Here is a 113,951-nt window from a genome sequence, read left to right as displayed (position 1 = left end):
AGCATTCGCTAGAATGTCGGCGAGCGCTAGCAGTTTTGGTACGTAGCCACTGGTCTCTTTTGGAAGATCCAATGAGAAGAAGTCGATCGGTTTGCCAGCGTTGCGGTTTTTACGGATAGCACTAGAAACTCGGCCGCCACCACTGTTATAAGCAGCGATAGCATGGTTCCAGTTACCGTCAAAGCGATTATTTAGCTGGGTTAGGTAATCGAGCGCCGCGTTGGTCGATAGAGTCACGTCGCGACGTCCGTCAAACCAATAAGTTTGGTCCAAACCAAACGCTTTGCCGGTTGCAGGCACAAATTGCCACAAGCCTGCGGCACTACCGTGTGAGTAGGCAAAGGCATCAAATGAGCTTTCGACAATCGGAAGCAGCGCAAGCTCAAGCGGTAGATCGCGAGCCTCGATTTCTTCCGTGATCAGGTATAAAAACGGCTGTGCACGTTGCGACACCGTCTTTAAATGATTTGGATGTTTGATGTACCACTTGCGATAGTAATCGACTTTCGCATTATTTGGGATCTCCATCTCCAACTGCATCGCGATACGCTTCCACACATCCTCTTGTTGTTGAGGCGTCAGCGCTTTCGGTGCTTGTTTAACATCTGGAGTGGTTACTGAAACGGGCTTTGTTGTTGTAGTTGTCGCTGTTTCTGCAGGAGAGTTGGTAGGCTCTGTTGTGCTGCTTGAATCTGGCTGAGTCATTTGACAACCAGCCAGCAACAGGGCGAATGCCCAACTGTATTTCTTATGCATTGTGTTTGCTACAACCTCTTACTTGAACGGTTGAGCATAATACTAATAGGCGTTGGGTCAAACAAGCAGCAAAACGTTAAAATTCGTTCTTCCACTCACGAAGCGCGGTAAAAGTGGCGAGTGGATCATTATTCACACTGCGATTTGCAACCGAACTCACAACTTCTGTTTGGGTAGTTCTTAGGAATGGATTGATTCTTTTCTCCACGGCGATTGAGGTAGGTAGTGTAGGAATTCCCTGTGCTCGTTTTTGGTTGGCTTGATCGCGATACTGATGCAAAAACTCATTGTGTGGCTCGACGGCGAGAGCAAACGCTAGATTGCTGAGTGTGTATTCGTGGGTGCAGTACACTTCCGTTTCTTCGGGAAGCAGGGTGAGTTTTTGTAGCGAGTTGTACATTTGCTCTGGTGTGCCTTCAAAGATACGTCCGCAACCTGCTGAAAAGAGCACGTCACCGCAAAAAAGCTTACCATCACCGACATAACCAATATGGTCGAGCGTGTGCCCCGGTAAATTTAAAACTAAAAACTCTTCTTGGAATAGGTTGATGCGATGGCCTTCCGACACTCGGTGAGTCAGATGTTCGGTTGAAGAATGTTCAGGGCCAATAACACTAATAGAAGGATACTTCTCTACCAGCTTCTCAATTCCGCCCGTATGGTCCCAGTGGTGATGAGTCACGAGGATAGTGACCAGCTCAAGTTCGTGGCGTTCTAAGTAGTCGATAACCGGCTCTGCATCCCCTGGATCGACGACAGCACACAAGTTTTGGTTATTTTGAATAAGCCAGATGTAATTGTCATTAAATGCAGGTATGCTTTTGATATGTAACATTGTTGTTTCTCCAGTTCGGTTTGGGAGATCGCCCGAATATGAAGCCAGCTCGCAGCAAGAAAAAAGTCGACCATCCTCATTCATGGGATGAACTCGCCAATGGGCAATGGGTGTCCGAGTCGATTCAAACTCGCCTCGACGAATGGTGCCCTAAGCTATTTGGCTACCACCTACTAAAGCTTGGTGGATTGAGCTGCGAGTTAACGAGCTGCAATTGCAATATTCAGCATCAAGTCAATCTTGATGTTAAAAACCCTCTTCACAATGTTATCGCTGACCGCTACGAATTGCCATTTTTAGAAAAGAGTTTTGATGCGATTATCCTTTCTCATCAGCTAGAGTATGCCGAAGACCCTCATCGAATGCTGCGCGAAGTCGATCGCGTAATGATGGACGATGGTTATTTAATTCTTACCGGCTTTAATCCCATGAGTTTTACTGGTTTAGCGAGCCTGATGCCTTGGCGAAAAAATAACTTTCCGTGGAGCGGGCGAATGTTTACGCCTGGTCGAATTAAAGACTGGCTGGGGGTACTTAACTATCAGGTGGTTTACGCGGATACCTACGCACTGTTTCCAATGAAGCGCTACAGGACGATGTGGACTTGGCTTGAGAGCAGTATTGGTGATTGGGCATCACCGATGGGGAGCTTGTACTTTATTGTTGCTAGAAAGCGTACCTATCCGCTAAAACCAATTAAGCCGCACTGGCGTCTTAAAAAGAAACTGACGCCCGCAAGCGTCAGTTATCGAACGGCGGATAAAAAACAGTCGAGCTAGCTCGGCTGGTAACCCGTATCTTCCTCGGTCGGATTTTCTGCGGCTGCACGTGCGAGTTCATCACACATCTCATTCTCACGGTGCCCGGCGTGACCTTTTACCCAGCGCCAATCAATAGAGTGTCTTGTTGTTTCTGCATCAAGCGCTTTCCATAGGTCGGCGTTTTTTACTGGCTTCTTGTCAGCTGTTTTCCAGCCACGTTTTTTCCAGTTATGGATCCATTGTGTGATGCCTTGGCGAACGTATTGGCTATCTGTGGTCAATATGACCTCACAAGGCTCTTTAAGTGCCTGAAGCGCCACGATAGTAGCCAACATCTCCATTCGATTGTTGGTGGTTAGCGTGTAGCCCTTTGCTAGGGTCTTTTCGTTTTGCTTATAGCGCAGAACGATACCGTAGCCACCAGGGCCTGGGTTTCCTAAACAGGAACCATCAGTGAAAATTTCAACCTGCTTCGTCATGATTTGATACTATAGAGTCTTGAGAGTTTATCTATATAGTCTGACATACAAAACGCCATGAATACCAGTCACAATCCAGAACAGCGCCGAATCGTCGTACTCGATACCGAAACAACCGGTATGAACCGAGAGGGTGGTCCGCATTACCAAGGGCATCGAATCATTGAAATCGGTGCGGTTGAGATCATTAACCGAAAACTGACTGGTCGACATTTCCATGTCTATATCAAACCGGACATGGCGATCCAGCCTGACGCGATTGACGTTCACGGTATTACTGATGAGTTCTTGTTAGACAAGCCACTCTACAAACAGATACATGAAGAGTTCCTCGAGTTTATCAAGGGTGCCGAGCTGGTCGCCCACAACGCGCCCTTCGACGTGGGCTTTATGGACCACGAGTTTGGTATGCTGGATGCATCGATAGGTAAGACTGAGCAGTACTGCAAGATCACCGATACCCTCGCCATGGCAAAACGCATGGCGAACATGCCAGCTAGGAAAAACCTAGACTCGTTGGCGAAACACTACACTATCGACACCTCAGCTCGTATTCTCCACGGGGCATTGCTCGATGCGGAGATCTTGGCAGACGTATACCTAGCAATGACTGGTGGACAGACGTCAATGCAGTTCAATGCTGGTCAATCTGATGGCGATGCTGGTGGCGAATCTATTAAGCGTCTCACATCCTCACGAAAATCATTAAAGGTTTTGGTCGCTTCTGCCGATGAAATAGATGCGCATAATGCGCGTTTAGATATCGTTGAAAAAGGCGGCAGTTGTCTCTGGCGTCAGTAGGAGAGAAACATGCAGAGGATAATGCTAGCGATAGCGGTGTGGCTATCGCTGACGGTCGGTGCAATCGCGAGTGAGTCCTCAATGCCATTTCTCGATAATCGGTTTCGTGTGGATGAAACCGTCGACCGAATTACTTTTTTGGTTTATCGAGAAGACCGTTCTAAGCCAGTAACCTTGGTCAGACCCGATGGCAAAAAATATTACGCATGGCGCCACCCATCACACGTTCGTTGGATAGAAGAACCGACGGTAGACGTGATTACCATCGAGCGCCCGATGCCGGGGCCCTGGCAAGCAATTGGTAAGGTGACGCCTAAGAACAATATTCAGATTATCTCTCAGCTGACGTTACAAGCAGAAACCCTACCGCAGCGCATCTATCAGGGTGAGAAGCTAAAGTTTACCGCTCGCTTGATGACGGATAATGAACCACTCATCGTTGAAAATATCCTAGACCGAGTGAACCTTCGCGTTGTTATGACTCGCTATCTAGAGGAGCAAGCGCAAGCAACGGCGAAAGTCGCGCCAGTTCCTATTGTTATTGGTGAGTTCCTCGATAATGGCGAGGGTCTGGATGAGCGTGCAGGAGATGGCATCTTCACGGTTGAGCTGCCGATAACTATCGAACCTGGTAAGTACAATGTTCGAATTACCACCGGAAACGGGGTTTTCTTGCGAGCACTTGAGCAAGAAGTGTTTGTTTATCCCACTCCGTTCGTCACTCGTTTTTTACAAGGTGAGGGTGATGTCCCGCACCGCGTGCAGGTGAGAGGGGAGGCGGCCACCATTGAAACGGGGTCACTTGCTGCCTCGATTGAGCTTCAAGAGCCAGATGAAACAGAGAGCATCGTTCAGCACCAAGCAGGTCGTGATGAAAACGAGATGCTGATTCAGTTTAACGATCGTCATCAGATCGGAACGTATCATTGGTCGGGACATGTCTACGCAAATGAAGCCGCATCTGGAAGAGCCCTAGTGTTTGACTTGCCCGATAGAACCTTCAGTGTAGTAGGGGCAATTGATCTAGCAAAGGCAGAACAGATGCAGCAAGCGGCGCGAGAAGCACGTAAGAAGGCTGAGCAGGAAGCCCAAATACTGGCGCATAGGCAAGAAGTACGTAAAAAGGCGATAATTGCGATTGCTGCCGGTAACCTCATACTTTTGATTGTCGGTGGTCTCACCTGGTGGCTATTGAGGCGTCGAAAGGTGGCGAAAGCCTCGTTACCTGAGATGCAATTAAAGATGCCAGGTTAATTAAGCTCACACCTTATAAGCACAAAAAAGCCAGCAAGATGAACTCTAGCTGGCTTTTTGCATTAATGGTTTGAAGGTGTTAAGCCACTTCTTCCATCGCTGGGTAAACTGGCTTTGCGGCGAGTTCCTCAGGGGAGAAGTCATCCACATTAATCGTGTACAGACGATGCGCCTCTGCCGTAGTGAGTAAGTTTGCCTCTTCTTGAGTAATGATACCTTTCTCTAGACCTAACGTGGCGACTTTGTCCAATTGCGTGAAAGGACGACGCTGTTCTAGTGCTTTACATACCTTAGTAAAGACTGGCTCAGCGCGAAGAATGATATCAAGCGCTTGTTCGATTCGTCCTACAGCGTTGTGCTCAGTTGGCTCGAGGTATTGACCATAGCCAAGGCGAGTTCGAGCCGCACTCGGCGTTTGTAGGATGCGAGCGACTTGGCTATCTAACTTGTCTGAAGGGGCTTTACGCACGGTGCCAAATGGCAGCACAATGAATCGCATCAAGCGACCAATCGCTTTGTTCGGGAAGTTCGCTAAGAAGTCATCAAGAGCCTGCTCCGTTTGTAGCAAGCTATCTTGCATACCCCAATGCAGTAGCGGTAAATCTTCGCTGTTGCGTCCTTCTGCATCATAGCGTTTTAGCGTTGCGCTGCTTAGGTATAGCTGACTTAGGATATCACCAAGACGTGCCGACAGACGCTCTTTACGCTTCAGTGACCCACCTAGAACGGCCATGGATACATCAGATAGAAGAGCTAAGTTAGCGCTGTAGCGGTTAAGCTGCTGGTAGTAACGCGTTGTTGCATCTTTATGCGGCGCTGCTGAGCCGCGACCATCAGTGAGTCCAAGCCAAAAACTGCGAACCAAGTTACTGATAGTAAAGGCAACGTGACCTGCTAATGCCTTATCAAACTTGTCCACCGCATCTGAAGCAGATGAGTGAGCAGCTTCCATCTCATCAAGGACGTATGGATGGCAACGAATCGCCCCTTGTCCATAGATGATCATGGAACGAGTCAAAATGTTTGCGCCTTCAACGGTAATCGCAACTGGCGCACCTTGATAGCCACGGCCTAGGAAGTTCGATGGGCCCAAGCAGATACCTTTACCGCCAACGATATCCATAGCATCAATGACACTGCGCTGGCCACGGTGTGTACAGTGGTACTTAACAATTGCTGAGATAACTGATGGCTTCTCACCCAAATCAATACCGGTGACGGTTAGGCGGCTCGCGGCATCCATGACATAAGCGTTACCGCCAAGGCGCGCTAATGGCTCTTCGATACCTTCCATGTGGCCGATAGGTTGTTTAAATTGACGACGGATGCGAGCGTATGCGCCAGTCGCCAGAGCGGCTGTTTTGATGCCACCCGTTGAGCTTGAAGGCAAGGTAATACCACGACCGACTGACAAACACTCAACGAGCATGCGCCACCCTTGGCCAGCCATCTTTTGACCACCGATGATGAAATCAATCGGGACAAACAGCTCGTTTGCTCGAGTAGGACCATTTTGGAACGGTACATTAAGTGGGAAGTGACGATTACCAATCTCAACGCCTTTAAGATGAGTTGGAATAAGTGCACAGGTAATGCCAAGATCTTCAACATCGCCTAATAGACCGTCGGGATCTCTCAGTTTGAAAGCAAGACCAAGCACAGTCGCTACAGGTGCAAGCGTGATATAACGCTTGTTCCAAGTCAGCTTCATGCCCAATACTTCTTTACCTTCCCATTGGCCCTTGCAGACGATGCCAAAATCAGGAATGGAGCCTGCATCTGAGCCAGCCTCAGGGCTTGTTAGTGCGAAACATGGGATCTCTTTGCCGACCGCAAGTCTCGGTAAATAGTAATCTTTTTGCTCTTCGGTACCATAATGTTGCAGTAGTTCACCTGGACCAAGGGAGTTCGGTACACCCACCGTTGAAGACAAGACTGTTGAGACCGCGCAAAGTTTTTGCAGTACACAAGACTGAGCGTACGCAGAGAACTCAAGCCCACCATACTGCTTCTTGATGATCATGGCGAAGAATTTGTTGTCTTTTAGGTATTGCCAAATTTCAGGCGGCAAATCGGCAAGTTCATGGGTGATTTGGAAGTCATTGACCATTGCACACACTTCGTTGACTGGACCATCAAGAAACGCTTGTTCTTCTTCTGTTAGTTTTGAAGGCGTGATGTTTTGCAGCTTCTGCCAGTCAGGTTTGCCTTTAAATAATTCTGCCTCCCACCATACGGTACCGGCATCCAATGCCTCTTTTTCCGTCTGAGACATAGCCGGAAGCACTTTTCTAAACAGGATTAGTGCTTTTGCTGACACCAGTGATTGTCTAATTGCAGGGACACACAACATAGCAATAGTTGCGACATATAACGCCCACATAATCGCACCAAACACGCCTAGTAGCGTGCCTAGCACCATAGCAGCGGTGATAAACAGAAGGGATTTTGCCAATGACGCTCGTTGATAAAAGCTAATACCAATAGCGCCAAGTAAGGCGACGAGTGAGAGCAAGATGTCCATGATGGTTCCTTTATCTGGGTACTTATTGTTGTTTTACGCAATGGTTGTTTTGGTTCGACTCATATTGTTGTCTTTAAGGTAAGAGGTCGTACCAGTGATAATTGTAACTCAAATATTGCACAAATGTAAAATCTGAAAAGTAATTACTCTAATTGGTGCTAAATTGAGCAAGCGGAAACACAGTCCATGTGCATATTTGTGCGTTGATTGACAATATTTCTCAATTCGATGAACAGGTAGGGTTACGTCTATCGACAGAGTTACGGGTTTATAGGTAAACTCAAATAGAACAGACATCAGGTGTATGTCGCAAAAACAAAGAGAATAAACCTATGTACCAAGACTTGATTAGAAATGAGCTTAACGAAGCTGCTGAAGTACTAAACAAATTCCTTAGTGACGATCACAACATCGCTCAGATTGAAGCTGCAGCAAAGATGATCGCTGACTCGTTTAAACAAGAAGGTAAAGTATTGTCTTGTGGTAACGGCGGCTCTCACTGTGATGCTATGCACTTTGCAGAAGAGTTAACTGGCCGTTATCGTGAAAACCGTCCAGGCTACGCAGGTATCGCAATTTCTGATCCTAGCCACCTTTCTTGTGTGAGTAACGACTTCGGTTACGACTTTGTGTTCTCTCGCTACGTAGAAGCCGTAGGCCGCTCAGGTGACGTGCTATTTGGCTTGTCAACATCGGGCAACTCAGGGAATATCCTTAAAGCGATTGAAGCTGCTCAAGCGAAAGGCATGAAAACCATCGCTCTAACGGGTAAAGATGGTGGTAAAATGGCGGGTGCAGCTGACATTGAAATTCGTGTACCGCACTTTGGCTACGCAGATCGTATCCAAGAAGTACACATTAAAATCATCCACATCATTATTCAGCTTGTTGAAAAAGAAATGGAATAACAACGCACTGTTATTCTCAATGATCGGAACCAAAGAGTAGGAAACTCAATGTGTGAATTGCTTGGCATGAGCGCCAATGTGCCAACAGATATTTGTTTTAGCTTTACTGGCTTGATTCAGCGTGGGGGCAATACGGGTCCGCACAAGGATGGCTGGGGCATAACGTTTTATGAAGGTAAAGGTTTTCGCACCTTTAAAGATCCACAACCAAGCTGCGACTCCAAGATTGCAGAGTTGGTACAAAACTATCCGATTAAAAGTAAGGCGGTAGTGAGTCATATTCGCCAAGCGAATCGTGGCAAAGTGAATCTTGAGAATACCCATCCCTTCACGCGCGAGTTGTGGGGGCGTTATTGGACCTTCGCACATAATGGCCAGCTAAGTGATTATCAGCACCTCGAAACGGGTCATTTTCGCCCAGTCGGGGAGACGGACAGCGAGCTGTCGTTTTGTTGGTTGTTAAAAAAGCTGGAGCAACGCTTCCCAGAGCCTCCTCAAGATCTGATGGCAATGTTTGCCTATGTGGCAGAGTGTTGTGACGAGTTGAGAGAGCTGGGCGTGTATAACATGCTGCTGAGTGATGGTGAGTTTGTTATGACTTACTGTACCAACCATCTCTACTGGATTACGCGCAAAGCGCCTTTCGGCAAAGCGACCTTGTTAGACGAAGATGTCACCATCAACTTCCAAGAAGAGACGACGCCAAATGATATCGTGTCGGTCGTCGCGACTCAGCCACTGACTGGCAATGAGACGTGGCATCGCATGAAGCCAGGAGAGTACAACTTGTTCCACTTTGGTGAGCTGGTGGCATCGAATGTCGATGATCTGGCAGATGTTCCATTTGCCGAGGCGAAACCGAAAAGCCAGGCACCGACTGAGCCTCTCTAAAACAGAAAAAGCGAGTGACAAGTCACTCGCTTTTTTATTTCATTCACAGGTCAATGCGCTTACTTGTCAGCGTAACCTTGTGGTCCAAGGGCAATGCCGTCAAGTAGGGCTCTACTGCCATCCATTTGCAAACGGTCTTCTACAAACCATTTCACGACAAGAGGGTAGATCTTATGCTCTTGGCTCTGAACACGTTGCTCTAGTGTTTCAACGGTATCGTCATCGAATACAGGTACTTTCGCCTGAAGCACGATAGGACCACCGTCAAGTTTCTCAGTCACAAAGTGAATGCTGGTGCCGTGGTGCTCATCGCAGTTCTCGATAGCACGTTGGTGCGTATTCAGACCTGGGTACTTAGGCAGTAGCGAAGGGTGAATGTTAATCATTCGACCCATGTAGTGACGAACGAACTCACCACTCAAGATTCGCATGTAGCCAGCCAGCACTAAAAGATCTGGATTATGTACATCAATACGGCGCATCAACTCAGCATCAAATGCCTCGCGTGTTTCACTTAGCTTAGGATCAAGGAACTCTGCCTCGGCGCCAGCTTTGCGAGCACGTTCTAGTGCAAATGCGGATTCTTTATTCGAGAAAACAGCACGGACTTTAGCATTTGTGATAGTCGACTCGCAGGCATCAATAATTGCCTGCAAGTTAGTACCATTCCCTGAAACTAAAACAACGATATTCTTCATGAAATTAATTGATCTCTACTTGCTCTTCACCAGCTTCTGCAGTCGCGATCTCACCAATTACCCAAGCGTTCTCGCCTTCAGCTTTCAGAAGCTCAACCGCTGCGTCAGCTTGCGCTTTAGGTAGAGCAACGATTAGACCTACACCACAGTTGAAAGTACGGTACATTTCGAATGTATCAACGTTGCCTTTCTCTTGTAGCCAGTTGAAGATAGCAGGCCATTCCCAGCTGTTACCGTCGATAACTGCTTTTGTGCCTTCTGGCAGTACGCGTGGGATGTTTTCCCAGAAACCGCCGCCAGTGATGTGAGAGATAGCGTGGATATCGTGCTCAGCGATCATTTTCAGAGCTGATTTGATATAAATTTTTGTTGGTTCTAGTAGGTGTTCACCGATGGTGCGCTCACCTAGCTTTTCGTTCTTATCTGCGCCAGAAACTTCAAGAATCTTGCGGATAAGCGAGTAGCCGTTTGAGTGTGGACCGCTTGAGCCAACAGCGATAAGTGCATCACCTGCGGCTACTTTTGTGCCATCGATAACTTCAGATTTCTCAACGACACCAACACAGAAGCCAGCGACGTCGTAATCTTCGCCTTCGTACATGCCTGGCATTTCTGCTGTTTCGCCACCAATTAGTGAACAACCAGCTTGTACACAGCCTTCAGCAATACCAGAAACTACGTCTGCAGCGGTATCAACATCTAGTTTGCCAGTTGCATAGTAATCTAGGAAAAATAGTGGCTCTGCACCTTGAACGATAAGATCGTTCACACACATAGCAACAAGGTCGATACCGATAGTGTCGTGCTTGTTCATGTCTAGTGCTAGGCGTAGTTTTGTGCCAACACCGTCTGTACCAGAAACAAGTACCGGCTCTTTGTATTTTGTTGGCAACTCACATAAAGCACCAAATCCACCGATGCCTCCCATTACTTCAGGGCGACGAGTGCGCTTAACCGCGCCTTTAATACGGTCAACTAATGCGTTACCTGCATCAATATCTACACCAGCGTCTTTATAGCTTAGGGAAGTGTTGTTTCCGCTCACGGGACAGTCCTCGATAAATAAATGGATGTGAAAAGCGGCGCTATTCTAACAGGGGGTTTAAACAAAAAGGAAAACGTTTGCGTAAGAAAATACAAACTATTTTCCGAGAAAGCTAATCTATTGATTTGACGTTGCTAGATCGACTTTTAGTGCTAACAAAGGGCATTTTAGCCACATTGCTGACTGAAATAGTGAAAGAAACCATGTATAATTTGCAGGTTTTGTAAAATTTAGCCGGAGTTGGACATGAAAGTTGTTGAAGTTAAACACCCTCTAGTAAAACACAAATTGGGTTTGATGCGTGAAGGGGACATCAGCACAAAGCGTTTCCGTGAACTAGCCACTGAAGTTGGTAGCCTGTTAACGTATGAAGCGACTGCAGACTTTGAAACTGAGAAAGTGACGATCGAAGGTTGGAATGGTCCTGTAGAGATTGACCAAATCAAAGGTAAGAAAGTGACTGTAGTGCCAATCCTACGTGCTGGTCTTGGCATGATGGACGGTGTACTTGAGCATATGCCAAGCGCGCGTATCAGTGTGGTTGGTATCTACCGTGATGAGGAAACACTTGAGCCTGTACCTTACTTCAACAAGCTAGCGTCTAACATCGACGAGCGTATCGCTCTAGTTGTTGACCCTATGCTGGCAACAGGTGGTTCAATGATTGCAACGATTGACCTACTAAAAGAAAAAGGCTGTAAGCACATTAAAGTATTGGTTCTTGTTGCTGCGCCAGAGGGTATCGAAGCGCTTGAGAAGGCACACCCAGATGTTGAGATGTACACAGCAGCTATCGATGAGTGCCTAAACGACAAAGGCTACATCGTACCTGGTCTAGGCGATGCAGGCGATAAGATCTTCGGTACTCAATAATTACCGATTAGTTAGCGCATATAGAAAAGGCTGACAGTGTGTCAGCCTTTTTTTGTGCCTGAGGAATTAATCTTCCATCTGCGCATTATCAACCACTTTGTTCTCACCTAGGTCATCTGGCAAGATTTGGTTAAGAATAATTGCCACAATACCACATAGGCTCACACCTTGAAGGCTGAAGTCACCGATGCCAAATGCCATGCCGCCGATACCAAATACAAGCGTGATAGCAACAATCACTAGGTTACGCGACTTGTGAAGATCGACGTTGTTCTTGATAAGTGTGTTAAGACCTACTGTCGCAATAGAACCAAACAGCAGAATCATAATGCCGCCCATCACAGGGACAGGGATCGTCTGCAAAATAGCACCTAGCTTGCCAACAAGTGCCAGTACGATTGCCGTCACCGCTGCCCAAGTCATGATCACTGGGTTAAAGGCTTTAGTCAGCATAACAGCGCCGGTTACCTCACTGTACGTAGTATTCGGCGGCGCGCCAACCATTGATGCTGCGATCGTTGCCACACCGTCACCTGTAATCGTGCGGTGAAGGCCAGGCTTCTTCAAGTAGTCTTTGCCCGTTACGTTTGAGATGGCGAGCATATCACCCACGTGCTCAACCGCAGGAGCGATAGCCACAGGAAGCATAAACAGAATCGCATTGATATTAAATTCTGGTGCAGTGAAGTTGGGTAGTGATAACCAAGACGCTTGAACGACAGGCGTAAAGTCCACAACACCAAAGAATAAGCTCGTCACGTAACCGGCCAAGATACCACTTACAATAGGTAGTAGCTTGAGGAAGCCTTTGGCGAACACACTCACACTGATAGTGACCAGAAGTGAAATCGCAGAGATCCAAAGCGCGGCATTACCATCGATAAGTTGTACTGCACCATCGCCTGTTTTACCTAGCGCCATGTTTACCGCAACAGGTGCAAGACCCAAACCGATAACCATAATTACAGGTCCAACAACAACAGGTGGCAGTAATTTGTGGATAACCTCAACGCCTTTCGCTTTGATCACAGCGCCCATGAGGACATAGACGATACCAGCAGCCATCAAGCCACCCATGGTCGCGCCGACACCCCAAGTTTGCACACCAAACATAATAGGTGCAATGAAGGCGAACGAAGACGCTAGGAAGATAGGCACACTGCGACGAGTCACCAATTGGAACAATAGCGTGCCGACACCAGCACCAAACAGTGCAACGTTAGGATCAAGTCCAGTTAGAAGAGGTACGAGTACCAAGGAGCCAAATGCGACGAACAGCATTTGCGAGCCTTGTAAGATCGTTTTCATAATGTTTTTCCAAGCAAGTCAAAAAGAGTAAGCAAAACGTGCAGGATTCTAACACTTCGCAATCGTTTACTTAATGATCTATTTAAATATTGCGGGATTTTTGTTGGATAAATCTCAATAGCTTGGCGCGATTAGTATTGGATCCGCCAATGGTATTGAGTAAAAACACATATTGACCAAACCTTGAAGCAGTGAGCTTGCTCCAAATCCCATACTTGCTTATCATTTCGGCTTATCTGTTTGTAATTTAGGATGCTTATGCGTTATTTAGCTTTGTTGTTGGCTGCTGCGTGTGCTTTGCCAGCGTATGCGTTGACAAAAGTCGATATCTATTCGACCGAGGTCGTTGTGGACTCAGAGCAGCCGAATGCTGATGAACTCGCTCGCCAGCAAGGTATGTTGGATGTGTTGGTGAAAGCAAGTGGTGACTCAAGTGCGGCAACAAACCCAGTAGTCAAAAAAGGCACTAGGCAAAAGCTCACAATACATTACTCAACTTGGCTATACCCAGGTTGATGGGCAACAAGCGATGCGCCTGACCTTTAATAGTCAGCAAATCAATACACTACTTACTCAGGCTGATTTGTCATCGTGGCCGGTAGAGCGTAAAAATGTGATGGTATGGCTTGTAGAAGATAACGGTTATGACCGCTCTATCGTATGGGAGCACACCAACTCCGCGAATGCCAATCAGCTGAAAAAGGAAGCCAACCGTCGTGGTTTACCACTGACTTTCCCAATCGGTGACTTCGATGACATTACTGGCGTTCAAACGACCGACCTTTGGGGCGGCTTTGTAGAACCTATTGCACAGGCAAGTTTGCGTTATCCTGTTGATGCAGTTGCCGTGATTCGTCTTCAGGGCAACAGCCTTCGTTATACTCTCTATGACCAAACGCCGGATAAATTAGGTAGAAACACCTTGGCGCCAATTGCAGGTTCAACCTCTGGCGAGCTGGCTGTTGCGACAGCAATTGACGAAATCAGTGACTATTACGCGGCTCAAAACGCTTCAACCGTGTTGGGCGAAAGTGCTGGTATGGTTACCGTGTCTTTCTCGCGTATTAGCAGCGCCGATGCTTTCTTTACGCTAGAACGTGCACTAGGCCGTTTAGCGTCTACAGCTAAAGTTGATATCGCTGAGATCAATGGTGATGAAGTAACAGTGCGAGTATCTTTGCTTGGCTCGCTTGAGTCGTTCGAGGAAGAAGTGCTCAGATTGGGTTTAGTGAAGAAATTAGAGCAAACTGAGATGGAAGATAACCAAGTTGTAGCACCAGACACAGAGGTGATTGAGACCCCGGATGGTTCACTGCCGCAAGATAATGCGCTAGATGCGAGCGGTGAGGTGAGTACTGAGCCTCTTGTATCTGAAAGCGTGCAAGCACCTTCAGTTGACGTTGCTCAGCCTGTAGGTCCAGCATTACGATTTGAATGGTTGTACTAGAAATACCTAGCAAAAAGGAGGCGTCAGCCTCCTTTTTTAATCTCAAGTGTTCGCTTATTTGCCAAACCGTTCGCGCTCTTTCTTTTCCACGGAAGAGAGCCTTGGCAACTTGAGACCCATCTCCTTACCTTTGAGGCGCGCGTAGACGGTATTACCAACAAATGCCAAGCTGGTCAAAACAAGTTCAACGGCTGCTAACCAACGTTCCCCTTCGTCTGCATAGAGCAAAGTCAGTGCGTGCAAAAAGTAGAGCATTAAAACAAAGTTAGCCCAAGCATGGGTGTAGGGCTTACCCGCCAAAATACCAGGCAGTGGCAGTAATAGCGGAATCATCCAAGCCACGGTGAGAGCAATAGGGTTGATGTGTGGGTGTGGCGACAAAAAGCCATGCCAAAGCCCAACCCAACATAACAAGGCAAAGTTTGCCGACAGAGCGAAAGCGCGCATGTTAGCGGTGTTGATTAAAGTATTGCTGGTCATTGTTGTACCTAATCCCTGATACCTAGTTGTGCTTGAGCTTGTATGCTGTAGAAGCTAATCGTTGCCCTAGTGCAGAGGCGAGTGAAAGTTCATCATCACTGAGCTGAACACTTGAGTTGGCAACATGAGACGCACCATAGGGGGTGCCTCCTGTTGTGGTCGAGTGCAACTGTGGTTCACTGTATGGGATACCCATAATCATCATACCGTGATGAAGCAGCGGTAACATCATGCTCATTGCCGTACTTTCTTGTCCACCATGCATTGATGAGGAAGAAGTAAATACGCAAGCTGGCTTATCAATGAGATCGCCACTTAACCACAAGCTGGTGGTTTGATCCCAAAAGTGTTTGAGAGGTGCTGCCATGTTGCCAAACCATACAGGGCTGCCCATGGCGAGACCATCACATGCTTTAAGCTCGGAGATAGAGACATTGATATCGCCCGACTCTTCTCGGCTAGTGTCAAGCTCGGGTACTGTACGCAGGATAGCTTCACAGCCATCAACAGACTCAACGCCACGAGCGATAGCTCTAGCTAAACGTTGAGTGCTGCCATGACGGCTGTAGTACAACACCATAATCTGGCAAGCCATTACAGGATCTCTAGCACTTGCTCTGGTGGGCGGCCATGGCGGGCTTTGCCGTTACTGATCACGATAGGGCGCTCAATCAGCTTTGGATTCTCAAACATAGCTTGGAAAAGTTGATCGTCTGTAAGCGCTGGGTCGGCTAGGTTAAGCTGTTTATAGATATCTTCCTTGGTACGCATCATCGCACGTACGCTTTCTAGCTCGAGCTGCTCAAAAATCTGTTTAAGCTTCTCAACCGTCGGTGGTGTATCGAGGTATTTCACAACGTCAGGTTGAACACCTTTTTCCTCTAGTAGAGATAGGGTTTGTCGGCTTTTTGAGCAGCGAGGGTTGTGAAAGATGGTGACTGACATATCGTTTCCTTTGTGTTTTTTATTGTAGAGCCATGAAGCGCTCTCGTTGAACCAATAATTGGTCAATACGAGCGTCATAGCGTGCTTGTTTTAAGCTTCCAAGTTCCGCAAGCTGACTGGCTTGTGAGTACATCTGAATCGACTTATCCCACTGAGCGTTTAATGCCATGATCTCAGCACGCGCTGCTAAGTCTTCAGCGCTGTTGCCTTTTTTGATATTCGCATCGGACAGCAAGTGCCAACCATTGGTGTCATTCGGTCTGTCGTGAGTATATCGCTGTAGTACTTTGATCGCTTCGTCAAGCTTGTCGCTTTCTATCAGTGCATTAGCGTAGTTGATGGAAATCACCGCATTGTTGGGTTTCACTAGCAGTGCACTTTTCATCATTTCGGCCGCTTTTTCAGGTTGCTTCTTGGCGATATACAGATCCGATGCTGCATCTAAATAGAAATTGTTGTTTGGGTCATAGTCGAGCAACTTAGTCAGTATCTCTTCGGCCTTTTCGAGCTTATTGGTATCGAGATACACCAAGGCTTTACCGTACTCAAATGAGTTTTGTATTTTTGGCGATGCTTTTCGCGCTGTGCGCTCAAACCAATCCAAAGCGGCATCGGATTTAATACCAGCCTGACGTGCAACGATACGTGCTCTAGCCAAGTGGTAACTGATCGATGGTTGCACGCGTAGCGGCGGATAGGCCTGAGCACGTTCGCGAGTATCGGTAATACGGTCTTCTGGTAATGGGTGAGTCAACAGCATTGGTGGTGGCTTGCTGGCGTATCGATACTCATCGGCGAGTCGACCGAAAAAGCGTGGCATGTCATTGACATCAAATTGAGCGCGCGCCAGTGTTGCGATACCAAAGCGATCGGCTTCTTTCTCGTTACTACGTGTGTAGTTGATAGATGCCTGCATTGAGCCTGCTGTTGTTGCCGTTAACGCAGCCATACCCGCTTGCGGTGCAGCGATGGCGAGTAGCAATGAGCCTACTAGAGCGGCAACCGTGGCAGGAGAGCGACGAGCTTCATCTTCCATACGGCGTGCCAGATGTCGCTGGGTGACGTGTGCGATTTCGTGCGCCATTACCGAAGCGAGTTCACTTTCAGTATGAGCATGTAGGAATAGACCTGAGTGCAGTGCGACGTAGCCACCGAAGAAGGCAAACGCGTTAATGTTGCGGTCGCGAATCATGAAGAATGTGAATGGCGTTTTCACGTCATTCGCACTGGATACCAAGCGATGACCAACTGAGTCAATGTACTCGTTCAACACAGGGTCGTTGACGATGGGTGAACTTGCTCTGATCATCCTCATGTAGGCATCACCATAGATAAGTTCTTGATCTATGGTCAGCGTGGCGCCGGCAGCGGTGCCAATGTCAGGTAAGTCCATTTCGGCGTATGAGACTTGGGGTGTCGATATCGCGGCAGCAATACATAAGCAAACCAACGAGCGGGTACGTTTCAACATGCTAGTGAGGTAACTCCTTTGTAGTTGGTAGTTTGGACCACGAAACTGTCCTTCGGTTTCCTACCATAGCCTCTAACGCAACATTTTTGCATACGGACTCAGGTTAGGAAAGGACTAATAGTGTATTAAGATAACAGCAGGTTATCGTTTTTAGTGACACATTGTTGTGGTAATTGGTGATCTGTAACACATACGGGTTGGGGATACCTCAAAAAGCCTTTACAATAGATCCATTGAAGGTGAACCATGCACTCTTGGCTGCGATAATCGTGAGCGAAAACATAGTGATGACAGATATCCAATTAGATCTGGAAAACGAACGCTGCCCCATGTCGTTACTGCTGGTAAAGCGCGCATACAAGCAACTTGAAACCCAACAAGTGTTGCGTGTCCGAATAGTGGATACGCAATCTATTCGAGACTGTCGACACTACCTCATTAAGCAAAATGCGATGATCGATTGTACCCAAGAGCATCATGTCACCGTGATGACCATATCAAAAAGGAAGGATAGCGAATGCTAGACATGGTTCGTCGCTGGTATAAGCGACGTTTTTCAGACCCAGACGCAGTAAGTCTGGTGGTAATTTTGCTATTTGGTTTTATTACCATCTACTTCTTTGGCAACCTGATCGCCCCATTGTTGGTGGCGATTGTATTGGCCTACCTTCTTGAATGGCCGGTGAGCAAATTGCACTCGCTTGGACTTCCTCGAACGTTTGCTGTTATGACGGTCATCTTAGTCTTCATTGGGCTGATGCTCATGGCCATCTTTGGCTTAGTACCAACGATTTGGAATCAGGTTGGTAATCTGCTCAATGATATCCCAAATATGTACACTGGATTGCAGCAATTCGTGGCCTCTCTTCCTGAGCGCTACCCAGACCTTGCAGAAGTACATTTAGTCGAATCCATCATTATCAATATGAGAGACAAGGTTCTCGTATTGGGTGAGAACGTGGTTAAAGGCTCACTTGCATCGCTTGTCAGTCTGGCTGCACTCGCCGTTTATCTGATTTTGGTCCCGCTATTAGTGTTCTTCTTGCTAAAAGACAAAGAAGAAATGGTTGGCATGGCTAGTGGCGTACTACCGCAAAACCGCCGCCTAGCGAACAAAGTCTGGGTTGAGATGAACCAACAGATTTCTAATTATATTCGCGGTAAGGTACTGGAAATTCTAATCGTTGGTACGGTGAGTTACATTACATTTGCGGTACTGGATCTTCGCTATTCTGTTCTTCTTGCGGTACTCGTCGGTTTCTCCGTACTGATCCCTTACATTGGTGCTGCCGCCGTTACTGTGCCGGTTGCCATTGTTGGTCTGTTCCAGTGGGGACTAACGCCTCAGTTCTATTGGCTTCTGTTAGCTTACGGCATCATTCAAGCGCTTGATGGTAACGTATTAGTGCCAATCCTATTCTCTGAAGCTGTAAACCTGCACCCAGTGGCGATCATTGTTGCGGTGTTGGTATTCGGAGGTTTGTGGGGATTTTGGGGCGTCTTCTTCGCTATACCGCTCGCAACCCTAGTGAAAGCCGTATGGAATGCGCTGCCTAGTAACGATGAGCCCATACAACCCGCCACATAAGTACTAAAAAAGCCTCGCTAATGAACTGACCCCCAATAGTTGGACACCAATTATTGGGGGTCTTTTTTTATGTCCAAGTACAGCAGAGCATTAAAATGCTCGATAGCAAAACAATATCTACAAGGCGAGAGTTCATCCGGTGAGCTTTCTCGTCTTCATTCCATACCATCACGTCAAATACGTTACTGGGCTCAAGTGCTTGATATTCATGGTGCTCAAGCATTTATGCCTCATGGGTTTGCAAAAGAACGCACAAACCAAACTGCAAGCCTTAAAACACATGTGGACGAATGGTTGGTCTGTCGGCCACACTAGTGCGGTACTGAATTTTTCGTCTCCTGGCACTCTCTCCGTTTGGCTCAAACAATACGAAAGAGATGGTATCCAGGGGCTTGAGTGTAGCAAAGGACGACCAACAATGAGTAAGCACCCCTTTATTCAAGATAAGCACGATGATGAGAAGACATTGGAAGAACTCAAAGAGGAGTTAGCGTACTTGCGAGCAGAGAACGCTGTCTTAAAAAAGTTAGAGGAGCTGGAACAGGAGAAACGTCGTCGAACACAGAAAAAACGAAAGTAGTTCTAGCTCTTAGAAATCAACATCTACAACAACATCTCTTGCATACCCTTAAGTTAGCGAGAAGTAGCTTCTATTATCGCGCGCAGTCGAGCAACGCCGCCGATAGCTATCAAGATGAGAAGCAGTTGATCGAGAAAATATATCATGACCACAAAGGGAGATATGGCTATCGTCGCATTCACCTCGAGTTAAGGAGGCGTAACGTCACTCTTAACCACAAGACAGTCCAACGTCTGATGAGGTTACTTGGCCTAAAATCAACGGTTAGGCCCAAGCGATACAGCTCATACAAGGGAGAGGCAGGAACAACCGCACCAAATGTGCTTGAGCGGGACTTCAATGCAACGAAGCCTGATGAAAAGTGGGTAACGGATGTTACTGAGTTTAAAGTTAAGCAGCAGAAGGTGTACTTATCACCAATCGTCGATCTGTTTACGCAGGAAGTCGTCGCTTATAAGGTTGCAAAAAACGCGTGCTTACCTCTGGTCACAGACATGCTGACAGAGGCAGTTGCGACTTTAGATGAGAACTCAAAGCCAATCGTTCATAGCGATCAAGGGTGGCAATATAGGCATAGGAAATATCAGAAAACTCTCGCTGACAGGGGGTTAACTCAAAGTATGTCGCGAAAAGGAAACTGTTTGGATAATGCGGTGGCAGAGAACTTCTTTGCCTTGCTGAAAACAGAAATGTACCATAATCAGCACTTTGAAGATGCGGATGACTTAATCGAACAAATTGATGAATACATCGAGTATTACAATACAAAGCGCATCAAAGTGAAACTAAAAGGCCTGACTCCGATGGAATATCGAAATCAGGCCTTACAAGCCGCATAACAGAAATGTCCAACTTTATGGGGTCACTTCATAAGCGAGGCTTTTTATCGTTTTCATAATCAGGCTAGCTTAAATGCCAATAGCTTTGATTGTTGTTCTTCAGCGAGTCTAGCCAACTCCTCGGTTGCGACACTAGATTGCTCGATCCCAGCAACGTTCTGATTTACTACGTCAGAAACGTTTTGAACGTTATGGGAAATATCCAAGCTAACGGCTGATTGCTCCTCAGATGCGGTTGCTACGAGCGTATTAACCTCAGTTATTGAGTTTACGGATTCAGTAATAGACGAGAAAGCATCTGAGACAGCGATAACGTTGCTCCTAGATTTCTCTACCAACTCAAGATTGATACTCATTTCTTCATTAGTGCGTTCTGCTTTTGACTGTAGCCTTTCAATTAACTCTTTTATACTTTCCGTTGACTGCTGCGTTTTCGCCGCTAAGTTTCGGACTTCGTCAGCAACAACGGCAAAGCCACGACCTTGCTCCCCTGCACGTGCGGCTTCAATGGCGGCGTTGAGTGCGAGAAGATTTGTCTGTTCCGATACATTACCGATAACTTCTATGACGGAGTTGATGTCTAGAGAGTATGATTTGAGTTCCTCCAAAGCATTTGCTGTGTCTTGTACAGAGTTGGATATTTGGTTAGACACATTTTCAAGCTCTATAACTGCACCATGTCCAACCTCTACAGAGCTCATTGCGTCACCGGCACCCCTTTCGGCCTGTGTTGCGTTATTACTCACTTCTTTGGCTGTCGCAGACATCTCATTGATAGCTGTCGCTATTTGCGTAATTTGAGCATTTTCTTCACGTGCATTCGCTTCTGATTGAGTCATAACTGAACTCAACTCAACGGATGCAGACGCTACGCTTGTTGCAATGTTAGTTAGTTCACCAAACGTGTCGCGAATATTATCAATGGCTTGGTTGCAATAATAAGATAGAATGACTACTTCGTTTTTCCCTTTTATATCTTCCAACCTAAGTGATAGGTCTCCTTGAGAGAAACGTTCAAGGTGTGCGCATAGTTTGTCAGTCTGTTTTGCTATTGCGCCAGAGACATAGTAGCTAACTAGCATGCCAAGCAACATAGCAGAAACCAGAAAGCCAACAAAGTTTAATAGTGCTTGATTAATATCTTCTTCACCACTTTGAACACGATTAATTGTTTCCGATGAAAGTGAGTCAATGTACTTCATGATAGACTGATTATACAAAGCGGCCAACTTGCTACCAGCGGCCATATAATTGTCAAATTCTACTTCTGACAAGTTTCCAGATTCATATGAGTCAAAGATCTGCGGCGCTTTTTGATGATGGTTATAATAATTTGTCACGAGCTCAATTGCATTTCGTCCTGATAGAGTATCACCACCGGAGCTAATCTCAGCGATAGTTCTTTCTCGCCAGTCTAAAAGAATTTGCGGGTAACTTTCTCTCTCAGAATTTGAATATACAGCTCTGTTAAACGCCATTCTAATAGTAGAAAAGGGCTCTAACTGCTTCGTTACAACATCATCACTAGTTTGTACTAGGTGTTCTATACTGTTGCTGGTTTCAAGGTTAACATTTCTAATGGTGGCGATTGAAATAGCGAGAATTATGCCAATTATGGTCAAAAGAAATAAAACTAAGCCAAGCATTTGCTGGCGTAGTGTAAGACCAAATATAAAACGATTCATATAGCTTCCTATTTATACTTTCATTGCTGCAACAGTGGTCTATTGGTTTTCTTGGCAATAGTCATCGATCAAGTTTTGCATTTCATAGCTGAGCTTTAAAAGTTCAGCCATGTCAATGTCAAATAAAGTGTCCTTTTCAAACTTCTCTATGTTTATAGTTAGGTTATTTGAGAGTTCTTTGAGAGAGTTTATTTGGCTCTCCATACTAGAGATGTTAATTAGAGGTAGGTTTACTCTCAGATTAAAAATAATGTGTTCGAGTAACCGTGAGGAGTTATAAATAATATCTAGTTCTAACGCTGAGATAGTATGTAACTGGTTTGATATTTCTATTTGTTGAGCGGGGGGATTCATAAGTACTCCATTACTCTTAGTTGACACACCCAAGAGTAATGAATTACCCGAACTAATCATGTAAGAATACACCTACATAAAATAGTCCCTAGACACATCTATGATAGATTTACAGTTTAGCTTTTCTAACAATCTGGATTTGTACGTGCTTACAGTCTTTTCGCTAAGGTCCAAACGATTAGCTATGGTTTTATTCGACATTCCTTGTACAAGTAAATCAAGTACTTCGAACTCACGTTTTGAAAGTTGAGATATGGGACTTGATGTGTAAGATTGAATTGATGAACTGGTATCCTCTCTGCTCACTATTCGATACAGTTCTTGGATAAATTCATTGACTTCCATTGCTTTGTCTAGATAGCCAAGCGCTCCTTTTTCCCTAGATAAGTAAGGGTAGGTAGGATTAGTTCCTCCTGACATAAAAACATAACTCCCTTTATAGCCAATGGAATCAAGGTGCTCGATGATACTAAAACCAGATTCGTTCCCTAGCTTAATATCAACGAGTAATAAGTTATATTTGTGACTCGATAACTTTGTTATAGCTTGGTTTATTGAAACACAACTCGATACAGAGCGAATGAAGTTACATTGTTTGATTGCTTGCTTTAGAGCTGCGGTAACAATTGTGTGATCATCGATAATAAGACAATTGATGTTGCCTACTTTGTGTAGTGATTGAGTTTCTATAGATAGTCGCTTCTTAAGTTCAACATGACTTAGAGGTTCGCCCGTAAAGTAGCCCTGGGAAAGATCAATTCCAAGGGTCTTAGTGAATTCGAGAGTTTCCTTATCCTCAACGCCCTCAGCAATGCATGTTAAATTCAATTGCTTAGCTAGATTGACTAGAAGTTGGACGATGGCAGTCTTCTGGAAGTCATGACAAACTCCATTTATAAAAGACTTATCTATCTTAATTTCATCAAAAGGGATCTGTGTAAGTTTGATCAGTGATGAATACCCTGACCCGAGATCATCAATAGACAGTCTTACACCCAGTAACTTTAACCTAGCAAGTGTGACTAACGCCTGCTTACTTACGAGGTGCATATGACTTTCGGTTAGTTCTAATGTTAGACGTTCATAAGGAAATTGGAAATCAGTACAGTGTGTTACGATTAAATTGTAGAAATCTACTGATTGTATGTCTCGATGAGTTACGTTTACAGATAGGCTAATAACGTCAGAAAGACTCACAATCTCTTCAATCGATTTTCTTACGGTGTTCTCAAACAATAAGAACAGTGCTTGATCACTGGTTAAGGAGTCTATAAATGCACTTGCACTGAGTAAGCCAAAGTCGTTATGTTGCCAGCGAGCAAGGGCTTCGACAGACTTCGTAGTGCCAGTTGCAATATCAACTTGAGGCTGAAAATGGACATCAACTTCATTCCTACTAATTGCACTTATCACCTCACTCTCTGAGAAGTAGTAGTTTGTTTGATTATTTATACTTGTTTTTCTTATACCTGAACTATCAAGTAGCAGGGTCTTCAATTGACTTAATTTATATGGCTTATCAATACGAGAGGTTTTCTTGAAGTCAAGAACGTGTGCTACTTTTTCTATTAGGCTTAGAACTCTATTCTCTGCTAGGCTTAGCAATACTAAGTGTACTTTCCTTGCTTTGAATGAAATTTGTTCAATAAAGTAAATTCCATCTTTGTCTGGTAGGGATATATCACAGAAAACAAGATCAAAATCTAACTTTTTAAATGCAAGAAGAGCTTCGTTACAGCTGTGTGCAATTGTTATATTAACTTGTCCCAGTTCATAGAGGTCCATCTTTAATCGATAGGCTTGTATCCTGTCATCTTCAACGATTAGAATATTCATATTGCCTCCGCTTTATTGAGCTTTTCTTTTTGTGTATTTATAACATTCTCTAACTCTAATATTAAAGACTGTTTATCAGTGCTAGAAAGGTGACTTTCGTTAGTATTTGTTATTATTCTTATAATCGACTCAAACCCTAAAAGACTCGCTGACCCTTTTATTCTATGAACAACCTCACTATCTAAATTGTTGCTTGACTTGAGTGACTCTATTTCTTCTTGATAACTTTCAATTATTATCCTAGATAATTCACTACTATCATGACTCTTCATGATGAAATTATCTGTTGATTGTTCACTATATTCTTTGTAGTCAAGAAAATTTCTGAGTATAGAATGTAGACATTGAGATGAATAGGGTTTTGTGATGATGGTTTCGATGTTGCTGTGGCTTCTACCTATATACTCACCATTTTTAGATTCTGCTGTAAATCCAATAATAGGTATATCAGGATTTAGATTCTTTATCTTATCAGCTAGTTCAAAGCCAGACATTCCAGGCATGCGACAATCTGTGATAACAAGATCATAGCTTTTGGGGGATGTTATAAATGCTTCTAACGCTGAAACTCCGCATGGGTAAATATCCGCACTTAATCCGAAAGATTGCAACTGAATATCGATCAGTAATCGAATGCTTTCGCTATCTTCGGCGACAAGTATGTGCCCTAATAATTGATCATGGCTTTCTATATCTAGTTGACTCTCTCCTAAATTTCCGAACGCGTTAATCATTTCACTCGGGTAGTTTATATAGTTTATAACGTCAGCTTTTGATATATTTAGGCTACGAGTATCATCACAATATAATCCAAGAGCTTGAAGCCATACATTAACTTCTTCACTATTCGTTTTAACCCCACTTTGCAAAGGGTTTGAGTAGGCTATTGTTGTAAGTGGAATCCTAACATTCACACTGGTTCCATGATTTATCTTTGAGGTAACGCTAATTTTACCGCCAAATAATTCAACCAAATTTTTAACGATACTCATACCCAAACCAGTTCCACCATACTGCCTTGATATACTCGAGTCTGCTTGGACATAGGGTTCATATAGCACCATTAAGTCCTCTTCAGTCATACCAATACCGGTATCGGCGATCGTGATGTCAAGAACCCCAGAGAGAACAACAATATCTATACTAACGCTGCCTATTTTCGTGAACTTAACTGCGTTTGATAAGATATTATGGATTATTTGTCTGATACGCGTAGAGTCTGTGTATGCATATACCCATTGAGTCGGATTAAAGTTAACCTTGAAGTCGATATTAGATTTAGCACAAATTACACGATATTGTTTGGTAATAGAATCCAACTCAGAAACTAGGGAGCAGCTATGTAGGTCAAGAGTCATTTCTCCTGACTCACTCTTTGATATATCGAGAATTTCGTCCACGTGTTGGTTTAACTCTTTGGCCGACGCTTTTAGTGACGAAATAATACTTTGGAAATCCTCTGACTTATGCGCTTTGGTTTCAACGACTTCCAATAAACCAATTATTCCGGCGATTGGAGTTCTGAGTTCATGAGTTATCATTGCGGTAAACTTACTTCGAGCAGATAGAGCAGTATTTGCAATCTGATTCGATTCGATGAGTGCCATTTTTTGTTCTTCAAGTGAAGTTACATCCGTCCAAATAGTAAGGTAACCACTTCTACCATCATTAGGGTGGAGAAAAGGAACGGTTCGATATGTAAGGTATGCGCCATTCGCATTAAATGTTTTCGTGCTGTCGTCGTCTTTGTACTCTTTACTATCTATATTATATTTTTCGTGATACTTTCTATATTGCCGATTGCTAATTATTTGCTTTCCACTCTTGTTTGTTAAAACAAGTCCCACCGGAATGTCTTCAAGAAGAGATGTAAACCAGTTTAGCATTTGGTCTGTCTTTTCTTTCTCATTCTTCTCTTTTTTGAGATCGATTTTTAGTCTATTGTTTGATATTCGATAAAGAACAAAAATTAGGGAAGATATCGCTAATAGCAAACCAAGTATAGAAAAGAATATATTACGATCAATACCAAAATAGTAGCCGTCACCCGTGTACTTTCCACGATATTCATGAATTATCTTTTCATCAAGCGTTCTTAAAAAGTGATTCATATACCCAAACTCACTCTCTACATCTTGATGAAAGATCATCCCAACGGGTAATGATGTTACTTCTTCAATGGATTCTATATCTAGAATACCCCTGCTGTTTAAAATTAGATTCGGCGTGATAACCTCCTGTGATACATATAGTTGTTTTATGTCTTTTTTTAATACAGCTTCAATAAGACTTGTTAGATCACTATAGTACTTTCTATCGTCTTCAGTTAAACGTATAGATTCAAAGTAATTTTGAGCGCGCTGAGTTCTAGCGAGTATTCCAACTTCTTTGGAAAGAGAGCCTTTTATATCAATGCGAATAATGTTTATAGATGTGTAGTTAACAGTACTTCTACCTAAGTTTGAATCCGCATAACTAGTATCGATTCCTGCGAAAGGGAGAAAGTCAATATCGCTTTCTTTAAGCATAGTATCCGCACGTTTTCCGTTGGTGGCTTCAATATACTCAAAAGATAAAAGAGTTCGGTTGCTTATATAGTTTAGAATGTCGACTACATAGCCATCGGGTTGTGATGTTACTGGATTAATGTATAGAGCTGGATAAATGTCCTTCTCAACAGTATATCTCAATTTCTTATTGCTAAATGCTTTATTTGAAAATTGAGAATACTGAAAATCTAGATTTGAGGACCAGAAATCAGTCTCCATTGTATTATTTTTGATTGATTTATTAATATGTTCTAGATATTGACTAGTACTCTTTCCTAATAGTATAGCTCCTCTTTTTCGTAAGTTTTGAGATAGAAACTCAAATTCAGAAACTATATTATTTGATATAAATGTTGCATAAGGAATTATCGCACGCGATATTATATCATCGTCTAATAGACGTATTGTATCGTAGTAGTTAAATACCGGTATTATTCCATCGATGTTCTTACAATACGATTCATGTATAATGCAACCTGTTTTTAATAGGTCACTACGATTACTTCGATTAAATAAGGCGATGAGTCTATCTTTATAGATTAATTCTGAGCTGGTTATATTTTCACTATTTAATGCTAATGAACTTGGATCTTGGATTGAAAAATCGATTATGCCATTGTTTAGATCATTAATTAATTCTCTATGATTAGAATATGAAACGTGTACAACGTTTTTATTTAAAATCTCACCTACTTTGGCGGCGATATCAAAATCAACACCATATGTATTGCCATTGTTATGAGTTACATAAGGTGGAATATGTTGAGAAATATAGCCAAATCGAAGTGGTTCATTTTTAACTTTAGTTTCATTATTATGTTGTGGATATTCAACCACTTCTCGAGCTATCGAGCTTGGCGTTAAAAGTGTAATGGTGTAAGCAAGTACACAAGTAAGAAGTAGCTTTATTGTTAGCAAGTTTGTCTATCAGATGTAAACATATTTTCTGGGAACATATCATATTGAATTACATATCATCCAGTAAGAAAATTCTTACAATGCTATTAAAACGGGGCCTCTTTATATTACTTTTAATGAATTCAATATATTAGAAAGGAGTTAAGTGAAACTCAGTCTAATTTTCTTACAAAATGTTAATTCTAGTTAGAACTCTAGGAGCGACGTTGGTGATGTAGTAGGGTGTTAATGGTATCTCGATACGAACTGCGAGAAGAACGGTCGGTTTAGTTGAAGCGTGTCGTCAGGGTGTGATACGTAGAATCACATTGTATATTGTGAAAGAAGTGCGGGAATGGATAGGCATTCGAGATGCCTGACTGCATAGTCAGACATCGGTTTTATTTGATACTGCTCTCGAGCGAGCTTTGCGTGATAACCGAGATTAGCTTTCGCTATTGAGGTAATCAAGCACCACTTCATGGTGAGTCTTGGTTTTAAACTTATTAAACACGTGCTCGATAATGCCTTCTTCGTTTATCAGAAAGCTAATACGGTGCAGGCCGTCGTATACTTTGCCCATGAACTTCTTCTCGCCCCAAACGCCAAACTGGTCGGCAACCGCGTGGTCTTCGTCTGATAGAAGGGTAAAGTTTAGAGAGTCGCGTTCAATGAACTTACCAAGGCGCTTAACAGGATCGATGCTAACGCCCAATACCACAACGTTGTGCGCGTCTAGTTCTGCTTTGGTGTCACGTAAGCCTTGGGCTTGAACCGTACAACCTGGTGTCATCGCTTTAGGGTAGAAGTAGAACAGTACCTTCTTGCCTTTAAAGTCTTGCAGCGTCACTGTGTTGCCATCTTGGTCGAGCAGTGAGAAATTCGGGGCTGGAGTACCCGCCGTCAATGTGTTCATTGAGATTCCTTTGAAGTCTATATTTTTATTATTAATGGGTTCCGCTAATGAAGTTTAGCGACCCTTTTACTGAAAGCTGGTTGCACAGCGCATCAAACTCTTCTTGAAGTTGCATCAGATTGCAATCTTCGTCGACATTGGCACTGAGAGCGATCTGAAACTGGTCAGTATCGGTTCCTGCACGCTCTTTCACTATGGTTTGTGCGCTTAATGACGCCAGTCCAATGTGCTTGTCGGCGAAGAATTGAGTGAATTCTTCAGTAAGTCCCACTCGATCTTCAGACTCGATGAATACCTCAACCGTATATTGGTTGGGAATGGAGTCGTGCTTGGAGGTACGTTTCATCATGGTGATCAGATCATGTTCTTGACCCAATAGTGGCAGAGTGGTCTCAACGCGAGTGATGTAACTAGGCGTGCCAGAAATTAACATGATGAGGGTGAATTCATTGCCGAACATGGCAATGCGACTGTCAATGATGTTGCAGCCCGCATTGGCGACGAGATGAACAACTTCATTGCATATCCCTGGTCGGTCTGTGCCAACTGCGGTAATCACTAAATACTGATTCATAGTGTCACTCTAAATTCCTTGTTGGCTATATGTTAGCATAGCTAGGCCCAAAGCTCTTGTGATAGATGTAACCGATTATCGACAAAGTGCCGTTGAGTGGTCGCGGATTGAGCATAGAATTAACTCCAGATTGACACCTGTTTTACAGAAAAGCGCATCTTATACGTGCCTCATATCCGAAATCTGAAATTATTCATTCACTTCTTGGTGGGATCTGTTTTTAAGCTCTTGTGTTTATCAATAGCATTACAGTACCATGCAGTAAGTATCAATTTAGGGAGATCACCATGTTTTCAGGAAGTATTGTTGCACTATTAACCCCACTCACCACAGACGGCGAAGTTGATTTTGTTAGTCTACGAAAACTGGTTGAGCATCACATCGAAGCAGGTACCGATGGTATCGTTGCGGTAGGTACGACAGGGGAGTCTGCAACTCTAACCGTTGAAGAACATGTCAAAGTTGTCGCCAAAACGGTAGAGTTTGCCGATGGTCGTTTGCCTATCATCGCGGGCACAGGCGCTAATGCAACGCACGAAGCGATCACGTTTAGCCGTTTGTTCAACAATGTGGGCATTGCAGGTTGTTTGAGTGTGACTCCTTACTACAACAAGCCTACGCAAGAAGGCATGTACCAACACTACAAAGCGATCTCTGAGGAAACTGATATCCCACAGATCCTTTACAACGTTCCTGGCCGCACAGGTGTTGACCTAAAACCTGAAACGGTTGCTCGTCTAGCAGAGCTTCCAAACATCGTTGCACTTAAAGATGCGACGGGTGATTTGTCTCGAGTGCAAACTCACCGTGAACTTTGTGGCGAAGATTTTATCTTACTAAGTGGAGATGACGCGACTGGTCTTGATTTCATCAAGGAAGGTGGTAAAGGCGTTATCTCTGTGACCAACAACATCGCGGCTGCAGACATGGCGAAAATGATGCATCTGGCGCTGGAAGGTAAGTTTGAAGAAGCTGAGATCATCAACCAACGTTTGATGACTCTGCATAAAAACCTGTTTGTTGAGTCGAGCCCAATTCCTGTTAAATGGGCTGCGCACAGAATGGGTCTTATCGCGAATGGCGATCTAAGACTGCCGCTCACTGAACTATCAGAAGAAGCGAAGCCAATTGTTGCTCAAGCTCTAACAGAAGCCTGCATTTACTAAATAGAACGGTAAGAGGAGCGCCAAGCTCCTCTTATATAAGGGAGTATCAATGAAATTTTCACGTCAGCTAGCGGTTTCTACGTTAGCTGTTATTGTTTTAGCCGCGTGCTCAAGTGACCCTAAGACGCGTCGCGAGGCGAAAGATGACTTTAACTACCTCGAAGCGCCAGGGCTAAAAGAGTGGACCTTACCAGAAGGTGCCACCCCTCAGTTTTATCCAAACTATGAAATTCCAACGGGTGACTTCTCTGGTGGTATTGGTCGTGCAGTCGACATTCGTCCACCGCAACAGGTTCTAGAGCTTATTCCGGGTGCTCGTGTAGAGCGACAAGGCTCAGAAGTGACACTTTGGCTGCTTCAAGAAGAAGAGATGGACAAGGTGTGGGCAACGGTGAAAACGATGCTTTCCGAGATCGGCGTTGAGTCTGTTAATGAAACAGACGACATGATTGAAACGGGTTGGGTGACTTGGACATCAGAAGATGAAGACGTAGAGATTGGTAGCCGCTACGAGATCACGCGTTACGAAGCAAACAATCGCTACGGCTTTAAGATGAAGCTTATCGATTGGCGTGAAGGTGGAACGGTAAAACCGGTTACTCGTGTTAATGAAGAGCGCTACAACACGCTGATGACTAACCTAGTGACAGCGCGTTATGACCGTGATCTTCGTGAAGAAGCGGCGCTTCGTGCACAAGAGCTGGTGAAGTCTATTCCAATTAGCATGGGGACTGACCGTAGTGGTCTGCCAGTCATCATCGCACGTACTCCTTACAACGTGTTGTGGCAAGAACTGCCAGAGTTGCTGCCTAAGATGGGCTTTACGATTGAAGAGCGTAACCAGTCTCAAGGTACGGCTAAAGCCAAGTATGCGAGTCCAGATGATGAGTTCTGGAATCAAGTGGGTCTTAAGCCGATTGATCTAGAGCCAGGTGACTACACCTTCTTGTTCGGTGATCTGGGTAACCGTACCTCTATCAACGTGACGGATAAAGATGGTAAACCGGTATCTGAGAATCTACTACGCTCGCTAGAACCATTGATTGCGACTGTGATTAAGAAAGAGCAGTAATAGCAATAATTTAGTCATTAAAAAGGACCCAATCGGGTCCTTTTTTCTATCCGTAGGCTCTGCACGCTGAGTGCTTGTCCTAATGTGTGGCGGCTATTTTTCTGAATCGTCGTTCGCCTTGTCACCGTACTTCTGTTTATCCAACTCATTGAGTCTATCTAGCTGCTGTTTACGCGACATGACTTTATCACTTTGCTGGAACTTCATATTAGCCGTGTACTTCAAAGCCGCGATGTTGCCGACGACAACCGCGAGTACCACGATAATGATTACCCAAGGGTTAAACAGCCACTCAATCATAGTCTACTCTCAGCGATTAATGTTGGTTACATACTGATTGTAGATGGAATCGAGATTAGAAAGTATCGGCTCTTGTCCCAAAATGTCTGATTGCTTCAAAACTTTACCAAGTTTTTCACATGAAAAACTGTCTAAACAGTCACTTGCGCTCGCTCGGTGGCTAATGTGCCACGGTTCCATGGCGACCCCGCCATTATCTTTCGCATAAGGAAAGAAAAAACCATAGCTGTCTGCATGTTGCTTGAGCCAATGATAGAAAGGGCGCTGATGCCCATCAAGGTATTCCCATGGCTCGAGCTGAAGGGGGGTGTCAGCAGGGAGTAGATTACCCGCATAGACATCAAAGTCAGTGCCCCAATGGTGGCGGCTTGCGCCTGGGAGTGCACTCCACTTTAGGATTGCTGTCACTTTTTCTGCTTCGCTTAACGAGTCGACATCCATTGGAACACTATCGGCATCCAAAATGGGTTTTGCTCCCGACATTTTGGCATTCCAAATGGCAAGCTGACGCTCAAAAGAGCGATAGCCGCTGGCAAGATAGAGATCAAAGCCCGCCGATTTCGCCGCGTTAACCAGCTCACCGAGATCGCGACTTGCGTCAGGATGAACGAGAAACGTGCGATTACCGATCGTGATATCGACCAGTGAGTCAGAAGACTGTCCTACCAGATGAGCTATCTCCATCTTGCGCCTCACGTTATTTTTGAGCGAATAAGTTCACCAAGGTGTTTTCGTACATATCCGTCAGTTTCTCTAGGTCAGCAACATTCACGCACTCATTTACCTTGTGAATCGTGGCGTTGACTGGACCCAACTCTACGACCTGAGCACCCATGCGAGCGATGAAGCGACCGTCTGAGGTTCCACCTGTGGTCAGAAGCTCAGGACGAGTGTGATTGACTTCTTCCACTGCGCTGACAACGGCATCAAGTAGGCTGCCTTTATCAGTAAGGAATGGGTGTCCGCTGAGTGTCCATTTCAGGTCGTAGTCAAGACCATGCAAATCAAGCGTTGAGTGGACGCGACTCTTGATGGTTTCATCGGTCAGTTCAGTGCTGAAACGGAAGTTAAACTGTACGTTAAACTCGCCTGGGATGACATTGCTTGCGCCAGTACCTGCTTCAAGGTTCGGGATCTGGAAGCTGGTTGGTGGGAAGTAGTCGTTACCGTCATCCCATTTAGTTGCAGCAAGCTCAGCGAGAGCTGGGAGCGCTTGATGCACAGGGTTATTTGCTAGGTGAGGGTAGGCAACGTGACCTTGTGTCCCTTTGACCTTAAGGTCTCCAGTGATAGAGCCGCGGCGGCCGTTTTTAATAACATCACCAACACTGTTAGTACTCGATGGTTCGCCAACAATACACATGTCGATGTTCTCATCACGAGCCATAAGCGTATCAACTACGCGCGTCGTACCGTTGATAAACGGACCTTCTTCATCAGAGGTGATAAGAAACGCAATTGAGCCTGTGTGGTCTGGGTGTTTCTCGATAAATCGCTCTACCGCAACAATCATACACGCCAGTGAACCCTTCATATCAGCGGCACCGCGTCCATGAAGGTGACCATCGATGATGGTAGGTTCAAAAGGTGGTGTATGCCATTGATCTAGGTTACCAGCTGGGACTACGTCGGTGTGACCAGCAAAAGCAAACAGTGGTGCCTGTGTGCCGCGTCGCGCCCAAAAGTTAGTTGTATCCTCAAATACCATGACTTCGATTTCAAAGCCGAGCTTCTCTAGTCTTTCAATCATGACTTTTTGGCAGTCGGCGTCTTCTGGTGTCACTGATTGGCGGCTGATTAGGTCTTTTGCGAGTGCCAAAACGGGGCTGTCGTTCATCCTTGAGGATCCTTGTTCTTGTCGTGTTCTAATGTTGTGTTTGCGTATCTGGCTATTATGCGCCAAACACTTGTTGATATTGTTCAGCTTTAAAGCCCACGTATTGTTTACCGTCTACGTCGATAATTGGGCGCTTGATCATGGCAGAGTGCTCGACGAGTAATGCAATGACATTCTCTTCATTTAGGCCGTCTTTTTGCTCTTGCGTCAGTTGGCGGTACGTTGTGCCACGTTTATTGATGACTTGCTCCCAACCGAGCTGCTCGCAAAAAGCGCGGACCATCTCTTCATTGATACCGTCTTTGCGATAGTTATGGAATGAATAGTCGAGCTCGTTTGCTTCCAACCATTTCTTAGCTTTTTTGATGGTGTCACAGTTGGGAATTCCAAACATTGTAATAGCCATGATGACTTCCTTATGGGCGTTAAATTCTGACTTTGTTTATTCTGCTCTGAATCGTCGGACCCAAAGCATTTCATTGTGTTTAGCATCCTATCAAGAAGTGTCGCGTTAAACAAAAGGTTGTAAGCGATCACAGTTTTCTGCCCCGTTTTCGGCATCAACAGTTACAAAATCTCAAATTTCGAAATCACAGCGATCAGCGAGAAATTGATCAAGCGCAACACGGGCGCTCGTAAATGCAATATATTGGAAATGCACATAAATAGGAGGTGTCAATGGAACTGAGTCCTGTTTTTGCACGTCGTCTCTATCTCGCGTTGCTCGTTGAAAGCATCGAAAGACCGAATGTGCCAAAACTAATCGAGAAAACGGGTTGGCCTCGCCGAACCATTCAAGATGTCATCAAAGCGCTACCGGGAATCGGCATTGAGTTGATGTTTGTTCAAGATGGGCGTAGACACAACGATGGTTATTACCAGTTATCAGACTGGGGACCTTTTGACAGTCAATGGGTGATTGATCGCCAAGGTGATATCGAAACGACATTGGGTGTATAGCTTAGGTGCTGCAAAAGGGTTTGAGTGACCGTCGCGTGCATTGGAATGAAAAAATAAAGCCGAAGCTAAGCTTCGGCTTTATTTTTTACAGCGATAGGCGGTGCCAAACAGGGTCACAGAAGTCTCAAAATCGACAGGCGTGAGCAACAGTACGGTGTCGCCACCCAACGCCGCCGTTTGATTTTTTATCTCGTTGACCGCCCCTTCCGTAAGCGAAGCGTTACTGAAGAATAAATAGGTGTACCAATGACCTTCAGAACCCCTTACGTCCCCTTTCCATTGGCATTGAGACACATCCATATTGGCATCGGCTCGCACCTCAACGATCTGCGCTTGCTCAGATTGCAGCTGATTAAAAGGCTGCGAGCAACCGGCTAGCAAAGTGGTGCTCACCAGCGCCACTCCGAATGCTACTTTTTCTGTGGCGCGCTTAAATCGTGACATAGCTGATAAACCCGATCCAACTTACGATAAGCAGCGCCCATGGCAGCATATCTTGACGCGGTTTGTTTTCTTCTGTCGAGGTAGTCTGCTGATCGACAGCGGTTTCTTGCTGTGCTTGTTGTTTGGTACGCTTTTGTTTCTTCAGCGCTTTATCAGCTTGACGCTTTCGCTCTTTTTGCTGCTTCTTATACTGAGCAATGCCTTTTTCGATACCTTGAGCTATTAATTTGGTCTGCTCTTTGGTTTGCCCTGGCTTTTGCGTGGCTTTGGCAATTTTCATTGCTTCTTGCTGTGTTTCCACTGAAGGGGTAATTTTATCGTTCTTCATGCTAATTCCGCGTGAGAGTTTTCGAGCATCTTAGCACAATGATGGTGTGGATCTTGAATGATTCGAGGGTTAGCACCATATACTTTGATATGAGTTAAAAATAGAGACGTACAATGCGCTATGGCATCGAACAATATGATCAGCACGGTCTGTTGAAAACACCAGTTTTACTCTGGGTGGGGTGGGCGTTCCTGATCCGTGCTTGGGTGGTGTTTGTCGTCGCAGGGGCGAGCCGCCAAGAGGGAAGTACGATATTACAGTATGTTTACCCAAACCATACTATGCTGTATCTCGGACTCGCGATGGGCTTGCCTATTGTTGTGGGAATGTGGCTGGTTGGACTAAGAAAAAGCGACTCAACCAAAACCAACTTCATTGTTAGCCAGCTAAAACCCGTCACCTTGCTGATTGTGATGCTTCAGCTTGCTCATACTGTTTATTTGGTTGATTTGCAGCACTGGAAATTTACCTGGACTAATGCGGTGACTTTGGTGTCATTGATTTGGTTTGCTATTTATTTGCTGAACAGCCGCCGCGTAGCCGATAGCTTAGCGCTTCCAGCGAAAATCACCTAAGTTCCTGATCAAGGTCATACAATCAACAACTGTTAAAAAATACACTGAGCGAAAAAACAGAGGAAAGATAATGTCATTACCACAAAGTGCGATTACGCCAGAGGCAGAGCCTTTTGCGTTATACACCCAATTAAAAGTCAATCAGAATGCTCAACAGGTACTAGAAGCCCTTCAAAAGCTACCTGCGCTGGTGGAAGAACTAAATGAAACTCAGCCAGGTGCTCAGTTAACGCTCTCTGTGGCTTTCTCTCACGCTTTTTGGTCTCAGCTAGAACAATCTATGCCATCGGAGCTAAAGCCATTCCCAGAGCTTGGTGAGGGCGATACTTTCGCACCATCATCAGATGTTGACGTGTTGATTCACTGTCACTCGAATCGCCACGACTTGCATTTCTATTTGCTGCGCAAGCTAATGGGGCAGATTGCTGAAGATGTCACCATCGTGGATGAGACACAGGGCTTCCGCTTTATGGATTCTCGCGACATGACGGATTTCGTCGATGGCACTGAAAACCCGAAAGGTGAGCAGCGCGCAGAAGTGGCATTGGTCGCCGATGGTGAGTTTGCTGGTGGTAGTTATGTAATGGTTCAGCGCTTTGAACACAATCTTCCTGCGTGGAATCGTCTGAATGTGTCCGCTCAGGAAAAAGTGGTAGGTCGTACTAAACCAGACAGTATTGAGCTTGAGGATGTGCCGGCTGCGTCTCACGTCGGTCGTGTAGACATCAAAGAGGAAGGCAAAGGGCTAAAAATCGTTCGTCACAGCTTGCCTTATGGCACAGTAAGTGGCCCTCACGGTCTGTTGTTTATTGCATACTGTCATACAGTACATAACTTCGACGCGATGCTTGAAAGCATGTATGGCGTTACCGATGGCAAAACCGATCAACTATTGCGCTTCACTAAAGCCGTCACTGGTGGTTACTTCTTTGCGCCTTCGCAGGCAATGTTTGCGACCCTAAACGTCAAAGCTTAATTCCCTCTCAGTTCCTAGGGGACAACGCCTCCCCTAGGTGCTTACCATATTTTCCTCAAGTTTCCTTTCTAATGGTCGATATCTAGGCTATTCATCACGCCTTTTGGAAGCCAAATGTCGATCACCGTCAATACCAATGTCAGTGCTATGGTTGCTCAAAATCACCTGGGTAGTGCAAGTAAAGCACTGAGCCAGTCGTTGGAGCGCCTGTCATCAGGGCATCGCATCAATAGTGCCAAGGACGACGCGGCAGGCTTGCAGATCTCTAATCGCCTCAATGCTCAAATAAGTGGTTTAGGTGTTGCTCAGCGCAATGCCAATGATGGTATCTCGATCATGCAGACGGCGGAAGGTGCGATGAATGAGGCGACTCAAATCCTGCAACGCATGCGCGATTTGTCCCTGCAAAGCTCTAACGGTTCTAATTCGGCTCAAGATAGACAAGCATTAGAAGAAGAGTTTGTTGCCTTGAATGATGAGCTGAATCGAATTGCTGAAACCACAAGTTTTGGTGGACGAAAACTTCTCAATGGCACCTTCGGGACGTCATCGTTCCAGATAGGGGCTCAATCTGGCGAAGCCTTGCAAGTGGGACTTGGTAACCTGCGTACTGATCAACTTTCTATGGGTGGCGCTGTATATCAAGCGAGTCGAGCGGCTACGCCGAATTGGCAAGTCACAGACAGTAATCGTGAGCTGACATTCAGTTACCTTGATGTTGCTGGCGAAAGTCAAACCAAGACGATAGAGCTTAAAGCTGGCGATGACATTGAACAGGTCGCGACTTATATCAATGGTCAAACGGATATCCTGTCGGCGTCGGTGGATGAAAACGGTCAGTTGCAGGTTTTTGCAGACTCCGAGAAAGTAAAAGGGGCTGTCGACTTTTCTGGCAGCTTTGCGAGTGAGGTTGGGCTGCAAAACGGTGAAATTGTCACCGTAAATGACCTGTCTATTCGCTCAGTTGGAGGCGCTCAGCTCTCTGTTTCTGTATTAGATAAAGCGATGCAGTTTGTGGATAGTCATCGAGCTGCTCTGGGGGCGAACCAGAACCGCCTCAATCACACCATTAATAATCTTGCCAACATGGAAGAGAATCTATCAGCATCTCAAAGCCGTATTCGTGATACTGATTATGCAAAAGAAACCACAGAGATGCTCAAGCAGCAGATTTTGCAGCAAGTGAGCACCTCGATATTGGCTCAAGCTAAGCAAACGCCAAACCTCGCTCTGACCTTATTGCAAGGCTAGCGCTAGCCCAAGCGAAGATGTCTAAGTGCTCTTGTCTATGCACACCTGTTTATGAGTACTTGTTTATAAGCACTTGTTTATGAGCTATTGTTTGTGAGACATAGCGCCCTTCGACATCTTGTTCATCAACTTTAGTCTTTTTTTGATAAAACTTTTCTTTTTACCATTCTTGTCACAACTTCCTACGCTAACAGCCAAAATACTCAATTTAATTTCATTTTTTTCTCAAGTCTTTGGTTTCGAAGACGATAAAGAAAGTAACTTTGAGAGAACTACTTGGTTTTCCGAGACGTCGGAAACCGCTACACCGGAAAATCAATTGGAGAAACAACATGGCAGTGAATGTAAACACAAACGTATCAGCGATGACTGCGCAGCGTTACCTAAACAACGCAAACCAGGCTCAACAAACGTCAATGGAGCGTTTGTCTTCTGGTCACAAAATTAACAGCGCAAAAGACGACGCAGCGGGTCTTCAAATCTCTAACCGTTTGAACGTACAAAGCCGTGGTCTAGACGTCGCAGTACGTAATGCCAACGACGGTATCTCAATCGCACAAACAGCAGAAGGTGCGATGAACGAGACAACGAACATCCTACAACGTATGCGTGACCTATCGCTTCAATCCGCGAACGGCTCAAACTCAAAAGCAGAGCGTGTAGCGATTCAAGAAGAAGTGACGGCACTGAACAACGAGCTAAACCGTATTGCAGAAACCACATCATTTGGTGGTAACCGTCTTCTAAACGGCACCTACGGCACTCAGTCATTCCAAATTGGTGCTGACAATGGTGAAGCTGTGATGCTAAGCCTACGCGACATGCGTTCAGACAACGAAATGATGGGTGGTTCAAGCTACCAAGCAGCAAACGCGAAAGACAAAGACTGGAGCGTAGCGGCGGATGCAAACGAGCTAACCATCACGCTAAAAGACAGCTTTGGTCAAGACCAAGCACTGACCATCAATGCGAAAGCGGGCGATGACATCGAGCAGCTAGCGACATACATCAATGGTCAAACAGACCTAGTGAAAGCGTCAGTAAACGAAGATGGTCAGCTACAAGTATTTGCAGGTAACAACAAAGTAGACGGTGACGTGAGCTTTGGTGGCAGCCTAGCGGGTGAGCTTGGTATGCAAGACGCGCAAGCAGTTACGGTTGATACTATCGATGTAACCACAGTAGGCGGCGCTCAAGAGTCAGTCGCGATTCTAGATTCAGCGTTGAAGTATGTAGACAGCCACCGTGCGGAGCTGGGTGCATTCCAAAACCGTTTCAATCATGCAATCAACAACTTGGATAACATCAACGAGAACGTGAATGCGTCGAAGAGCCGTATCAAAGATACCGACTTTGCGAAAGAGACGACAGCGATGACGAAGAACCAAATCCTATCGCAAGCATCAAGCTCAATCTTGGCACAAGCGAAACAAGCGCCAAACGCGGCACTAAGTCTACTAGGCTAATCGCTCGCGCTGATTTAAGTGTTCAAGAACGACAAAACCAGAGTCTCGGCTCTGGTTTTTTGTCTTTAGCGGCTTTGTGACTTTATTGAGCTTTATTATTCACACTATCAACATGCCCTAAATCCCTATCGGGGGCGATAATATCGCGAACGCGCTGCTTTAATATCTTGGCTTCAGGGAAGCCACCGTCTTTCTTACGCTCCCAGATCAATTCACCATTGCAATGTATTTCAAATCGACCACCCGTATCTGGGTGTAAGCTAATGACTTCCACTTCTTCGCTGAAGGTGTGCAGCAGTTCTTGAGTCATCCAGGTTGCACGTAGCATCCAGTTGCATTGGCGACAGTAGTAGATGTCTATCTTGGCTTTAATCATGGTCATCCTTGTGCGGGTAGGTGGCAGACAAAAAAGGGAAGCTTTCGCCTCCCTTTTAAATAAACAGTGCGTTCAATTAGTTTGAAAACAGGATAGAAGAGCCTTGATTCAAACTGGTTAGTAGCAGCGTTTTTTCGTTTACGATGTCGATACGACGACTTTGCTGAGCTTCCATTTTTAGAAACTGTTTGATCATCGCAAGCTGCTCATGAGTGAACTCGTCAGATTGTGCTGTTGCTGTGTCTTTAAACTCACGTGGCGAAATCAACAAGTAGTTGTCGCTAATGGTCCAAGTGCCCATCTCCGAAATTTTAATCAGAGTGTGGGTCTCAGGATCATCACCAAATAAACGCATTGATGATTCACGGATGTATTCACCACCTGGTAGATACTTAACGTTGGCAGACATTTCAAGTCGGCTCAAAGGACCAATGTCTGTATCCGGGTAATCTCGCGCTGCGATAATGCCAACCATGTTCGATTGCCACTCTTTCGCTGTCAAAACTTGCTCAAGTTTGAGGTCGCTGCCCCAATAAAGCCAGGCACTAAGCGCCGTAGATAGCGCGAGAAGAATAGCGGCGTATTTCATTTTCATTATTCAATACTCCTTACTGGCAAACTTTATCGAGGTCAGATTGCTCAGTGAAAATGCGCATTGTGCTGTTTTCGCCTGAGTGCTCTACGGTGTGCACGAAGTTAAGTGCAATCTGATCGCTTTGGTCACCAGTAACAATAACCTCAACCGGTAGCATGTCACCAGTATGCGTCTCTACATATTTCGCGACACACTGTTCAATCTTTGGCTGCCAGCTGGAGACATCAGGGTGGCTTTCCGGTGTGACGATTTTGACGTTTTCAACAACACTTAGCTCTCTAAACGTAGACTGAGCTGGATTGGTGACCATCAACACTAAAATCGGCAGCAAAATAGCCGCAACAACCATCGCCCAAACGGCCGGAGGCGTTTTTTCTTTAGGGGCGGCAACAGGTGCTGGAGCTGGTTGAGCAGCTGCAGTGGCTGCTGTCGCAGCTTCGAGCTTGTCGGCAGGCAGTTCTGCAACCGGCGCTTCGTTGATGGCTTCTGAAGATGCCATCGGTACTGAGCGTTCAACCGTTGAGATCAATTGATAACCGCGTTTCGGCACCGTTTTCACAAACTGGGGTGATTTCGTTGGGTCTTTCAGCATTTTGCGCAAGGTAGAGATAGCTTGCGTCAAGCTTGAATCATCAACCTCAAAGCCTTGATCACGCCATACAAACTCATGCAGTTCATTACGAGTGACAACTTCATTAGGTCTTTCAGCAAGCAGAAGTAGGATGCGACTTTCATTACTACCGAGACGTACTACTTCATCGTTATTAGTTTGATCGACCAACGAATTGCTGTTTGGGTCAAAAATGTACTTCTGGCCGAGTATAAACTTAGTGCCTATGTTACTCATTGCATTCTTCTTTTTAGTGCCGCAACGCGACGGGAACTGGTATTTTGGCGCTGAATGGATGCAGAGCCAATTATAGGATTTTAGGATTTTTTTATAGTCAGGGGCAGTAGGATAATAAAAACAAATCAAAAAAACAGCATTTTTATTTTTTTGACCTTGAATTTACAATGTTCAGCCTCATTTCTTTAGTCGATGAATCATAGCGATACCGAGTGCAAATTTATGTCGAGACTCGGTATTAAACGTGTAAATGGAGATAGCATGAGCACCGTTGAAACTAAGAACAAAGAAACCCGTGGCTTCCAGTCTGAAGTAAAACAACTGCTTCACCTTATGATCCACTCTCTGTATTCAAACAAAGAAATATTTCTAAGAGAGTTGATTTCAAACGCGTCTGACGCAGCTGACAAACTGCGTTTTCAAGCCCTATCTAACTCAGAGCTTTATCAAGGCGATGCTGACCTAGGCGTAAAGCTGTCATTTGACGAGAAGAACAACACATTAACGGTATCAGATAATGGTATCGGTATGACTCGTGATGACGTGATTGAACATCTTGGCACCATTGCCAAGTCTGGTACAAAAGAATTCTTTGCCAAACTATCTGAAGAACAGAGCAAAGATTCACAACTTATCGGTCAATTTGGTGTTGGTTTCTACTCTGCGTTTATCGTCGCTGATGCCGTTACCGTGCGCACTCGAGCGGCAGGTGTGGCTTCTGACCAAGCTGTACAGTGGCACTCAGCAGGTGAGGGTGATTACACCATTGAAGACATCACTAAGGAAACTCGTGGTACTGATATCGTGCTTCACATGCGTGAAGAGGGTAAAGAGTTTTTATCTGAGTGGCGCTTGCGCGATGTGATCAGCAAGTACTCTGATCACATTGGTATTCCGGTTTCTATCTGGACACTTGAGCGTGACGAGGAAGGCAAAGAAACGGACCAAGGTAAATGGGAGCAAATCAACAAGGCTCAAGCACTTTGGACCCGTAACAAGTCAGATATCAAAGACGAAGAATATCAAGAGTTCTACAAGCATGTTTCTCACGATTTCGCCGATCCACTGGTTTGGAGTCATAACCGTGTAGAAGGCAAAAACGACTACACCAGTCTTTTGTACATCCCAGCAAAAGCCCCGTGGGATATGATGAACCGCGACCATAAGAGTGGTCTAAAACTGTATGTTCAGCGCGTATTCATCATGGATGACGCTGAGCAGTTTATGCCTTCTTACCTGCGTTTTGTGCGTGGTTTGATAGATTCAAATGACCTTCCGCTAAACGTATCGCGTGAAATCCTTCAAGACAACAAGGTAACGCAATCACTTCGTGGCGCATGTACTAAGCGTGTACTTACTATGCTAGAGCGCATGGCGAAAAATGACGAAGAGAAATACCAATCGTTCTGGAAAGAGTTTGGCCTTGTGTTGAAAGAAGGTCCTGCTGAGGATATGTCGAACAAAGAGAAGGTGGCAGGTCTACTGCGCTTTGCTTCGACAGAAGTTGATTCTTCAGAGCAGACGATTTCATTGGCGTCTTATGTCGAGCGCATGAAAGAAGGTCAAGATAAGATCTACTACCTAACCGCAGACAGCTACGCAGCCGCGAAGAACAGCCCGCACCTAGAGCAGTTCAAGGCTAAGGGTATTGAAGTTGTCTTGATGTATGACCGCATCGACGAATGGCTAATGAATTACCTGACTGAATTTGATGGTAAGCAGTTCCAGTCAATCACTAAAGCGGGTCTTGATCTGAGCAAGTTCGAAGGCGAAGAAGAGAAAGAGAAGCAAAAAGAGACGGAAGAAGAGTTCAAGTCAGTGGTCGAGCGCACGCAAACCTACCTAGGTGATCGCGTTAAAGAAGTTCGCACTACGTTCAAACTCGCAAACACTCCTGCTGTTGTTGTGACTGATGACTTCGAAATGGGTACCCAAATGGCGAAGCTTCTGGAAGCGGCAGGTCAGGAAGTACCAGAAGTGAAGTACATCTTCGAGATTAACCCAGAGCACGAACTGGTTAAACGCATGGCTGATGAAGCTGACGAGCAAGCCTTTGGTCGTTGGGTTGAGGTACTTCTTGGTCAAGCGATGCTCGCCGAGCGTGGCTCGATGACCGATCCTTCTCAATTCTTGGGTGCGATCAACAAGCTTTTGGCTAAAGTCTAATTCCCTTGCGGACTTTGACACCCTAGTCTAATTCAAGAGCTCGATGTTTCGAGCTCTTGTTTTCTCAGGGGTAAACGCACACTTTTAGGTAACTTTAGAGTGCATTGAAGCATCTTTAGACACTTTTGGCGTCAAGCAAGCGATTTCTATGATAGAATGCGCGCCAAGTTAAAGATTCAACTATTTTTGAATAAACCGTTTATACCGAAACGTATCGCAGCAAGCATGCCTTAATGGCATCAAAAGTAGTGGGCTTCGGTATAAATCTTTTTTTATATAAGAGGACAAGTCATGCGCATCATTCTTTTAGGTGCTCCAGGTGCAGGTAAAGGCACACAAGCTCAATTCATCATGGAAAAATACGGTATTCCACAAATTTCTACTGGTGACATGCTACGTGCAGCAATCAAAGCAGGCACTGAGCTTGGTAAGAAAGCGAAAGCAGTTATCGATGCAGGTCAACTTGTATCTGACGACATCATTCTTGGTCTGATCAAAGAGCGTATCGCTCAAGACGACTGTGAGAAAGGTTTCCTACTAGACGGTTTCCCACGCACTATCCCTCAGGCTGACGGCCTAAAAGAGATGGGCGTAGAAGTTGATTACGTAATCGAGTTCGACGTAGCTGATGACGTTATCGTTGAGCGTATGGCAGGTCGTCGTGCTCACCTAGCTTCTGGTCGTACTTACCACGTTGTTTACAACCCACCTAAAGTGGAAGGTAAAGATGACGTGACTGGTGAAGACCTAGTAGTTCGTGATGACGACAAAGAAGAGACAGTACGTGCACGTCTAGGCGTATACCACGACCAAACTGCACCTCTGATTGCTTACTACGGTAAGGAAGCAGAAGCAGGCAACACTAAGTACCTAAAATTCGATGGTACTAAGCAAGTTGCAGACGTAAGTGCAGATATCGAAAAAGCACTGTCTTAATTCACTTTTGTGAATCTGTTAAAAAGAAAACGACCTTTATAGGTCGTTTTTTTTGATCCAAGGAAAGCGAGCATCGGTATATAATCCGCTTAGCAATCATATGAAAAACAAAGGAAGTCTATGAGCGAATCGTCAAAAACAGGCGTGCTACTGGTCAATCTTGGTACTCCTGACGAGCCGACAGCAAAAGGCGTGAAACGCTTTCTTGAGGAGTTTTTACATGACCATCGTGTCGTTGATATGACCCGTTGGATTTGGTGCCCTGTGTTACATGGCATTATCCTCCCAATTCGCTCGCCTAAGGTAGCGAAGGCTTATCAGTCCGTGTGGATGGATGAAGGCTCTCCGCTGATGGTTTACTCAAAGCGTCAGGCTGCGAAGTTGGAGCAGGAACTTGGACTTCCGGTTGCGCTTGGTATGAGTTATGGCAACCCGTCGCTTAAAGCCGGTATTGACCAACTTCTCGAACAAGGTGTTGAGAAAGTGGTGGTGCTGCCTTTGTACCCGCAATACTCAGGCACGACTACCGCTGCCGCGTTCGACGGTATTGCCAAAGCATGCAAGTCTATTTCTACTATCCCAGCGATGACTTTGATACGTGATTATCATGACCACCCTTTGTATATCAAAGCGCTTGCTGACAACGTGCGAGCACATTGGGAGAAAAATGGCCGCGCAGACTATCTGTTATGCTCTTACCATGGCATACCAAAGCGCTACGCAGATAACGGCGATGTGTATCCGCAGCACTGCCAAGCCACGACAGAGTTGCTAAGAGCAGAGTTAGGGCTTGATGAGTCACAAATGGGAATGAGCTACCAGTCTATTTTTGGTCGTGAGGAGTGGCTTAAGCCATACACCGACAAAACCTTAGAGCAGATGCCAAGTCAGGGTATCAAGTCGATTGATATTATGACCCCTGCCTTTTCAGTGGACTGCCTAGAAACGCTGGAAGAGATAGCGATTGAAGCGAAAGAGACGTTTCTAGAAGCTGGGGGCGAGCAGTATCGTTATATCCCATGTCTGAACGATTCAGATGAGCATATCGCGATGATGGCTCAATTGATTCAAAGCGCCTAGTCAATCCATACCGATACAAAAAGGCCCGTCACTTAAGTGACGGGCCTTTCCATTTAACTCAATCAAAGCTTAGACAAGCTGAGCTTGCTGCTCTTCTACTTGCTCGGCGTTACTAGGCGCGCCTTGCTCAGCACCGTGCATCCACTTAACCAGTGTGTTCGCAAACATCAGCAGGATAACACCACAGATGACCGCCGTTACTGCGATGCCACCAAAGATAGCCATAGCACCTAGTTCACCAACGTGAGAACCAATTAGACCTGCAACATAGTTTGCGATTGCATTGAAACCAAACCATGCACCCATCATAAGAGAGGCTAAGCGTAGTGGGGCAAGTTTAGTCACCAAAGATAGACCAATTGGCGATAGACAAAGTTCACCTAACGTATGGAAGAAAAACGCACCGACAAGCCATAGCATTGACGTTTTAACGCTAGTATCACCACCTTGCTCAAGCACCGCACCAACCATGCATAGGAAACCTGCTGCTAGGAAAAATAGCGCTAGCGCGAATTTCACAGGCGAGTTTGGTTCACGTTTGCCAAGCTTCACCCAAATAGCCGCTAGCACAGGTGCTAGGGTAATGATGAAGAATGGGTTAAGAGATTGGAACCAAGCTGCAGGGACTTCAAAGTCACCAATCATACGGTCGGTATACTGCTGGGTATAGATGTTCATCAGGCCACCCGCTTGCTCAAAGCCAGCCCAGAAAACGATAACAAACAGACCCATGATAAGGATGACCTTCAGGCGGTCGATCTCTTCACGAGTAAGAGGGGCTTTGGTCTCAGATTTATTCAGTGCTTTTGCGCGTGCAGCTGCTGGCACGTTACCAATTTCACCTAACCAAGAGTTTGCCATGGTCAACTGCATGATAAGGCTAAATACCATACCAACACCGGCAACGACGAAACCTGCAGACCAGCCAAATGAGTCTGTCGCAGAACCTACGACGATACCCGCTAGAAGTGCACCAAGGTTGATGCCCATGTAGAAAATAGTGAACGCGCCATCACGACGGTTATCGCCTTCTTCGTAAAGATCGCCAACCATAGTTGAGATGTTTGGCTTAAACATACCGTTACCGGCAATCAGTAGCGCCAGACCACCGTAGAACAGATGTGCACTTGGCTCACCAGATGCCGCTGCAGCTAGGGTAAACTGACCTGCGGCCATAAGGACGCCACCGATAATGATAGACTTACGCTGACCCAAGTAGTTATCGGCAATGTAACCACCAATAAGTGGCGTAATGTAAACTAGTCCAGTATAGATACCATAGAGATCTAGAGCATCTTTAGTCGACCAGCCCATACCACCGTTGATTGTTGTATCGGTCAGGAAAAGAACCAGAATTGCGCGCATGGCGTAATAGGAGAAGCGCTCCCACAGTTCGGTTCCGAACAGTAGAAACAGGCCGCGAGGGTGACCTAAGATGTTGCGTTGTGCTGTCATAAGTTTTACTAATTTTAGTTATCAAAGAATATAATGTGCCAACTGGTATACCTGACGAAATTAATTACTGCAATGATGTAAAAATATAGATTTTGTGAATAAAATGTTTAACAGGATGAAATGTAAGGAAATTTTTCAGGATGGGTACGTAAAAGATGTGCTGCAAACTAATATTTCATTTTTATTTTTCCGTCATCCATTCGGAAATTTCATCGGTAAGGTCGCAGACCTCTATAGGTTAGTCGCGCATACGGTTCTGTTTAGTGGTAGGATGCAAAAAACAAAATTTTCGAATAGCTAAAATGAAACGTTGGTATTTGCTTTATTGCAAGCGCGGTGAACAAGCCCGCGCGAAAATGCATCTCGAGAATCAAGGCTTAGAGTGCTATTACCCTGAAGTGGAAATAGAGAAGATTCTTCGAGGAAAAAGACAGAAGGTAAAAGAGCCTCTTTTCCCTTCTTATGTGTTTGTTCACTTTGATTATGAACAAGGTCCTTCTTTTACTACCGTCCGCTCTACTCGTGGTGTTGTGGACTTCATTCGCTTTGGTGCTCACCCTCAAGAGGTTGATCCGGCTTTAATCGACGAGCTTGAGAAGTTGGCGACACATCCAGAAGAACCAGAAACGGATGCGCTGCCTAAACAGGGTGAAGCAATTCGAGTGACGGGTGGGCAGTTCGCTGGCATCGACGCCATCTTCCAAGAGGCGGATGGTGAAGCTCGTTCCATCATGCTGGTGAAGATGATTAATCGGCCGGTGCAGGTGAGTATCGACAACAAAGATCTCGATATTTAATCTTGTGAACGTGAAAACAAAAAACCTCAGCGGTATCGGCTGAGGTTTTTTTATTTCAATCAAGCTTGATTAGTTGTTGCTGTGTAGCTCGCTGTTTAGCTCTACCGCTGTCTTGTTGGTTAGGCACTCAATCTGACCTGTTACCGAGTTACGACGGAACAGTAGATCGGGCTTACCTGCAAGGTCACGGGCTTTAACAATTTCCACTTCAGCGCCAGATGCATCAAGCATACGTACCTTTGAACCAGCCGTTACATACAGACCAGATTCAACCGTACAACGGTCACCTAGAGGGAAGCCTAGACCTGCGTTCGCGCCTAGTAGTGAGTTCTCACCGATAGACACAACCACTGTACCGCCGCCAGATAGTGTACCCATGATAGATGCACCACCACCGATGTCAGAACCATTACCCACAACAACACCGGCAGAAATACGACCTTCAACCATGCTTACGCCCGTTGTACCTGCGTTGAAGTTGATGAAGCCTTCATGCATAACGGTTGTGCCTTCGCCAACGTGAGCACCAAGACGTACGCGAGAGGTATCAGCAATACGAACGCCTGTTGGTACCACGTAATCAACCATTTTAGGGAACTTATCGACACAATCGACCGTCAGCGTTTCGCCTGCTAGACGTGCTTCGATTTGACGCTCTGCCAGTTCTGGTAGGTCGATTGGACCTTGGCTAGTCCAAGCGATGTTGTGTAGTAGGCCAAAGATGCCATCCAGTACCGTACCATGAGGTTGAACTAGGCGGTTTGAGATAAGCTGCAGCTTAAGGAAGCCTTCGGCAACAGATTGTGGTTTCTCATCAGTCGCCAGAACGACAAGAACCAGTGGCAGTGAAGAGCTTGCCGCTTTTTCAGCAAATGCTGCATTTTCTGCATCACCGTTTGCTGAGAATGCACCCGCTAGAGCTGCACTTTGTGCTGGAGTAATTTCGATAGCTTGGTTGCCTTCCGCATAACCTGAAACCTCAGCAACAGCTGCGATTAGGGCGTCAGATGGGTTTAGACGTGGGTTTGGAAAGAACGCTTCGATGATTTTACCGTCGCGGTTTTTGGTTGCAGTACCAAAAGCAATTGAGAACGCTGCCATGACTCTATTTCTCCATGTATAGATTTGTCTTAAAGCCGCCGCGATTGGCAGCGACTTTAGGTAATTTGTTGGTAATCATCTTAAAGAGTGGTTTCGGCAGATGAAAGGGCAAAAGCGACAAAAGTCTGTAAAACGATACCCTTTGTCTTTTTAGCGATGTTTTTTCCTATTAAGAAATGGGGTGGACGCTATGCGCTAACAATTAAACGCATTATGTCACTTTTCCCAAGATAGAAATCGCCTCATGAATGCCCTCAATGAGCATCTGTGTGCCAATCACAGCAAGAATGAGACCCATCATTTTGGTGATAACAGACAACACACTAGGGCCGAGTGCTTTCACGAGTCGCTCGCCTGAAATAAATAGAAAATAGGTAATGGCACAAAGCACACCGAAACTGATAATGGTGATAATCACCTCTGAGATACCGCCCGTTGTAGCGAAGTTCATGGCGGTGGCGATAGTGCCTGGCCCAGCTAAAATTGGCATAGCCAGTGGGGAGACAGCAATACTCAATGAGGCGTTTTGTTGAGCATCAGAAGTGGCGGCTTTTTTAGTGGAGTCATGATTGTTCGAGCCTTGCAACATGTTGAAGCCTATCAGGAACACTAGGATACCGCCCGTGATTCTCAACGCGTATAAGGTGATACCAAACAGGTCAAAGATAAGCTTCCCGCTGACGGCAAAAATCGTAATAAGTAAGAATGCCAGCGAGACTGAGCGTAGTGCGATTGCTTTGGTGGTGGCTCGATCTTCGTCACCAGTGAGCCCCAAGAAAATAGGCGTATTAGCGATAGGGTTCATGATAGCAAAAAAGCCCATAAACACGGTGACAATATGAATAATCAGCTCTTTCATATAATTGAAATTCCTAGAGTTGCTATGCAAAGCGGGACAGTTCAATCATAGGAGCTTAAAACAAAATAGCCAGTAAAAACCTTGCGGCTTACTGGCTATTTTTATATTCATCTTAGGTGCTTAAGCAGCGTCTTCTTCTTCGCTTGGCTCGTCGACAGCTTTAACCACTTTTGGCTTTTTTGGTGTCGGTTTGCGTTTCGCGCCTAATGCATACAGCACTTCTTCTTTACGCTGTGCAAGATACAAAGAAAGCTCTTCTTGCTTTTCTTCGTCTTCGATAAGGTTGCTTTCACCTAGCAGAGAAAACAGCTCATCCGCCATATCCAACATTTTGTCATAAGCGTCAGCTTCTGCTTTAGAGGTAAAAGTCATCTTTTCTTCTCCGTTGCGTTCCACCACGTACTTGACGATTACAGCCATGGTTAATCCTCTAGATAGTTCAATTTTGAAAAGTATAATACTGTCTGTTTATACAGATGCCAGATCCTAATGTCCAGTCGCGGGCGCAAAAGTGAGACCTGTTTGCCTAAATCCTATCCGAGTTGTTGTCGTCCCAACCTTGGCAGAAATCAATAAAACGTTTAAGGAGTGGACTCTGGTACTTTTCTTTGTGAACCAATAGCCAAAAACGGCGCTTCATATCCAATGAAATTGGGACCTGATGAAGTCGTCCATCGTCGATAGCGGTTTGCGCGGCAAGTTTCGACAGACAAGCTAAGCCTAGGTTGGCGGACACGCTGTTGATAATGGCTTCAGTGGTGTTGAGCTCGAAGGCTTCATGCCAGACTTCGATCCTTGGCGCGACGGTGCGTAGGAAAAATTCGCGAGTACCTGAACCTGGTTCACGCAGAATCCAATCACTGTTCTCAAGATCGCTCAACGTAACTTGTTGCTGCTGAGCAAGCGGGTGCTTTGGTGATGTCACGATGCACATTTCATCTTCACTGAACGGGCGGCTATCCAACTCTGGGTGTAAAGTTTTGCCCTCGACCAGACCAATATCCAACTCATAATCGATAAGCTTTTGGCAAATCAACGCCGTATTTGAGATGAACAGCTGCTGAGATTTGTGATGATGAGCTTCACGAAAGTCACTTAAAAAGGAAGGGCGCCATTTGGTTGCCAACCGTATCACTGGCTCCAATTCGAAGTATGCCTCGATGACTTTGTTCATCGCTGTAAAGCGATTCAATATCGCGACTACGGCATAAAAGCTCGTCGGCGAGAGGCAGAAGTTTCTGTCCTTCTTGATTGATAACTAAGCGATTGTTAACGCGGTCAAATAGGGCATGACCTATCTGTTTTTCTAGCTCACTCAAGGACATACTGACGGCTGCTTTCGACAGAAACAGGGTCTCGGAGGCGGCGGTGAGAGTCTGGTGTTGAGTGACAGCCACAAAGACTTTGAGCTGTTTTAGGGAGATATGCGGCTTCATGTTCAGTTTAGCTTAACGTCGATATTGAATAATTTTATTTGTATAAACATAAGCTGGGTTTACACTTAGCGCAACTGATTATTTGAGGTGATTAAAATGATTGCTACCGTAAGAAGAGCACACAACAAAGTGAAGGGCGCGCCTACTCCAATGGCAGGTCTAGCTCTTGGTATCGCAAGTTTAGGATGGTGTTGGGAGAATGCATTGCCATTCCACCACATTGCTCAATGGACGGGGGCTGCAATTGCGACAGTGCTGTTAAGTATCCTTGCGTACAAGTATTTGTTCCACAATCACTTGCTACGCCAAGATCTTGCTCATCCAGTTGTAGGAAGCGTGGCGCCAACTTTTGCGATGGGAACAATGGTAGTCTCTAATTCGGTTGTTCAATTCTTTCCACTTCTAGGTGATGGCATCTGGCTAGGTGCTGTGGGGCTGCACATTGTGTTCTTAGCAAGCTTTGTCTATCACAGAGTCCGTAACTTTGAGCTCCACCACATGGTACCAAGCTGGTTTGTCCCGCCAGTGGGTCTTGTGGTCGCGGACGTATCTTTTTCTGGTAACCTAAGTCTTCAGTGGGTCGCCGATGCAACTCTTTATTTTGGCTTGGCAACCTACGCTGTGATGCTTCCAACGATGATTTATCGTTTGATCTTCACTCATGAGATCCCGGATGCAGCGAAACCAACGATTGCTATCATGGCAGCGCCAGCAAGTCTTTCTCTTGCTGGCTATTTAACGGTGGCTGCAGAGCCTTCACCAGTGATCATTGCACTATTATTTGGTATTGGTGTGTTGATGACCATGATTATCTATTTAGCGTTTGTAAAACTGCTTCGCCTGCCATTTAGCCCAGGCTATGCCGCATTCACATTCCCTACGGTTATTAGTGCAACGGCGCAATACAAATTGGCGGCGTGGATGGGGACACAAGGAGCAGCTGCAGAGATGATTAACCAGGTGAGAACCATTGCGAACATCGAACTTGGTATCGCGACTGTCGTGGTAAGTTATGTTGCGCTTCGCTACCTTGGCGCTTATTTACCCAAAGGGGTAAGTAACCCAGCGTAAAGTAGTAAATAAGGCGTCTAAATGGACATGAATACACAGGGACTGTGTTAATCTTGTGGTAAGGCAATTAGCGAAAGGCGCGACGTCAGGTGTTCACCGTTTACCACTCAAATCAAATAGATGTGCTCAAGTCTTTATTGGTTCAGCTCATCAAGTTGGACCCACTTCAAAACCCATTTGAGAAAGAACAGATTCTGGTACAAAGCCCAGGCATGTCTCAGTGGCTTAAAATGGCGCTGGCACAAGAGTTTGGTATTGCTGCCAACATTGACTTCCCATTACCCGCGACTTTTATTTGGGATAGGTTTGTTCAAGTACTTGATGATGTGCCGAAACGCAGCGCCTTTAATAAAGAGGCGATGACGTGGAAGATCATGCATCTATTGCCAAAACATCTCGATGACCCAGATTTTGCACCGTTAGCCCAATATCTCAGTGATGATAGTGACGCCTCCAAGCGCTACCAGCTTGCTGAAAAAATTGCCGATATTTATGATGGTTATCTGGTGTATCGCCCAGAGTGGATCGCGACTTGGGAAGCAGGACAAAGTGTTGTTGAGTTAGAGGGCGAGCAGCCTTGGCAACCCAAACTTTGGCAAGCCCTCTATGACCACACTGTGGCACTCGAGCAATCGCCTTATCATCGCGCCAACCTTTATGAACATTTCATTGATGAGCTAGAAAGCAATAAAGACGTTAAGACGCACGGTTTAAGCCAGTTGCCCAAACGACTGTTTGTGTTCGGTATCTCTTCGCTGCCACCTCGTTACCTTGATGCGTTAAAAGCGCTAGGGGAACACATCGATGTTCACCTAATGTTTACTAACCCTTGTCGTTTCTATTGGGGAGAAGTTCGCGACCGAAAATACCTTGCTCGATTAGCCGCGGCGAAACGCAAGCAATTGAGTGACCTCGATAGCCTTGCCTCTAGCCAAGACTGGCAAGAGGGGGATTGGGCGTTCGCGCAGCAGCTCAAAGGTGACATCGAGGCGAACGTTGACGACGAGTTGCACCTGTCTGAGGTCGGCAATAGTTTGCTGGCATCGATGGGTAAGTTAGGTCGCGATAATTTGTATCTGCTGTCTCAACTTGAATCGAATGAGATAGAGGCGTTTGTAGAGGTTGAGCGCAATACTCTACTGCAAAATATCCAAGCGGATATTCTTAACCTCGACGAGCATCAAGATGACACCTTGTTGTTGTCTTCTGAGCATAAACCCTGCATCGAAGCATCGGACAGCTCGCTCTCTGTGCATGTCTGCCACAGCCCAATGCGTGAAGTGGAAGTGCTCCACGATAATCTGCTCGCGATGTTTGACCGTAACCCAGAGCTAAAACCGCGCGACATTATTGTGATGGTAGCGGATATTAACGCCTATAGTCCGGCTATCCAGGCGGTATTTGGTAATGCATCCGGTGAGCGTTATATTCCGTTTTCGATCTCTGACCGCACGGCGGATAAAGAAAGTCCGTTGCTGAATGCGTTCAATCAACTTTTGCAGTTGCCAGAGCTGCGCTGCACCAGCAGTGAAGTGTTGGAACTGCTTGAAGTGCCTGCCATTATGGCTCGTTTCGACATTAATGAGCACGAATTCTCAACCTTGCGCGCGTGGGTCGAAGAGGCTCAAATCCGTTGGGGGATCGATGCTCATACTGCCAGTGAGTTTGACCTGCCAGAATTTGGGCAAAACTCGTGGATGTTTGGTATCTCACGCATGCTAGCTGGCTATGCAATCAGCGAGCAAGCAGGACTCTTAATGGTGGGCGGTGAAGGTATTTCACCTTATGAGCAGACTCAAGGTATGCAGGCGGAAACCGCAGGCAAACTGGCGCAGTTCATTGACAAGTTGGCACACTATCGCAGCGCACTCACTCAAACTATGTCGATATCAAGCTGGCAGCAACACATTAATCAGATGGTGGATGACTTTTTTGCCGTCGACATTGAAGGCGAGGTCGTCGTGAAGTCGATTCGCGATACCCTGTCTGGGCTCAGTGAGCAGCTTGCAGACGCCCGCTATGATGAGCCGCTATCGCCGAGGATTATTCGCCAGTATTTTCTAGATAAGCTCTCGGGCTCTCGAGTCAGTCAACGATTCTTGGCGGGGCAGGTAAACTTCTGCACACTCATGCCAATGCGCTCGATTCCGTTTAACACGGTATGCCTCTTAGGTATGAATGATGGCGTTTATCCGAGAAGTGTACCGCCAGAGAGTTTTGACTTAATGACGGGACGCACCAAGCCAGGTGACCGTTCTAGACGCGATGACGACCGATACCTCTTTTTAGAGGCGATGTTGTCCGCTCAGCAAACCCTATATATCAGCTATGTAGGACGCTCAATTCAAGACAATACCGAACGTGTTCCCTCTGTTTTGGTCTCAGAGTTATTAGAATACTGCGAGCAAAACTATTGTTTGGTGGGTGATGAGGCGCTTGATGTGGATACATCAGGAGCAAAACTCACTAAATCACTTTGTCATGAATACCCTATGGTGCCTTTTAGTGCTGCACACTTTGATTCCAAGTACGGTATTCAAAGCTACGCAGCGGAGTGGCTGCCTTCGGCATGGCAAACCACACAAATGGCAGCACAACAAACCATTGCGCCATTTCATCTAGATCCTATTGATCGGGTTGAGGGTGAGAGAATCGAACTCGATCTCTCTGAGTTGCAGCGTTTTTGGCGTTTGCCCGTGCAGTATCTGTTCAACCGACGCCTACAGGTCAATTTTGATGAAAGCTTACTGGGTATCGAAGATGAAGAGCCGTTTGCATTAAATGGACTAGAGAGCTTTGGCTTACGCAAATCGCTGCTGGATGTCTTGATTGAGCCGGAAGATCAAGCGCACAAGCTGGCTCAATTCAAAGCGCAGCAGAAAGCGCAGGGCTATCTACCTGTGAACCAGTTCGGAGAGCTCGAGTTTGCCTCCAACGTGGCCCAGACCCAAGATCTTGCTGAGGCGATAGTTCCGTTAACAGCCAATGAACTCGAAGGCATCGAAATCGATATCTCAATTCCTTTGAAAAAAGTGTCAGTGACCCTACAAGGTTGGGTGACCAACTGCTATCAGAGCGGACTGGTCCGCTATCGAAGCGGGAGATTGCGCGCTAGTGACTACCTGGCAGCCTGGATCGATCATCTGCTGGTTTCGGTGTCCGGTCACCAGACGCGCACCCACATGCTGGCGTACGACAAAAAAGAGGGCGTGGTGCACCGCATCTACCCTGTTATGTCCGCAGATGAAGCGATGAACTATTTAACACAGTTAGTCAGCCTGTTTGTCGATGGCTTAGATAGCCCGTTGAGCTATTTCCCAGAAACCGCATTAGCAGGTATCGAAGCCAACTACAGTCGCGGTCAATGGAGCCCTAACGATGACAAAATGCTCAGCAAAATGCAGGCGCGTTTTGTAGGGGGGCTACATGCAGACAGGTGAAGGGGAAAACGCGTACATTTCTCGCGTATGGAGTGAGTGGAGCGATGCGCTAGCTAACGATGCCAAGCAGTTGGCCCATTTGGTGTTAGAGGCGCCGAGAACAAAGAGTGTGAGTGCTGAGGAATATTACTCGCAGAGTACCTGACAAAGAGGGAGTGGCCGCCAGTCTTTATAATAGTGTGTAGGGAGAGTGCTGGGCGGCCGATGAGGGTCAGAGGGACCCGTATTTCTGCGAAGAATAGTAGGCGTAGCGGGTGATTAAATCCGTGAATAAGATCGCAACTTACATACTAATTAATTATATCTACTTGTTTTGAATTGGATTTTAAGCGTTGGATCACACAGTTGAGTTTGAACATGCAGCCAGAGAATAAAAAGCCGACAGCCCTAGACACCATGACCTTTCCTTTGCATGGTGCTCGTTTGATTGAAGCATCAGCGGGAACAGGCAAAACCTTCACCATAGCGGGTCTCTACTTGAGGCTGCTGCTTGGTCACGGTAAAGATGGCAGTCAGCATCGTCAGCCACTCACGGTCGATCAGATTCTCGTGGTGACCTTTACTGAGGCGGCGACTGCTGAACTTCGTGACCGCATTCGCGCACGCATACATCAAGCGCGTATTGCCTTTGCCCGTGGAGAAAGCAGTGATCCTGTTATCCAGCCGCTGCTGGAAGAGGTGACTGACCACAGATACGCCACAGAGACCTTGCTTCAAGCCGAGAGGCAAATGGATGAAGCCGCGGTGTATACGATTCACGGCTTTTGTCAGCGAATGTTGACGCAAAACGCCTTTGAGTCCGGTGCTCGATTCAATAATGAGTTTGTGACGGACGAAAGCCGGTTAAAAGCTCAAGTGGCTGCCGATTTTTGGCGAAGTCAGTTTTATCCATTGAACCTAGAGATGGCATCAGAGGTTCGCAAACTGTGGGCGACACCGAGTGCACTGCTTGGTGATATTAGCCGTTACTTAACCGGTCCTGCGATTACCATGCAGGGCGTTGAGGGCAGTGTGGATATTGCCGCTTTGCACCAAGCCAATCTAGATCGAATCAAGACGTTAAAAGCGAACTGGTTGGCGGTATCCGATGATGTCGTGCCTTGTATCTCGCAATCCGATGTGAATAAACGCAGCTACACCAAAAAATCGCTTCCTAGTTGGGTTGAAGGTATTACTCATTGGGCTCAGCAAGAGACTCTTGATTATGGTTTGCCAAGTGCATTAGAGAAGTTTTCTCAATCGGTACTGATAGAAAAGACACCGAAAGGTGAAGTGCCTTCGATGAGCGTTTTTGCAGAGATAGAAGCGTTCTTGGCAGCGCCTCCTGAGCTAAAAACGCCTCTGTTGGCAATGGCGATCCATCAGTGCCGAACGCGTCTTGCGTTGGCGAAAGAGCAGAAGCAATGGCTGTCATTTGATGACCTACTGACTCAGCTTTCAGCCGCGTTGGCTCTGGAGTCTGGTGACATACTAGCCGAGAAAATTCGCACTCAATTTCCAGTTGCGATGATTGATGAGTTTCAAGATACCGACCCGCTTCAGTATCAGATTTTTAGCTCAGTCTATTTAAGCCACCCAGAGTGTGGTTGGTTTATGATCGGTGACCCAAAGCAGGCGATTTATGGCTTCCGCGGGGCGGATATTTTTACCTATATTCAAGCCAGAAATCAGGTGGTTGATCACTACACGTTAGGAACCAACTGGCGCTCCAGTGAGCGTATGGTTAATAGCGTTAATACGCTTTTTGATCGCGCGGATTCGCCGTTCCTTTATGACAGCGATATCCCATTTTATCCTGTGAATGCGAGCCCGAAAGCGGGTGATCGCCAATGGCAAAAAAGTGGTGAAGCGCAGCCAGCACTGCAGTTTTGGCTTCAAGAAGCGGAAGCGCCACTACCAAAAGGTGATTACCAGCAGCACATGGCCGCCGCAACAGCGCAGCACATCAAAATGGTGCTTACCGAATCGCAAACCAGCGATGTGGTGTTGGCGGATGGCGATAAGCAGCATCCGGTCGAGGCGGGTGATATTGCCGTGCTGGTAAGAACCGGTAGCGAAGGACAACTTATCAAACAAGCTCTGGCGGAGCGAGGTATTGCCAGCGTCTATTTATCCAATCGCGACAGTGTGTTTAGCAGTCCAGTTGCTGAAGATATGCTGCGCTTAATGCAGGCGATATGGTATCAAGACGATGAGCGCCTGTTAAAAGGGGCATTAGCATCTGAGCTATTTGCTTTGCCCGCAAATGAGCTAGATGGTCTCAACAATGATGAAAACCTGTGGGAGCAGGTCGTTGGCGAATTTCGCGATTACCGACAGCTGTGGCAATTGAGGGGCGTATTGCCGATGCTGCGCTCAGTGCTGTTTAAGCGTGAGATGTCGAATCGATTATTGTCCACGGTGGGGGGCGAGCGCCTACTGACCGACTATTTGCACCTCGGTGAGCTGCTGCAAGCGGCGCGACAAGATGTAGAGAGTGATACAGCCTTGCTGCGCTGGTTTGCTCAGTCTATTGAAGATGCCAAGCAAGGTCTTGGTGGGGGCGATGACCACATTCAGCGCCTCGAGTCAGAGCGAAATCTCGTTCAAATCATCACCATACATAAATCTAAAGGGTTGGAATACGATCTCGTCTATTTGCCGTTTGCTGTCAGTTATCGTGAGGCGATGGAGGCGAAGTACTATGATGAGCAGGCTAAGCAATCCATTCTCGATCTAAGAAAGTCAAAAGAGGCGCTGGCTCAGGCAGACAAAGAGCGCTTAGCGGAAGACCTACGACTCATCTATGTGGCCCTCACCCGCGCCGTTTACGCTTGCTTTATCGGTATCGCACCGCTTAGAAATGGACGTTCAACCAAAGAGCCAACCGGCGTTCATCACAGTGCGCTGGGTTATCTGGTTCAAAATGGTCAAGAGCTCGGTGTCAGTGAGCTAGGCGCCATGCTTGCTGAGCTGGCGAATCAATCCGGAGATATTGCGGTGACAGCGCCGCCAGAGCCTGATGACTCACGCTATCAAGCGCCTCAAGCTGATGAGCTTTCAGAGCTAAGCGCGAAAGAGCAAACGCAAGACATTGACCGCGATTGGCGTCTCACCAGTTACTCGGCCCTAGTGAAGCAGAGCAGTCACGGCAGTAGCGATGAAGTCTTTATAGAAGAGTCGGGCTTGGATATTGACTCTTCCGATGATGAGCAGCTTGACCCACTGCTAGAGCCAGAGAAAACCATCTTCCATTTCCCGAAGGGAGCGAGACCCGGTACCTTCCTCCACACTGTGTTTGAAGAGATAGAGTTTACTGAACCAGCGTGCTCTGAAGGCAACTCGCAAATCATTGCTGAGCTACTTGAGAAAGAACAGTATGACCCTGAGTGGCTGCCTGTACTGATTGAGCTGGTGGATCAAGTGATGAACACGGCATTGGATGGCGATGCACTGTTTTTAAGAGATAAGGGCATTGATAAGCGCTTGGTTGAAATGGAGTTTTTGCTGCCCATTGATGTTTTGGATGCGCCATCCCTCAACCGAGTCATCCAAAGGCATGATAGCCTGTCAGCAAGAGCTCATGAGCTTGGCTTCTACACCGTAAAAGGCATGCTTAAAGGCTTTATCGATTTGGTGTTTGAGCATCAAGGTAAGTACTTTGTACTCGATTGGAAGTCGAACTATCTGGGCGATGATGTGAGCTGTTATCAACGCTCACAGCTTGAGCATGCCATGGTCGACCATCGCTACGACTTACAGTATCAAATTTACGCTTTAGCTCTGCATCGCTTTTTGAAAACACGTATTCCAAATTATGACTACGACACGCATGTTGGCGGGGTTTATTATCTATTCTTGCGAGGTATCGAGCCTAATTCAGATTCGGGGATATTCAGTGCTCGCCCAACAAAAGCCATGATTGAGGCGTTAGATGGTCTGTTTTTCGGAGCTCAACCTTCTCACAATCAAGGTATGGAAAGCGCAGAGAGTAATGAAACTGACGCTACTACCGATGGAGAAAATCAACAAATGGGGCTTGGATTTTGATGACGACTAGCCGTACGTTCGCACAGTGGATTGAGGATTTAGTGGCGAAGAAGTGCTTAAGACCACTCGATTATCAATTTGCAAAGTTTGTTGCTTCGATAGAGAGCCAATACCCTGATGAAGTCATGTGGTTGGCGGCATTGGTAAGTGCTCAGTTAGGTCAGGGCCACATATGTGTCAATTTAGACAGTGACCTCACTGAGCAGGCATTGATGCCTTCACCGGACTTGATAGGTCTCTACGGCGCGGCGGCAGCCCCTCTAGAGGATAAAGTTGCCAAGGTTAATTGGGCGGCAGTTATTGAAAAGGCATCAACCATTAGCCAGCTCGAGGCAGAGAGTGCAAAGTTGGCGACAGTGACGCCTTTAGTTTGGCAGCATCATCGTCTCTATTTACAGCGTTATTTTGCGTACGAACAGACCATTGCCGAGCGTTGGCTTGCCATGGCCACGCCTATTGAGCTTTCAACTTCGCAGATTCAATCTGCGGCGACCATGCTTGACCAGCTATTCGCGCGCGAGTATCACTACCTCTATTCCGCGCTAGCCAATCAATCAAAAGGGTCGAGTAATCAGGTCTCACGCCAGCAGATCGTGTGTGACTTTCTCGATGTGATAGACGAGCAAGCCATAGATTGGGAGCGAGTAGAAAGTACTTTAAGTGCTGCGCGCTCAGCATCCGACTTACAGCCTCTAGACAACGTGATACCTTTAACGGCTTGCCTCAACTGGCAGAAAGTGGCCGCGGCCGTGGCACTGACTAGGCGCTTTGCGGTGATTTCTGGTGGGCCTGGAACGGGCAAAACCACTACAGTCACCAAATTGCTCGCCGCTATGGTCAATCAGGCGAATCAACAGGGAGAGTCGCCGACGATTAAGCTGGTGGCGCCAACGGGTAAGGCAGCCGCGCGATTGACGGAGTCTATTGGTAAGGCCGTTGACTCATTGGCATTAGACCCTGAGCTTAAGGCGAGTATTCCCACCGAATCAAGTACGCTGCATCGCTTATTAGGCGCTATTCCTGGGCGGGTTGAATTTAGACACAATCAATCCAATCCATTGCATTTGGATGTGTTGGTGCTCGATGAAGCCTCCATGGTCGATCTGCCGATGATGCATCGCCTGCTGGATGCTCTGCCTGCTCGTGCTCGGCTGATATTGCTGGGTGATAAAGATCAGCTCGCGTCAGTAGAGGCTGGGGCAGTGCTGTCTGATATTTGTGATTTTTCATCGCATGGCTACAGTGCAAAACAGAACGATCGTATCCGAGCGCTTACTCAGTATGACTGTCAGCGTGGCGAGGTGGCAAAAACGTCGGTTTCGCCATTGGCAGATAGCTTATGTGTGCTGCAAAAAAGCTATCGCTTCGATGCGCGCTCTGGCATTGGACAACTTGCTAAGCAGGTGAATGCTGCGAGCAGCAGAGGCTTTGAGCAAGTGTGGCAAAAAGGGTTCGATGATATTGAGTGGATGGCGCTAAGCGGAGATAGTTATCAAAAGCTCATCGATCGTTTGGTGCGCGCCTATCAGCCTTACTTGACGGATGCGAGAAATGCTTCTCCTGCGAGTGAGTCATTAGAGAGCCACGAGGCGTTAGTGAATTGGCAGCAGTCATTGGCTCGTTCGGTTTTGAATGCCTTTGCAAAAGCCAGATTGCTCTGTGCGGTTCGTGATGGTGATTTTGGGGTGACAGGACTAAACCAGCGCACGGAGTCTCGCTTGAAACAGCGTGGATTGATCCCTCGCGGTGAGGAACTTTGGTATGTTGGCCGACCACTAATGGTAACAAAAAACGACCATGGTCTTGGGCTCTATAACGGTGATATTGGTATTTGTTTATGGGACTTTAGTGCCGATACACCAAGGCTTAAAGTGTTCTTTGAACTGCCTGACGGAAGTATCAAGTCAGTACTGCCAAGCCGAATGCCAGAGCACGAAACGGCCTACGCAATGACCATCCATAAATCTCAGGGCAGTGAATTTGCTCATACCTTTATGATTTTGCCGGCTGATTTTAGTCCGTTGCTGACCAAAGAGCTGATTTATACCGGTATTACGAGGGCAAAATCGCGTTTTACCTTAGTCGCAGATGGCAAAGTCGTTGGTAAAGGTATTCGTCATAAGACATTAAGGCACAGTGGGTTAGCGCTGAGGTTGGGGTAGTTTGGGTAAGGCGAGAAACAATGCCTACCTTCCATGGCAGTGCATTCTCGATGTCTAGTTAAAGACTTCGGAATAGGTGATGTGGTTGATCCGATACTGCTTTTGGTAAACCTTCATTAGTGATTTGACCTTTTCGGATACAGGGAAGACACAATGGACATTGTGTCCTTCTAGGAAGTGGTTTTCTGCCATGTCCCAGAAGCTTTGAATAGAATTGCAAATAACTGTTCGCATAGATGTCACTCTTAGAGTTTTGGTGTTCACCTAGCAATCCTTGCACTGCCCGCCAGCTTGCTGCTTTTTGGGAGTCCTGTCACACTTACTGCTGTAACTTGGGCGAATTTTAGACAGTTATTGGCGAGTTGTAAAACAATTTGTGCCAATTAATGACGGCAATCGATTTCATACAATCAATTGTCGTCATCAATGGAATCTGAGCGCAGTTTACTAGACGGTGACGGAGAGTATTTTCGAACGACGCTGTAAATTGTATAAGTCCTGTTTGGCCATCGGCAGCGACTCCACGCCCACCTCAAAGAAGCCTTGTTCCCTAAACCAGTGCAGACTATGAGTGGTGAGCACGAAGATATGCTCTATCCCCTTCATTTTTGACTGCTGCTTCATATGATTAAGTAATAATACACCTCGGTTACCATCACGATAGTCGGGGTGAATAGCAACGCAGGCCATCTCTGCCATTTTCTCTTGCAGATAAGGGTAGAGGGCGGCGCAGCCAATCACTAAGCCATCTTTTTCTATGATGGTGAATTGGTGTATCTCTTGCTCGAGTTGTTCTCTAGAGCGGCGGACCAGTATCCCTTTTTCCTCGAGCGGCCTAATGAGTTCAAAGATGCCGCCGATATCATCAATATCGGCTTGTCTGACTTGCTCAGCACTCGCCATGACGATTTGAGTACCGATACCATCGATAGAGAAGAGTTCTTGGATAAGGGCACCGTCAATTTTGTAACTGATCAGGTGGCAACGTGGAATACCCGCTCGGCACGCAGACTGCGCACCGCGCAGAAAGCGCAGCGTGCCACTGCTTTGACCTTCGTCAGCAAGTTCATTGGCTTCAAATTTCTCAATAAGCTCATTGACTTCGCTTGGAAACAGCTCAGCAATGGCATTGCCTGCTTCATCAAGTACACCTTGCTCAGAGCAAAAGCCAATCAGTTTATCGGCATTTAATTTGATCGCGACTTGGGTCGCCACTTCTTCAGAGAGAAGGTTAAAGGTTTCTCCGGTCACGGAGCCAGCCACAGGCCCCAGCAGCACGATAGAGCCCTGGTCGAGAACTTGGTTAATGCCTTGAATATCGATACGGCGAACACGGCCACTGTGGCAATAGTCGATGCCGTCATCGACGCCTAGCGGTTGAGCAATAACGAAGTTGCCGCTGACTACGTTAAGTTGGTTGCCTGCCATTGGGGTGTTATTGAGGCTCATGGAGAGCCGTGCGGTGATATCGAGTTGAAGACGTCCCGTGGCCTGCATAACGTAGTCGAGACACTTCTCCGTCGTGACTCGAACCCCTTTGTGATAAGGGCAATGACAATCGTTATTCTCGAGTAGCTGATTAATTTGAGGGCGAGCGCCGTGGACCAATACCAGTTTGACGCCAAGGCTGTGCAGCAACGCAATATCGCTCACAATATTCGTGAAGTTTTTGTCAGTGAATGCTTCACCGCCCAGCATGATAACCATGGTTTTGTTGCGGTGTGCATTAACGTATGGAGTGGACTGCCGAAATCCTTTTACTAAGGCGGTACTACGGATCTTCACAATAATTACTCTGGGATTATTTATGTTGAAATAATGACTTTTTATTCAAGTTCGTGCAAGGAAAATTTTGATTAACCGTTGAGATGAGGTTGCTCATGCAAACCATAGGTGACAATATGAGTAAGGAAGCACAAGAAGGCAGATTATGAGTGACGGCAAAGAGAGTAGTATTGTCAGCGGCGTGAACGTGAATGTGGCTCAAAAGAGCGCAGTCAAACCTAATAAATGGCTGGAGCGAACATTAATCTTGCTCGCGCTGGTGGGCACCTTTGCGGTGGTTGGTCTGTATCAGGATCTATTTGGTCGCGTTCATCAACAGATTAACCCTAAAGCAGCGGTGTATGGCTTGTGGCAGGAGAAAGATGTCGCTCCGTTTGCCAGAGAGTCGTTTGAGCTCGGAGAAAATCGGGTGGTGATCAATAACAGAGTTGTGGCAACGTCATTTGAGATCTCTTCATCAGAACTTTGGTTTAACGTTGGCGTCACTGAATATCGTTATCAGTTTCTTGATAGAAATAAGACAGAAATTCGCCAGCTGTCACCAGCGCACTACAAGCCCACGTTTGTTTTGTCAGGAAAACACAAAAAAGACCTGAGATAACCCTCGGTTTTATTGCGATTTATTATAGAGTTTGCCATTCTGAAAGCACGATACATAAGGAATGACTAACTTGATCAAACGTATTTTGCCTCTAGCTTCCGTTTTACTGGTTTTTGGTTGTGCTCAAACAGAACGAGCGCAGCAATATCAGGACGGAGAGTTCACTAGCCTTCTCAATAAAACCGAGCAGATTGAATCCAACAAGCCTCGTAATTTTCAAACCTTTGCTGCGCAAGCCGATGAGGTGGTCAAAGCCTCTCCTTCGATGGCGGAAACCTATCAGCCACTCTATGAACAGCTTGAAGCCTGGGCGGTTCAAAGCGGCGACCCCAAGCAACTTGCTAACTACGGTGTTCAAGCAGCGCAATTAGGTGGTGGAGATAATAAAGGCAATGTGCTGTTTACCGGTTATTTTTCTCCGGTTATGGAGCTAAGACACAAGCCAGATGAAACCTTCAAGTATCCAGTTTATTCACTTCCAGATTGCCAACAAGAGTGTCCGACACGTGCTGAAATCTATGGTGGTGCGCTTAATGGTCAAGGGTTAGAACTTGGTTACGCAGATAATCTTATCGACCCATTCATTATGGAGGTGCAAGGGAGTGGCTTTGTACACTTCGGTGATGACGACACGCTGGAGTATTTCGCTTACGCAGGTAAGAACAATAAAGCTTATGTGAGCATTGGCCGAGTACTTATCGAACGTGGAGAAGTGCCAAGAGAGCAGATGTCACTCAAAGCGATCAAAGATTGGGTGATGAAGCAAGATGAAAAAACGGTACAAGCACTACTCGAGGAAAACTCGTCGTTTGTGTTCTTTAAGTCATTAGACGCAGCCCCAGTGCGCGGTACTGCAGGCATTCCTCTATTGCCGATGGCGTCGGTCGCGGGCGATCGCTCTGCGTTTCCAATGGGGACGCCAATCCTAGCTGAGGTTCCTTTGCTGAATGCAGATGGGACATGGAGCGGTGCACATGAATTGAGGTTGCTGATTGTTCTCGATACTGGTGGTGCCGTTAAAGGCAATCACTTTGACCTTTACCACGGTATAGGCGATTTTGCTGGCACTCAGGCGGGACACTACAAACACTTTGGCAGAGTATGGAAGTTAGGGCTTGAGAACTCGGCAACGGAAAATCCTTGGGGCGAGTCAGAAGAAACCCAATCCCCTCAGGCTGACCCTGCGACGAATTAGCGTCTGGAGTCTCTACCGTAGTTGATCTTTTCTAAAAGAGTGCGTATAAATCGCACTCTTCTTTTTTACTCGGAAAATGCAAGGTAACCCATGCGCGAACTGAACCAACCAGCCTCTGACAGCTATAACCAACGCTTTGGTGGCACTCGTCGACTTTATGGTCACAGCGAGGTCGATATCTTACGAGCGGCACATGTCTGTGTTGTCGGTATTGGCGGTGTTGGATCGTGGGCGGTAGAAGCATTGGCGCGGACAGGGATTGGAGAGCTAACACTCATCGATATGGATGACGTCTGTGTCACCAATATTAACCGTCAGATCCATGCGATGTCGGGTACGGTGGGCCAAAGCAAGATTGAAGTGATGGCTGAGCGAGTCAAACTTATCAATCCTGAGTGCAAAGTGAATCTGGTCGATGACTTTATCACGCCGGATAACGTTGCTGAGTATATCTCTAAAGATTTCGACTATGTGTTGGATGCGATTGACAGCATCAAACCCAAGGCGGCTTTGCTGGCGTATTGCCGCAGTAATAAGATCAAGGTGATCACCACGGGTGGTGCTGGTGGACAGGTTGATCCGACTCAGATCATGGTCGCGGATTTAACCAAGACGATTCAAGATCCATTAGCGAAAAAGCTCAAAGATACCCTGCGACGTCATTATAACTTCAGCAAAAACCCCGCTCGAAAGTTTGGCATTGATTGCGTATTTTCAACTGAGCAGCTGAAATACCCACAAGCGGATGGCAGCGTGTGTGGCGTGAAATCAACCGCTGAAGGACCTAAGCGTATGGATTGTGCGAGTGGGTTCGGTGCGGCAACCGTTGTAACGGCGACCTTTGGTCTTGTCGCGGTGTCTCGCATCGTAGAAAAAATTCTTCAAAAATACGCAGCGAAGTAGGGGCTGATTATGGCAAGCAATCCTTTTGGTACTGATATTCACGCTGAAGATGTTGTTGCTGTAATGGCAGAGCTGAAAGGCTGGGAAGATCGCTATCGTCAGGTTATCCAGTGGGGTAAGAAGCTTCCTGTCATGGAAGAGGCTTTAAAGCAAGAAAAGGTGCTGGTATCGGGGTGTGAGAGCTCAGTATGGTTGGTGCTTAACTGTGACAATGGACACTGGGACATTCAAGCAGACTCTGATGCGCGTATCGTTCGTGGTTTGATTGCGATTGTACTTGCTGCGTTTAATGGTAAAACGTCACAGCAAATTGCCGAATTTGATTTGCCACACTACTTCGAGCAGCTAAACCTTATCAATCATCTCAGCCCATCTCGAGGCAATGGTCTGCAAGCCATCGTGGAAATCATTCGCGAGCGAGCAATGAGCGAACTCTAGCGCATACAATACCAATAAAAAAACGGTGAACGCCTCGAGTGCTCACCGTTTTTTTATGTCCCGCTAAGTGATATGTCTAGAGCATATCGACGGCTTTCTTTACTGCTGCGACAAATCTTTCAACGTCTTCCACCGAGTTGTAGATAGCAAAGGAGGCGCGAACGGTACCTTTTACCCCAAGCGCATCCATCAACGGGTGGGCACAGTGGTGACCTGCGCGCACGGCAATGTTTTGTTGATCCAGTAGCGTCGCCAAATCTTGGTGATGAACACCATCCATGACAAAGGTGATGACACTCGCACCGGGTTGAAAACCGATGATCTCTATGTCGTCGAGTTGACTTAATCCATCGAAGGCAAGTCGCTGAAGGTGATGAATGTGCTGTTCGAGCTCGCTAGTAGGATATTGACTAAGCCATTCTATCGAACAAGCCAGCGCTAGTGCTCCGGCAACATTTGGCGTACCGGCCTCAAATTTCCCCGGAAGCTGACTGAATGTTGTGCCTTCAAACGAGACTTTTTCAACCATCTTGCCGCCGCCATGCCAGGGTGGCATCACTTCGAGGATAGCGAGTTTTCCGTAAAGAACGCCAATACCCGCAGGTGCGTAAAGCTTGTGTCCAGAGAAAACGTAAAAATCCGCATCGAGGTCTTGAACATCGGTTGGCTGGTGGACGATGCCTTGAGCGCCATCGACGATCACAATCGCCTGACTCTTGGCACGAGTCAGGGCGACGATATCTTTGATTGGTAGGGCTGTACCGGTCACGTTGGTCACCTGTGCGACAGCGACAATTTTGGTATTGCTATTAATAAGCGAGTCGAATGCGGTTAAGTCAAACTGGCACTGCTTGCCGATAGGCACTTTTACCACTTTCGCGCCCGTCTGCTCAGCCACAATCTGCCAAGGGACGATGTTCGCGTGATGCTCCATTTCAGACACCAGAATCTCATCACCGGGCTTTAGCGTGCTGCGCGCATACGTTTGAGCGATGAGGTTCAGGGCTTCGGTTGCGCCACGTGTCCAGATGATCTCTTTAGCACTGTCAGCGTTGATAAAGCGAGCCACTGCCTCGCGAGCATTCTCAAATCGTGTTGTCGCCATGGCTGTTAGCGAGTGGGAGCCTCGATGGACATTGGCATTTTGATTGCGATAGTAGTCGGTGATGCAATCAATGACGACCTGCGGTTTTTGAGTGGTGGCCGCGCTATCTAGATAGACAGTTTCTCCGTCGATAGCCGGAAACTGAGCGCGGATAGACTGCATATCAGGCATCGTATTTTCCCATCTTGTGGTAATGCAGGGGTTGGGTTGGTCACCATAGGCTCTGCCACTTCCCAGGCTTTCTCTTTGCCGCAAAGGGCGATGATGATTTCGACGGCGAACTCAAGCGCCGTACCCGGACCCTGACTGGTAATCAGGTTGTGGTTAATATCCATGGTGACGCGCTTGTCGCGCCAACGGTTTTCAGGGACATGGGATTTGAAACTTGGGTGACAAGTCATCAAGGCATCTGGGTAAAGCTTATGGTGCTGCAGAACCAGAGCAGGTGCGGCGCAAATAGCCGCCATGAGTTTGCCATCGTATTTGTGCTGGCGAACCATCTCAACCAGTAGTGTGCTGTCACGAAACACTTCAGAACCGCCGACGCCGCCGGGCAATGCGATCACATCGAACTCGTCGTCGGCCATATCAACTAATTTACAGTCAGCAGTGAGGGTCACTCCTCGAGAGGCTTTCATCGTTAATGCGCCATCAAAGTCGGCGCTAGCTACGGTAACCTCAAAACCAGCGCGCACCATAATATCGATAATGGTAATGGCTTCCATTTCTTCTGTGCCTGGGGCGATAGGGACAAGTACCTTTTTAGTCATGATGACTCCAGCTCGCTTCTATTTGCTTAATTTTTTGATACAGAGATAAGTTATTCGGTACATCGATTTTGTTTTTTGCAGCAATATTGACCACATAACCGTTGATAAAATCGATTTCACTTTGTCTTTTATTATAAATGTCTTGGTGCATCGACGAGTAGTTTTGTGCCGTAGATTGTGCCACATTCACAACGGTGTCGAGCATCGTAGATGCCTCTAACTTGACCCCATCAAAGCTCGCGCAAAAAACGGCTTCATCAACGATACCAGTTAGCTGTGCTCGGTACTCTTCGTTCGTTAGTTGACCATTGCGACAGTCAAGTATTGCGGTCAATGGATTGATGGCACAGTTGATGACCAGTTTAGTCCATAGCGCTTGCTGGATATTGCTATGCCAATGCGTTGGTGAAAAAGCATGGTCAAAGACCTCAGCGACAAACTGGCACTGCTGACCTTTTTGGTTCCAAGCGCCAATGAGTGTTTGCCCGTTTCCTGTGTGGTTAACGGCGTTGGTATTCACCTTGAGCGCACCGTGTGTGCTGGTACCCAGTAATACAGGTCGCTCGGTCAGTTCATCCGCAAGAGTATCGACCGTGCCCATTCCATTGTGCAAAAACAGGATAATAGCGTCATTATCGAGATGAGTCAGTAACGGGAGAAGCGCGCTTTTTACCTGCCAGGCCTTTAAGGTAACAATCAAAAGATCACAGTGTTTTAGATCTTCAAGGCTCTGATTATTGAATGCTATGTTTTCCCCATCATCGAGAGTTATCTCGGTTTTGCGAGACGGAGTACGTCCCCACAGAGAAACAGAATGGCCAGCGAGATGAAGTTTGTAAGCGTACAAGGAGCCAACGGCACCAGGACCTAGAATGGTAATGTTCACAATTATCTACGGGTAATGAGTGAAGCGAGAAGGATAGCAAAGTTAGCTAGGTTGGTCGAAAGCTTCGTAGGTGATTTTTAGGTACAAAAAATGGCGCCTGGGCGCCATTTTTTCGAACATCTAATACGAAGAGAATTAGAAGTTGTATTGTAGGCGGTAGATGATTGCATCACCGTAGTGCTGTTCGTAACCAGTTGACCCGTAAACGCCTAGCTTGTTTTGGAAGTAACGGTACTGAATAGCAGCAGTTAGGTGCTCAGTCGCGTGCCAGTTGAATAGCAATGCACCGTTAAGACCGGTTTTGCCACCTTGCGCACGAGCATACTCATCATTGCGGTCGAACTCGATTTCGTTCCAGTTTACAAACGAGAAGTTTTGACCAAATGCTTCGAAACCATAACGTGCAGTCCAACCAGCCATGTAGCCATTGCGACCGTTGATGTTTTGGCTCATGCCATCATCTACGCTGTTGAATGAGTCCCAAGATGTGATGTCGTGAACACCAATCCAAGGCTTGAAGAACCAGTTGTCGCCTGAAAGCGCAGTGTAGCCAAGACCTAGAACGCGGTTAGTTTCGCTTTGCGCTGGGTTGTCGTGGTGGTAAACCTGACCGTATAGAGAAACGCCAGTGTCACCTAGGTAAACGTGAGCAGAACCCTTGAAAGAGTTCTTCTGCTCAGAAGAGTTTTTCTCTACGCTCTCACGATCGTAAAAACCGTATAGCTCACCCCAAGTAAAACCTGCACCACCTTCGATACCTAGAACGAATTGGTTACGTTGTTTACCAACAGCGCCGTTGTCGATTTTGTTAGGACCGTGATCCCAGCTCTGGTGATCAAGATAAACACCACCAAAACCGTATAGATATTCTGCTGAAGCTGGCACTGCAGATACTGCTGCAACAACGCCAAGAGCTAAAAGTGATTTGCGCATAGTGAGAACTACTCTTCAAGTTGTACTGTAAATTGATCGCTTTCCGTGCGAATTCATCCGATGGGTGGGCATGATAGCGATTTGTGTCGCAAAGTAAATGTGCAACATCGCAAACGTTTACTAAAGTTTGTGATTTGCATCACAAATAAGGAAGGTTCAAGGGAACTTCTATAAAACGTACACAAAACAGTCAATTTTGTGTTGTGAATGGTTAACAACTGATCTATCTAGTTAACAAAGTCCTGCTGATCGGTTTGTTTTTGAGGGGCGTAGAAGCATCTGTAGTTAAAAAGGGAATGAAAATGAAACAGATAATGCTTTTTCCACTGCGTTCGGTGGTGCTGCCAGAAGGGAAGATGCGTTTGAGGATATTCGAGCCACGCTACAAACGTATGGTGACTGAATGTCTCAAACGAGAATCAGGATTCGGTGTCTGTCTAATCAGTAGCGATGCAGGTGCGGTGCCTAAAAAATGTGTCTGCGGTCGGAACGTTTGTAAGTATCGTCGATTTCGAGACTTTAGATGACGGCATGTTGGGCATAACCGTTTCTGGTATCAAAAAGTTTCGAGTCAAGCACGTTGAAGCCGATGACGATGGGTTGAGGCAAGCGACGGTAGATTGGTTAGAAGGTTGGGATACGGCAGAGCTCAGTGATGAAAATCAGTTCTTAGGTGAGCGTTTGCAAGATGTCTACAAGAAATTCCCACAGATCGGAGAGCTTTACCTACATCGCTTTTTCGACGACGCAGCTTGGGTCAGTCAACGCTGGCTAGAGGTGCTACCTTTAGATTGTAACCACTTTGAGCACCTAGTGACACAACCCGACTGCTCCGTTGCAATCGATTTTTTGACTCAGGCGTTCAAAGCGGGCGACATTGAAGAAGAAACGCGACACTAAGCGCAACTAGCGGTGATCGCTAACAAAGTTTATCGCGTAAAATGTAAGGTTATGGAGCAATACGGCATATCAACCCAAGGGACATAAGCATGATAGTAGAGAGTCCAGAAGCGCTCACCAAACAAGAGTGGGCAGAGTGTATGGAGAAGATAAAGCAGCGTGATAAGCGCGCCTTCGCCACTGTGTTTAGTTACTTTTCCCCTAGGTTAAAGCAGTTCACTTTCAAGCACATGGGAAATGAGCAAGTCGCCATCGAGATGGTTCAAGAGACCATGGCGACGGTTTGGCAAAAAGCGCATCTGTTCGACGGAAGTAAAAGCTCTCTATCAACTTGGATATACACCATTGCCAGAAACCTTTGTTTTGACATGCTGAGAAAGCAAAAGGGCAAAGAGCTGCATGTGCATGCTGATGATATCTGGCCAACCGATTACTGTCCGCCTGATTTTGTCGAGCATTATTCGCCAGAGACTGATCGACTCAAGGAGCAGATATTGAAGTTCATGGAAGAGTTACCTAAGGCGCAACGGGAGGTTGTGCGGGCTGTCTATTTGGAAGAGCTACCGCATCAGCAGGTCGCCGATATGTTCGATATACCACTGGGGACCGTGAAGTCCCGTCTCAGACTCGCAGTAGAAAAATTAAGACATTCAATGGAGGCGGAATAGTATGAGCTACCACCCAGAACAAGAGTTACTAAAGCAATTTGCAACGGGCGACATCGATTCAGCTCACGCCGCTGCTGTCGCAACGCATTTAGAGACATGCTCTCACTGCCGTCAACTTGTAGCCAAGTTTGAGGAAGAGGCTGCCGACGATTTGGTTGCCAGCGGTACTGAGGGCGCCATATCTGACAATGATCTAGCGCTCGTGTTCGAGAATATGATGAACGACATTACAACGCTAGATGCTGATTACAGCCAGCCGAAGGTGCGCTCTGCCGCTTCGATTGAGGTCAACGGCAAGACGTTCAAAGTTCCCGCAACACTCAAACCCTTCGTGGATCGAATGGGCGACTGGAAGAGTTACGGCGGCAAAGTGTTTACGTCCAGTATCGACCTCGACGAAGACTGTAAGGTGAGCCTACTTTATATCAGTGAGGGGGTACAGGTGCCTCAGCACACTCATAAGGGCTTTGAGTCGACGTTAGTGCTTCACGGCAGCTTTAGCGATGAAAATGGCTTTTACGCACAGGGTGATTTCATCCGAGAAGACGGTGAAACCAAGCACGCTCCGCAAACATCGGCTTCGCAAGATTGCTTGTGTTTATCGATTCTGACCGAGCCAATGATATTCACTCAGGGTGTGGCACGTATCTTTAACCGATTTGGTAAAGGTATGTACCCGTAAGATTCGCTGTATAAAAAAGCCCGCAACTGCGGGCTTTTTTTAGTTGGAGCTTTCAGTTTTAGTTTCTGATGCTACAGATTCATCGCTGTGTTTCGCTTTGTCGAGTAGGTCACTGAAATAGTGACGTAGTGAGTAGAGCATAATTAGACTCGGTATCACCATCAGAGATGTGATGATGAAGAACAAACTCCAATCATTGAGTGCGTCCACCATTTCTCCACTAAATGACGCTAGGGTTGTCCGTCCGAAGTTACCCAAGGAAGCCAATAATGCATATTGAGTGGCAGAGAAGGCTTGCCCCGTCAAAACGGTGAGGAAGGAAACAAATGCCACGGTTGAGAATGCGGTTGTGAAGTTATCAACGATGATAGTCGCTAAAAACAGTTGCTCACTCGGGCCCACTTTCGCAATCCAAGCAAACATAAGGTTACTCGCACTCATCGCGATACCACCTATCATTAAGCCCTTAACAATGCCGAATCTGACGTTAACCATACTACCCAGCAGCGTGAAGGCGATCGTTGCACCCCAGCCGATGAGTTTGGAGTAGTAGCCAATCTGCTCGTTGCTGAAACCAATCTCTTTGTAGAAGGTAATCGACATGCGCCCAAGGAAGGCTTCGCCAATCTTAAACAAGAAAACAAATAACAATAACGTGATTGCGACTTGTACACCGTTGCGGCGGAAGAAATCCAAGAATGGCTCCACGACGGTTACCGATAACCAGCTAGTTACTCGATTTGATACTACTTTACTGTGGCGCGCTTCTGCGGCAGCTTGCAGCGCTTCACGATCAGTTTTCGGCTCGCCCACGAGCAGAGTGAACAGCATCAAAATGACGACGATACCCGCCATACCATAGTAAACGCCATTCCAACCCATTGAGTCCGCGTTGATGAACGCTAAGTAGCCAGGCAGCGAATAACCGGTCCACCAACCAATCACTGCCATTGCAGAGGCTTGAGGTAGTTTGTTTGACTCTGATTTTGGGAAAGTATCAATACGAAATGCATCAATCGCGATGTCTTGCGTAGCAGAAGAAATCGCAATGCATAACGCCAGCATTGATGTGAACATCAAGTTTTCGGCTGGGTTGACGCCGGCGATAAACAGTGTGCCGACTAAAATAAAGCTTTGGCACAAGAATATCCAACTTCTGCGCTGTCCAAGAGAGCGGTGAAGTAGCGGAAGTTTAACCCTGTCGACTAAGGGAGCCCAAAGGAAGTTAATTGCGTAGACGGCAAATACGGAGCCAAAATAGCCGATAGCGGCACGAGTGAGCCCAGCGTCTTTGAGCCAGCCAGACATGTTGGAGCCAATCAGCACCCACGGGAAGCCGCTGGAGCAGCCCATCATAAAGACCCAAAGCAGTCTTTTATCCCAGTAGCTTTTGACTGTGTCCAGCCAGGTCATTTTTTGTTCCACGTACGGGCTCCTTGTGAGTTTGGCAGGTGGGGAAAGCAGGTAAGAAACAAACGAGAGAGGCATGCCTCTCTCGTTTGTTAGGGGTTAATCTGCAAGTCGTTCTACTTTAGTGATAATGATAGGGTCCAAAGGTACATCGCTCATGCCACGCGTGCTGCGAGTTGGCTTTTGTCCCATTTTCTGAACCACATCGAACCCTTCAACAACCTTACCAAACACCGCGTATCCTGGATTGGTCACGCTGTAGTTAAGAAAGTCGTTATCGACAAAGTTGATAAAGAACTGGCGAGTAGCCGAGTTTGGATCGCGTGTGCGTGCCATAGCGATCGTTGCTGTATCGTTATCTAGGCCATTTGAGGCTTCATTCTCAATTGGTGAGTAAGTCGGAAGGCGTTTGAACTCTTTGTCAAAGCCACCACCTTGTGCCATAAAGCCCGGAATAACTCGGTGAAATTGGCTGTTCACATAGCTGCCATCATCCACGTACTTCAAAAAGTTCTCAACACTAATCGGTGCTTGCTCTTGATTGAGTTCGATAACAAAGCTACCAAGGTTGGTTTCGACTTCAACCTTAGGTCCAGCAAACACGCTGGTGGCGACTAGAGCAAGGGTTGCGACAATTGATCTAAGCATTAGAAACGCTCCTTCATGTAATCTTGAAGTTCTTTATCATTGGCAATTTCTTTAAGTACCAAGTTGACGGTGTCGTTTAGTACTGTTTCGATGTCATCATTAGATGCGCTCATCAAACCAGAACGATTCGCTGTTCCAGTATAGGTCTTCACTAACTTACCTTTTGCATTTTCTGCAGTCAGCTCCAGAACAACGTTCGCGGTCATGTCATTTTCCATAACGGTGTGTTTTACAGACACCAGCGCTTCTTGCACTTCTACGTTCAGTGCGTTTTCACTGTTGACAGTCACTTGGAAACCTTGAGATGAGAATTGATTCACAAGAGCATTCTCAATGCCGATACGAAGATTTTGACGAGTGTGGACTGGTGTGATGTTAGAGCGACCGTTATCAAGCAGAGCAACATATTGCGCAGTTCGGACATCTTTGCTCGATAAAGCCATCGACTTGTTTTCTACGACCTTAGCGGCGCTTGTTGTCGCTTTTGGAGCAAAGTTCACTTGTTCTTGTTGAGGGCTTGCACATGCGGCAAGCAAAACGACGGAAGCCGCTAAAACGAGCTTTTTCATTAATGATTCCTTTTCACACTCTAAATTTTCTTAAGCTTTTATCTTTGCTGCGGTCAACGCAAAACGTGCCTGCACCGCATCATATCTAATTCTTATTTCGTGCACGATTTGTATAAGGCAACTATGACCCAAACTTTACTTAGTTGCCTGTAAAATAACAAATTTGGCGTTGGAAGCTACACGCTTAACGTTATGCTTGCCAAATAGACGTGCCAATTTTTTATCGTAGCCCAGGTGACGATTACCGATAACCATTAATTCCCCTTGAGAGCGAAGAACATGCTTTGCATCACAGAACATCTGCCAAGCGATATGGTCGGTGACTGCTTGCTGCTGATGAAAAGGAGGGTTGCAGACCACGAGGTCTTGAGATTCAGCATTGAACCCATCAAGACAGTTGTTGGCGACAAATTGGCAATCAGAATCTGGCAGCTGGTTGATCTCAAAATTGTTTTTCGCTGAAGCCGTTGCCATGTAGCTTTCATCTACAGCGGTGATTCGTGCTTGCGGAAATGTCTTCTTTAGCTTCAAAGAAAGCACGCCATTACCACAGCCGAGGTCGACAACATCCTTGTCATTAGCGTCGAGTGCAGAGAGATGCTCTAGGATGAAGCGAGCGCCCAAGTCAAGACTTTCTCCAGAATACACATTAGGTAGGTTGGCTAGGGTTAACCCATGTTCGGGTACTTGCCAGCTTGTATATTCTTCTACAGCACTTTCACTTTTTTTAGATAGAGCAGTAAACACTAGGCGGTGCTTTTTCCACGCCAGCGATGTCGTGGTGGTGCCACCAAACTTTTCGAACAGCTTAAGTGTAGATGTATGGATCTCTTTTGCTTTGTTCACAGCGATGAGCTGACAACGGTCTCCGTACATTTGTACCAACTGGTTTAGCTGCCATGTGAGATAGCGGTTGTTGCGAGGTATTTGCATCAAAACAATATCGATGTCTTCCGGTAAGGCATCGGTTGAGTGTAATAGCTTTACACCATCAACTTGGTTATTCGCGAGGTTACTTAGGATTCCTTGTGTAGAGATAAAGGAGTCGGTCACCGTTGTCACATTGTGTTTATCAGAAAACCAGCAACTCAAGGCCCCAAAACTGTCATTGAGGATCAGTATGTTGGATGAGCTAGGTAACGCCAGGTCTTCAACGTGCTGAATCAAGTATTCGTCGCCAGCATCCCAAGCTTGCAGTTGCTCATTGGCAAGCTTTGGGTAGCGAAAAAGTGAGTAGCTGCGTTCCAAGAGGTTAAGTTCTGTTTTCATAATTTCTTGATTTGGTGACAATGGTTGTATTTTGACAAAATCCCAGTGGTTCCGCCAAGCAGAAAGTCATTTAAGGGGAGATTATTGATTAAGTAAAGTATATACTTTACCGACTATATAAAAATAAAAGTCGGTAAATACCCAAGGAAGTAAGATGATTCAACAAGCCATCGAGCAAAAGCTCCATCAAGCTTTCCATCCAACACATCTTGATGTTCGCAATGAAAGTAATATGCATAACGTACCACCTGGCTCAGAGAGTCATTTTAAGGTGATTGTCGTCAGTGACGTATTTGCTAACGAGCGTCTTATATCGCGACATCGTAAGGTCAATACGATTCTAGCCGACGAGCTAGCAGGGCCTGTTCATGCGTTAGCGATCCACACCTATACACCCGAAGAGTGGACACAAGAAAATCAATTAGCACCAGCCAGCCCGAATTGCGCTGGTGGTGGCAAGTAACAAAGAAACAGTTTTACGAGTGCGGCTAACACACCTTTGAGTAACAAAGTCAGGAAAGACTGATAAACGCTGTCTATCCTTGTAGGAATGGCTAATAAACGCATACCTCTTTAGGGGTAAATTATTAACAGCGTGTCAACATATAATGTTATGTGTTTTTGTTAACAGAGAATGTGTCAGGATGTGAATGAGCTAATCGCTTATTTTTAATAGCGTTAATAGTGCTTTGTGCGATCGGTCAAAGTTATACATATTCACAACCCCAGATGTAGCAAAAGTTTCGAAATAATGACGCTATAGCTGGGATTCGTCATGGCATCCCCTTTGTAAAAGATGCTAAACTACCGCACCAGAAAAATCTCGCATCGATTCTATGACGAGATTGTTAAAGTGATGTTGCTGCTTTGGTCTTTAAAAAGTCAAAGCCAGACACTCAATGTCGTGTCTAAATGTTACGCAATTTAAAAGAATCTTTTTCCCGATAAAAGTAGTGCAAGTGCGTATGATTACAATAAAGAAGGGCTTGGATCTTCCTATCGCAGGAACTCCTTCCCAGGTGATTAATGATGGTAAGTCCATCACTAAAGTCGCCTTGCTTGGCGAAGAGTACGTGGGTATGCGTCCAACGATGCATGTTCGCGTGGGTGATGAAGTGAAGAAAGGCCAGGTTGTTTTTGAAGACAAAAAGAACCCAGGCGTTAAATTTACTTCTCCAGCAAGCGGTAAGGTTATTGAAGTTAACCGTGGCGCGAAACGTGTCCTACAATCCGTCGTGATTGAAGTGGCAGGTGACGAGCAAGTTACTTTCGATAGCTACACAGCTGACCAACTAGCGGGTCTTGATCGCGAAGTGATCAAATCTCAATTGGTTGAGTCTGGTATGTGGACTGCTTTGCGTACTCGTCCGTTCAGCAAGGTTCCGGCGATCGATTCTACGACTCAAGCGATTTTCGTGAATGCTATGGATACTAATCCACTAGCAGCAGAGCCTGAATTGATTATCAACGAGCAAAAAGACGCGTTTGTTGCAGGTCTTGACCTACTGTCGAAACTGACAGACGGTAAAGTGTATGTCTGCAAAACAGGCACTAGTCTTCCTCGCTCAACTCAATCCAATGTCGAAGAGCATGTCTTCAACGGTCCGCACCCAGCGGGTCTTGTGGGCACTCACATGCATTTCCTATATCCAGTTAACGCGAACAACGTTGCTTGGAGCATCAACTATCAAGATGTGATTGCATTCGGTAAGCTTTTCACCACAGGTGAATTGTACACAGATCGTGTTGTGTCTCTTGCAGGCCCAGTTGTGAATAACCCTCGCTTGGTTAGAACACAGCTTGGCGCTAGCCTAGAAGACGTAACAGATAACGAGTTGATGCCTGGTGAAGTTCGAATCATTTCTGGTTCTGTTCTTTCGGGTACACATGCTACTGGTCCACACGCCTACCTAGGTCGTTACCACCAGCAAGTTTCTGTACTTCGTGAAGGTCGTGACAAAGAGCTGTTTGGCTGGGCGATGCCTGGTAAAAACAAGTTCTCAATCACTAAATCATTCCTTGGTCACCTATTCAAAGGTCAGTTGTTCAACATGACAACAACAACCAATGGTAGTGATCGTGCAATGGTTCCAATCGGCAACTACGAAAAAGTAATGCCACTTGATATGGAGCCAACGCTATTACTTCGTGATCTATGTGCAGGTGACCTAGACAGCGCTCAGCGTCTTGGTGCTCTTGAGCTAGATGAAGAAGATTTGGCGCTATGCACCTTTGTTTGTCCAGGTAAGTACGAATACGGTCAACTCCTGCGTGAGTGCCTAGACAAGATTGAGAAGGAAGGGTAATCCCATGCTTAAGAAATTCATTGAGGATATCGAGCATCATTTCGAGCCAGGTGGCAAACATGAAAAATGGTTTGCACTGTACGAAGCAGCGGCAACGCTATTCTACACGCCAGGTCTTGTAACGAAGCGCAGCTCGCATGTCCGTGATAGCGTTGACCTTAAACGCATTATGATCATGGTTTGGTTCGCAGTATTCCCAGCAATGTTCTGGGGTATGTACAACGCGGGTAACCAAGCGGTTATGGCACTTAACCATCTTTACACTGGCGCAGAACTTGCGGGTGTTATCGATGGCAACTGGCACTACTGGCTAACTCAAGGTCTTGGCGGCACGCTAGGCACCGACGCGGGTTGGGGCAGTAAGATGATCTTGGGTGCAACTTACTTCCTACCTATCTACGCAACAGTGTTTATTGTTGGTGGTTTCTGGGAAGTGTTGTTCTGTATGGTGCGTAAGCACGAAGTTAACGAAGGTTTCTTTGTTACTTCTATCCTTTTCGCATTGATCGTTCCGCCAACTCTTCCACTTTGGCAAGCAGCGCTAGGTATTACCTTCGGTGTTGTTGTTGCTAAAGAAATCTTTGGTGGTACTGGTCGTAACTTCCTTAACCCAGCGCTTGCTGGCCGTGCTTTCCTATTCTTCGCTTACCCAGCGCAAATCTCGGGTGACTTAGTATGGGTTGCAGCTGACGGCTACTCAGGTGCTACGGCTCTTAGCCAATGGGCACAAGGTGGCGAAGGCGCACTAATCAACAACATCACTGGCCAAACAATCTCTTGGATGGACGCGTTCATCGGTAACATCCCAGGTTCGATTGGTGAAGTTTCAACGCTAGCACTTATGATTGGTGCGGCAATGATCGTATACATGGGCATTGCGTCTTGGCGCATCATCGCCGGTGTAATGATCGGCATGGTTGCAGTGGCAACTCTGTTTAATGTTGTTGGCTCTGACACAAATGCTCTGTTTGCTATGCCTTGGCACTGGCACCTAGTACTAGGTGGTTTTGCATTCGGTATGTTCTTCATGGCAACAGACCCAGTTTCGGCATCGTTCACCAATAACGGTAAATGGGCATACGGCATTTTGATTGGCGCAATGTGTGTCATGATCCGTGTAGTAAACCCGGCTTACCCAGAAGGTATGATGCTAGCAATTCTATTTGCTAACCTGTTCGCACCTCTATTCGACCACTTCGTGATCGAGAAGAACATCAAACGGAGAGAAGCTCGCTATGGCAAGTAATAACGATAGCATTAAAAAGACGCTGTTTGTTGTTATCGCGTTGAGCTTAGTGTGCTCAATCGTTGTATCGCTTGCAGCAGTAGGTCTGCGTGACAAGCAACGCGCGAACGCGGTTCTAGATAAACAGTCGAAAATCATCGAAGTAGCGGGTATCGAAGCGGAAGGTTCGATTGCTGAGCTTTACAGCCAGTACATTGAGCCACGTCTAGTAAACTTCGACACTGGTGAGTTTGTAGACACAGCCCCAGATGGCAGCGACGCAAACAGCTACGATCAACGTAAAGCGGCAAAAGACCCATCTGAGTCTATCCGTCTTACAGCTGACCAAGACTTTGCAAAAATCATTCGTCGTGCAAACGTAGGTACAGTGTACCTAGTTAAGCAAGACGGTGAAGTGAGCAGCATTATCCTGCCAGTTCACGGCACGGGTCTATGGTCTATGATGTACGCGTTTGTTGCAGTTCAAACAGACGGTAATACTGTGAACGGTATTACATACTACGAGCAAGGTGAAACTCCTGGATTGGGTGGCGAAATCGAAAACCCATCTTGGCGTGCACAGTTCGTTGGCAAGAAACTGTTTGATGAAAACTTCAAGCCAGCGATTGCAGTCGTGAAAGGTGGCGCACCTGAAGGTTCTGAGCACGGTGTTGACGGTCTATCTGGTGCAACACTAACAGGCAACGGCGTTCAAGGTACGTTTGACTTCTGGTTGGGTGACATGGGCTTTGGTCCATTCCTAGCTAAAGTTCGTGACGGAGGTCTGAACTAATGGCTAATGCTAAAGAAATGAAGAAGAGCCTGATGGCACCGGTGTTGGATAACAACCCGATCGCTCTTCAAGTTCTTGGTGTGTGTTCTGCTCTTGCGGTAACCACAAAACTAGAGACAGCATTTGTTATGACGCTGGCGGTAATTTTCGTTACTGCACTGTCTAACTTCTTCGTATCTCTAATTCGTAACCATATCCCAAATAGCGTTCGTATCATCGTACAGATGGCGATCATTGCATCTTTGGTAATCGTGGTAGACCAAATCCTGAAAGCGTATCTTTACGATATCTCTAAGCAGCTTTCAGTATTCGTAGGTCTGATCATTACTAACTGTATCGTAATGGGTCGTGCTGAAGCATTCGCTATGAAATCTGCGCCACTACCATCGCTAATCGACGGTATCGGTAACGGTCTAGGTTATGGCTTCGTTCTTATTACTGTTGGCTTCTTCCGTGAACTGTTTGGTTCAGGCAAGCTATTCGGTCTGGAAGTACTTCCGCTAGTAAGTAACGGTGGTTGGTATCAGCCAAACGGCATGATGCTGCTAGCGCCTTCTGCGTTCTTCCTAATCGGCTTCCTGATCTGGGCAATTCGTACAATTAGACCAGAACAAGTAGAAGCGAAGGAGTAAGGCTGTCATGGAACATTATATTAGCTTAATGGTTAAGTCGATTTTCATCGAAAACCTTGCGCTTTCTTTCTTCCTAGGTATGTGTACATTCCTAGCGGTATCGAAAAAGGTTAAGACCTCTTTCGGTCTAGGTGTTGCGGTTATCGTTGTACTGACAGTGGCAGTACCGGTGAACAACCTGCTTTACAACCTAGTTCTTAAAGAAAATGCATTGGTGGCAGGTGTCGACCTTAGCTTTCTAAACTTTATTACCTTTATCGGTGTAATCGCAGCACTAGTACAGATCCTTGAGATGGTACTAGACCGCTTCTTCCCACCTTTGTATAACGCACTGGGTATCTTCCTACCGCTAATCACGGTGAACTGTGCGATCTTTGGTGGCGTATCATTCATGGTACAGCGTGATTACAACTTTGCAGAATCTGTCGTGTACGGTTTTGGTTCTGGTGTGGGTTGGATGCTAGCTATCGTTGCGCTAGCAGGTATCCGTGAGAAGATGAAGTACTCTGACGTTCCTCCTGGTCTTCGTGGTCTTGGTATCACGTTCATCACGGTAGGTCTGATGGCACTAGGCTTCATGTCATTCTCTGGTGTTCAACTGTAAGGTATAAGGAATAGTCAATGGACATTATTCTAGGTGTAGTGATGTTTACGCTGATTGTTCTAGCCCTAGTTTTGGTGATTTTATTCGCCAAATCTAAGCTAGTACCAACAGGCGACATCACGATCTCTGTAAACGAAAACCCTGATCTCGCGATCACCACACAACCAGGTGGCAAACTATTGAATGCACTAGCAGGCGCTGGCGTATTCGTATCATCTGCTTGTGGTGGCGGTGGCTCTTGTGGTCAGTGTCGCGTAAAAGTGAAATCTGGCGGTGGTGACATTCTACCAACCGAGCTTGACCATATCTCTAAAGGTGAAGCACGTGAAGGTGAGCGTCTAGCGTGTCAGGTAGCAATGAAGACTGACATGGACATCGAGCTTCCAGAAGAGATCTTCGGCGTTAAGAAGTGGGAATGTTCTGTTATCTCTAACGATAACAAAGCGACATTCATCAAAGAGCTTAAGCTACAAATCCCAGATGGCGAATCAGTACCTTTCCGTGCTGGTGGTTACATCCAGATTGAAGCACCTGCTCACCACGTTAAATACTCTGACTTCGACGTACCAGAAGAGTACCGTGAAGATTGGGACAAGTTTAACCTGTTCCGCTACGAGTCTGTCGTTAACGAAGAGTGCATCCGTGCATACTCAATGGCTAACTACCCAGAAGAAGAAGGCATTATTATGCTGAACGTGCGTATCGCTACGCCGCCGCCTAATAATCCTGATGTACCACCTGGTATCATGTCTTCGTTCATCTGGTCACTGAAAGAAGGTGACAAGTGTACGATCTCTGGTCCATTTGGTGAGTTCTTCGCGAAAGATACTGACAACGAGATGGTCTTCATCGGTGGTGGTGCTGGTATGGCACCAATGCGTTCGCACATCTTTGACCAACTTAAGCGTCTGAAGTCTAAGCGTAAGATGTCATTCTGGTATGGTGCTCGTTCTCGTCGCGAAATGTTCTACGTGGAAGATTTCGATGGCCTACAAGCAGAAAACGACAACTTCCAGTGGCACGTTGCACTGTCTGACCCAATGCCAGAAGATAACTGGGATGGTTACACAGGCTTTATCCATAACGTAATCTATGAGAACTACCTCAAAGATCACGAAGCGCCAGAAGATTGTGAATACTACATGTGTGGTCCACCAATGATGAACGCGGCTGTAATCGGCATGCTGAAAGATCTTGGTGTAGAGGATGAAAACATCCTTCTAGATGACTTCGGTGGTTAATCTTCCTTGAAGTAATGAACATGGCTGGCTCATGTGAGCTGGCCATTTGTTTTTAGAAATTGAGCTAAATAAAGAGTACTTTCTTTTACAGGAACATCATTCAAGACGTTGTAAACGTGAGTATTTTTAAATTCATTAGGTGAGTAAAGGCATGTTTCATCTAACCAAACAGTTAAAGGTTATCGTTGTCAGTTTGTTCGCAGCTTTTGTGCTGACGGCTTGCGGCAACAGTCGTGAACAAGTGCACTTGAGCGGTCCGACGATGGGCACCATATACAACGTGAAGTACATTACGGTTGATAATGGTCCAAAACCTGAGAAAATTCAGGCGGAAATTAACCGTTTGCTTGAAGAAGTAAACGACCAAATGTCGACCTATCGACAAGATTCAGAGCTGAGCCGATTTAATCGCTTTTTTGGCACAGAATCGTTTCCGGTGTCTAAGCAGACGGCGATTGTGGTAAAAGAAGCCATTCGACTGAATGAAGTGACGTTAGGCGCGCTGGATGTAACGGTTGGTCCTTTGGTCAACTTATGGGGATTTGGCCCTGAAGCTCGCCCTGAAGTCGTGCCTTCTGATGAGGAATTAGCCAAGCGTAAAGCGCAGACAGGTATTCAACACCTATCAGCGACGGATACAACATTGAAGAAAGATCTGCATGGTCTTTATGTCGATTTGTCGACGATTGCGAAAGGCTGGGGTGTGGATGTTCTTGCTGATTACCTTGATCGCGTAGGTATTGAAGATTACATGGTTGAGGTAGGTGGTGAGATGCGCCTTAAAGGCCTCAATCGTGAAGGTGTAAAATGGCGTATCGCCATTGAGAAACCATCTATCGACGAGCGCAGTGTTCAAGAAATCATTGAGCCTGGCGATATGGCGATTGCCACGTCAGGTGATTATCGCAATTACTTCGAAAAAGAAGGTGTGCGATACTCACACATCATCGATCCTTCAACGGGTAAGCCAATCAATAATAAGGTGGTTTCAGTCACGGTATTGGATAAGTCGTCAATGACGGCAGACGGTCTCGCGACGGGTTTGATGGTGTTGGGTGAAGAGAAAGCATTGCAAGTTGCAGAGCAACATAGCATTCCTGCACTTATTATCGTAAAAACAGAAGATGGCTTTAACGAGATTGCTTCAGAAGCATTTAAGCCTTACCTAAACAAATAACGGGTGACCAATATGAGTACATTTCTAATTACCTTCGGGATTTTTCTAGCCGTTATTGTTGCAATGTCGGTTGGCTACATCTTCCAAAAGAAAGTCGTAAAAGGCAGCTGTGGTGGCCTAGGTGCGCTAAGCATCGATAAAGTGTGTAACTGCCCAGAGCCTTGTGATGCACGTAAAAAGCGTGAAGCGCGTGAGCAAGCTCGTGCCGAGAAGCTTGCTGCTTGGGAAAAAGATCGTATCGCGTAATCCCGCTTTCAGCATAGAATTAACAGCAAAGACCAGAGCAACCCTCTGGTCTTTTTTGTTGGTCTGATGAACAAAACGGCGTATACTTTAACTGTATAAATAAACAGTTCAATAAGCCGTGTCCGACTCCATTCGAAAATTTATTCATGTAGATATGGATTGCTTTTACGCAGCTGTAGAGATGCGTGACAATCCACATTATCGTGGCAAACCACTGGCTGTAGGCGGCAGTGAACGTCAGCGAGGCGTGATCAGTACCTGCAATTACGAAGCGCGCAAATTTGGTGTTCGCTCTGCGATGCCAACAGCGCAAGCACTCAAATTGTGTCCGAACTTGCTGTTGGTTCCAGGAAGAATGGAGGTTTACAAAGAGACCTCCAAACACATTCGAGAGATCTTCTCTCGTTATACTTCGCTTATTGAACCGCTTTCCCTTGATGAAGCCTACTTGGATGTCACCGAGTCTCCACACTGCCAAAATTCAGCAACACGTATCGCACAGAGTATTCGCAATGATATTTGGAATGAACTCCAGCTAACAGCTTCCGCGGGTGTAGCACCGCTTAAGTTTCTCGCCAAAATCGCATCGGATTTGAATAAGCCAAATGGTCAGTGCGTTATTCCTCCTGACAAGGTACAAGAGGTTGTCGATAGTCTTGATCTCGGCAAGATACCTGGTGTGGGAAAAGTGAGCCTAGAGAAGCTTAATAACGCGGGGCTTTTTACCTGCCACGATGTACGTACCAGTGATTATCGAGAGTTAATCATGAAGTTTGGTCGTATGGGGGCCTCGCTGTGGAAAAAAAGCCACGGAATAGACGAGCGCGAGGTTGTAGTAGAGCGAGAGCGTAAATCGATAGGTGTCGAAAGAACCTTTTCTCAAAACATCACCCACTACGATGAATGCTGGCAAGTGATTGAAACTAAGCTTTTCCCTGAGCTGAAACAGCGTCTAGAGAGAGCACAGCCGAAACGTAACGTAATTAAACAAGGCATCAAAGTGAAGTTCGCTGACTTCAAACTGACCACCATTGAGCATGTCCATAATCAGCTCGATCTCGAATACTTTAAAGATCTATTGCGTGAAGTTCTTGAGCGGCAAAATGGGCGGGAAATTCGCCTTCTGGGATTAAGTGTCATGTTAGAGCCTCTCGAAAATGCGCGACAGCTGACGATGTTTGAGTAATTGCCAGTGACTAACCATCGATTGTTTGCGTGGCAACCCACGGCTCGATATAGTGAGCGAGTTCAATTTGTCTCGATATGCCGAGTAGGAGAGTTATGAACAAGCAGGTACTCATTGACGAACTCATTGCACAGCTTGAGCAGCAAATCACCACCTTAAACTCTGCGATGGAGCAGACAGTAGATGCGGCGACGAACGAAGAAACGGTGCCTGAGCATAAATACGACACGCTAGCATTAGAGGCGTCTTATCTTGCCCACGGACAGGCGATGCGATTAGAAGAAATCAGGCGCGACATCTCAACGCTAAAGGCGTTTTCGCTGAATGATTTTGCCAGTGATAGTGCAATATCTTTGGGGGCATTGGTCGAGTTAGAAGACGTCAATGAAGAACACAGCTACTATTTTCTGTTGCCTACAGCAGGTGGCGCTAGGCTAGCTAACGAAAGCGTGGTGGTAGTGACACCGCACTCACCTCTGGGTAAAGCACTTAAAGGCGGTGTTTTAGACGATGAGGTTAGTGTCCTCATCGGAGACCAGCGCCGCGTCTATGATATTATCTCAATTTGCTAGTAGGGAAGGGACATCAAATGAACATTAAAACCCGTTTTGGTATTGTTGGTACGAGCCTATTTTTCATCGTTCCCAATGCCTATGCGTTAGGGCAGTGTGGAGTCGATATAAAGAATGAAGTTCATTTAAATGGTGAACAAGTCGAAGTGGTTAACGATGCTGCCTCGTCTCGCGTGCTGATTGATGAAAACAACAACCTGTTTATCAATGGTGAGCAAGTTACCCTAGATTCAGCTCAGCAAAAAGCGCTCGATAGCTATCGAGAGAACATGAATACCTATGTACCTAAAGCAAAAGAGCTAGCGGCAAGTGGTTTAGCCATTACCAACGATCTTATCGATGATGTTGCCGCAAGTTTTGATGACTCCGAAGCGTTCAATAATGTTAAGACCGCACTCGCTGAGTTTTTTGCCGATGTTCAATCTCGTTACCAGCAAGGTGATGAGTTTGTTTTACAGTCAGATGCGTTTAGCTCATTTATGGATAACTGGGAGCAGGACTTAGCGAAAGCAAAAGAAGTGTTCAACAAAGAGTTTATGAGTAGCGCATTCACTGCACTTCAAGAGAAAATGCAGCAAGAGGGTAGCCTAAATCTGACAGAATTGTCTAAGCAGTATAATGAGCTCAAAGAGCGTATGTCAGGCACACTTGAGCAGCAATCTGAGTCTCTTCAAAAACAAGCTAAGGGCTATTGTGACTCGCTTAATGATGTTGCTGAGGAAGAGCAACAGCTTCACAAAAAGATTCCTGAGTTGAAGGATTATCAGGTTTTTACTATCTAGCCTTGAAGTCTGCATCAAGCCTTGAGTAGATTCCTGCCTGCGCAGGAATGACGAATCTCTAGAATGGATGCAACCAAAATGGCCGTCACTCCAAAAACTGCCGTCACCCCACTAGCCGTGCGCCTGCGCACGCAGGGGTCTTCTCAAAGCGATCTCCTAGTCTCAAATAGATTCCTGTCTGCACAGGAATGACACGAACTGTCCACTGGTGGTCACATAAGTAACACTTTAAAACGAGCACATAGGTAACAGTGTGGCCCTAAAAAAGATAGCAATAAAAAGCGAATCTAACTAATCCTAAGTAATGCTCGTAAATTAATACTTACGGTCGCAAATCTCATTAATATCGGCCGATCCAACCAAATAAATTGCCATATACAAACTTTTATCTTATCGTACCAGCAAACTAGTACGTAAGAATAAATTGCAGTGGATATTTCAAACTCAACGACAACTCCAAGAGAGCATTTTGGATCTCGATTAGGCTTTATTTTGGCTGCTGCGGGTGCAGCGGTTGGTTTGGGCAATATTTGGGGGTTTCCTACTCAAGCGGCGAGTAATGGCGGCGGGGCATTCTTGCTTGTCTATTTAGTCATGATATTGGTGGTTGCATTTCCAATGCTGGTGGTCGAAATGGCGATAGGTCGTCATGGTCAAGCGAACCCGGTAGACAGTATGAAATCACTAACCAATCACCCGCTAGGCGAACGACTGGGCGGATTAGTCGGTTGGATTGGCTTGATGGTGCCTTGCGCGGTACTAGCATTCTACTCAATCGTTGGCGGTTGGTTAATTTGCTTTCTCTTCGGTGCGCTGGCTGAAATCGTTGGTGCGAATGGACTTGCGGATTGGTTCAAAGGCTTTAGCGTCGAGCGTAATGTGTTTGGTACTGTCCTTTTCTATCTTCTTACGGTATTGATTGTCCAAGGTGGTGTGAAAAAGGGTATTGAAAAGTGGTCGACTCGCTTAATGCCATCGCTATTCATTCTTTTCGCTTTGCTGTTCGTCTACATCATGATGCAGCAAGGTGCGGTGGAAGGTTTGAAGCATTACCTTATCCCTGATTTTGAGAAGGTATGGGATAGAAAGCTAATCCTAGCAGCGATGGGACAGGGCTTCTTTTCACTGACAATCGGTGGCTGCTCGATGCTTATTTATGGCTCTTACTTATCTAAGAAAGAGAATCTTCCGAAGATGGCGATGAATGTGACCTTGGTAGATACCTCAGTCGCCTTTATTGCCGGACTTGTTGTCATGCCAGCGATGTTTGTGGCGATGCAAAAAGGCGTTCAGATTTATGCTGAAGATGGTGCTTTACTGAGCTCAGACACGCTCGTGTTCACGGTATTGCCTCTAATGTTTGAGTCCTTAGGCTTGCTTGGTCTTGTATTCTCAGTTGTGTTTTTCCTTCTTCTAACGATCGCAGCACTGACGTCCTCAATCTCCATGCTTGAGTGCCCAGTAGCGCTGGTGGATGAGCGTTTTAACACAGGACGTAAGAAGACCAGTTGGGTGTTAGGCGCTGCTATAGCGCTGTTCAGTATCTATATCGTGTTTAACTTCGGCGACCTATTTGGTTTGGTTGCTATGATTGCGACACAGTACCTGCAGCCGATAGCGGCATTGTTGTTCTGTTTATTTGGCGGTTGGGTTTGGAGCCGAGCTGGTAAAATCAAAGAGCTAGAGCAAGGTTGTCCAGACTTTCAATTAGGCTGGTTTGGTAAAGTTTGGCCGTTCTACGTTAAATTTATCTGTCCGGTATTAGTGGTAACCGTTATTTGGGCATCGTTTGGCTAGGCGCTAATGAACCCTTAGAGCAAAAGAAAAACCGCCAAGCATAACTTGGCGGTTTTTGTATTCTATGAATTAGGAGCTCTAGCGGAACTGACCCGCTTCTGGTAAGAAATCAAAACCAGCGCTCGCCAGTTTCTCTACCAAGGCTGATTTACTGATATCGAAGTAATTCACCAGCTTATCTAAATCGCCACCAAAGTCGTCTCTCAACTTCATGTTGACGATGCTCATCAGCATAACCGGATCCATCGTTTCAAAATTGGCTAGATTCATGGTGAGTTCTCTATTTGTCTTCGAAATCTGAAATCAGAAGGTTAGCGGCAGCAAAAGCGGCTTTTTCACGAACGTCTTTCGGTAGGTTTTCATCTGCTGCGACATCATTAAGCGCACGAACCGCGCAAGAGATCGCCTGAGGGATGTAAGCCTGATCACCACTGCCAATCTGAGCATAAATTTCACGAACCAATTCGCAACAACCGTAAACTTGCATAGTGTCTTTCTCTATAAATGATAACTGGTCTCAATATACACAGGCTGTATTCGAAACACAAAACTGGCGTTTGATATGAAACAAAAAAGCCGATGTTTTGGTTAAACATCGGCTTTATATTGGCTTAACTGATTGGATTACGCTTTTGCTGGAATCGCTTCAAGCAGTGCAACCATTTGGTTCCAGAATAGCTCAACCGTATCGATCTTCACCTTCTCATCAGGAGAGTGTGGGAACTTGATAGTTGGACCGAAAGACACCATGTCCATGTTTGGATAAGGTTCTTTAAACAGACCACATTCTAGACCAGCGTGGATCACCATGATGTTTGGTTTATGACCGTAGATACCTTCGTACATATCGCGGAAGATAGCCATGATCTCTGACTCAGGATCGGGTTTCCAACCTGGGTAAGCACCAGAGCACTCAATCGTCGCACCTGCAAGCTCAGCGACAGACGCCAGCATGCCTTCAACTTGAGAGCGACCAGAATCGATAAGTGAACGGATCAAGCAAAGCACTTCAACTTTGTCTGTTTGGGTCGTGATGACGCCAACATTAAGAGATGTTTCTACAACGCCTTCGATGTCATCGCTCATGCGGATAACGCCATTTGGACATGCGTTAAGTGCTGCGATGAAGCGCGTTTGAGATTCAGAGGCAAACACATCAGCGAGATCCGCAGCTTCGTTGAATGACACGATGTCAGTCTCAATAGCACCAAGCTCAGATTTTAATAGCTCAGTGTAGAAGCTGTATAGTTCATCTAGCTTAGCTAGGTTCTCTTCTGGTAGCGCCAGAGTAACGAAACCTTCGCGCGGGATTGCGTTGCGAAGGCTGCCGCCGCGGAACTCGATAAGACGAGCGTCAAGCTCTTTCGCATGACCCGCTAGGAAGCGACCTAGTAGTTTGTTTGCGTTACCACGACCTGTGTGGATATCACAGCCAGAGTGACCGCCTTTTAGACCTTTTAGTGTTAGTTGGCGAGCAACATAACCTTGCGGTGCAGATTCACGTGCGATGTCAAAGGTAAGCGCTGCGTCGATACCGCCAGCACAGCCCATGTAGACTTCGCCTTCTTGCTCTGAGTCAGTGTTTAAAAGGATATCGCCTTCAAGCCAACCCGCCTCAAGACCAAACGCACCCGTCATGCCTGCTTCTTCGTCGATGGTTAGTAGCACTTCCAGTGGGCCGTGTTTGATATCGTTAGACGCAAGAACGGCTAGGCACGTAGCCATACCGATACCGTTATCAGCACCCAAAGTCGTGCCTTTTGCCGTTACCCACTCGCCATCAATGTATGGCTGGATAGCATCAACAGTGAAGTCGTGATCGGTATCTTCGTTTTTCTGAGGAACCATATCGATGTGGGCTTGTAGAACCACACCTTTTTTGTTTTCCATACCAGCGGTTGCTGGCTTTTTGATGAATACGTTACCCGTTGTGTCACGCTTAACATCAAGACCTTGCTCTTTTGCCCAGCCAATAATGTACTGTGCTAGTGCTTCTTCATGTTTTGATGGATGAGGGATTGAGCAGATTTTGTCAAAAAATTGCCATACTGGGGCTGGTGACAACTTACTGATTTCAGAGTGGAATTCAGACACAGAACTCTCCTTTATTCGGGCTTTACTAGGTTGTTCTTCGTCAGATGTTTAAATTCACGGTGTGAACATCTGGATTTCTAGCTTATTAAAGACAAAGCAAAGGATACCACTAGTTGTAAACATCTAGTAGTGAAACCGAAGAGATAATGTAATGGGTCATGTCAACTTTCGTGACTGGCATAGTGTGCGCCAATGCATACTAATGACATTAATATCCGTAATAAAATTACAGAATTTGTGGTTTTTGATAGGTTAAATGAAATATTTGTGACTTTGATCGTCTTTGTGGTTGTAATTTTAATCCGATATGGTATTCTTTTCACCAGTTGAGAGAATCAACACAATGCTCACGGACAGAGCCCGATTTATCGCCTCCAAGGAACCGAGACTCAAAGCAACGTTTTTCCACTATTTGTTTTGTTAGAAGGTGATGTTATGAAAGGTTTAGCAAGCGCGATGTTTTGGACGAATCAAAACGTATACACAAAAGACTTCGCGTACAACGTCTACTACGGTAGATAAGCGATACGTTTTCCCCCTATTTTGAAGAATTTATAGTTGGTTACATACCCCAATTGATGACCAAATTATTCTACCGCCACTCATATGAGTGGCGTTTTTTTGCCTTTTTTCCGTGAAATGCCGCCTTTATCTCAAAAAGTGTGGTTACTTTTTGCGCAGTTGTCTTGGTTAGTCGCTATGATGGAAAAGGGCGCTTTCTCGGTAACTATTTCAAATTGTTAGTGATCGTTACCATATGAGTTTCATATCAAGAGGATAATTCGCTGTTTAGAGTGAAAATTCTAGCTGGAATTTGCGTTTTGATAACCTTATAATTCGCGCCAATCGTTTACGCAACCGTTTACTTTTTACACTTTTAGGGATTCGATTATGCTCGAAAGGCTGTTCAAGCTCAGTGAAAACGGCACAACAGTGCGCACTGAGATTATCGCAGGTATCACTACGTTCCTGACGATGGCTTACATTATTTTTGTTAACCCAGCAATTCTTGCTGACGCAGGCATGGATCGCGGCGCAGTATTTGTTGCAACCTGTTTGGCAGCTGCTATCGGCTGTTTCATTATGGGTTTTGTAGCAAACTACCCAATCGCACAAGCACCAGGCATGGGCCTGAATGCTTTCTTTACCTACGCAGTCGTACTGGGTATGGGTTACACATGGCAAGTGGCACTGGCAGCAGTATTCTGCTCTGGTATCTTGTTCATTCTTTTGAGCGTGTTTAAGATCCGTGAGTGGATCATTAACTCGATTCCAATGTCGCTTCGAACAGGTATCTCTGCAGGTATTGGTTTGTTCCTAGCGCTTATCGCGCTGAAAAACGCAGGTATTGTGGTTGATAACCCAGCGACGCTTGTGTCTCTAGGTCACATCACTTCTCTTCCAGCAACGCTAGCGGCTGTTGGCTTCTTCATTACTATTGCTCTTGTTCACCGTGGCGTGAAAGGTGCGGTAATGATTGCGATTCTAGCAGTAACGGGCCTTGGTCTGATTTTTGGTGACGTTCAGTGGGGTGGCATCATGTCTACACCACCAAGTATCGCTCCAACGTTCATGCAGCTTGATTTCTCGGCAGTGTTCGAAATCGGTATGATCTCTGTTGTGTTTGCTTTCCTATTTGTTGACTTGTTCGACACGGCGGGCACGCTAGTTGGCGTAGCGCAAAAAGCAGACCTTATCGGTAAAGACGGCAAAATCCCACGTCTAAACAAAGCACTACTGGCTGACTCAACAGCAACATCAGTAGGTGCGCTACTAGGTACATCAAACACCACTTCTTATGTAGAAAGTACTGCTGGTGTTGCAGCTGGTGGTCGTACTGGTCTTACTGCAGTAGTTGTTGGCATTTTGTTTGTACTTGCATTATTCTTCTCGCCTTTGGCGGGTATGATCCCAGCTTACGCAACTGCGGGTGCGCTATTCTATGTAGCAATTCTAATGATGTCAGGTCTAGTCGGTATTGACTGGAGAGACATTACTGAAGCGGCACCGGTTGTTGTGACTTGTTTGCTGATGCCTTTCACATTCTCAATTGCAGAAGGTATCTCACTTGGCTTCATCGCTTATGCTGCTATTAAAGCACTGAGTGGTAAAGGTCGCGACGTATCCATGAGTGTTTGGGTAATGTCTGCAATCTTTGTCATCAAGTACATTGTGGCTGCTTAAGTCTCGAATACGGTTTAATTAGGTTATTATTATGGCTAACAAATTCATCATCACTTGGGACAATATGCACGCATATTGCCGTCAACTCGCTGAGCGTCAAATGCCAGCGGAACAGTGGAAAGGCATTATCGGTGTAAGTCGTGGCGGTCTAGTACCAGCAGCGATTCTAGCTCGTGAGCTAGGTATTCGTTATGTAGATACAGTATGTATCTCAAGCTACGACCACGATCACCAACGTGATATGACTGTACTTAAAGCTCCAGAGCACGACGGTGAAGGTTACCTAATCGTTGATGATCTTGTGGACAGCGGTGACACAGCACGTAAAATTCGTGAAATGTACCCGAAAGCTAAGCTAGTAACCGTGTGCGCTAAGCCAGCTGGTGTAGAGCTAGTTGACGAGTACATTGTTGATATCGACCAAGATTGTTGGATCGAGCAGCCATGGGATATGGCACTGTCTTACGTTGAGCCAATTAACCGTAAGCAAAAGTAAACAGTGATGTTTAAAAAAACCGCAACTTTTCCAAGTTGCGGTTTTTTTTTGCTCGAAATCCAGCATATTTGCAATCAACCGTCGTCAACCCTGAAACATGGATTTCAGATATTTAACAAACCAAGTCACTAACAGCGATAGAACCACGTTAAAATGTCGATAAAACCCCTGAATAATGATGATTATTCGATTATATTGATGCTGTAATCGTAATAGTTGGTGCGCGTATGTCTGAAGAAGTCAGTAAAAATATCTCCGAAACCTTGTTTGAAAAGAACAAACAAGCAAAGGAAACCTCCCATCTCATTCGATATATGCCAAGTAGCATGGAAATTCTTGAGCGCCGCCGCGCTGAGAACCCGAGTTCTTGGTACCGGAACCTGTTGCGTCTGCAATGGGCATGGCAAGGTATTGACCCTATCGAGTTGGAAGAGACACTTGCCAAAATTGCGTCTTCTGATCACTCAAGAACGATAGATGAGTGGCTCGATACGGTTATGGGCTACCACGGCGGTAACTGGAACTATGAGTGGACCAAGCTTGGGATGCTTCACCAAAAGCGAGCCAACGACCTTACAGGTGATGCTGCAGCAGAAGAGCTATTTAAGGCCTCATTGAGCTTTAGTATCGCTGGCTACCCACACCTGAAAAATGACAACCTAGCCTTGCAGGCTCAAGTGTTGGCGAATAACGCTTACAACGAAGCGGCCAAACACACCAGTCATATTATCAAGCAGGTAGAGGTCCCATATAAAAATAAGCGGATTACCGCCAACCTCCACTTGGTGAGCACTGAAAAACCCCAACCTGTTGTGATCGTGAGTGCAGGCCTTGATTCTCTGCAAACAGATATGTGGCGTTTGTTCCGAGATTATCTAGCGCCGGCGGGTATCGCTATGCTGACTGTCGATATGCCATCAATAGGGCACAGCTCTCATTGGCCGTTGACCGAGGATACGTCATGTCTGCACCAGGCTGTGTTAAATGAGCTTCCTAATATTCCTTGGGTCGACCATTTCAAAGTAGGGGTGCTGGGTTTCCGATTCGGTGGTAATGCTATGGCTCGCCTCTCATTTCTAGAGCCAGAAAAAATCAAAGCCTGCGTCACACTGGGAGCGCCAATCCATCACTGCTTGGCTTCTCCGCAAATCATCCAATCTATGCCAAAGATGTACCTAGATATGTTGGCATCTCGCATTGGTAAAGATGCAGTGGATATTAATAGTCTGGCAGGACAACTCACGGCCTGGTCGCTGAAAGTGCAAGGGTTCTTGTCGTCACGTCGCACTAAAGTGCCTATCTTGGCGATGAGTATGGAAGGCGATATTGTCTCGCCGATATCAGACAACCGCTTGCTTGCTATGTTTAGTCAGTATGGAAAGTCGAAACAGATTCCGTCGAAGGGCATTGCAAAAGGGTATGCGCAATCCCTCGAAATGGCGATTAAGTGGTTGGAGGACGAACTTTTAAGGTGACATTTGTGTGGAATTAGTTAAATATGAAATCAGTATGTAATCAAGCATATGATAAAACTATAATTATCCTATAAGAATTATCGCTATTTCACCTTTACAACTATTTTCATATAGAAACGGAGTTTCACTATGTCAGAAGCGGCGAAAACCCCTACTCACTATCGCTTAGTTGCAGCCTTAAAGGCTATTGGCCCATACTTGAGAGAAACCTTATGTAAGGACGGCGCGTATCACTTTGACTGCCTGTCTGTGTGCGTTGATGACACCAAGTCTCCAGAAGATCGAGAGTTTTGGGGGTGGTGGTTAGACTTAACCTTAGTTGAAGACCAGTTTGAAGCGACGTACCAGATCGGCCGTTACAATCAGACCGGTGAATGGATTTTAGAATCTGCACCAAAATCGGCAGTTAGTGAGATAAATCGAACGCAAGAAGTGTTTCATGAAAAATTGGTGAAGACACTCAGTGAGAAGTTCGAGCTGAGCGTGTCAATTCACGATGATTCAGTAGAGTTTGTCTAGTACTAGAAATCCGGTCTCAATGCTTATCAAATCAGCATTGAGACCTTTTTTGCGCCTCTTTTCCCTTCCTACCGCTTTTTTACTTGTACAAATGATGTTTGATTGCTAAAACATCACTCCCTATTAAACTTTTCACGTCAAACAAGCAGAGATGACAACGGATAATACTCGTCAATCTACCGACAAAAAAACGGTAGTGGTGAAGTTAGGTACCAGTGTCCTAACAGGTGGTTCCCTAGCGCTTAACAAAGCGCATATGGTTGAACTCGTCAGACAATGTGCTGAGCTTAAAAAGCTTGGCCACTCAGTAGTGATGGTATCGTCAGGTGCTATTGCGGCTGGTCGCGAGCACCTAGGTTACCCCGAACTTCCCAAAACGATGGCGAGCAAACAGCTATTAGCAGCCGTTGGTCAAAGCCAACTTATTCAGGTTTGGGAGTCTTTGTTTGCTATCTACGGGCTTAAAATCGGACAAATGCTGCTAACGCGCGCCGATCTTGAGGACCGTGAACGCTTTCTCAATGCACGTGACACGATCAACGCTTTGGTTGAAAACGACATCATCCCTGTCGTCAACGAAAACGACGCGGTAGCAACCAGTGAGATCAAGGTTGGCGACAACGATAATCTATCGGCATTGGTCGGCATCTTGTGTGGCGCAGATAAGCTGTTGTTGCTTACTGACCAGCGTGGTTTGTTCACTGCCGATCCTCGCAAAGACCCAAATGCAGAACTGATTCGCGAAGTGACGACTATTGATGAAACTCTTCGCAAAATAGCGGGCGGCAGCGGTACGACACTTGGCACTGGTGGTATGGCGACGAAGCTGCAAGCGGCAGATATTGCGCGTCGCGCAGGCATCGAAGTTATCATTGCAGCGGGCAGCGCAGAAAACGTGGTATTTGATTCGTTATCTAATGAACCTCAAGGTACTCGTTTCTTACCCTTGCCAGAGGCATTGGAAAATCGTAAACGTTGGATACTCGCAGGTCCTGCCGCAACCGGTAACATTGTTATCGACTCAGGTGCGGTGAATGCAGTGATTGGCAAAGGCAGTAGCCTACTTGCCAAAGGGGTAATAAAAGTTTCAGGCCGCTTCGCTCGTGGTGAAGTGGTACGTGTGACGACCAATGACGGAGCTCTAGTAGCAAAAGGAATTTGTGGCTACTCCGACGCAGACCTGTCCAAAATAGCAGGCAAGCACAGTAAAGAAATCGCGGATACGCTCGGCTATGATTATGGTGCAGAAGTGATTCATCGCGACGATATGGTCGTCATTCAAGATTAAGAATAAAGGGAACCGTTATGGATATGATTAAACTAGGCCAAAACGCGAAGCAAGCCAGCTTTGCTTTGGCGACCGCGTCAACGGCGCAAAAGAATCGCGCACTGCAAATCATCGCCGATGAACTTGAAGCAAACGCTGACGTTATTTTGGCTGCGAATGCGAAAGATATCGACCTAGGCCGTGAAGCCGGTCTGACAGAAGCATTACTTGATCGCCTACTGCTGAACGAACAGCGATTGAAAGGTATCGCTGATGACGTTCGTAACGTTATCACCCTGTCTGATCCAGTAGGCAGTGAGATTGATAGTAAAGTGCTTGAGAATGGCATGAGCCTGTCGCGTCGCCGCGTACCACTTGGTGTGGTTGGCGTGATTTATGAAGCGCGTCCAAACGTTACGATTGATATCGCAGCACTATGTTTGAAGACTGGTAACGCCAGTATTCTTCGTGGTGGTAAAGAAACCTTCTTCTCTAACATGGAACTGGTTAAAGTGATTCAGTCTGCACTTGATAAAGCAGGTCTACCTGCGGCATCAGTACAGTACATCGAAAAACCGGATCGTGAGTTGGTATCTCAGCTTCTTAAACTGGACGACTACGTGGATATGATCATCCCACGTGGTGGTGCAGGCCTACACAAAATGTGTAAAGAGAACAGCAACATCCCAGTTATCATTGGCGGCTTTGGTATCAGTCATATCTTTGTGGATGACAGCGCTGATCTCACTCGCTCTTTGGATGTGGTTGAAAACTCAAAAGTACAGCGTCCATCGGCATGTAACTCTTTAGACACCCTATTGGTGCACGAGAAGGTTGCGGGTGAATTCTTACCTATGATCGCTGAGCGTCTCAAAGGCAAAGTATCTTTAGTTGCAGAGCCAAAGGCGAAAGCTATCTTGGCAGGCGCTGAGGATCTACGCGATGCGGGCGAAGGTGACTTCGATACCGAATGGCTAAGTTTCACCCTAGGTGTAAAAGTCGTGGCAGATGTTGAAGAAGCGATTGACCACATGCGCGTTCATAACGCTAGCCACTCAGACGCTATCATGACTAACAGCTTGGTCAACTCAGAGAAATTCATTAACTCTGTTGGTTCAGCCGCTGTGTACGTGAATGCCTCCACACGCTTTACTGATGGTGCTCAATTTGGCCTTGGTGCCGAAGTTGCGGTATCGACGCAAAAACTCCATGCTCGCGGTCCTATGGGTCTAGAAGAGCTGACTAGTTACAAGTGGGTGGGTAAAGCGGATTACTTGCCGCGTCCATAACGCTTGATTATGCCCGATATAAAAAGAGTCAGTCGAATATCGACTGACTCTTTTTTTTGTCTGGAGATAGCAAACTCAACCTAGCGAGTAGCTCTTGCCAGAAATCTATCCAAATGATTGGCAAACTCGCGGCGCTCTGTTTGCCCAAGTGGCGCAGGACCGCCAGTTTGAACGCCACTAGAGCGCATGGTATCCATAAAGTCACGAATATTGAGGCGTGCCTTAATGGTATCTTTGGTGTAAAGCTCACCGCGTGGGCTGAGCGCCACGGCGTTTTTGGTGATGACTTCATCTGCCAATGGAATATCAGACGTAATAACCAAGTCACCGGCGTTGACTCTTTTCACGATTTCATTGTCCGCAATGTCAAACCCAGCAGGTACGGTCAGTGAGTGGATATTGTCTCGTTTCGGTACGGGCACACTGTGGTTAGCCACAAAGGTGCAGGTTAAGCCCGTACGCTCGGCTGCGCGGCACAGTGTTTCTCGAATCACTTTTGGGCACGCATCGGCATCGACCCAAATCTTAACAGCTTGTTTTAACGGCTCAGTCACGAGATTGCTCCAATGCAGCTAATCGCTGAGTCAGCGCGGCAACTTGCTGTTCTAATTCTTTCACTCTTAGCTCGAGAGGTTGCTCGGCCTTTTCAGCTGCGATTTCTACTTTAGGTACGTGCTGACTGCTCTTCCAAGATTTGATCACAGTGATCAGCGCAGGCATAGGTACTTTTGTCTTCAAACGCGCTTTTACTAGGGCGACGGTCGGCTCTTTTCCCTCGGCGTGCAATGAGCTGATTGCAGCTTCAATCTCAGCAGAGACATCTTTGGTAATCATGGTGGTTATTCCGTTAAATAGGCTTTCCGTTAATAGTACCTTCGAATCTAAGGGAGGTACAGGTGGAGCTTATGTGACGAGCATCACCAGTGACTTTAAGCGAGTAAATCTAAGACATTAGCCAATTTGGAAACGCACTGTGCGAGATCTCTCACACGAGCTGTGAGATAAAGAGAAAAGATCGCCAGAAATTTGGAAGAAAAAATAGGTAAGCATATGTTTAATAGGATAATTAACCATATTTTAACAGTGTCGATGCAAAAAAAATTGTATTGGGTAGATTGTCCAGAATCGCCATTAGGGTAAATTAGAACCTGTCGGAAGGATGCTGACACGGAACAGGAATGACATTGGAAGGTCATCTTCAGGAAGAAGATTTGGTTACCAAGGGAAACGTAACTAGCAAGGAAGTTAGGATAGCGCGGGAAGCGAACAATCATCAGGACGGTGATTTTTAAGGAAATGGACACGCTCAGGAAGAGTGTAGGAACCCCATCAGGATGATGGTCAAGGACACCGCTCAAGGAACAAGTGAAGCGAGCTGACTGGGATGGTTAGCGTCATTGGATGAGATGGACACCGCTAGGACGGCGACGAATGGATATAGCTGAAGGATTCAGCCACTATTACGGATGATGCATGGAGCATTTTTAGTAGCCGGACTGCTGCGAGTAAGACTATAGCCCCAATACGCAAGTGTTGGGGCTTTTCTTATTTATAAACCCTAACTTTCATACTTCTCATGCAAGTGTCGCACTTAATCTAAAGAACGCAGAGTCTAAAGCCTACATTAGGTTACTTGGGTATTTAGTTACGAAAAGGAAGTCAATGACAATAGTTACTCGCAGAACCATTCTCGTCCCCTATACCGACTATTTAGAGTCGGATTTTCTAATGCTTAACGTGTGCGCGAAAAATCGTAAACACATGAATGGTCCTCATACCTTGGCCACTGCGCGCCGATTGTTTCAATCCATACTGAGCGATTCAAAGTTCTATGCGATGGCGGCACTGGATCTGCGTACGCGCGATTATATGGGGCATATTTTCATTGAGCGTGGAGCAGAAGGTGAAGGAGAGATAGGCTATATCTTTGATAAGCAATACTGGAACAAAGGGATTGCAACAGAGGTATTAAGAGCGTTTATTCCCGATGCTGCTCATACATTAGGGCTTAAGAGGCTTGAAGCGAACGTCGATACTGACCATGCTTCTTCGATTCGATTGCTAAGTAAACTCGGGTTTGAGCAGTACGGACAAGCGGAAGATGAGCATGGCCCGTACTATCAGTTCCAATCTACATTCGGTGTGCCGGAAAGTGAAAATTCAGCACATGGAAGCCTTTCATCACCAGCTTACCTTGATAATAGTCGTCACCAAGCGCTGAAAACTCAAACTCATAAATAGTATGCCAACCGAATCGGCCGTTGGCATCTCTTAGCCTGTGAGCGCCAAACGAGACGCTCAACATTTGCAGATCTAACTCCTTACAGCGACGTGTCACCGCCGCCTTAGCAATCTCAGATTGACGCCGCTGCTGCCAAAATACAAAGCAGAACATGCTCAGCGCCAATATCATCAAAAGATTATCTATCATTTCACCTTCCTAGTGAGTTTTTCCTTGTGTTGCCGCTTGTTGCAGTGCGACCAATGCGCTGGCGAGCTCTGGTGATGGGCTAGAGTGCAGCAATGGCAAAAGCACCAAACGCAGGCTCGGTATCATAACCAGATCGGCAAATAACTGATTAAACAAGCCTTGGTTACCCGTTTGTGCTAGACGTACCAAGAACTTCTCGGCTGAGGCTGGAGTAGTCAGAGGCTGCCAAGCACGACCAGCAATAGCGATAAGTACCTCTTGATGACTCAAGCGAGCACTTGCCAAAATCTCTGAAACCAGGGATTCAAGTTGTTGTGGTTTGCCACCAGATAGCGCACGAGCATAGGCCGCTAATAAGAACAGATCCGGTTCATCGGACTCACATTCAAATTGAGCAAGTTCGCGTAGTGTTGTAGAGAGCTTTTCTGGCAACGCCACATGCTCAAGTGCGCCAAGTAGGGCATAGCGGGGCTCGCTTGCAAGGTGGCGTAAACTAGTGCGGATCAAACGGCCATTTTCTTCTTGCCCAAGCCTTGCTGCCATATCCGTGATGCCTTGCAGTCCAACCGTTTGCCAGTTATCCCAGCCTAGGTCGCCACGGAAGTAGTCACGTGCATGCTGATAGTATTGGCTGGTGGTCAGATCCAATTCTGCTCTCAATAGGCTATGGAAGACAGCTAACTTGTCGTCTGTTGGCTTAAACGTAAATGGGTTGTTTGAGAGCTTTTGCTGCTGCTCTTCACTCATTTCTTTTCCAAGACGCGTCCCCATTGCTTCCAGAACGTATTTTAGAAACTGGCCGACATCGCCTTGGCTTAGCAAACCACGTTCATCAAGTTGGAATTTAAGGAACCAAATCCAAGGCTGTTTCTCTTCATTCCAGTAAGCGATAGCAAACTGAGCTTGCCTTTGAATCGGATACGGGTAGGGCTGACTGGCACGCTCAACGGCGGCGAACTGTTCATTATCAATCAGTTGTACGCGTCGAGAGATATCGTAAATATGATATTGGCAGCCACTGTTGACCAACAGATCCGTCAAAGTATGAATGGTTTCCATGGAGGGGTTCCTAGTACGGTTTGGGTATAGAACAATAAATGGTATTCTATCGCCAATTTTCAAGTCATTAACGAGCATTTTCAATATCGATGAGTGAAAGTCGTGAATCTGTTCGTCTCGATCCCCATAGAATTATGAAGTTATTACTTATTGAGTTGAAACAGCTGCTTAAAAAGCACTCACTGTGGCAACAGCAATCTCCAGATGTGACAGCACTGAGCAGTCAACAACCGTTTGCCGTCGATACATTGGAGCCTCACGAGTGGCTGCAATGGATTTTTATTGAACGAATGGAAGTGCTGCTCCAATCGGGAAGTGACTTGCCCAAGGGTTTTGAGATAACCCCTTATTTTGAAGAAGTTTGGAAGCAGCGCAGTGAACTGAATGAGATCTTATTGGTGTTAAAGCAGATAGATGAGGCAGCAAAATGAGTGAATCCATTGAATCGGTTCAAGATGAAACTCAAATCGAGCCTCTTGAAATCGTGTATCGCGATGACTATCTGATTGCCGTCAACAAGCCTGCCGGTATGTTAGTGCATCGCTCGTGGCTAGATAAAAATGAAACTCGATTTGTGATGCAGACCTTACGCGATCAGATAGGGCAGCACGTTTTTCCTTTGCACCGTTTAGATAGGCCAACTTCAGGCGTGTTGCTGTTCGCTTTATCGAGTGAAATCGCCTCAAAGGCAATGCCTATGTTCGCTGAGCACAATATCCAGAAGACCTATCATGCGATTGTCCGCGGTTGGATTGAGGAAGGGGATGTATTGGATTACGCACTTAAGGTTGAGCTGGATAAGATCGCCGATAAATTTGCTGATAAAGACAAAGAAGCACAGCCAGCCGTCACCGCTTATGAGCCGCTTGCCAAGGTTGAGGTTCCTCATTCAACAGGGCGCTTCCCAACCAGCCGCTACTGTCTGATGGAGATGAAGCCAAAAACAGGTCGAAAGCACCAGCTGCGTCGCCACATGCACCACTTGAGTCATCCGATTATCGGTGACACTACTCATGGTGATGGCAGACACAATCGTTTGTTCCGCGACCATTTTGATGCGCGTCGATTGCTCTTGCACGCGTCATGTCTTGAGTTCGAACACCCAATTACGCAAGAGTCGGTAGTCATCAAAGCGAGTTTCGATTCCGTGTGGTGTAGCTTGGTTCGCGAATTTGATTGGCAAGAGTGTGACGCCATCCAAGATTACACCTAATTGCGTTACCTGACTGGTCAAATAGTAGATTTCTTAATAGGTTAAATTTCGCTAAACTGTGGTCTAAACCATAGGAGGTGTTATGCATTGTCCATTTTGTTCTGAAAATGACACAAAGGTCATCGATTCCAGACTGGTCGCTGATGGCCATCAGGTGCGTCGTCGCCGCCAATGCTTGGCGTGTAATGAACGTTTCACCACCTTTGAGAGTGCTGAACTCGTGATGCCAAAAGTGATCAAATCCAATGGTAACCGAGAGCCTTTTAACAAAGATAAAATGGTGGGTGGCATTCAGCGTGCTCTAGAGAAGCGCCCAGTGAGCGCAGACTCTATTGAACTGGCCATCAGCCACATTGAATCTCAGCTTCGTGCCACTGGTGAGCGCGAAGTGCCGAGTGAGATGATTGGTAACTTAGTGATGACTCAACTGAAAGAGTTAGACAAGGTCGCCTATATTCGCTTTGCATCCGTATACCGTAGTTTTGAAGACATTCGCGAGTTCGGTGAAGAGATCGCTCGCTTAGAAGATTAACGGTTTACCCCACTCAACGATAGGTATGGATCACTATGAGTCAGTTTAGCGCTATCGACCATCAAATGATGAGTTTAGCGATAGACCTTGCGAAAAAAGGACGCTTTACCACAGCGCCAAATCCTAACGTGGGCTGTGTGATTACACTCGGCGATGAGATTGTCGGTCATGGTTACCATAAAAAAGCCGGTGAGCCACATGCGGAAGTGCATGCGATGCGAATGGCTGGTGACAAAGCCAAAGGTGCAACGGCCTACGTGACCTTAGAGCCTTGCTCACACTATGGTCGCACACCACCTTGTGCCGAAGGCTTGATTAAAGCAGGCGTCGCGAAAGTGGTGTGCGCCATGTCTGATCCTAACCCACAAGTTGCGGGTCGCGGTTTTGCCATGCTTGAAGAAGCAGGTATTGAGGTGCACGTTGGCTTGCTCGAGCAAGATGCTCGTGCGCTCAATCCGGGTTTTCTCAAGAAGATGGAAACCAAGCGTCCCTTCGTTCAGCTAAAAATGGCAGCCAGCCTCGATGGTCAGACTGCACTTGCGAATGGCAAAAGTCAGTGGATTACTGGGCCAGAAGCAAGAAAAGATGTGCAAGCGTATCGAGCGCAAGCTGGCGCTATCCTATCAACGAGCAAGACCGTCATTGACGATAACGCATCGCTAAACGTTCGCTGGGATGAACTACCAAGTCACGTAAAAGAGACGATAGAGCAAGAGGAGCTTCGCCAACCAACTCGCGTGATTCTGGATCGACATCATCAGCTCACCGAAGAACTTAAACTGTTTCAATCGCCAGGTCCTATTATCCGAGTTGCCAACCAAGGTAGTGACCTTGATATCTCACTGATTAGTGATGAGCAGCTTGATCTCGCGAAAACGCTAGACGCCTTGGCAGCAGAGCATCAGATTAATCATGTTTGGGTCGAAGCGGGTGCAACGCTGGCGAGCTCAATGATGCAAGCGCAACTTGTCGACGAGCTTATTGTTTATTTAGCGCCTAAGCTTATGGGTGCAGATGGTCGAGGACTGATCGGTGCGCTCGGTCTTGAAGAGATGCAAGACGTTATCGACCTCAATATTAAAGATATTCGTTTGGTGGGCAAAGATATCCGTATCGTTGCCACGCCACAGCTAACAAAGAATTAGAAGATGTTTACAGGAATTATAGAAGCCGTTGGCACGTTAAAAGCCATTACACCGAAAGGTGAAGATATCAGCGTGACAGTCGAAGTCGGCAAGCTGGACATGGGCGATGTAAAGCTCGGCGATAGTATTGCCACCAATGGCGTTTGTCTGACGGTTACTGACTTCTCAGAGACGAGTTATCAAGCTGATTTGTCGGTAGAAACACTCAATAAAACCGGTTTTGCTGACTATCGCGTGGGCGATAAAGTAAACCTTGAGAAGGCGATGCTGCCAACAACTCGATTTGGTGGTCATATTGTATCGGGACACGTCGATGGTGTCGGTGAGATTGTTGACCGACAACACGTGGGTCGCGCTATTGAGTTTTGGGTTCAAATGCCTTCTGAGCTGAGTAAATATGTTGCGGAAAAAGGCTCCATTACAGTCGATGGTATTAGCCTTACCGTGAACGATTTGCGCAAAGATGCTTTTAAGCTAACCATAGTGCCGCACACCACCGAAGAGACGACGATCGACCACTTCCAGGTAGGAAGAAAAGTAAACCTAGAGGTCGACGTTCTAGCGCGCTATATGGAGCGTTTACTCAATGCTCAGGCGCAAAGTGAGCCAGAATCTCGACTCACTATGGAATTCTTACAACAAAACGGTTTTGCGTAATATTGCCAAACCAATATAACAACGAGCGCAACAACAGGAACGTGAAATGCCAATTAGTACGCCGCAAGAAATCATCGAAGATATTCGTTTAGGAAAAATGGTCATCCTTATGGATGATGAAGACCGTGAAAACGAAGGCGACCTTATTATGGCCGCTGAGCAGATTACCCCTGAAGCCATTAACTTTATGGCGACACACGGTCGTGGTCTCATCTGTTTAACTATGACCAAAGCGCGTTGTGAATCATTGGGTCTGCCACCTATGGTGCAAGACAACAACGCTCAATACACCACAAACTTCACTGTGTCTATTGAGGCAGCCGAGGGCGTGACGACAGGTATCTCTGCAGCAGACCGCGCTCGCACCGTGCAAGCTGCTGTTGCTAAAGATGCAAAGGCTGCAGACCTTGTTCAGCCAGGTCATATCTTCCCACTTGCTGCGCAAGATGGTGGCGTTCTGACTCGTGCAGGTCACACTGAAGCGGGTTGTGACCTTGCTAAGCTTGCTGGCTTTGAGCCAGCGTCGGTAATCGTTGAGATTCTAAACGACGATGGCACCATGGCACGTCGTCCAGACCTTGAAGTGTTTGCCGAGAAGCATGACATCAAGCTTGGCACGATTGCTGATCTAATCGAATACCGTAACAACAACGAGACCACCATTGAACGCGTTGCCGCATGTCATTTACCAACAGAGTTTGGTGAGTTCGAGCTTGTTACTTATCGTGATACGATCGATAACCAAATCCACTATGCGATGTGTGCAGGAGATTTGACAGCGAAAACGCCGTTAGTACGTGTTCACTTGCAAGACACATTCACTGATATTCTGCGCTCAAACCGTAACTCCGACCGCAGCTGGACGCTAGATAAAGCGATGAAGCGTATTGGTGACGAAGGGGGTGTGTTGGTCATTCTTGGTAACGAAGAGAGTACTGAACTCTTGGTTCATAAAATCAAGATGTTTGAGCAGCAAGACAGTGGCACTGCGCCAACGATGGCGAAAAAGCAGGGCACATCACGTCGCGTAGGGGTTGGTTCGCAAATTCTGGCTGATCTCGGCGTCCACGAAATGAAGCTATTGTCGTCGGCTGATAAAAAATACCACGCATTGGGTGGCTTCGGTCTGACAGTAACGGAATACGTAACCGAGTAATTTATTAAGCCTTTGCTTCTGATAAGCAAAGGCTTTTTCTCATTGAGTCCGCACCTCGTTTTTAAACGCTTTGCTAAAGCCTTGTTTGAGCAAAGTTAGCGGTAGATATTAATAAATGACTTGTGCTAGAATCCGTCGATTCTCGCGCGATGAACATAGTTTATAAGGAAAGCATATGAAAGTTATCGAGGGTGGCTTCCCAGCACCGAACGCAAAGATTGCTATTGTTATTTCTCGTTTCAATAGTTTTATCAATGAAAGCCTATTATCTGGTGCTATCGATACTTTGAAACGTCACGGTCAAGTGAGCGAAGACAACATCACGGTTGTACGCTGCCCAGGTGCAGTTGAGCTACCTCTTGTTGCTCAACGTGTTGCAAAAACTGGCAAGTTTGATGCAATCGTATCGCTAGGTACAGTCATTCGTGGCGGTACACCACATTTCGACTATGTTTGTAGTGAGTGTAATAAAGGTCTTGCACAAGTGTCTCTGGAATATAGCCTACCAGTAGCCTTTGGTGTATTGACTGTTGATACCATCGATCAAGCTATCGAGCGTGCAGGAACCAAGGCTGGTAATAAAGGTGCAGAGGCTGCACTAAGCGCGCTTGAAATGATCAACGTTCTTTCTGAAATCGATTCCTAATGGGGGCCAGTGTGAAACCAGCCGCACGTCGTAATGCACGTCAATTTGCTCTGCAAGCAATTTATTCTTGGCAAATTACTAAAGAAAATGTTGCCACTGTTGAAGAACAGTTCTTATCAGGTGGTAAGTATGATGAAGAAGAGCATCATGCTGCTGAGCCTGCATTGACTGCGCCAGAGACTGACGTTGTATATTTCCGTGACCTACTCACGGGTGTCGCGTTGAATCACACGGAACTAGACAGCAAGCTACGTCCATTTGTTTCTCGTCCAATGCAAGATCTAGATATGATGGAACTTGCGCTACTTCGCCTAGCGATGTACGAGATGACAAGCCGTGAAGACGTACCTTACAAAGTGGTTATTAATGAAGCTATCGAACTTGCAAAAGTATTCGCAGCTGAAGACAGCCACAAATTCGTTAACGGTGTGCTAGATAAAGCCGCACCGCACGTTCGTAAGAAGTAACGAAACAAAGTTTGTCTATTCGTAAAAAGGTCAGCAATTTGCTGGCCTTTTTTATATACTCTTTCCACCTTTTTACTACGAAATCGACACGATGTCTGGTGAATTTAGCTTAATCGACAAGTACTTTGCTCATAAGCAGCAAAGCCGAAAGGACGTTGTCCTGGCTCAAGGCGACGACTGCGCCATCGTTGCACCCTCAAACGGCTCCCACATTGCCATTAGCACTGATACTCTAGTTTCGGGTACTCACTTCCTAGCCGATGCGGATCCTGCACATATCGCCCATAAAGCGCTCGCTTCTAATATTAGCGACCTTGTCGCAATGGGCGCTTCTCCGGCTTGGGTATCCATGGGCATCTCGCTTCCTGAGATGAACGCGTCTTGGCTAGAGCGTTTCTCCTCTGCCTTCTTCAAGCTTGCGGATTACTACGGAATTCAATTAATCGGCGGGGATACCACGAGAGGACCGCTGACGATTACCCTGACCGTCCAAGGGCTAGTGCCAGAAGGCAAGGCACTAACGAGGCATGGTGCTGAATCTGGTGATTGGATATACGTAACCGGAAAGCTTGGCGATGCGAAAGCGGGTCTGGATGTGATTTTAGAGAAGAACATCAGTGGTGACCGAGAGCTTAATAGCGAACTGCAAAGACGCCATTTTGAAGCGACACCTCGAGTGCTCGCTGGTCTAGCGCTGCGCGATATTGCTTCATCCGCCATTGATATTTCAGATGGCCTTATTTCTGATTTGGGGCATATCCTTAAGCGTTCAAACGTCGGCGCAAGATTGAATGTTGCTGAACTGCCGTTTTCTGATGAACTGGTGCGATTCGTCGGTGGAAAGGAAGAAGCGCAGCAGTACGCATTAACCAGCGGTGAAGAGTACGAGCTATGCTTTACAGTGCCTGAAGCAAACCGTGGGCAGTTAGAAGTCGCGCTGAGTACCACGCCATTCACTTGTATTGGGCAGATCACCGGGACTGGTCAGTTAGAACTGCATAACAATGAGGCGCCAGTGAGTTGGCAACTTGATGGCTTCGATCATTTTAAGGGAAATCAATGAGCAATCCTCTCGATCTAATCTCACTTAAAAATCCATGGCACTTGCTAGCAACTGGCTTTGGCAGTGGCTTGTCACCAGTTATTCCAGGCACCATGGGAACCCTTGCCGCGATTCCACTGTATTTGCTGCTAGTTCAACTGCCTCTTAGTGTATATCTCATTGCGGTCGTATTGGCATGCATCATAGGTATCAAGATCTGCGATGTGACATCTCAAGATATGGGCGTGCATGATCACGGCTCCATCGTGTGGGATGAGTTCGCGGGCTTCTGGATTACCATGGCAATCGTCCCAGCGCTTAAGCTGCCCGTCGACGATTGGAAATGGCTGATTACTGGCTTCGTATTATTCCGCTTTTTTGACATGGTAAAACCGTGGCCGATAGGGTGGTTAGATAAGCGCGTGCATGGCGGTCTCGGCATTATGATCGATGACATTGTGGCGGGTGTGATGGCTGCAATTGCGCTCTACCTGGTCGGACATCTCGCGGGCTGGATTTAGTAACCTACTGTTATAAAATGAATTATTCGTGGAGCTTGTCCAAGCTCCACGCAAATGACAAAGCATTACTATACGTTTGACAAAAAATTGCTATTATTGCCCTCCCTTTTTCAGATGTAACAAAATGTATGCTTGGTAATCTACGACTGGTCATTTCCTCTCTTTTGGTAATCCTCAACACAGCGGTGACTGCGGTTGTTGTGTGTACATTTTCCATTATCAAACTTGTCTTACCTTTGAAGCCAATCCAAACTTTGATGACGAGTTTGTCTAACAAACAGATGTGGTTATGGGCGACGCTCAACCTTTGGCTTCTCAACATCAACAATAATATTGATTGGCAAGTTGAGGGTGGGGAAGAGTTATCTCCAGAGCAGTGGTATATGCTGCTGTCTAATCACCTGAGTTGGACGGACATCGTGATCATTACCTCGGTGATGAAAAACAAAATCCCGATGTGTAAGTTTCTTTTGAAGCAAAGCCTGCTTTACGTACCGTTTGTAGGGTTAGCGTGCTGGGGGTTAGATATGCCGTTTATGAAGCGTCATTCTCAAGCCTATTTGGTCAAACACCCTGAGCGTCGTAATGATGACTTCAATGCCATACGTAAAGCGTGCCGTAAGTTTGAACACGTCCCGACCACAATGATCAGCTTTGTTGAGGGTACTCGAGCTAGCTCAGACAAGCTAGCGACGGTAAAGACACCTTATCGCCATCTCCTTAAGCCGAAAACAGGCGGCGTAGCCTTTACGTTGAATGCGATGAATCACTTGCTCGATGGTGTCGTTGACATCACCTTGGCGTACCCAGAGAATCGTGAAAAGCCGTTTGAAGATATGCTAAAAGGAAAACTCACCAAAGTCGTGGTGAAGATAGACGTGTATGAAATGGATGAGAACCTGACCGGCGACTATTTCAACGACAAAGTATTTAAGCGCCGTTTCCATTACTGGCTAAACGATGTATGGAAGCGCAAAGACGAAACACTCGAAGGTATCTATTCACAAGGCTAGCGAATTGTCACAAGGCTAGTTATTTGTGAGATTAGGTCTCGTAAAAAGACACAAAAAATGTCTACCCGAGGGTAGACCTTTTTAATGAGACTAAGACAGTTTTGATACAAACTGAATACTATTAGCAAACTGAAAGCTATTAGGCTAACTGTCTTGGTATGACTCTGCAGCACTTTTCTGCTTCGTTAATAAGCACGGATACTGCATGAGTATGGTAATCATCGCCGCTCTTCCAAACGGTTTCTCCGAATATCTGACACAACTCAAAATCAGAAATAGTTCCCTTCATTTCCTTGTAGGCGACGGCTGAGATGATCTTTTGCTCTAAAGCTTCAGGACAAGATTCAACACGCCAACGACTCACTTGAATATTCGGCAAAGCACACTCCTTGTGGTCACATTTTCGTCATCCAAACCACGATAACACTATGAAAATGTACGATCAAGGTGATCTCACTCACATTTTTAGTGGGGCAGAAGTGTGCTAGAGCTAACTGTCTGTAAATCAATAAAGTTCTGAAGTGAAGCTAGAAAAATAAAGTTTTACCGACAAGCATCTTGCTGATGCCCATAAATGATCACTCAACGGCTACGCTGGTGTCACTTTAGTTTGACGAAACTGTTTTAGCTTGTTGAGTATTGTAGGCGTAAACCATATCAACGAGATGGGTATAGCCAATCGGCTAATCGAGTCGATTAGCGCTAATGTATCACGGTCAGCACCAGCTAACTGAGTCGGTAAAACGAAGACCAGCAACAGGTAGGTAAACGTGGCCATAATCGCATTAAACCACCAAGGATCCTGAGGTTTATATTCGATGACATGTATTGAATCGGTACTCTGATGGGCATCAGGTGTGGGTTGAGTGTCAATGTTTGACACTTGCGAGTTTTGATTTTCCGTAATCATGGATTGTACTTCCTATTCATCCAATGGAGCTCCTCCATTCAAACACTCAAATGATATAAAACAAGCACTATAACTTTAGAACGTAACCGACCTCTTAAAATTAGTAGTGAAGTCGCTACTTGATCAGCAGCATCTCACACAATGCGTGACCCTATTGTTAATAGGCGAGACCTCTCATTATTGAGTAAATATTCTAACGTTGACGTGAACTCTCACTAAACTGATTAAAAAGTCAGCATGTAACTTCAAAAAATAACTACAGTCAGAAAACAACTATAGGGAAATCACAAAGATGACGTATCAAAGGATTGAAGTAAGTCGTTCAGACGATATTGTGACAGTAACACTCAATCGACCAGACAAACTTAATGGCGTCGATATGGCAATGTTTGATGAGTTAATTGATGTCAGTCGTTTGCTCAGAAAAGATCGTCAACTGCGAGCGGTGATTTTGACCGGAGCTGGCGGCAACTTTAGTTCGGGCTTAGATTTCAAATCTATGATGACGCAAAAGAGCAATGCCGTGAGGCTGCTTTTCAAATGGCTTCCCGGCCAATCCAATCGCGCGCAACAAGTTAGTAGTAATTGGCGCAAACTCTCTGTTCCTGTAATCGCAGCGATTGATGGTTATTGCTGGGGAGCGGGTATGCAGATTGCGCTCGGTGCCGACTTTCGTATTTGCTCACCAAACGCGAACTTGTCGATCATGGAATCTAAGATGGGGTTAACTTCGGATATGGCCGGCTCGATAGCACTTAGAGAAGTGATGCCAAAAGACAAAGCCTTGTTAATCTCTATTTGTGGAACTGAGCTTACTGCGCAACAAGCGCTCGAGTATGGACTAGTGACAAAGGTCAGTGATCAGCCAATTGAGGAAGCGTTATCACTCGCTTCCGAAATCACGAAAATGTCGCCTGATGTGAATGCTGCCATGAAGCATATGTACACCAGATACTGGACTGCACCAGCGTGGAAGCTACTCGCTTATGAAACTTATAGTCAAATACGCATTATGCTGGGTCGAAACTTCGGTCGAATGCAAAGCGCATTAAGAAAAAAAACGCCACCTAAGTTTCAACCTAGGCAGCGTTATTGGTAAATCAGTATCGTTAGCGAACGATGGTTTTCACTCCACACTCTCGGCATCGATAAACCTCTTTGATGCCAGAGAGTTTCTGCCAGACGCTGCGTCGGACTCTAACTAGTGATACTGCATGTTTACACTTGCACATGAATGATTCCCAAACGTTGTTATTTTGTGATATTGGTTCAATTTTTATAAGCCGGTACATATCATTACACTTATATACATAGAAGTGAATAGTCTTATGTACTTTTATTGATATCAATTCGGTGTATATAACTGATTGATTTTACGAATCAATATCGCATTTATATATCATGCGTCTAGTTGATGGATTTTGAGGATTTATCAAAACGGTGTGGTAACCGCGATTGGTGCTTACACCAGCAATGTTGCAAAAAGCCTAGGTGTCAACCATATGACAGGATCAATTGGGAAAGTTCGTGCTGTTATGACCATGCTTCAAGGAGAGATCGTGTTTAGTTACGTGGAGAATTGAAGTTGAAGTGACGCTAAACGATTAAGATTTATTCAGCTTTATCAATATTCTGAATGTGGCTTGGTGACCTATTCGCTATGATAGAAGGTATTCCAATTACGCGCACGGTTACAGGGAGCCCGCAGTGAGCGAATTCCAAGATCTGTCAGTTCAAATTGAGCAAATCTCACAGGCAGAAGAGGCACAGCAGCCGCACATTCTCAATCGCTTTATAGAGCAGGGTCTCGACGCATCGTCGATTGCTCTGATCCTTGAAGCCTTCCCAATTGAACAAAGGGTGCGGTTATGGCGTGAACTGCCTCTTGAGAGTCACATTGAAGTATTGACCGAGTCGCGCGGCGAAGTGAGGGTGTCGATTCTTGATGCTTTGTCAGAGACAGAGCTAAGACTCACGCTTGCTAAGCTGGATAACCTATCACTTATTGAATGGGCAGACTCTTTACCAGAAGATATCATTGAAGAAGCGATATCGCTGCTTGAACCAGGTGAACTCGAGCTTTATGACCAAGCCAACGAATACGAAGAAGAAGAGCTGGGTCGCTGGGCGGAGCGTAAGGTTATCGCTATCCCATTCAACATATCTGTAGAGCGTGCTCGAGTTTTAGTTGCTAAATACAATGTCGAATCGGCAAGCCACATCTACCTTATCGACAAGCAGCAACGCTTCCGAGGCATGGTGGACTACATCGATTTACTAAGCGCTGACCCGAAAGCGCGTATCAAACAGTTAGTGCTTGAGCATGTGAACACTCTAAGTGCCAATATGGCGTTAACCGAAGCGGTAGACGCAATGGAACGCTCAGCGTTTGCTGCGTTGCCAGTACTCGATGAACGCAAACGTCTGGTCGGAGAAATCGATTGGAAGTTTGCATTAAGTACCCAGCGTGAAATCTATGAAACGCGCCTTATG

Annotated in this window: 113 protein-coding genes and 4 pseudogenes (2 of these 117 running past the window's edge); 67 read left to right on the top strand and 50 right to left on the bottom strand. The window is 46.1% G+C overall.

Annotation, left to right across the window (positions count from 1 at the left end; all coding sequences use genetic code 11):
• On the bottom strand, nt 1-756 hold the beginning of the coding sequence (locus tag AC6I8Y_RS12910) for a LysM peptidoglycan-binding domain-containing protein (protein WP_394150735.1). Its footprint begins 813 nt before the window's first position; 756 of the gene's 1,569 nt are visible here — the first part of the coding sequence; it begins with the start codon at nt 754-756; the stop codon falls past the left edge of the window.
• A 76-nt stretch (nt 757-832) separates the two neighbouring features.
• Nucleotides 833-1,591, bottom strand: a complete 759-nt coding sequence (gloB, locus tag AC6I8Y_RS12905; RefSeq protein ID WP_042473759.1) for a hydroxyacylglutathione hydrolase — start codon at nt 1,589-1,591, stop codon at nt 833-835.
• A gap of 38 nt (nt 1,592-1,629) precedes the next feature.
• On the opposite strand from gloB, the gene AC6I8Y_RS12900 reads away from it, so the two are divergent.
• Nucleotides 1,630-2,370, top strand: a complete 741-nt coding sequence (locus tag AC6I8Y_RS12900; RefSeq protein WP_234495322.1) for a class I SAM-dependent methyltransferase — start codon at nt 1,630-1,632, stop codon at nt 2,368-2,370.
• Here AC6I8Y_RS12900 and rnhA read toward each other — a convergent pair.
• Nucleotides 2,367-2,831, bottom strand: coding sequence for a ribonuclease HI (rnhA, locus tag AC6I8Y_RS12895; RefSeq protein WP_234495323.1), 465 nt, complete (start codon nt 2,829-2,831; stop codon nt 2,367-2,369). The two genes, AC6I8Y_RS12900 and rnhA, sit on opposite strands and share 4 nt — an antisense overlap.
• A 57-nt stretch (nt 2,832-2,888) precedes the next feature.
• Between rnhA and dnaQ the strand changes: the two genes are divergently transcribed.
• Together dnaQ and AC6I8Y_RS12885 are read left to right on the top strand one after the other, a co-directional pair.
• Entirely contained in the window at nt 2,889-3,632 is a 744-nt protein-coding gene (gene dnaQ, locus AC6I8Y_RS12890; protein ID WP_252012218.1) for a DNA polymerase III subunit epsilon, read from the top strand.
• A gap of 9 nt (nt 3,633-3,641) precedes the next feature.
• Nucleotides 3,642-4,886: a TIGR03503 family protein gene (locus AC6I8Y_RS12885; RefSeq protein ID WP_394150734.1), complete on the top strand. Its 1,245-nt coding sequence runs from the start codon at nt 3,642-3,644 to the stop codon at nt 4,884-4,886.
• A 79-nt stretch (nt 4,887-4,965) separates the two neighbouring features.
• On the opposite strand, the gene fadE is transcribed toward AC6I8Y_RS12885, so the two are convergent.
• Entirely contained in the window at nt 4,966-7,410 is a 2,445-nt protein-coding gene (gene fadE, locus AC6I8Y_RS12880) for an acyl-CoA dehydrogenase FadE (protein ID WP_498020305.1), read from the bottom strand.
• Nucleotides 7,411-7,742: 332 nt separating this feature from the next.
• Here fadE and lpcA point away from each other — a divergent pair, with 332 nt between their 5' ends.
• Together lpcA and AC6I8Y_RS12870 are read left to right on the top strand one after the other, a co-directional pair.
• Nucleotides 7,743-8,318: a D-sedoheptulose 7-phosphate isomerase gene (gene lpcA / locus AC6I8Y_RS12875; protein WP_128648969.1), complete on the top strand. Its 576-nt coding sequence runs from the start codon at nt 7,743-7,745 to the stop codon at nt 8,316-8,318.
• A 48-nt stretch (nt 8,319-8,366) separates the two neighbouring features.
• Nucleotides 8,367-9,209 (top strand): class II glutamine amidotransferase, encoded by an 843-nt coding sequence (locus AC6I8Y_RS12870; RefSeq protein ID WP_498020304.1) that lies wholly within the window; start codon nt 8,367-8,369, stop codon nt 9,207-9,209.
• A 59-nt stretch (nt 9,210-9,268) separates the two neighbouring features.
• Here the strand turns inward: AC6I8Y_RS12870 and purN are convergent, their stop codons facing one another.
• On the bottom strand, nt 9,269-9,907 hold the full coding sequence (gene purN / locus AC6I8Y_RS12865) for a phosphoribosylglycinamide formyltransferase (protein ID WP_042473772.1): 639 nt from the start codon (nt 9,905-9,907) through the stop codon (nt 9,269-9,271).
• 4 nt (nt 9,908-9,911) lie between these two features.
• A complete protein-coding gene (purM, locus tag AC6I8Y_RS12860) occupies nt 9,912-10,952 on the bottom strand; it encodes a phosphoribosylformylglycinamidine cyclo-ligase (protein ID WP_234495327.1) in 1,041 nt (346 codons plus the stop codon).
• A gap of 246 nt (nt 10,953-11,198) precedes the next feature.
• Between purM and upp the strand changes: the two genes are divergently transcribed.
• Entirely contained in the window at nt 11,199-11,825 is a 627-nt protein-coding gene (gene upp, locus AC6I8Y_RS12855; protein WP_252012210.1) for a uracil phosphoribosyltransferase, read from the top strand.
• A gap of 66 nt (nt 11,826-11,891) precedes the next feature.
• On the opposite strand, the gene AC6I8Y_RS12850 is transcribed toward upp, so the two are convergent.
• Nucleotides 11,892-13,133, bottom strand: coding sequence for a uracil-xanthine permease family protein (locus AC6I8Y_RS12850; protein WP_234495329.1), 1,242 nt, complete (start codon nt 13,131-13,133; stop codon nt 11,892-11,894).
• A 258-nt stretch (nt 13,134-13,391) separates the two neighbouring features.
• Here AC6I8Y_RS12850 and AC6I8Y_RS12845 point away from each other — a divergent pair, with 258 nt between their 5' ends.
• Together AC6I8Y_RS12845 and AC6I8Y_RS12840 are read left to right on the top strand one after the other, a co-directional pair.
• The gene (locus tag AC6I8Y_RS12845) at nt 13,392-13,649 is read left to right on the top strand and encodes a DUF8605 domain-containing protein (RefSeq protein WP_498020303.1); all 258 of its coding nucleotides are present in this window, start codon (nt 13,392-13,394) and stop codon (nt 13,647-13,649) included.
• 13 nt (nt 13,650-13,662) lie between these two features.
• Entirely contained in the window at nt 13,663-14,580 is a 918-nt protein-coding gene (locus AC6I8Y_RS12840; RefSeq protein ID WP_498020302.1) for a DUF2066 domain-containing protein, read from the top strand.
• 54 nt (nt 14,581-14,634) lie between these two features.
• On the opposite strand, the gene AC6I8Y_RS12835 is transcribed toward AC6I8Y_RS12840, so the two are convergent.
• Genes AC6I8Y_RS12835 through bepA form a run of 4 tightly spaced genes read right to left on the bottom strand, consistent with a single transcriptional unit; the run spans nt 14,635 to nt 17,476 of the window.
• A complete protein-coding gene (locus AC6I8Y_RS12835) occupies nt 14,635-15,060 on the bottom strand; it encodes a DUF2069 domain-containing protein (protein ID WP_128650393.1) in 426 nt (141 codons plus the stop codon).
• 22 nt (nt 15,061-15,082) lie between these two features.
• Nucleotides 15,083-15,655 carry an NAD(P)H:quinone oxidoreductase gene (wrbA, locus tag AC6I8Y_RS12830; RefSeq protein WP_498020301.1) on the bottom strand — a complete coding sequence of 191 codons (573 nt, stop codon included), beginning with the start codon at nt 15,653-15,655 and terminating at the stop codon, nt 15,083-15,085.
• Nucleotides 15,655-16,005 (bottom strand): arsenate reductase (glutaredoxin), encoded by a 351-nt coding sequence (gene arsC, locus AC6I8Y_RS12825; RefSeq protein ID WP_252012200.1) that lies wholly within the window; start codon nt 16,003-16,005, stop codon nt 15,655-15,657. The genes wrbA and arsC overlap by 1 nt, the downstream gene beginning before the upstream one ends.
• 19 nt (nt 16,006-16,024) lie before the next feature.
• Nucleotides 16,025-17,476 (bottom strand): beta-barrel assembly-enhancing protease, encoded by a 1,452-nt coding sequence (gene bepA / locus AC6I8Y_RS12820; protein WP_498020300.1) that lies wholly within the window; start codon nt 17,474-17,476, stop codon nt 16,025-16,027.
• Nucleotides 17,477-17,730: 254 nt separating this feature from the next.
• On the opposite strand from bepA, the gene AC6I8Y_RS12815 reads away from it, so the two are divergent.
• Complete coding sequence (locus tag AC6I8Y_RS12815) at nt 17,731-18,000, top strand: sulfurtransferase TusA family protein (protein ID WP_498020299.1); 270 nt, start codon at nt 17,731-17,733, stop codon at nt 17,998-18,000.
• On the top strand, nt 17,994-19,064 hold the full coding sequence (locus tag AC6I8Y_RS12810) for an AI-2E family transporter (RefSeq protein ID WP_234495332.1): 1,071 nt from the start codon (nt 17,994-17,996) through the stop codon (nt 19,062-19,064). The genes AC6I8Y_RS12815 and AC6I8Y_RS12810 overlap by 7 nt, the downstream gene beginning before the upstream one ends.
• 67 nt (nt 19,065-19,131) lie before the next feature.
• Here AC6I8Y_RS12810 and AC6I8Y_RS12805 read toward each other — a convergent pair whose 3' ends face one another.
• On the bottom strand, nt 19,132-19,287 hold the full coding sequence (locus AC6I8Y_RS12805; protein ID WP_498020145.1) for a hypothetical protein: 156 nt from the start codon (nt 19,285-19,287) through the stop codon (nt 19,132-19,134).
• A gap of 9 nt (nt 19,288-19,296) precedes the next feature.
• Here AC6I8Y_RS12805 and AC6I8Y_RS12800 point away from each other — a divergent pair, with 9 nt between their 5' ends.
• Together AC6I8Y_RS12800 and AC6I8Y_RS12795 are read left to right on the top strand one after the other, a co-directional pair.
• Nucleotides 19,297-19,644, top strand: coding sequence for a helix-turn-helix domain-containing protein (locus AC6I8Y_RS12800; protein ID WP_498020144.1), 348 nt, complete (start codon nt 19,297-19,299; stop codon nt 19,642-19,644).
• Nucleotides 19,530-20,483, top strand: a complete 954-nt coding sequence (locus AC6I8Y_RS12795; protein ID WP_498021511.1) for an IS3 family transposase — start codon at nt 19,530-19,532, stop codon at nt 20,481-20,483. Before AC6I8Y_RS12800 ends, AC6I8Y_RS12795 begins: the two co-directional genes overlap by 115 nt.
• A gap of 59 nt (nt 20,484-20,542) precedes the next feature.
• On the opposite strand, the gene AC6I8Y_RS12790 is transcribed toward AC6I8Y_RS12795, so the two are convergent.
• The 5 genes from AC6I8Y_RS12790 to AC6I8Y_RS12770 all read right to left on the bottom strand — a co-directional run bounded on the left by AC6I8Y_RS12790 (nt 20,543) and on the right by AC6I8Y_RS12770 (nt 29,294).
• Entirely contained in the window at nt 20,543-22,168 is a 1,626-nt protein-coding gene (locus AC6I8Y_RS12790) for a methyl-accepting chemotaxis protein (protein ID WP_498020298.1), read from the bottom strand.
• A 426-nt stretch (nt 22,169-22,594) separates the two neighbouring features.
• The gene (locus tag AC6I8Y_RS12785; RefSeq protein WP_498020297.1) at nt 22,595-24,358 is read right to left on the bottom strand and encodes an EAL domain-containing protein; all 1,764 of its coding nucleotides are present in this window, start codon (nt 24,356-24,358) and stop codon (nt 22,595-22,597) included.
• The gene (locus tag AC6I8Y_RS12780; RefSeq protein ID WP_498020296.1) at nt 24,355-27,825 is read right to left on the bottom strand and encodes an ATP-binding protein; all 3,471 of its coding nucleotides are present in this window, start codon (nt 27,823-27,825) and stop codon (nt 24,355-24,357) included. Before AC6I8Y_RS12780 ends, AC6I8Y_RS12785 begins: the two co-directional genes overlap by 4 nt.
• A gap of 424 nt (nt 27,826-28,249) precedes the next feature.
• The gene (gene bcp, locus AC6I8Y_RS12775) at nt 28,250-28,720 is read right to left on the bottom strand and encodes a thioredoxin-dependent thiol peroxidase (RefSeq protein ID WP_498020295.1); all 471 of its coding nucleotides are present in this window, start codon (nt 28,718-28,720) and stop codon (nt 28,250-28,252) included.
• 31 nt (nt 28,721-28,751) lie between these two features.
• Nucleotides 28,752-29,294, bottom strand: a complete 543-nt coding sequence (locus tag AC6I8Y_RS12770; protein ID WP_042473808.1) for a glycine cleavage system transcriptional repressor — start codon at nt 29,292-29,294, stop codon at nt 28,752-28,754.
• Nucleotides 29,295-29,581: 287 nt separating this feature from the next.
• On the opposite strand from AC6I8Y_RS12770, the gene dapA reads away from it, so the two are divergent.
• Nucleotides 29,582-30,460 (top strand): 4-hydroxy-tetrahydrodipicolinate synthase, encoded by an 879-nt coding sequence (gene dapA / locus AC6I8Y_RS12765; protein ID WP_128650396.1) that lies wholly within the window; start codon nt 29,582-29,584, stop codon nt 30,458-30,460.
• Between the two features lie 49 nt (nt 30,461-30,509).
• The gene (gene bamC / locus AC6I8Y_RS12760) at nt 30,510-31,532 is read left to right on the top strand and encodes an outer membrane protein assembly factor BamC (protein WP_042473814.1); all 1,023 of its coding nucleotides are present in this window, start codon (nt 30,510-30,512) and stop codon (nt 31,530-31,532) included.
• Between the two features lie 93 nt (nt 31,533-31,625).
• Here the strand turns inward: bamC and AC6I8Y_RS12755 are convergent, their stop codons facing one another.
• The 4 genes from AC6I8Y_RS12755 to AC6I8Y_RS12740 are packed head-to-tail and all read right to left on the bottom strand — an operon-like array spanning nt 31,626 to nt 34,075.
• Nucleotides 31,626-31,832 carry a DUF2897 family protein gene (locus AC6I8Y_RS12755; RefSeq protein WP_498020294.1) on the bottom strand — a complete coding sequence of 69 codons (207 nt, stop codon included), beginning with the start codon at nt 31,830-31,832 and terminating at the stop codon, nt 31,626-31,628.
• A 9-nt stretch (nt 31,833-31,841) separates the two neighbouring features.
• Nucleotides 31,842-32,516: a M15 family metallopeptidase gene (locus AC6I8Y_RS12750; protein WP_498020293.1), complete on the bottom strand. Its 675-nt coding sequence runs from the start codon at nt 32,514-32,516 to the stop codon at nt 31,842-31,844.
• A 13-nt stretch (nt 32,517-32,529) separates the two neighbouring features.
• Nucleotides 32,530-33,669 carry a succinyl-diaminopimelate desuccinylase gene (gene dapE, locus AC6I8Y_RS12745; protein ID WP_234495342.1) on the bottom strand — a complete coding sequence of 380 codons (1,140 nt, stop codon included), beginning with the start codon at nt 33,667-33,669 and terminating at the stop codon, nt 32,530-32,532.
• Between the two features lie 55 nt (nt 33,670-33,724).
• Nucleotides 33,725-34,075 (bottom strand): ArsC family reductase, encoded by a 351-nt coding sequence (locus AC6I8Y_RS12740; protein ID WP_252012187.1) that lies wholly within the window; start codon nt 34,073-34,075, stop codon nt 33,725-33,727.
• Between the two features lie 272 nt (nt 34,076-34,347).
• Here AC6I8Y_RS12740 and AC6I8Y_RS12735 point away from each other — a divergent pair, with 272 nt between their 5' ends.
• Nucleotides 34,348-34,629 (top strand): winged helix-turn-helix domain-containing protein, encoded by a 282-nt coding sequence (locus tag AC6I8Y_RS12735; RefSeq protein WP_042473827.1) that lies wholly within the window; start codon nt 34,348-34,350, stop codon nt 34,627-34,629.
• Nucleotides 34,630-34,707: 78 nt separating this feature from the next.
• Here AC6I8Y_RS12735 and AC6I8Y_RS12730 read toward each other — a convergent pair whose 3' ends face one another.
• Together AC6I8Y_RS12730 and AC6I8Y_RS12725 are read right to left on the bottom strand one after the other, a co-directional pair.
• Complete coding sequence (locus AC6I8Y_RS12730; protein ID WP_498020292.1) at nt 34,708-35,073, bottom strand: DUF4156 domain-containing protein; 366 nt, start codon at nt 35,071-35,073, stop codon at nt 34,708-34,710.
• Complete coding sequence (locus AC6I8Y_RS12725; RefSeq protein WP_498020291.1) at nt 35,060-35,401, bottom strand: DUF2956 domain-containing protein; 342 nt, start codon at nt 35,399-35,401, stop codon at nt 35,060-35,062. The genes AC6I8Y_RS12730 and AC6I8Y_RS12725 overlap by 14 nt, the downstream gene beginning before the upstream one ends.
• A 113-nt stretch (nt 35,402-35,514) precedes the next feature.
• Here AC6I8Y_RS12725 and AC6I8Y_RS12720 point away from each other — a divergent pair, with 113 nt between their 5' ends.
• The 4 genes from AC6I8Y_RS12720 to AC6I8Y_RS12705 all read left to right on the top strand — a co-directional run bounded on the left by AC6I8Y_RS12720 (nt 35,515) and on the right by AC6I8Y_RS12705 (nt 39,669).
• Nucleotides 35,515-35,976, top strand: a complete 462-nt coding sequence (locus tag AC6I8Y_RS12720) for a DUF2919 domain-containing protein (RefSeq protein ID WP_498020290.1) — start codon at nt 35,515-35,517, stop codon at nt 35,974-35,976.
• Between the two features lie 70 nt (nt 35,977-36,046).
• Nucleotides 36,047-36,952 carry a Dyp-type peroxidase gene (locus AC6I8Y_RS12715; protein WP_498020289.1) on the top strand — a complete coding sequence of 302 codons (906 nt, stop codon included), beginning with the start codon at nt 36,047-36,049 and terminating at the stop codon, nt 36,950-36,952.
• Between the two features lie 114 nt (nt 36,953-37,066).
• Nucleotides 37,067-38,203 carry a flagellin gene (locus tag AC6I8Y_RS12710; protein WP_498020288.1) on the top strand — a complete coding sequence of 379 codons (1,137 nt, stop codon included), beginning with the start codon at nt 37,067-37,069 and terminating at the stop codon, nt 38,201-38,203.
• 332 nt (nt 38,204-38,535) lie between these two features.
• Entirely contained in the window at nt 38,536-39,669 is a 1,134-nt protein-coding gene (locus AC6I8Y_RS12705) for a flagellin (protein WP_234495348.1), read from the top strand.
• A gap of 82 nt (nt 39,670-39,751) precedes the next feature.
• On the opposite strand, the gene AC6I8Y_RS12700 is transcribed toward AC6I8Y_RS12705, so the two are convergent.
• The 3 genes from AC6I8Y_RS12700 to AC6I8Y_RS12690 form a co-directional block, all read right to left on the bottom strand.
• Nucleotides 39,752-40,045 carry an Rdx family protein gene (locus tag AC6I8Y_RS12700; protein ID WP_498020287.1) on the bottom strand — a complete coding sequence of 98 codons (294 nt, stop codon included), beginning with the start codon at nt 40,043-40,045 and terminating at the stop codon, nt 39,752-39,754.
• 76 nt (nt 40,046-40,121) lie between these two features.
• Entirely contained in the window at nt 40,122-40,640 is a 519-nt protein-coding gene (locus AC6I8Y_RS12695) for a regulatory protein ToxS (protein ID WP_128650183.1), read from the bottom strand.
• 13 nt (nt 40,641-40,653) lie between these two features.
• Entirely contained in the window at nt 40,654-41,487 is an 834-nt protein-coding gene (locus AC6I8Y_RS12690; RefSeq protein ID WP_498020286.1) for a winged helix-turn-helix domain-containing protein, read from the bottom strand.
• Nucleotides 41,488-41,748: 261 nt separating this feature from the next.
• Here AC6I8Y_RS12690 and htpG point away from each other — a divergent pair, with 261 nt between their 5' ends.
• From htpG to hemH, 3 genes are all read left to right on the top strand, one after another.
• On the top strand, nt 41,749-43,653 hold the full coding sequence (gene htpG, locus AC6I8Y_RS12685) for a molecular chaperone HtpG (RefSeq protein WP_252012176.1): 1,905 nt from the start codon (nt 41,749-41,751) through the stop codon (nt 43,651-43,653).
• Between the two features lie 291 nt (nt 43,654-43,944).
• Nucleotides 43,945-44,589 (top strand): adenylate kinase, encoded by a 645-nt coding sequence (adk, locus tag AC6I8Y_RS12680; protein ID WP_042477529.1) that lies wholly within the window; start codon nt 43,945-43,947, stop codon nt 44,587-44,589.
• Nucleotides 44,590-44,709: 120 nt separating this feature from the next.
• Nucleotides 44,710-45,669: a ferrochelatase gene (gene hemH / locus AC6I8Y_RS12675; RefSeq protein WP_128650182.1), complete on the top strand. Its 960-nt coding sequence runs from the start codon at nt 44,710-44,712 to the stop codon at nt 45,667-45,669.
• Nucleotides 45,670-45,738: 69 nt separating this feature from the next.
• Here the strand turns inward: hemH and AC6I8Y_RS12670 are convergent, their stop codons facing one another.
• On the bottom strand, nt 45,739-47,124 hold the full coding sequence (locus tag AC6I8Y_RS12670) for a peptide MFS transporter (protein WP_498017793.1): 1,386 nt from the start codon (nt 47,122-47,124) through the stop codon (nt 45,739-45,741).
• A 302-nt stretch (nt 47,125-47,426) separates the two neighbouring features.
• Between AC6I8Y_RS12670 and rfaH the strand changes: the two genes are divergently transcribed.
• The gene (gene rfaH / locus AC6I8Y_RS12665) at nt 47,427-47,921 is read left to right on the top strand and encodes a transcription/translation regulatory transformer protein RfaH (RefSeq protein ID WP_128650180.1); all 495 of its coding nucleotides are present in this window, start codon (nt 47,427-47,429) and stop codon (nt 47,919-47,921) included.
• Nucleotides 47,922-47,990: 69 nt separating this feature from the next.
• Here rfaH and dapD read toward each other — a convergent pair whose 3' ends face one another.
• The 4 genes and pseudogenes from dapD to AC6I8Y_RS12645 all read right to left on the bottom strand — a co-directional run bounded on the left by dapD (nt 47,991) and on the right by AC6I8Y_RS12645 (nt 51,317).
• Nucleotides 47,991-49,022: a 2,3,4,5-tetrahydropyridine-2,6-dicarboxylate N-succinyltransferase gene (gene dapD, locus AC6I8Y_RS12660; protein ID WP_498020285.1), complete on the bottom strand. Its 1,032-nt coding sequence runs from the start codon at nt 49,020-49,022 to the stop codon at nt 47,991-47,993.
• Nucleotides 49,023-49,233: 211 nt separating this feature from the next.
• Nucleotides 49,234-49,881: a MarC family protein gene (locus tag AC6I8Y_RS12655; RefSeq protein WP_128650179.1), complete on the bottom strand. Its 648-nt coding sequence runs from the start codon at nt 49,879-49,881 to the stop codon at nt 49,234-49,236.
• A gap of 120 nt (nt 49,882-50,001) precedes the next feature.
• Nucleotides 50,002-50,301: a YebG family protein gene (locus tag AC6I8Y_RS12650; RefSeq protein WP_042477541.1), complete on the bottom strand. Its 300-nt coding sequence runs from the start codon at nt 50,299-50,301 to the stop codon at nt 50,002-50,004.
• 106 nt (nt 50,302-50,407) lie between these two features.
• Nucleotides 50,408-51,317: pseudogene (locus AC6I8Y_RS12645) on the bottom strand (LysR family transcriptional regulator).
• A gap of 96 nt (nt 51,318-51,413) precedes the next feature.
• On the opposite strand from AC6I8Y_RS12645, the gene AC6I8Y_RS12640 reads away from it, so the two are divergent.
• The 4 genes and pseudogenes from AC6I8Y_RS12640 (at nt 51,414) to recD (ending at nt 62,019) form a co-directional block, all read left to right on the top strand.
• Nucleotides 51,414-52,388: a TDT family transporter gene (locus tag AC6I8Y_RS12640; protein WP_498020284.1), complete on the top strand. Its 975-nt coding sequence runs from the start codon at nt 51,414-51,416 to the stop codon at nt 52,386-52,388.
• Nucleotides 52,389-52,477: 89 nt separating this feature from the next.
• Nucleotides 52,478-55,973, top strand: a pseudogene (gene recC / locus AC6I8Y_RS12635) (exodeoxyribonuclease V subunit gamma).
• A gap of 212 nt (nt 55,974-56,185) precedes the next feature.
• Nucleotides 56,186-59,857 carry an exodeoxyribonuclease V subunit beta gene (gene recB / locus AC6I8Y_RS12630; RefSeq protein ID WP_498020283.1) on the top strand — a complete coding sequence of 1,224 codons (3,672 nt, stop codon included), beginning with the start codon at nt 56,186-56,188 and terminating at the stop codon, nt 59,855-59,857.
• Nucleotides 59,857-62,019 carry an exodeoxyribonuclease V subunit alpha gene (gene recD / locus AC6I8Y_RS12625; RefSeq protein ID WP_498020282.1) on the top strand — a complete coding sequence of 721 codons (2,163 nt, stop codon included), beginning with the start codon at nt 59,857-59,859 and terminating at the stop codon, nt 62,017-62,019. The genes recB and recD overlap by 1 nt, the downstream gene beginning before the upstream one ends.
• 54 nt (nt 62,020-62,073) lie before the next feature.
• Here the strand turns inward: recD and AC6I8Y_RS12620 are convergent, their stop codons facing one another.
• Both AC6I8Y_RS12620 and argA read right to left on the bottom strand, forming a co-directional pair.
• The gene (locus AC6I8Y_RS12620; protein WP_498020281.1) at nt 62,074-62,253 is read right to left on the bottom strand and encodes a hypothetical protein; all 180 of its coding nucleotides are present in this window, start codon (nt 62,251-62,253) and stop codon (nt 62,074-62,076) included.
• Nucleotides 62,254-62,466: 213 nt separating this feature from the next.
• Nucleotides 62,467-63,804 (bottom strand): amino-acid N-acetyltransferase, encoded by a 1,338-nt coding sequence (argA, locus tag AC6I8Y_RS12615; protein WP_498020280.1) that lies wholly within the window; start codon nt 63,802-63,804, stop codon nt 62,467-62,469.
• A 145-nt stretch (nt 63,805-63,949) separates the two neighbouring features.
• On the opposite strand from argA, the gene AC6I8Y_RS12610 reads away from it, so the two are divergent.
• The 4 genes from AC6I8Y_RS12610 (at nt 63,950) to csdE (ending at nt 66,941) form a co-directional block, all read left to right on the top strand.
• Complete coding sequence (locus tag AC6I8Y_RS12610) at nt 63,950-64,405, top strand: DUF2850 domain-containing protein (protein WP_252012166.1); 456 nt, start codon at nt 63,950-63,952, stop codon at nt 64,403-64,405.
• Between the two features lie 70 nt (nt 64,406-64,475).
• Nucleotides 64,476-65,600, top strand: coding sequence for a murein transglycosylase A (mltA, locus tag AC6I8Y_RS12605; RefSeq protein WP_252012164.1), 1,125 nt, complete (start codon nt 64,476-64,478; stop codon nt 65,598-65,600).
• A 90-nt stretch (nt 65,601-65,690) separates the two neighbouring features.
• Nucleotides 65,691-66,503 (top strand): tRNA cyclic N6-threonylcarbamoyladenosine(37) synthase TcdA, encoded by an 813-nt coding sequence (gene tcdA / locus AC6I8Y_RS12600; RefSeq protein WP_498020279.1) that lies wholly within the window; start codon nt 65,691-65,693, stop codon nt 66,501-66,503.
• A 9-nt stretch (nt 66,504-66,512) separates the two neighbouring features.
• Nucleotides 66,513-66,941, top strand: a complete 429-nt coding sequence (csdE, locus tag AC6I8Y_RS12595; RefSeq protein ID WP_394150705.1) for a cysteine desulfurase sulfur acceptor subunit CsdE — start codon at nt 66,513-66,515, stop codon at nt 66,939-66,941.
• Nucleotides 66,942-67,017: 76 nt separating this feature from the next.
• On the opposite strand, the gene csdA is transcribed toward csdE, so the two are convergent.
• The 4 genes and pseudogenes from csdA to AC6I8Y_RS12575 form a co-directional block, all read right to left on the bottom strand.
• Nucleotides 67,018-68,217: a cysteine desulfurase CsdA gene (gene csdA / locus AC6I8Y_RS12590; RefSeq protein WP_394150704.1), complete on the bottom strand. Its 1,200-nt coding sequence runs from the start codon at nt 68,215-68,217 to the stop codon at nt 67,018-67,020.
• A pseudogene (locus AC6I8Y_RS12585) lies at nt 68,210-68,816 on the bottom strand (DJ-1 family glyoxalase III). The gene csdA and the pseudogene AC6I8Y_RS12585 overlap by 8 nt, the downstream one beginning before the upstream one ends.
• On the bottom strand, nt 68,809-69,702 hold the full coding sequence (panE, locus tag AC6I8Y_RS12580) for a 2-dehydropantoate 2-reductase (protein WP_498020278.1): 894 nt from the start codon (nt 69,700-69,702) through the stop codon (nt 68,809-68,811). Before panE ends, AC6I8Y_RS12585 begins: the two are co-directional and overlap by 8 nt.
• A gap of 135 nt (nt 69,703-69,837) precedes the next feature.
• On the bottom strand, nt 69,838-70,635 hold the full coding sequence (locus AC6I8Y_RS12575; RefSeq protein WP_498020277.1) for an outer membrane protein OmpK: 798 nt from the start codon (nt 70,633-70,635) through the stop codon (nt 69,838-69,840).
• Between the two features lie 302 nt (nt 70,636-70,937).
• On the opposite strand from AC6I8Y_RS12575, the pseudogene AC6I8Y_RS12570 reads away from it, so the two are divergent.
• From AC6I8Y_RS12570 to AC6I8Y_RS12560, 3 genes and pseudogenes are all read left to right on the top strand, one after another.
• Nucleotides 70,938-71,535: pseudogene (locus AC6I8Y_RS12570) on the top strand (LON peptidase substrate-binding domain-containing protein).
• 89 nt (nt 71,536-71,624) lie between these two features.
• Entirely contained in the window at nt 71,625-72,203 is a 579-nt protein-coding gene (locus tag AC6I8Y_RS12565; RefSeq protein WP_234495369.1) for an RNA polymerase sigma factor, read from the top strand.
• 1 nt (nt 72,204) lies between these two features.
• Nucleotides 72,205-72,885: a ChrR family anti-sigma-E factor gene (locus tag AC6I8Y_RS12560; protein ID WP_498020276.1), complete on the top strand. Its 681-nt coding sequence runs from the start codon at nt 72,205-72,207 to the stop codon at nt 72,883-72,885.
• A gap of 39 nt (nt 72,886-72,924) precedes the next feature.
• On the opposite strand, the gene AC6I8Y_RS12555 is transcribed toward AC6I8Y_RS12560, so the two are convergent.
• The 4 genes from AC6I8Y_RS12555 to AC6I8Y_RS12540 all read right to left on the bottom strand — a co-directional run bounded on the left by AC6I8Y_RS12555 (nt 72,925) and on the right by AC6I8Y_RS12540 (nt 76,781).
• Nucleotides 72,925-74,298 (bottom strand): AmpG family muropeptide MFS transporter, encoded by a 1,374-nt coding sequence (locus AC6I8Y_RS12555; RefSeq protein ID WP_042477736.1) that lies wholly within the window; start codon nt 74,296-74,298, stop codon nt 72,925-72,927.
• A gap of 96 nt (nt 74,299-74,394) precedes the next feature.
• Nucleotides 74,395-74,943 (bottom strand): peptidylprolyl isomerase, encoded by a 549-nt coding sequence (locus AC6I8Y_RS12550; protein ID WP_128649990.1) that lies wholly within the window; start codon nt 74,941-74,943, stop codon nt 74,395-74,397.
• Complete coding sequence (locus tag AC6I8Y_RS12545; protein WP_394150699.1) at nt 74,943-75,512, bottom strand: YajG family lipoprotein; 570 nt, start codon at nt 75,510-75,512, stop codon at nt 74,943-74,945. Before AC6I8Y_RS12545 ends, AC6I8Y_RS12550 begins: the two co-directional genes overlap by 1 nt.
• A gap of 135 nt (nt 75,513-75,647) precedes the next feature.
• Nucleotides 75,648-76,781: a methyltransferase gene (locus tag AC6I8Y_RS12540; protein WP_394150698.1), complete on the bottom strand. Its 1,134-nt coding sequence runs from the start codon at nt 76,779-76,781 to the stop codon at nt 75,648-75,650.
• A gap of 154 nt (nt 76,782-76,935) precedes the next feature.
• Here AC6I8Y_RS12540 and bolA point away from each other — a divergent pair, with 154 nt between their 5' ends.
• The 13 genes from bolA to AC6I8Y_RS12475 all read left to right on the top strand — a co-directional run bounded on the left by bolA (nt 76,936) and on the right by AC6I8Y_RS12475 (nt 89,342).
• Nucleotides 76,936-77,244, top strand: a complete 309-nt coding sequence (bolA, locus tag AC6I8Y_RS12535; RefSeq protein ID WP_394150697.1) for a transcriptional regulator BolA — start codon at nt 76,936-76,938, stop codon at nt 77,242-77,244.
• Nucleotides 77,245-77,746: 502 nt separating this feature from the next.
• Nucleotides 77,747-79,087 (top strand): Na(+)-translocating NADH-quinone reductase subunit A, encoded by a 1,341-nt coding sequence (locus AC6I8Y_RS12530; protein ID WP_394150696.1) that lies wholly within the window; start codon nt 77,747-77,749, stop codon nt 79,085-79,087.
• A 4-nt stretch (nt 79,088-79,091) separates the two neighbouring features.
• Nucleotides 79,092-80,333 carry an NADH:ubiquinone reductase (Na(+)-transporting) subunit B gene (locus tag AC6I8Y_RS12525; RefSeq protein ID WP_234495373.1) on the top strand — a complete coding sequence of 414 codons (1,242 nt, stop codon included), beginning with the start codon at nt 79,092-79,094 and terminating at the stop codon, nt 80,331-80,333.
• Nucleotides 80,323-81,105: a Na(+)-translocating NADH-quinone reductase subunit C gene (locus tag AC6I8Y_RS12520; protein WP_394150695.1), complete on the top strand. Its 783-nt coding sequence runs from the start codon at nt 80,323-80,325 to the stop codon at nt 81,103-81,105. The genes AC6I8Y_RS12525 and AC6I8Y_RS12520 overlap by 11 nt, the downstream gene beginning before the upstream one ends.
• Nucleotides 81,105-81,737, top strand: coding sequence for an NADH:ubiquinone reductase (Na(+)-transporting) subunit D (locus tag AC6I8Y_RS12515; protein WP_042477579.1), 633 nt, complete (start codon nt 81,105-81,107; stop codon nt 81,735-81,737). The genes AC6I8Y_RS12520 and AC6I8Y_RS12515 overlap by 1 nt, the downstream gene beginning before the upstream one ends.
• Nucleotides 81,738-81,744: 7 nt before the next feature.
• Nucleotides 81,745-82,341: an NADH:ubiquinone reductase (Na(+)-transporting) subunit E gene (gene nqrE, locus AC6I8Y_RS12510; protein ID WP_042477581.1), complete on the top strand. Its 597-nt coding sequence runs from the start codon at nt 81,745-81,747 to the stop codon at nt 82,339-82,341.
• A 17-nt stretch (nt 82,342-82,358) separates the two neighbouring features.
• Nucleotides 82,359-83,582 carry an NADH:ubiquinone reductase (Na(+)-transporting) subunit F gene (gene nqrF, locus AC6I8Y_RS12505; protein ID WP_394150694.1) on the top strand — a complete coding sequence of 408 codons (1,224 nt, stop codon included), beginning with the start codon at nt 82,359-82,361 and terminating at the stop codon, nt 83,580-83,582.
• 151 nt (nt 83,583-83,733) lie between these two features.
• Nucleotides 83,734-84,759: an FAD:protein FMN transferase gene (locus AC6I8Y_RS12500; protein ID WP_394150693.1), complete on the top strand. Its 1,026-nt coding sequence runs from the start codon at nt 83,734-83,736 to the stop codon at nt 84,757-84,759.
• Between the two features lie 12 nt (nt 84,760-84,771).
• Complete coding sequence (nqrM, locus tag AC6I8Y_RS12495; RefSeq protein WP_042477741.1) at nt 84,772-85,005, top strand: (Na+)-NQR maturation NqrM; 234 nt, start codon at nt 84,772-84,774, stop codon at nt 85,003-85,005.
• Between the two features lie 154 nt (nt 85,006-85,159).
• Nucleotides 85,160-86,191: a DNA polymerase IV gene (dinB, locus tag AC6I8Y_RS12490; RefSeq protein WP_498020275.1), complete on the top strand. Its 1,032-nt coding sequence runs from the start codon at nt 85,160-85,162 to the stop codon at nt 86,189-86,191.
• Nucleotides 86,192-86,286: 95 nt separating this feature from the next.
• Nucleotides 86,287-86,763: a GreA/GreB family elongation factor gene (locus tag AC6I8Y_RS12485; protein ID WP_394150691.1), complete on the top strand. Its 477-nt coding sequence runs from the start codon at nt 86,287-86,289 to the stop codon at nt 86,761-86,763.
• Nucleotides 86,764-86,780: 17 nt separating this feature from the next.
• On the top strand, nt 86,781-87,545 hold the full coding sequence (locus tag AC6I8Y_RS12480; protein WP_394150690.1) for a YggN family protein: 765 nt from the start codon (nt 86,781-86,783) through the stop codon (nt 87,543-87,545).
• Between the two features lie 435 nt (nt 87,546-87,980).
• Nucleotides 87,981-89,342 carry a sodium-dependent transporter gene (locus AC6I8Y_RS12475; RefSeq protein ID WP_394150931.1) on the top strand — a complete coding sequence of 454 codons (1,362 nt, stop codon included), beginning with the start codon at nt 87,981-87,983 and terminating at the stop codon, nt 89,340-89,342.
• 78 nt (nt 89,343-89,420) lie between these two features.
• Here the strand turns inward: AC6I8Y_RS12475 and AC6I8Y_RS12470 are convergent, their stop codons facing one another.
• The 3 genes from AC6I8Y_RS12470 to AC6I8Y_RS12460 form a co-directional block, all read right to left on the bottom strand.
• On the bottom strand, nt 89,421-89,612 hold the full coding sequence (locus tag AC6I8Y_RS12470; RefSeq protein WP_042477590.1) for a DUF4250 domain-containing protein: 192 nt from the start codon (nt 89,610-89,612) through the stop codon (nt 89,421-89,423).
• Between the two features lie 10 nt (nt 89,613-89,622).
• Nucleotides 89,623-89,829, bottom strand: a complete 207-nt coding sequence (locus tag AC6I8Y_RS12465) for a YaeP family protein (protein WP_042477592.1) — start codon at nt 89,827-89,829, stop codon at nt 89,623-89,625.
• A 137-nt stretch (nt 89,830-89,966) separates the two neighbouring features.
• Entirely contained in the window at nt 89,967-91,436 is a 1,470-nt protein-coding gene (locus AC6I8Y_RS12460; protein WP_128649380.1) for an aminoacyl-histidine dipeptidase, read from the bottom strand.
• An 891-nt stretch (nt 91,437-92,327) separates the two neighbouring features.
• Here AC6I8Y_RS12460 and AC6I8Y_RS12455 point away from each other — a divergent pair.
• The 6 genes from AC6I8Y_RS12455 to AC6I8Y_RS12430 all read left to right on the top strand — a co-directional run bounded on the left by AC6I8Y_RS12455 (nt 92,328) and on the right by AC6I8Y_RS12430 (nt 98,666).
• On the top strand, nt 92,328-93,620 hold the full coding sequence (locus AC6I8Y_RS12455) for an NCS2 family permease (RefSeq protein WP_042477594.1): 1,293 nt from the start codon (nt 92,328-92,330) through the stop codon (nt 93,618-93,620).
• A 31-nt stretch (nt 93,621-93,651) separates the two neighbouring features.
• Entirely contained in the window at nt 93,652-94,116 is a 465-nt protein-coding gene (gene gpt, locus AC6I8Y_RS12450) for a xanthine phosphoribosyltransferase (protein ID WP_042477599.1), read from the top strand.
• 227 nt (nt 94,117-94,343) lie between these two features.
• Nucleotides 94,344-95,591 (top strand): esterase FrsA, encoded by a 1,248-nt coding sequence (gene frsA, locus AC6I8Y_RS12445; protein WP_252011510.1) that lies wholly within the window; start codon nt 94,344-94,346, stop codon nt 95,589-95,591.
• Nucleotides 95,592-95,720: 129 nt separating this feature from the next.
• Nucleotides 95,721-96,110, top strand: coding sequence for a sigma factor-binding protein Crl (crl, locus tag AC6I8Y_RS12440; protein WP_394150687.1), 390 nt, complete (start codon nt 95,721-95,723; stop codon nt 96,108-96,110).
• A 151-nt stretch (nt 96,111-96,261) separates the two neighbouring features.
• Entirely contained in the window at nt 96,262-97,398 is a 1,137-nt protein-coding gene (proB, locus tag AC6I8Y_RS12435) for a glutamate 5-kinase (protein WP_042477608.1), read from the top strand.
• Nucleotides 97,399-97,415: 17 nt separating this feature from the next.
• Nucleotides 97,416-98,666 carry a glutamate-5-semialdehyde dehydrogenase gene (locus AC6I8Y_RS12430; protein WP_394150686.1) on the top strand — a complete coding sequence of 417 codons (1,251 nt, stop codon included), beginning with the start codon at nt 97,416-97,418 and terminating at the stop codon, nt 98,664-98,666.
• 80 nt (nt 98,667-98,746) lie between these two features.
• Here the strand turns inward: AC6I8Y_RS12430 and AC6I8Y_RS12425 are convergent, their stop codons facing one another.
• Nucleotides 98,747-99,220: a YaiI/YqxD family protein gene (locus tag AC6I8Y_RS12425; protein ID WP_042496907.1), complete on the bottom strand. Its 474-nt coding sequence runs from the start codon at nt 99,218-99,220 to the stop codon at nt 98,747-98,749.
• Nucleotides 99,213-99,500, bottom strand: a complete 288-nt coding sequence (locus AC6I8Y_RS12420; RefSeq protein ID WP_252011513.1) for a hypothetical protein — start codon at nt 99,498-99,500, stop codon at nt 99,213-99,215. Before AC6I8Y_RS12420 ends, AC6I8Y_RS12425 begins: the two co-directional genes overlap by 8 nt.
• Before the next feature lie 828 nt (nt 99,501-100,328).
• On the opposite strand from AC6I8Y_RS12420, the gene AC6I8Y_RS12415 reads away from it, so the two are divergent.
• Entirely contained in the window at nt 100,329-100,907 is a 579-nt protein-coding gene (locus tag AC6I8Y_RS12415; protein ID WP_498020274.1) for a GNAT family N-acetyltransferase, read from the top strand.
• Here AC6I8Y_RS12415 and AC6I8Y_RS12410 read toward each other — a convergent pair.
• Complete coding sequence (locus AC6I8Y_RS12410) at nt 100,798-101,097, bottom strand: DUF3301 domain-containing protein (RefSeq protein ID WP_112462101.1); 300 nt, start codon at nt 101,095-101,097, stop codon at nt 100,798-100,800. The genes AC6I8Y_RS12415 and AC6I8Y_RS12410 overlap by 110 nt on opposite strands.
• Before the next feature lie 9 nt (nt 101,098-101,106).
• On the bottom strand, nt 101,107-102,156 hold the full coding sequence (locus AC6I8Y_RS12405; RefSeq protein WP_498020273.1) for a DUF3549 family protein: 1,050 nt from the start codon (nt 102,154-102,156) through the stop codon (nt 101,107-101,109).
• A gap of 134 nt (nt 102,157-102,290) precedes the next feature.
• On the opposite strand from AC6I8Y_RS12405, the gene AC6I8Y_RS12400 reads away from it, so the two are divergent.
• The 11 genes from AC6I8Y_RS12400 (at nt 102,291) to yihG (ending at nt 110,548) form a co-directional block, all read left to right on the top strand.
• Entirely contained in the window at nt 102,291-102,587 is a 297-nt protein-coding gene (locus AC6I8Y_RS12400; protein WP_446567965.1) for a YqcC family protein, read from the top strand.
• Nucleotides 102,584-103,369, top strand: a complete 786-nt coding sequence (gene truC, locus AC6I8Y_RS12395) for a tRNA pseudouridine(65) synthase TruC (RefSeq protein WP_498020272.1) — start codon at nt 102,584-102,586, stop codon at nt 103,367-103,369. Before AC6I8Y_RS12400 ends, truC begins: the two co-directional genes overlap by 4 nt.
• Nucleotides 103,370-103,451: 82 nt before the next feature.
• Nucleotides 103,452-103,901, top strand: a complete 450-nt coding sequence (nrdR, locus tag AC6I8Y_RS12390) for a transcriptional regulator NrdR (RefSeq protein ID WP_128649373.1) — start codon at nt 103,452-103,454, stop codon at nt 103,899-103,901.
• A 35-nt stretch (nt 103,902-103,936) separates the two neighbouring features.
• Nucleotides 103,937-105,046: a bifunctional diaminohydroxyphosphoribosylaminopyrimidine deaminase/5-amino-6-(5-phosphoribosylamino)uracil reductase RibD gene (gene ribD, locus AC6I8Y_RS12385; RefSeq protein ID WP_394150657.1), complete on the top strand. Its 1,110-nt coding sequence runs from the start codon at nt 103,937-103,939 to the stop codon at nt 105,044-105,046.
• Between the two features lie 3 nt (nt 105,047-105,049).
• A complete protein-coding gene (locus tag AC6I8Y_RS12380; RefSeq protein WP_394150655.1) occupies nt 105,050-105,703 on the top strand; it encodes a riboflavin synthase in 654 nt (217 codons plus the stop codon).
• A gap of 46 nt (nt 105,704-105,749) precedes the next feature.
• Entirely contained in the window at nt 105,750-106,859 is a 1,110-nt protein-coding gene (gene ribBA, locus AC6I8Y_RS12375; protein WP_042477632.1) for a bifunctional 3,4-dihydroxy-2-butanone-4-phosphate synthase/GTP cyclohydrolase II, read from the top strand.
• A 175-nt stretch (nt 106,860-107,034) separates the two neighbouring features.
• Entirely contained in the window at nt 107,035-107,505 is a 471-nt protein-coding gene (gene ribH / locus AC6I8Y_RS12370) for a 6,7-dimethyl-8-ribityllumazine synthase (protein WP_004415274.1), read from the top strand.
• Nucleotides 107,505-107,972: a transcription antitermination factor NusB gene (gene nusB / locus AC6I8Y_RS12365; RefSeq protein ID WP_006069876.1), complete on the top strand. Its 468-nt coding sequence runs from the start codon at nt 107,505-107,507 to the stop codon at nt 107,970-107,972. Before ribH ends, nusB begins: the two co-directional genes overlap by 1 nt.
• A gap of 91 nt (nt 107,973-108,063) precedes the next feature.
• Complete coding sequence (gene thiL, locus AC6I8Y_RS12360; protein WP_394150653.1) at nt 108,064-109,035, top strand: thiamine-phosphate kinase; 972 nt, start codon at nt 108,064-108,066, stop codon at nt 109,033-109,035.
• The gene (gene pgpA / locus AC6I8Y_RS12355; RefSeq protein ID WP_394150651.1) at nt 109,032-109,535 is read left to right on the top strand and encodes a phosphatidylglycerophosphatase A; all 504 of its coding nucleotides are present in this window, start codon (nt 109,032-109,034) and stop codon (nt 109,533-109,535) included. Before thiL ends, pgpA begins: the two co-directional genes overlap by 4 nt.
• 128 nt (nt 109,536-109,663) lie before the next feature.
• Nucleotides 109,664-110,548 carry a 1-acylglycerol-3-phosphate O-acyltransferase, YihG family gene (gene yihG / locus AC6I8Y_RS12350; RefSeq protein WP_498020271.1) on the top strand — a complete coding sequence of 295 codons (885 nt, stop codon included), beginning with the start codon at nt 109,664-109,666 and terminating at the stop codon, nt 110,546-110,548.
• Nucleotides 110,549-110,687: 139 nt separating this feature from the next.
• On the opposite strand, the gene AC6I8Y_RS12345 is transcribed toward yihG, so the two are convergent.
• Nucleotides 110,688-110,927, bottom strand: coding sequence for a hypothetical protein (locus AC6I8Y_RS12345; protein ID WP_042477637.1), 240 nt, complete (start codon nt 110,925-110,927; stop codon nt 110,688-110,690).
• Nucleotides 110,928-111,137: 210 nt separating this feature from the next.
• Nucleotides 111,138-111,458, bottom strand: coding sequence for a hypothetical protein (locus AC6I8Y_RS12340; protein WP_394150645.1), 321 nt, complete (start codon nt 111,456-111,458; stop codon nt 111,138-111,140).
• Between the two features lie 292 nt (nt 111,459-111,750).
• On the opposite strand from AC6I8Y_RS12340, the gene AC6I8Y_RS12335 reads away from it, so the two are divergent.
• Complete coding sequence (locus tag AC6I8Y_RS12335) at nt 111,751-112,557, top strand: crotonase/enoyl-CoA hydratase family protein (protein ID WP_394150643.1); 807 nt, start codon at nt 111,751-111,753, stop codon at nt 112,555-112,557.
• A gap of 608 nt (nt 112,558-113,165) precedes the next feature.
• On the top strand, nt 113,166-113,951 hold the 5' portion of the coding sequence (locus tag AC6I8Y_RS12330; RefSeq protein WP_498017830.1) for a magnesium transporter. It continues 561 nt past the right edge of the window; only the first 786 of its 1,347 coding nucleotides appear in the window; it begins with the start codon at nt 113,166-113,168; its stop codon lies off the right edge, out of view.

The sequence above is a fragment of the Vibrio sp. KUL78 genome, assembly GCF_059725505.1.
The sequence above is the reverse complement of the archived record's forward strand: the minus strand, read 5'-3'. Positions and strand labels throughout refer to the sequence as shown.

Coding starts and splice junctions, on each gene's coding strand:
- AC6I8Y_RS12465 (WP_042477592.1), bottom strand. CDS start 89,829: ATGCAAGTTTACGGTTGTTGCGAATTGGTTCGTGAAATTTATGCTCAG.
- AC6I8Y_RS12545 (WP_394150699.1), bottom strand. CDS start 75,512: ATGAAAAAGCTCGTTTTAGCGGCTTCCGTCGTTTTGCTTGCCGCATGT.
- AC6I8Y_RS12455 (WP_042477594.1), top strand. CDS start 92,328: ATGCTCGAAAGGCTGTTCAAGCTCAGTGAAAACGGCACAACAGTGCGC.
- nusB (WP_006069876.1), top strand. CDS start 107,505: ATGGGGGCCAGTGTGAAACCAGCCGCACGTCGTAATGCACGTCAATTT.
- truC (WP_498020272.1), top strand. CDS start 102,584: ATGAGTGAATCCATTGAATCGGTTCAAGATGAAACTCAAATCGAGCCT.
- AC6I8Y_RS12715 (WP_498020289.1), top strand. CDS start 36,047: ATGTCATTACCACAAAGTGCGATTACGCCAGAGGCAGAGCCTTTTGCG.
- nqrF (WP_394150694.1), top strand. CDS start 82,359: ATGGACATTATTCTAGGTGTAGTGATGTTTACGCTGATTGTTCTAGCC.
- AC6I8Y_RS12480 (WP_394150690.1), top strand. CDS start 86,781: ATGAACATTAAAACCCGTTTTGGTATTGTTGGTACGAGCCTATTTTTC.
- AC6I8Y_RS12710 (WP_498020288.1), top strand. CDS start 37,067: ATGTCGATCACCGTCAATACCAATGTCAGTGCTATGGTTGCTCAAAAT.
- AC6I8Y_RS12800 (WP_498020144.1), top strand. CDS start 19,297: ATGGGTTTGCAAAAGAACGCACAAACCAAACTGCAAGCCTTAAAACAC.
- AC6I8Y_RS12640 (WP_498020284.1), top strand. CDS start 51,414: ATGATTGCTACCGTAAGAAGAGCACACAACAAAGTGAAGGGCGCGCCT.
- AC6I8Y_RS12560 (WP_498020276.1), top strand. CDS start 72,205: ATGAGCTACCACCCAGAACAAGAGTTACTAAAGCAATTTGCAACGGGC.
- bcp (WP_498020295.1), bottom strand. CDS start 28,720: ATGAACACATTGACGGCGGGTACTCCAGCCCCGAATTTCTCACTGCTC.
- csdA (WP_394150704.1), bottom strand. CDS start 68,217: ATGCCTGATATGCAGTCTATCCGCGCTCAGTTTCCGGCTATCGACGGA.
- AC6I8Y_RS12515 (WP_042477579.1), top strand. CDS start 81,105: ATGGCTAATGCTAAAGAAATGAAGAAGAGCCTGATGGCACCGGTGTTG.
- AC6I8Y_RS12400 (WP_446567965.1), top strand. CDS start 102,291: ATGAAGTTATTACTTATTGAGTTGAAACAGCTGCTTAAAAAGCACTCA.
- AC6I8Y_RS12900 (WP_234495322.1), top strand. CDS start 1,630: ATGAAGCCAGCTCGCAGCAAGAAAAAAGTCGACCATCCTCATTCATGG.
- AC6I8Y_RS12650 (WP_042477541.1), bottom strand. CDS start 50,301: ATGGCTGTAATCGTCAAGTACGTGGTGGAACGCAACGGAGAAGAAAAG.
- AC6I8Y_RS12540 (WP_394150698.1), bottom strand. CDS start 76,781: ATGAAAACAGAACTTAACCTCTTGGAACGCAGCTACTCACTTTTTCGC.
- AC6I8Y_RS12735 (WP_042473827.1), top strand. CDS start 34,348: ATGGAACTGAGTCCTGTTTTTGCACGTCGTCTCTATCTCGCGTTGCTC.
- ribBA (WP_042477632.1), top strand. CDS start 105,750: ATGCCAATTAGTACGCCGCAAGAAATCATCGAAGATATTCGTTTAGGA.
- thiL (WP_394150653.1), top strand. CDS start 108,064: ATGTCTGGTGAATTTAGCTTAATCGACAAGTACTTTGCTCATAAGCAG.
- AC6I8Y_RS12695 (WP_128650183.1), bottom strand. CDS start 40,640: ATGAAAATGAAATACGCCGCTATTCTTCTCGCGCTATCTACGGCGCTT.
- AC6I8Y_RS12740 (WP_252012187.1), bottom strand. CDS start 34,075: ATGGCTATTACAATGTTTGGAATTCCCAACTGTGACACCATCAAAAAA.
- bepA (WP_498020300.1), bottom strand. CDS start 17,476: ATGTTGAAACGTACCCGCTCGTTGGTTTGCTTATGTATTGCTGCCGCG.
- AC6I8Y_RS12430 (WP_394150686.1), top strand. CDS start 97,416: ATGGATATGATTAAACTAGGCCAAAACGCGAAGCAAGCCAGCTTTGCT.
- AC6I8Y_RS12730 (WP_498020292.1), bottom strand. CDS start 35,073: ATGTCACGATTTAAGCGCGCCACAGAAAAAGTAGCATTCGGAGTGGCG.
- ribH (WP_004415274.1), top strand. CDS start 107,035: ATGAAAGTTATCGAGGGTGGCTTCCCAGCACCGAACGCAAAGATTGCT.
- hemH (WP_128650182.1), top strand. CDS start 44,710: ATGAGCGAATCGTCAAAAACAGGCGTGCTACTGGTCAATCTTGGTACT.
- ribD (WP_394150657.1), top strand. CDS start 103,937: ATGAGTCAGTTTAGCGCTATCGACCATCAAATGATGAGTTTAGCGATA.
- AC6I8Y_RS12335 (WP_394150643.1), top strand. CDS start 111,751: ATGACGTATCAAAGGATTGAAGTAAGTCGTTCAGACGATATTGTGACA.
- AC6I8Y_RS12405 (WP_498020273.1), bottom strand. CDS start 102,156: ATGGAAACCATTCATACTTTGACGGATCTGTTGGTCAACAGTGGCTGC.
- fadE (WP_498020305.1), bottom strand. CDS start 7,410: ATGGACATCTTGCTCTCACTCGTCGCCTTACTTGGCGCTATTGGTATT.
- AC6I8Y_RS12700 (WP_498020287.1), bottom strand. CDS start 40,045: ATGATTAAAGCCAAGATAGACATCTACTACTGTCGCCAATGCAACTGG.
- recD (WP_498020282.1), top strand. CDS start 59,857: ATGACGACTAGCCGTACGTTCGCACAGTGGATTGAGGATTTAGTGGCG.
- AC6I8Y_RS12720 (WP_498020290.1), top strand. CDS start 35,515: ATGCGCTATGGCATCGAACAATATGATCAGCACGGTCTGTTGAAAACA.
- AC6I8Y_RS12845 (WP_498020303.1), top strand. CDS start 13,392: ATGCGTTATTTAGCTTTGTTGTTGGCTGCTGCGTGTGCTTTGCCAGCG.
- AC6I8Y_RS12485 (WP_394150691.1), top strand. CDS start 86,287: ATGAACAAGCAGGTACTCATTGACGAACTCATTGCACAGCTTGAGCAG.
- AC6I8Y_RS12380 (WP_394150655.1), top strand. CDS start 105,050: ATGTTTACAGGAATTATAGAAGCCGTTGGCACGTTAAAAGCCATTACA.
- lpcA (WP_128648969.1), top strand. CDS start 7,743: ATGTACCAAGACTTGATTAGAAATGAGCTTAACGAAGCTGCTGAAGTA.
- AC6I8Y_RS12705 (WP_234495348.1), top strand. CDS start 38,536: ATGGCAGTGAATGTAAACACAAACGTATCAGCGATGACTGCGCAGCGT.
- recB (WP_498020283.1), top strand. CDS start 56,186: ATGCAGCCAGAGAATAAAAAGCCGACAGCCCTAGACACCATGACCTTT.
- dapD (WP_498020285.1), bottom strand. CDS start 49,022: ATGGCAGCGTTCTCAATTGCTTTTGGTACTGCAACCAAAAACCGCGAC.
- AC6I8Y_RS12420 (WP_252011513.1), bottom strand. CDS start 99,500: ATGATTACCAAAGATGTCTCTGCTGAGATTGAAGCTGCAATCAGCTCA.
- rfaH (WP_128650180.1), top strand. CDS start 47,427: ATGAAACGTTGGTATTTGCTTTATTGCAAGCGCGGTGAACAAGCCCGC.
- AC6I8Y_RS12555 (WP_042477736.1), bottom strand. CDS start 74,298: ATGACCTGGCTGGACACAGTCAAAAGCTACTGGGATAAAAGACTGCTT.
- gloB (WP_042473759.1), bottom strand. CDS start 1,591: ATGTTACATATCAAAAGCATACCTGCATTTAATGACAATTACATCTGG.
- nqrM (WP_042477741.1), top strand. CDS start 84,772: ATGAGTACATTTCTAATTACCTTCGGGATTTTTCTAGCCGTTATTGTT.
- AC6I8Y_RS12565 (WP_234495369.1), top strand. CDS start 71,625: ATGATAGTAGAGAGTCCAGAAGCGCTCACCAAACAAGAGTGGGCAGAG.
- tcdA (WP_498020279.1), top strand. CDS start 65,691: ATGCGCGAACTGAACCAACCAGCCTCTGACAGCTATAACCAACGCTTT.
- AC6I8Y_RS12500 (WP_394150693.1), top strand. CDS start 83,734: ATGTTTCATCTAACCAAACAGTTAAAGGTTATCGTTGTCAGTTTGTTC.
- dinB (WP_498020275.1), top strand. CDS start 85,160: ATGGATTGCTTTTACGCAGCTGTAGAGATGCGTGACAATCCACATTAT.
- AC6I8Y_RS12415 (WP_498020274.1), top strand. CDS start 100,329: ATGACAATAGTTACTCGCAGAACCATTCTCGTCCCCTATACCGACTAT.
- frsA (WP_252011510.1), top strand. CDS start 94,344: ATGTCTGAAGAAGTCAGTAAAAATATCTCCGAAACCTTGTTTGAAAAG.
- htpG (WP_252012176.1), top strand. CDS start 41,749: ATGAGCACCGTTGAAACTAAGAACAAAGAAACCCGTGGCTTCCAGTCT.
- arsC (WP_252012200.1), bottom strand. CDS start 16,005: ATGTCAGTCACCATCTTTCACAACCCTCGCTGCTCAAAAAGCCGACAA.
- AC6I8Y_RS12725 (WP_498020291.1), bottom strand. CDS start 35,401: ATGAAGAACGATAAAATTACCCCTTCAGTGGAAACACAGCAAGAAGCA.
- AC6I8Y_RS12690 (WP_498020286.1), bottom strand. CDS start 41,487: ATGAGTAACATAGGCACTAAGTTTATACTCGGCCAGAAGTACATTTTT.
- AC6I8Y_RS12470 (WP_042477590.1), bottom strand. CDS start 89,612: ATGAATCTAGCCAATTTTGAAACGATGGATCCGGTTATGCTGATGAGC.
- yihG (WP_498020271.1), top strand. CDS start 109,664: ATGCTTGGTAATCTACGACTGGTCATTTCCTCTCTTTTGGTAATCCTC.
- AC6I8Y_RS12410 (WP_112462101.1), bottom strand. CDS start 101,097: ATGATAGATAATCTTTTGATGATATTGGCGCTGAGCATGTTCTGCTTT.
- AC6I8Y_RS12610 (WP_252012166.1), top strand. CDS start 63,950: ATGAGTGACGGCAAAGAGAGTAGTATTGTCAGCGGCGTGAACGTGAAT.
- AC6I8Y_RS12655 (WP_128650179.1), bottom strand. CDS start 49,881: ATGAAAGAGCTGATTATTCATATTGTCACCGTGTTTATGGGCTTTTTT.
- pgpA (WP_394150651.1), top strand. CDS start 109,032: ATGAGCAATCCTCTCGATCTAATCTCACTTAAAAATCCATGGCACTTG.
- AC6I8Y_RS12770 (WP_042473808.1), bottom strand. CDS start 29,294: ATGAATCAGTATTTAGTGATTACCGCAGTTGGCACAGACCGACCAGGG.
- AC6I8Y_RS12750 (WP_498020293.1), bottom strand. CDS start 32,516: ATGGAGATAGCTCATCTGGTAGGACAGTCTTCTGACTCACTGGTCGAT.
- bamC (WP_042473814.1), top strand. CDS start 30,510: ATGAAATTTTCACGTCAGCTAGCGGTTTCTACGTTAGCTGTTATTGTT.
- AC6I8Y_RS12575 (WP_498020277.1), bottom strand. CDS start 70,635: ATGCGCAAATCACTTTTAGCTCTTGGCGTTGTTGCAGCAGTATCTGCA.
- crl (WP_394150687.1), top strand. CDS start 95,721: ATGTCAGAAGCGGCGAAAACCCCTACTCACTATCGCTTAGTTGCAGCC.
- AC6I8Y_RS12805 (WP_498020145.1), bottom strand. CDS start 19,287: ATGCTTGAGCACCATGAATATCAAGCACTTGAGCCCAGTAACGTATTT.
- AC6I8Y_RS12620 (WP_498020281.1), bottom strand. CDS start 62,253: ATGCGAACAGTTATTTGCAATTCTATTCAAAGCTTCTGGGACATGGCA.
- dnaQ (WP_252012218.1), top strand. CDS start 2,889: ATGAATACCAGTCACAATCCAGAACAGCGCCGAATCGTCGTACTCGAT.
- csdE (WP_394150705.1), top strand. CDS start 66,513: ATGGCAAGCAATCCTTTTGGTACTGATATTCACGCTGAAGATGTTGTT.
- AC6I8Y_RS12810 (WP_234495332.1), top strand. CDS start 17,994: ATGCTAGACATGGTTCGTCGCTGGTATAAGCGACGTTTTTCAGACCCA.
- AC6I8Y_RS12520 (WP_394150695.1), top strand. CDS start 80,323: ATGGCAAGTAATAACGATAGCATTAAAAAGACGCTGTTTGTTGTTATC.
- wrbA (WP_498020301.1), bottom strand. CDS start 15,655: ATGGCTTGCCAGATTATGGTGTTGTACTACAGCCGTCATGGCAGCACT.
- gpt (WP_042477599.1), top strand. CDS start 93,652: ATGGCTAACAAATTCATCATCACTTGGGACAATATGCACGCATATTGC.
- AC6I8Y_RS12785 (WP_498020297.1), bottom strand. CDS start 24,358: ATGAATATTCTAATCGTTGAAGATGACAGGATACAAGCCTATCGATTA.
- bolA (WP_394150697.1), top strand. CDS start 76,936: ATGATTCAACAAGCCATCGAGCAAAAGCTCCATCAAGCTTTCCATCCA.
- AC6I8Y_RS12755 (WP_498020294.1), bottom strand. CDS start 31,832: ATGATTGAGTGGCTGTTTAACCCTTGGGTAATCATTATCGTGGTACTC.
- AC6I8Y_RS12530 (WP_394150696.1), top strand. CDS start 77,747: ATGATTACAATAAAGAAGGGCTTGGATCTTCCTATCGCAGGAACTCCT.
- AC6I8Y_RS12870 (WP_498020304.1), top strand. CDS start 8,367: ATGTGTGAATTGCTTGGCATGAGCGCCAATGTGCCAACAGATATTTGT.
- AC6I8Y_RS12835 (WP_128650393.1), bottom strand. CDS start 15,060: ATGACCAGCAATACTTTAATCAACACCGCTAACATGCGCGCTTTCGCT.
- nqrE (WP_042477581.1), top strand. CDS start 81,745: ATGGAACATTATATTAGCTTAATGGTTAAGTCGATTTTCATCGAAAAC.
- dapA (WP_128650396.1), top strand. CDS start 29,582: ATGTTTTCAGGAAGTATTGTTGCACTATTAACCCCACTCACCACAGAC.
- AC6I8Y_RS12670 (WP_498017793.1), bottom strand. CDS start 47,124: ATGACAGCACAACGCAACATCTTAGGTCACCCTCGCGGCCTGTTTCTA.
- AC6I8Y_RS12340 (WP_394150645.1), bottom strand. CDS start 111,458: ATGATTACGGAAAATCAAAACTCGCAAGTGTCAAACATTGACACTCAA.
- proB (WP_042477608.1), top strand. CDS start 96,262: ATGACAACGGATAATACTCGTCAATCTACCGACAAAAAAACGGTAGTG.
- adk (WP_042477529.1), top strand. CDS start 43,945: ATGCGCATCATTCTTTTAGGTGCTCCAGGTGCAGGTAAAGGCACACAA.
- upp (WP_252012210.1), top strand. CDS start 11,199: ATGAAAGTTGTTGAAGTTAAACACCCTCTAGTAAAACACAAATTGGGT.
- AC6I8Y_RS12840 (WP_498020302.1), top strand. CDS start 13,663: ATGCGCCTGACCTTTAATAGTCAGCAAATCAATACACTACTTACTCAG.
- AC6I8Y_RS12550 (WP_128649990.1), bottom strand. CDS start 74,943: ATGCTTAGATCAATTGTCGCAACCCTTGCTCTAGTCGCCACCAGCGTG.
- rnhA (WP_234495323.1), bottom strand. CDS start 2,831: ATGACGAAGCAGGTTGAAATTTTCACTGATGGTTCCTGTTTAGGAAAC.
- nrdR (WP_128649373.1), top strand. CDS start 103,452: ATGCATTGTCCATTTTGTTCTGAAAATGACACAAAGGTCATCGATTCC.
- AC6I8Y_RS12525 (WP_234495373.1), top strand. CDS start 79,092: ATGCTTAAGAAATTCATTGAGGATATCGAGCATCATTTCGAGCCAGGT.
- purN (WP_042473772.1), bottom strand. CDS start 9,907: ATGAAGAATATCGTTGTTTTAGTTTCAGGGAATGGTACTAACTTGCAG.
- AC6I8Y_RS12885 (WP_394150734.1), top strand. CDS start 3,642: ATGCAGAGGATAATGCTAGCGATAGCGGTGTGGCTATCGCTGACGGTC.
- AC6I8Y_RS12790 (WP_498020298.1), bottom strand. CDS start 22,168: ATGAATCGTTTTATATTTGGTCTTACACTACGCCAGCAAATGCTTGGC.
- AC6I8Y_RS12850 (WP_234495329.1), bottom strand. CDS start 13,133: ATGAAAACGATCTTACAAGGCTCGCAAATGCTGTTCGTCGCATTTGGC.
- dapE (WP_234495342.1), bottom strand. CDS start 33,669: ATGAACGACAGCCCCGTTTTGGCACTCGCAAAAGACCTAATCAGCCGC.